We start from the raw sequence: 97298 nt of genomic DNA on the forward strand, positions 1-97298 counted from the left end.
TTTGTCATCTGTGCTCTCTTAGGCGCGCTTTTCGCTACGGGCGCTAACAATTCATTCAAGCCGAAACCGCTTCGCGGTTCGGCTTAATTCAAGCGTTAGCCGTTGCCGTGAAAGAACTATCGCCGCCAGTTGAAAAGCCGTCTGTCGCCCCATTCCTGTACGGTTTGCTCGCCGCAGCCACCGTTATGGTCCTCGCCGCGGTTGCAGGCGCGAATGGCTGGCCCGAGTATTTGGTGCGTGGTTTGGTCGGGCTGTATGTTCTCGTCTGGATCGTCACGCTGGTGATCTGGTTGCGCTTGGCAGTAAGAATCTTTCGCTACCGCCGTGAAAAGCGCCGTCGTTCCTAGCCGGGCAACGGCTAACAATTCGTCCAAGCCGACGCCGCTTCGCGGCGCGGCTTAACTCAGGTGTTAGGCGGTACTGCTGAGAGTGTTCGGCAGTCGCTCCTTCGGCCGCTGCCTCGCCAACGTGTCGCGCGACACGGGCTCATCCCACACCGGCTCCGGCGGATCTCCTTCGGCAAGTTCCCGGCAGCTTCTCGGACGTGGGTTTGGCTGCACGGCTCAATGACTGCGGCCATCTTCGGCGGCATGTCGCCTTGCGGGTTCCGGGTAAAGCGCCGGTCGGCCTGGGCTGCTAATGTTCCAGCTCACGGGTGGTGCCGGCCTCGCCGCTGCACGTTCTGCCGGCATCCGGGGCAGCACCACCTAACTAGTCATTCAAGCCGAACCCGCTTCGCGGGTCGGCTTAATTCCGGTGTTATGCGGCAGCGGGAACACCACGTAGCGCCTGCAGAAAAATCTGATGATGGGATGTGCCGTCGGCCGACTGCCGCCGATCGCGCGAACATGCTAAAAAGCGCTGCAGTCGCAGCATCACAAAGTACTTTGCGATCTGCGACTGCAGCGCTTTTTGGACACTGGGGACGGCGGCGAGGCATTTCGGCCACTGAAGCGCTGTCGTTTTTGAGACATGCGGCCAGTACGGTGGCCGCAGCCCCATAACAATTCGTCCAACCGGAACCCGCTTCGCCGCTTCGTTGAAAGGTGTCGTGGATCGGTTGCCATCACCCACCGCCTGGCGGGCGGGTCCGGTTAACTCAGGCGTTAGGCGGCACTGCTGAGAGTTGCTCGGTAGTCGCTCCTTCGGCCGCTCACTCGCCCACGTGTCGTGCGTCGCGGACTCATCCGGCACCGGCTCCGGCTGCTCTCCTTCGGCAACATCTCGCCAGTGGCCGCACACGGGCTTGGCCGCTCGGCTCAATCATTGCGGAGCCATCTTCGGCGGCATGTCGCCATGCGGGTTCCGGGTAAAGCGCCGGTCGGCCTGGGCTGCTAATGTTCCAGCTCACGGGTGGTGCCGGCCTCGCCGCTGCACGTTCTGCCGGCATCCGGGGCAGCACCACCTAACTAGTCATTCAAGCCGAACCCGCTTCGCGGGTCGGCTTAATTCTGGTGTTAGGCCGCTCCCGAATGTTCGAGTTCCGTGTGACCAAGTACGACCCGAAGTTTCGCTCCGTCGAAGGCTCCTACGCCCGAGACGACTGGACCTCGGTAAGCGACGTCGGAAAGAGCTTTGAGGGCAAGGTGCTCGCTCGCGAGGAGTACGACCGAACGGAGAACGCCTATCTGGCTGCAGCGGAGGCTTTCCTCGTGGAGGCAGGGGTTCAAACGGTATTTGTCCGTGGGCTCGAGGATCCAGACGGTTGCTTTCCGCAGTACAGGGAAGGCGCCGCGCTGCCTCCTCAGCAGATCGCCCCTCTGCTTTCCCTACTTCTGCGCGAGCAGCTGTGGTGCAGGCTTGAGGCCCCGGATGCATTCGTGCACATTGGGCACGACTACTACATGTACGTGGGCGTACCGAGACCTTGCCTGTTTGCGCAGCGCCAGGCGACAGGTCTCGGTCTCTTCGTGGAGCTTTTTAGGTCGCCGTACCATCCGGAGTAAGCGGCCTAACAATTCGTCCAAGCCGACGCCGCTTCGCGGCGCGGCTTAACTCAGGTGTTAGGCGCTGATGGGAAGGTTCTCAGCTCTCGTACTGGCATTGTGGTTGCTCGCGGGGTGCCAGCAGTCGCAGGTACCGGACTTAGCTGCTCTACCACCAGCTCCGGCTATTCCGACTCCTCCGCAACCTCCGCCGCCACCGGATTCTGGTGAAATCGGCACGTTCCTCGGGTGTTCCGCCAAGGCGCGCCGCGTCCTGTCGCCTCGCGAGCGCTGTGAAGTCGAGGCCTTCCGGTCGCGGTGTACGGCACTGGATGATTGCTACGTTTCCTGCATCAACAGCCCGGGGGGCTCATTCTTGGGTGGGCGGTGTGCCCACACATGCACCTTTGGGCCGTTCCAAGGCGCGCCGCATCCCCAAGCCGTGGAAAGGTGCAGCGCTCTCCCAGGCAGATCCGGCATTGACGTAGAGTCAGCGCCTAACAGTTCGTCCAAGCCGACGCCGCTTCGCGGCGCGGCTTAACTCAGGTGTTAGGCGGTACTGCTGATAGCTGTTCGGCAGTCGCTCCTTCGGCCGCTGTCTCGCCAACGTGTCGTGCGTCGCGGGCTCATCTGACACCGGCTCCGGCCGCTCTCCTCCGGCAACATCTCGCTACTGCCCGCACACCGGCTTGGCCGCTCGGCTCAATCATTGCGGAGCCATCTTCGGGTACATGTCGCCGTGCGGGTTCCAGATAGAGCGCCGGTCGGCTCTGGCTGGTAGTGTTCCGCCAGGAGGCGGGTTGGCCGCGTTTGGCGCTGGGGAGTTCGGCCAGCCATCGGAGCAGCACCGCCTAACAAATCATTCAAGCCGAACCCGCTTCGCGGGTCGGCTTAATTCTGGTGTTAGGCGGCACTGCTGAGAGTTGTTCGGCAGTCGCTCCTTCGGCCGCTGCCTCGCCAACGTGTCGTGCGTCGCGGGCTCATCCGGCACCGGCTCCGGCCGCTCTCCTTCGGCAATATCAGGCTGCTGGCCGCACACCGGCTTGGCTGCGCGGCTCAATCATTGCGGGGCCATCTTCGGCGGCATGTCGCCTTGCGGGTTCCGGGTAAAGCGCCGGTCGGCCTGGGCTGCTAATGTTCCAGCTCACGGGTGGTACGGGTTCGCGGCTGCACGTTCTGCCGGCATCCGGGGCAGCACCACCTAACTAGTCATTCAAGCCGAACCCGCTTCGCGGGTCGGCTTAATTCCGGTGTTAGCCGTCATGGAGCCACTACTCGCTGAAGCCTACGAAGCAGTGCTCCGGGTGGAGCAACTTGCAGGCGTGTCGCTTCTTAACCGCGCGTCCCTGCAAGGCGACGTTGCTGCTGGCAACGGCGCAGCCGCCGACGACCTAGCAGAGTTCAACCGCCAAGCCGCAGAGCTTCATCGGCTACTACCGTCGATCAGCTTGCCCGATCTCAAGGAACGGCTAATCTTCCTTCGCATCCAGGCCATGAACGTCGAGAATGAGTTCGGTCGGTTGGCTGAAGCTATCCAGCAGGTGTTCGTTCAAGCAGCCGGCCATGACGGCTAACAATTCGTCCAAGCCGACGCCGCTTCGCGGCGCGGCTTAACTCAGGTGTTAGGCGCTATGAGCCAAATTGTCGAGAGCTTGAAGGAACAGGACGCGGCAGAGGTGGAGGCCAAACGCGACTGGGTGCGTGGGCACTATGAGCCGCACGCCCGGCACAAGTACGAAAGCCTCGAGGGGAAGCTCGCCTTGGTTGATGCCATCTTGGCCAATGGCTGGGTAGCTGCTGCAGACACTCTTAAGCTGCAATGCTTAGGCATCACCTTTGGGGACGCTCTCGCACAACACCTCGGCCTGGAGTGGGTGGCCGTCGAGGACGAGTACGGCCGAGACCCGGCGTTGAGCCTGCCCGGCACGGCAGCCCTGGCATTCCCCATGACTTCAATCTCCAAGCGCGTCGAGCGAGGAGAAACAGTAGACGTCTATGAGCTGTTCAATGGCGCGTGTGCCACTATCCGCGAGCAGGCGCAGCATAGCGCCTAACAATTCGTCCAAGCCGACGCCGCTTCGCGGCGCGGCTTAACTCAGGTGTTAGGCGGTACTGCTGAGAGTTGTTCGGCAGTCGCTCCTTCGGCCTCTCACTCGCCAACGTGTCGTGCGTCGCGGGCTCATCCGGCACCGGCTCCGGCCGCTCTCCTTCGGCAACATCAGGCTGCTGGCCGCACACCGGCTTGGCTGCTCGGCTCAATCATTACGGGGCCATCTTCGGGTGGCATGTCGCCGTGCGGGCTCCGGGTAAAGCGCCGGTCGGCCTGGGCTGGTAGTGTTCCGCCCGGAGGTGGGTTGGCCGCGGTTGGCGCTGGGGAGTTCAGCCAACCCATTGGAGCAGCACCGCCTAACAATTCATTCAAGCCGAACCCGCTTCGCGGCTTCGGCAACACTGCCGCTCTGGCAAGCGCGTCGTTCTGCTCTTCTTCGCGCTGCGGGTCGGCTTAATTCAGGCGTTAGGCCTCAGACGAGGTGACACGCATGGCCAAGATCCGCGACATCGCAGCGCGCTATTCGCCCAGCGCAGAAGGCGCTGTCGCTGTCAGTGGCGGCGCTTCTCGGCTCGACAGAGCGTTGGAATGGTTTGGGTACAGCGAAACCTATGCCCGATCCGCCGAATGCCTTTCGCGGCAGGGCCATGAGCAGTTCTTACCGTGGCAGCAGCTAGCCGGGCGCGCGCTCGAGTGCGCAGTCCGGGGTTGCCTAGAGAGCGTCGGCTTCAATACGCAGGCGCCGCAGGATTTGGTGTCGCTATTTGAACAGGCCGAATCCCTCGGCTTCTATTTGCGGGAGGGAGACTTGGTTATGATCGTCTTGGTGTCGCACGGCTATCCGGAACCAAAAACGAGCACGCCTTTTGTACCTGTTAATCCCAGGCAATTTGGCGTAATAACGCAGTACTCGCACCCACCGTCCCTCAAGCTCAACCGAGCGCTTCGCGACTTGCGCCGCCAAGCGTTACTGCGCCTCGGCACATCCGAAGCTGAGGCCTAACAATTCGTCCAAGCCGACGCCGCTTCGCGGCGCGGCTTAACTCAGGTGTTAGGCGGTACTGCTGAGAGTTGTTCGGCAGCCGCTTCTTCGGCTGCCTGACTCGCCAACTTGTCGTGCGTCGCGGGCTCGCCCCGCACCGGCTCCGGCCGCTCTCCTTCGGAAACATCCCGCTAGTGGCCGTACACCGGCTTGGCTGCTCGGCTCAATCATTACGGGGCCATCTTCGGCGGCATGTCGTCATGCGGGTTCCGGGTAAAGCGCCAGTCGGCCTGGGCTGCTAATGTTCCGGCTCACGGGTGGTGCGGGCCTCGCCCCTGCACGTTCTGCCGGCATCGGCGGCAGCACCACCACTAGTCATTCAAGCCGAACCCGCTTCGCGGGTCGGCTTAATTCTGGTGTTAGGCGTCACGGAACGGAGATCGACGGACAATGAAAGAGATCCCACTGATTGGTCCTACCGGCAGCGCGATCGTCGGATTTCTCACCAAGTCTGGCGGCACATGCCCGGTAACGTGCAAGTTCTCTCGCCGTAACGGAGAGAACTTCTTCTTCTTTGAGGTGCCTGCCGGCACGATGGACGAGGTCGTTAACAAGGATGGCGACCGAGTCTGTGTAGACCAGAACGGAGAGCACTGGTCTACCGCAGATGTCATGTGGGAGTCCACGCCCCGCGTCGCCTAACAATTCATTCAAGCCGAACCCGCTTCGTTGCTTCGTTCAAATGTGTCGTTGTTCCATCTCAACAAATCACCGACTGGCAGGTTGCGGGTCGGCTTAATTCAGGCGTTAGGCGGTACTGCTGAGAGTGTTCGGCAGTCGCTCCTTCGGCCGCTGCCTCGCCAACGTGTCGCGCGACACGGGCTCATCCCACACCGGCTCCGGCGGATCTCCTTCGGCAAGTTCCCGGCAGCTTCTCGGACGTGGGTTTGGCTGCACGGCTCAATGACTGCGGCCATCTTCGGCGGCATGTCGCCTTGCGGGTTCCGGGTAAAGCGCCGGTCGGCCTGGGCTGCTAATGTTCCAGCTCACGGGTGGTGCCGGCCTCGCCGCTGCACGTTCTGCCGGCATCCGGGGCAGCACCACCTAACTAGTCATTCAAGCCGAACCCGCTTCGCGGGTCGGCTTAATTCCGGTGTTAGGCGGTACTGCTGAGAGTTGTTCGGCAGTCGCCCCTTCGGCCGCCGACTGGCCAACGGGGGGTGCGTCGCGGGCTCACCCGGCACCGGCTCCGGCCGCTCTCCTTCGGCAACCTCTCGCTGCTGGCTGCACACCGGCTTGGCCGCACGGCTCAATGATTGCGGGGCCATCTTCGGCGGCATGTCGCCATGCGGGTTCCGGGTAAAGCGCCGGTCGGCCTGGGCTGCTAATGTTCCAGCTCACGGGTGGTGCCGGCCTCGCCGCTGCACGTTCTGCCGGCATCCGGGGCAGCACCACCTAACTAGTCATTCAAGCCGAACCCGCTTCGCGGGTCGGCTTAATTCTGGTGTTAGGCGCTAGTGGATAGATCCCAGCTCGCTAAGTTCGCAATTGCAGCTCGTTGGCTGGTCGCAATTGCATCTCTTTGGCTGGTGGCCGCCTATTTCGTACTGCAGTTCCTCAATTTCTGGCTCCTGCTGGGCCACGACTGCGCAGATGTCGGACTGGTGATCAGCGAGTCGCGAATGGATTGCTCGGGTCCAGATCCGCAAGGGGTGTCGCCCATGCGCCCGTGGGAACACCGCGGCCTCTGGTACGCGGCCGTAGCGGTTCTAGTCCCAATCGTTGCGCAGCGCTTGCGGCGCCGCTACCGTCGCGCCTAACAAGTCATTCAAGCCGAACCCGCTTCGCGGGTCGGCTTAATTCTGGTGTTAGATGGCCGCAGACACTTCTCCAGCGCTTGCTGTTGCCCAGTACATTCGGGCGCTGTCGCGCGCCGAGACAGACCGCGCAGAAGATCGGCCGGCGCTGCAAGCGCTAGTGGCAAGCGCCGCCAGCATTCTGGCGGAAGCCGTTCTGGGCAACACCGTTGCCACTGCGGAGTGGGCCGAGGCTCACGAGCGCCTTCGCGGGCATACATGGCTTCAGGGGGTGGCAGTCGCGGAACTGGATCGCCTGTGGGCTACAGTTCGCACGCAGGTTTCCACGGCGGCCATCTAACAATTCGTCCAAGCCGACGCCGCTTCGCGGCACGGCTTAACTCAGGTGTTAGGCGCTAGTGGGTAGATTCCGGCTCGCAAAGTTCGCAATTGCAGCTCTTTGGCTGGTCGCAATTGCATCTCTTTGGCTGGTGGCCGCCTATTTCGTCCTGCAGTTCCTCAATTTCTGGCTCCTGCTGGGCCACGACTGCGCGGATATCGGCCTGGTGATCAGCGAGTCGCGAATGGATTGCTCGGGTCCAGATCCGCAAGGGGCGTCGCCCATGCGTCCGTGGGAGCACCGCGGCCTCTGGTACGCGGCCGTAGCGGTTCTAGTCCCAATCGTTGCGCAGCGCTTGCGGCACCGCTCCCGTCGCGCCTAACAATTCGTCCAAGCCGACGCCGCTTCGCGGCGCGGCTTAACTCAGGTGTTAGCCGTCATGGAGCCACTACTCGCTGAAGCCTACGAAGCAGTGCTCCGGGTGGAGCAACTTGCAGGCGTGTCGCTTCTTAACCGCGCGTCCCTGCAAGGCGACGTTGCTGCTGGCAACGGCGCAGCCGCCGACGACCTAGCAGAGTTCAACCGCCAAGCCGCAGAGCTTCATCGGCTACTACCGTCGATCAGCTTGCCCGATCTCAAGGAACGGCTAATCTTCCTTCGCATCCAGGCCATGAACGTCGAGAATGAGTTCGGTCGGTTGGCTGAAGCTATCCAGCAGGTGTTCGTTCAAGCAGCCGGCCATGACGGCTAACAATTCGTCCAAGCCGACGCCGCTTCGCGGCGCGGCTTAACTCAGGTGTTAGGCAGCAGGACCGAGCTATGCGCGCACTCACTACACTTGTAGCCGGCCTCGTCGTGGCCCTGTTGCTTCTCGGCGTTTCATTCGCGACTGATGGCGTCGGGGGCTTCTGGCACAGCGTCCGCGACATCTTCATTGGCCCGCCGCTTTGGTTGCTGCAAGTGGGTCTTCCTGCGCTCTCGCCTTCGCTTGCAATCCGGCCTGGCAGCGCGTACAGCGGAGCATCTTTCTTCCTGGTCTTCTTCGTGGCGTTCTGGTGGCCGGCGTGCTCTGCGCTGCTGCTCTTTGTCCGTCGCCAGCCGCCTAACAATTCATTCAAGCCGAACCCGCTTCGCGGGTCGGCTTAATTCAGGCGTTAGGCGGTACTGCTGAGCGTTGTTCGGCGGTCGCTCCTTCGGCCGCTGCCTCGCCAACGTGTCGTGCGTCGCGGGCTCATCCGGCACCGGCTCCGGCCGCTCTCCTTCGGCAATATCAGGCTGCTGGCCGCACACCGGCTTGGCTGCGCGGCTCAATCATTGCGGGGCCATCTTCGGCGGCATGTCGCCTTGCGGGTTCCGGGTAAAGCGCCGGTCGGCCTGGGCTGCTAATGTTCCAGCTCACGGGTGGTACGGGTTCGCGGCTGCACGTTCTGCCGGCATCCGGGGCAGCACCACCTAACTAGTCATTCAAGCCGAACCCGCTTCGCGGGTCGGCTTAATTCCGGTGTTAGCGCTCACATCATGCCAACCGGAATCTGCCGTCTTTGCCAGCACGAGTCCGAGCTGCAACTGAGCCACGTGGTCCCTGCGTTTGTCTTTAGATGGCTACGGGAATCTTCGGGCAACAGCCATATCCGGAGTACTGAAGCCCCAAACCTGCGCGTTCAGGACGGACCACAAAAGCACTGGCTTTGTTCGGATTGTGAGGGCCGGCTAGGCCGGTCTGAGACCGCATTCGCAACCGCGTTATTTCACCCTTACCTCGCACGGTCAGGCGAGCGGTTCCGATATGGTCCGTGGCTACTGCATTTCTGCGTATCCGTGTCCTGGCGAAATCTACTTATCCAGCTAGATCACCTTAAAGAGCAGAACTTTACGGAGGGGGAGCGTAGCTGGGTCGAAAGTGCGGAGCGAACCTGGCGACAGTTCTTGCTCGAAGAAACTGCTCACCCAGGCAAATACCGGCAGTTTCTCCTTCCCCTCGATCGAATAGAGAGCAATCGCGTAGATTTGCCGCCGAACATCAATCGCTATCTCATGCGCGCCATCGACGTCGATCTGTGTCACGGCGGGCAGGCGCTGTTCACCTACAGCAAGCTTGGCAGATTCGTAATCATCGGCTTCATCAACGAGCCCAATCAGACGAACTGGGTAGGGGGTCGCGTCAACGCGAACGAAGGCACAGTCGAGCCGCGCAACTACACGTTGCCCGCGCCTTTCGGAACATATCTGATGGACAAGGCCGCGCGGGTGCGGGAGGCAATTCAAGGCATCTCGCCAAGGCAGACGGCTAAGATTGAGCAAGCGTTCCGGGCCAACGCAGACCGAATCGTTGGCACGGACTTCTTTGAAGCAATGCAGGCGGATGTTGAAATGTTTGGGTCGGGAGCGTTCAGCACTCAGGGTCCGCCGGGTGAGCGCTAACAATTCGTCCAAGCCGATGCCGCTTCGCGGCACGGCTTAACTCAGGTGTTAGGCCCCTTATGAGAGACGTCCGGTTAGTTGTTCTTCTGGGCTTAGCAACTTTGTCTCCTTCCGCTAGCGCAGACATCCCCATTCCCGAAAGATGTCCATCGGGCTTAGCCGCTGTGCGTTGGGCGCAGCCGCGGTACCCAGCGGCCTGGAAAGGTCAGCCGCTCACCGCCGTTGAGGTTGTCGGCAGGTTGGAGGTCAATGGCACCGTAAGCTCTGTCGAAGTGGTCGGATTTCACACAGCAACGGGCCGGCACCTCAAGGGGTCGGAGGTCCTCACCGCAGCAGTGCTGGGACCCTCAAGGCGTTGGCTCTTTCCGCACCCGCCGGAGCGCTGCGTCATCTATATGCGAGTTCCATTGAAGGTTCCACGCAAGGGGCCTAACAATTCGTTCAAGCCGATGCCGCTTCGCGGCACGGCTTAACTCAGGTGTTAGCGCTCATGTTGAGACTCACGGCTCTGCTTGTGGCGGCTGGGCTCACCGGCGCGTGCAGTACTCCCGGAGGCCTCGGTCGACGGAACGCCTCGCCTTTAGATGTCCGCCTGGCTGAGCTCAGCGGCCCCGGTGCTGTGGCGTGCGGTTCCGTCCCCTACCAAGAGTTTCAGCCCAATGCAGCGCTCTTGGAACAAGCGACTGACTGCGCGGAGACCGCCCTTAAGAGCCAACGCCCATTCTGGATTGCCATGCAGGTCGGCAGCTACGGGGACGGAGCTGAGTGGCATGGCGCTGCCAAGGCACGTGACGGCGGCATGTACTTCCTCACGTATTCCACTTACCTCAGCAGTGACACGCAACCCGCGCCAGTTGCGCAACGCTGTGCCAAGGTCTCGTTTGATCCCGGTCGAATCGTCTGTGAGCATGATCGCTAACAATTCGTCCAAGCCGACGCCGCTTCGCGGCGCGGCTTAACTCAGGTGTTAGGGCGCTGATGATAGAAGAGACACCCCCGTGTCGGCACAAGCTTTCGCTTCGTCTGCGTCACCCAACGGCGCGCTTGGAGAGCTGCACTGAGCAGTTCGACTTGGAGCCACTTCGCCAGTGGTCGGTTGGCGAGCCGCGGACCTCCACCCGCGCGGTTCCCCTGCCGGGCGTGTGGCAGGACTCGTATTGGACCGCGTCGCTCGACGTGGCAGAGGGCGAATCGCTGGAACAGAGCTTGGAGAGGACCGTCAGTTGGCTGGAAAAGCATGCCCACTACTTGGGTGAGCATCGCCAGTCAGGCGGCTCCGTCGAGCTCTTCGTCGGCTTCTTCCTCGAAGGCTTCAACGCTGGCTTCTCTCTGGCACCGGCGCTGCTGTCCAGATCGGCCGGCCTGGGCGTTGCTCTAGACTTCGACGTGTACGGGCCGCGCGATGAACCGCACGCGCCCTAACAATTCGTCCAAGCCGATGCCGCTTCGCGGCACGGCTTAACTCAGGTGTTAGGCGGTACTGCTGAGAGTTGTTCGGCAGTCGCTCTTCGGCCGCTCACTCGCCAACGTGTCGTGCGTCGCGGGCTCAACCGACACCGGCTCCGGCCGCTCTCCTTCGGCGACATCTTGCTACTGGCCGTACACCGGCTTGGCTGCTTGGCTCAATCATTGCGGGGCCATCTTCGGCTGCATGTCGCCTTGCGGGTTCCGGGTAAAGCGCCGGTCGGCTCTGGCTGGTAGTGTTCCGCTAGCACGCGGGTTGGCCGCGGTTGGCGCTGGGGAGTTCAGCCAGCCATCGGAGCAGCACCGCCTAACAATTCATTCAAGCCGAACCCGCTTCGCGGGTCGGCTTAATTCAGGCGTTAGCCCGCAATGGAAGGAATGCGATGACCAACCGACCCTCTCGTGAAGATTACCCTTGGTGGGTAAAGGTCAGCTTGTGGGGACTTTCTAGTAGAAATGGGCTATGGCTGTTCGTAGCCATATCTGCTGTAGCAGCTGTTTTTTGCATCTTCTCTTATGCATCCTCGGGGTTCCCACGTTGGTATTTGGGGCCCCTGTTTGTTCTTGCCGCACTGATGTACTGGCTTTCTATCCGCTGGGTAGACCGGCATGGCTCATGGGACTTGTAGTCAACGTGTTGCGGCCTAACAATTCATTCAAGCCGAACCCGCTTCGCGGGTCGGCTTAATTCCGGTGTTAGGGCCCTATGCGAGTTCGGACAATTTTGGCGGGAGTAATTCTCTCGATCCCCGGCCTCATCCTAGGTGCGGCAATTCTATATGCCCCCATTGCATTGGTTGAGGAGATCTACTTCCGATCATGCGGGCTCTCTATGGACGAAGCGCGCAATAGCGCGCTCACCAGTTCACTGCTGTCTGAAGACGCTGGCGCACCAGCGCGCTTGGTGCACACAGGCAGCGACGGCTCTTGCGCGCACTATTTCGAGTACTCAGGCCCAGCTGGCAATTTCAGCTTTTCGGTGATGGGTACGTGGCTGCACGGGGTGAAGCTCGCGTACACGGCTCATGACGCGGGCGGCCCCTAACTATTCGTCCAAGCCGACGCCGCTTCGCGGCGCGGCTTAACTCAGGTGTTAGGCGCGGGAAACAAGTTATGCGCTACTCGGAAGAAGCACTGGCGCAGATAGCGGAGCTCTTTGAGCCGCGTGCAGCTGCCCTCGAACAGCATCAGCTTCAGGCCCTCCTAGAGTCCGGCAAGACCACAAGCGCCGAGGCGATGGAGCATCTGACCCACGGCGCGGGCCGCAGGTTCGGTCTGCTGCATCACGCGCTCCACCGCGTCTTTCAGCTATTCCCACCGGACGCAACCGAGCCTTTGCCGCGGGAAACCCTCAGTGATGTCCAAGTAAACCTGCACGCCTTTTTCATCAATCTGGTCGGGCTCTTCGACAACTTTGCATGGGCTTTTGCTTCGCACCACAACCTCACGGACGTACTCGCCAAGCCCCTGTCAATTGATCTCTTCAAGTCACATTTCCAGACAAACTTGCCTCCCAAACTAGCGAGCTTCCTGCAGGATCCCACGCTTGCGGGCTGGCACAAGAACTACCTAAAGAACTACCGAGACGCCCTCGCACACCGGATTCCCTTGTACGTACCGCCGTGCAACATCTACACCCCCGACCGAGAGCAATACGAGCGCCTTGAAGAGATGCGATTGCAGTTGCAAAAGGAATGGCGGTTTGATGAAGCGGAGGCCGTTCGGGCCGAACAGGCGCGGTTAGAGCACCCCTGCTTTACGTTTGTGCATTCGTTCAAGCCTGGCGCGAGCGCCGGACATATGTTTGTCCACGCCCAGTTGCTAGCGGATGCTGGTACTGTTTCGTCGGTGTCAGGCGCGTTCTACGAAAGTTGGCTGGCCCGCGCCTAACAATTCGTCCAAGCCGACGCCGCTTCGCGGCGCGGCTTAACTCAGGTGTTAGGCCGCAATCCAAATGACAGAATTGCGTGAAGTACTCCTCGGTAGCTTGGCCGGGCTCTTAGCCATTGCCTTCGCCTTCGCCATCTATGGCTTTCTTGTCCCGCCTTTCACAGACGATGAAATCCAACAGTCGTTTGTGGATACGTGGGAGGTCAATGCCATTGTCACAACTGTAGCCTTGGCCGTTGTCTTGCCAGCTGGCATTCTCGCAGCCTTGCTCATTTGGCGCGGAAGTCGCTTGGCCAAACGTCTAGCCATCGCGTCCATTGCGCTCTCCCTGTTAACTGCCGCCCTACTTGTTCTTAGCCACGCTGCACTTACGGAGCGGACAACCAGGCTCACCGGCCAAGAATTTGACGGTACCCTTGGCCTAGGCTTGGGCCCACTCTGAGTTGCGGCCTAACAATTCATTCAACCCGATGCCGCTTCGCGGCACGGGTTAATTCAGGTGTTAGGCCGCGTATCGAGATGATCGCAATTTGGATCCTAGGAGGCATCGCTTTTTCAGGAGTGCTTTGGTGGGCGCTGAGTGCTGACTTCAATAGATTTGCGCGCAAGCGGAAAGACGAGCCCCTCTATCCGGAGAGTCTTTTCAAGGTCGCGGTCACGGACTCGGAGATCATCGCGCATCGCCCAGATGGGACCGTTGAGCGGGTAGCAATTGCGGAGTTGAAGGAGCTCTACATTGTTACAACCTCGGCCGGCCCATGGAGCCCGGATGTGTGGTGGTTATTTGTTGGCTCCGCTTCCGGATCTGGGTGTTCGTTTCCTGGCGGTGCCTCTGGCGAGCACGAGGCGCTACATTTCGCGCAGCAGTTGCCGGGTTTTGACAACGCTGCCTTCATCACGGCCATGGGCTCCACCAGCGATGCGAAGTTCCTCTGTTGGCAGGCCGCGGCCTAACAATTCATTGAACCCGATGCCGCTTCGCGGCACGGGTTAATTCAGGTGTTAGGCCCCTTGGGGAAATGTATGGGCTATGACAAGGTCAAAGCTGATGGCACAGTCATAAGGGCGCCGCGATTCACCTATCGCGTCCTTGACTCTGTGCCTGTGGCATTCCAACTCGCCGAATGGCTGCTGGTCATTGTGGCCTTCCAGTACGTTGATGCGCGCTTTGGTTACTTGGCGGCGAAGGTCGCTTGGCTGGTGCTTAGCGCAGCGTTCGCGCTTTACGTAGGCGTCTTAGCTTCAAATGTCCTGTGGCGAGTTGTGGAAGACCCATATAAGAAGGGCGCCTGGGGTCTGTTCTCGCGCTTCTTCTTCCCACTTCTTAGCGGTGCGGCAGTCTTTGGCATGCAGCACCTTGTCAAGCAAATGGTCATGGCGCAGCAGGCCGGGGCCTAACAATTCATTCAAGCCGAACCCGCTTCGCGGGTCGGCTTAATTCAGGTGTTAGAGGGCACTGGATGCTATTCCACCGACCGACATTCGCAATCGCGTTGGTCCTGGCTGGTTGCGCTAGCGTTTCTACGCGCCCGTGCCCGGGCCTCGAGTCGGACAGCTCACATGCGATGGCACGAAGTGTTATGAGTCTTACGACGGAGAGGTCTTTAACCGGATGGCCGTTAGACCGGAACAAGCAGACGAGCTACTGAAGCTGGCGGGAGTTAGCCGCCTTTCGTCGCAGGGCTGGTACTTGTCCAACACTGGCAAATATCGGTTGTACGTTGGCGCCGCATCCATAGGAGAAATGTACGAATTCGTCCCCGCGGATGCTGGGTGGAGCGTGAAGCACGAAAAGCGCGGGTACATGTGCCTTGACTGAGGCGCCCTCTAACAACTCGTCCAAGCCGATGCCGCTTCGCGGCACGGCTTAACTCAGGTGTTAGCCGTATGCGGGTAGTTCTACTGGTTCTTGTGGTTCTGTTCGGCTTTGGGGCAGCTGGCCTGTGGCTGCTTCTGATCGCAACTGATACGAGCGTGAAGCGCACATACACGTCGCTGGCGGAGGCTCGCGCCCCGGGCGGCGCCATCGCGCACGGCTGGCTGCCGGATTTGCTCCCCTCGTCCAGCCGTAGCATTTACACGCATAACGATTTGGATCACGGCGGGTCTGTCGGGCACTTTGAGTTCAACCCTCAAGAGGCCCCGGACCTCTTCTCCAGGTTCAAACCGGGCGCCCCTAGCGCCTCGCCTTATGTCGGCTGGCAGGACTCAGTCGCTGCGGAGCGCAGGAAGGGAAACACCCTACTTTGGCATCAAGAGGAGGGGCAAACATGGTCACTCTTCTGCGAAATGCGCAAGGGTCGGTGCGAGTATGTAATGTGGCAGCTCATACGGCTAACAATTCGTCCAAGCCGACGCCGCTTCGCGGCGCGGCGTAACTCAGGTGTTAGGCGGTACTGCTGATAGCTGTTCGGCAGTCGCTCCGTCGGCCGCTGGCTCGCCAACGTGTCGTGCGTCGCGGGCTCATCCGGCGCCGGCTCCGGCCGCTCTCCTTCGGCGACATCTTGCTACTGGCCCTACACCGGCTTGGCCGCTCGGCTCAATCATTGCGGAGCCATCTTCGGCGGCATGTCGCCATGCGGGTTCCGAGTAAAGCGCCGGTCGGCCTGGGCTGCTAATGTTCCAGCTCACGGGTGGTGTGGGCCTCGCGGCTGCAACTTCTGCAGGCATCCGCGGCAGCACCACCTAACTAGTCATTCAAGCCGAACCCGCTTCGCGGGTCGGCTTAATTCTGGTGTTAGGCCGCTCAGGAGAACTCATGCGTCTTGCTAGTTTCATGGTCCTACTTGCCGCACTAGTAGGCTGCGCTGGCATCGACCATGGCGTTGAGTGGAAAGATGGCAATTTTGAGGTTGCCTGGACAGACCTCACCTCGAACACCTCGTTGGCCTTCCGCGAAGGCGGATCGAGTTATACCGTCATAGTCGAGCCTTGCATTTCAGCGGTCGGCTCCAACGAGGATGTAGTGGTCGTAGAGCAGGTCGCGCCTAGCACCGGGACCTCCACTTTCTATGTCCTCCACAAGTCGCTATACGGGTCGCCAGCTAAGGCGCCGAAGGGGTCCGTTGTCGGTCCACTGTCGGCTTCGGCGTATGCTTCTCTGCAGGCAAACCGAGTCATGCCGGCACTGCAAGAGGTCCTTCCCCGGGCGGTCTGCCGGGGAGCGGCCTAACAATTCGTCCAAGCCGACGCCGCTTCGCGGCGCGGCTTAAATCAGGTGTTAGGCCTGCTCGGGAGCATTGCGTGATGGGTACAATGTTTTGGGTCCGCCGCTACCTGGTCGTATTTGCTGGAACATTCGTGATCATCGTCTTGGCACACCTCGCTCGGGGGAGGACGCTCGATCATGCGACTACTGAGGGAGCGATTTGGGCTCTTCTGTCGGCCTCGGTGTTTACTGCCGCGCGCATCTACCAATCTAAGCGCGGCCAGCATTGCGCCGTCTGCCGTGATACGCCAGAGTTCAAGGATCCACAATCCGGGCCGCAGGCCTAACAACTCAATCAAGCCGAACTTGCGTCGCAAGTCGGCTTATCTCGGACATTAGGCCGCTATGACACGACTCATGATCTGTGCGGTTATAGCTTCCGTTTTGAGCGCGTGCAGCTCTAGCACTCCGGTCGCCTTTCACAACACCAGTGGGCATCGCCTGGAGAGTGTCGTGCTCTCTGGCAGCGGCTTCGAGGCTAGTTTGGGAGCCGTTGCTCCAAGCCAATCAAGCACTGCCCACGTCTACCCGTCTGGCGAGTCCGGCTTGGCGGTGAGCTTCTCCGCCAACGGCCGGGAGTACTCCTACGAGCCACAGGACTACTTTGAGGGAGGCGGCAGCTATAAGGTATCGGCCAAAGTCAACCACGACCTGACGGTGGCGGTGGCTTCGGAGATCGGGCCGTAGTGGGGTCGCGGCCTAACAATTCATTCAAGCCGACGCCGCTTCGCGGTTCAGCTTAATTCAGGCGTTTGGCGCTTTGGAGAATGCTGGTATGTCGGCTAGTAGCGTCCAAGAGATCTCAGGCATCGGACAGATCGCTGTGACGGTCAGTGACGTCAACGCTGCGCTCGCCTTCTACAGAGATGCGCTGGGATTGAAATTCTTGTTCAGCGCCGGTCCAAATCTTGCCTTCTTGGACGCGGGCGGTGTCCGCCTCATGCTGACCACGCCGCAGGGCTCCGGTAGCGTTGGACACAACTCAGTTGTCTACTTCAAGGTGTCAGAAATAGAAGCTGCGCACCAGGCTATTGTTGACCGCGGCGCCGTTAGCGAGCGGGCCCCTCAACTGGCTGCAACATTGCCGGACCATCAGCTTTGGACTGGATTCTTGCGTGATCCAGACGGAAACTTGGTTGGCCTCATGGAAGAGAAACGGTAATGCTCGCTTGCGGGCCTAACAATTCATTCAATCCGATGCCGTTTCGCGGCACGGGTTAATTCAGGCTTCAGGCGCGTGGAGTCTATGGAAAACCTGTTTCGAGTCGTCTCTGCTGCCGAGCTTGCAATAGCAACAGCCTCAGGCGTGGTTCCTCGTTGCCCGTCGGACGAGCGCAGCGACCGCGTGCATTTAAACCTACGTGAGGATGTGGCTACGGTTGCCAACCTGTATTTCACGCCAGGCGAGGCACCTGTGGTGCTGGAAATCCGACGCACCGATATTGCGGAAGATCTGGCTTTTGCACCTCCCACGGAGGACAAGCCGTTCCACCAGGTCACACTCACCCGTCCAAACATCTTATTTTCTTCGGTTGTCGCAGTGCACCCGTTCGAAACTGTTGAACTCAATGGCGTGCCCGGGTTCAAGTTCCCGGCGGGCGCCTAACAATCCATTCAAGCCGATGCTGCTGGGCGGCGCGGCTTAACTCAGGTGTTAGGACGCACAAGTTGCGATGGACTCTCATATGCTTCGAGATCCTTATTGGAACGCTCTCGTACCCGAACTCACGGTCGACCAGATTGAAGTCTCACTTCGCTTCTACACAACTGCCGGCTTCTCTGTTCGATTTCAGCGAGACGCCCCCCCATTCGCCTACCTTGAACTCGGGCAAGCTCAGCTGATGTTGGAACAACAGCACGAGCGCGGATGGAATGTAACTCCTCTTGATCGCCCGCTTGGGCGAGGTATTAACTTGCAAATCGAGGTCCCTGACGCCAATGCGGTCCGTTCTGCCTTGGTGGCTACCGGCGTGACCATCTTTAGAGAGGTCAAGGACACGTGGTACTCGGTCACGCCCAATGTACAAAAAGGGCAGCGCGAGTTGCTCGTTCAAGACCCGGATGGCTACCTACTTCGTTTCGCACAACATCTGGGGAGTCGGGGTACGGCCTAGCAATTCGTTCAAGCCGAACCTGCTTCGTTCCGGCAAGGGCGCGGCAGAAAAAGCTCGCCACGCCGTCACCTGCACTACGCACGTCGGCTTGACTCAGGTGTTAGGACTCGCACCATTAATTTGGAGAGGCGAATGAAAGTCCTTACGGCCCTGGTGGCCGCAATGCTCGCAGTCCCTGTCTTCGCCTCCGGCACAGAGGGCCCCGACGCCTCGACCGGCGAAACGCTTCACGCAACGGTTGCGGCGCTGGATTCGGCGGCATTTGATGCCTTCAACCGGTGCAGCGACCCGGCGCAACTTGAAAGGCACACAGGCTACTTCGCCGAAGACGTCGAGTTCTATCACGACACGGGCGGAGTCACGTGGAGCCGCGACGAGATGTTGGCAAATACCAGGAAGTACGTATGTGGCAACTTCAGCCGGGAGCTGATGCCTGACACACTTCAGGTTCACCCCATCAAGGACTTCGGCGCCATCTCGCAGGGCTCGCACCGTTTCTGTCAATTCGCGAGCGGAAAGTGCGAGGGCGTAGCTGACTTCACAATGATCTGGCGGCATAAGGACGGCGTTTGGCAGCTAACCCGCGTGCTTAGCTACGGCCATCGGGCTGCGGGCAGCGAGCCCTAACAATTCGCCCAAGCCGACGCCGCTTCGTGGCGCGGTTGAACTCAGGTGTCAGGCCGCTCATCGTGGAGACCGGGCACATTGACCGATCACACTACGCACCTCGACGAGGCGGATGCCGGTTGCCCAGTCCAAACCCGCCTTCCAGCCAGTAGCAGCCCTTCAAGTGGCTCCTACGTCGCTTGGAGGCAGTGGAGGCCCGGCCCGACAGCGCGTAGTCGGGTTCGTGCCCTGCCCGTGTCGGGTCCGTGTCGTCACGGAAGGCAGGCGTGCGGCAGGATGATGGCCGGAACCCAAGGCAACAGATTCCGAGGAGCACCCATGCACATCAATAGCGCCCGACTTCGAGAGCTCCGTGCCGCCCGCCAATGGTCACAGGAGCAATTGTCCAATCTGAGCGGCCTGCACCTTCGGACCATCCAGCGCCTAGAATCAGGCGCAAGAATCTCGACTGAGTCCTTGCGGGCACTGGCTGCCGTCTTCGAGGTGCCGGCCGAGACGCTGCTGGTGGGCGATCCGGCACCCAGCCAGCCGGCCCTTAAAGCAATGCGCGAAGGCGTGATGCGTAGCCTGGAATTCACCGGCATCACCCCACCTGCGGACTTCTGGTGGTTCGCGCTCGCCGTGACCATGGTACTGGCACTCGCCTCGCTGTTCGCCGAGGCCGTCGGCCCCCTGCCGCTGCAAATGGCTTCGTTGCTGGTGTTACTGCCGTGGATCGCGGCCTGCACTCGCCGCCTGCGCGACGCCGGCTTCAATCCTTGGTGGCAGCTCATCAGCTTGGCGCCGGTAGGCGGCATCCTAGTGCTGCTCTATCTCCTCACCTATCCGACCAAAGCAATGGAGCCAACGCAGCCGATCCCGCGCTGATACCTCCACAACCAGACTCCGCGGTCTAACAATTGGTCCAAGCCGAAACCGCTTCGCGGCGCGGCTTAACCCGGGTATTAGCCGGCGTGCCCTGTCCTCAATGGAAGCTCCGTTCTTCTGCTTGAGGGGCCAATACTCCTCGCAGTTTGCCTTAATTAAACTGCCCACTCCAAGCAGGAGCCTCCATGAAATCCGCCCCCCCGGGAAATTGAGCTCGAAGGTAAGAGACTGGCTGAGATTGGCGATTTGGCAACTCAAATTGAGACTGACGTCCTGCGCCACGCAGGCCAAATATTACGCGAGCTATATGGTGAAGACAGCGATTCCCATGACGTCAAGAGTGTCCGTGTTTATCCCAATAACACAAGAATTGCAATTCTAAACGAACGCGCACAAGTTATTGGAGTTTGGGAACCCCCCCCCCCGGTGTCTGCCGCAGAGCGAGGCGAGGTGAGAAATTCGACTAGGGCCGCAGCCTCCCAGTTCGTCCAAGCCGAAGCCGCTTCGCGGCTCGGCCTAACTCAGGCATTAGGTCCCAAGAGGTAACACGACAGCAGTCGTATTTCTTCCGGGCCTAGACGACACCGCGACCCTGCTCGAAGACTTCTGCGCCAGTCTCGGTGCTCTAGGCGTCCTTGTCCGTGCCGTAGCTCACCCGGTGGATCGCCCCTGGGCTACAGCGAACTGGAGCCACTTGTGCGGGCGCAGCTCCCCTCTTACGGGCCATTCGTCGAACTAGGAGAGTCGTTCAACGGACCGCTGGCCATTCGTATTGCTGCAGCCTCTCCGCGGGGCTTAGCCGGGTTTTTCCTGTCCACCACCTTTGCCCGTGCACCGGTGCCGACCATGTCTCCATTAGGCCCGCTCATGCGCTTCGCGCCGGCCAAGCCTCCCCTGCCGCTGCTGTCTTGGGCTCTCCCAGCCCGTGGGCTACCCCGAAACTGCAAGGCAAGCTTGCTCGGTCAGTCCCGCTGTACCGCGGGCACGCGCGGCGAGGCCAGAAGCGCCGACGTCTTGGCTCTTCTCCCGTCAGTGAAGGTTCCCGTGCTGCAGCTGGTGGCTGAGCAAGATCGCCTGCTGCCGCCTTCGGCCGCTGCCGCCTTGGCCCGGGGTCTGCACGCTTGTCGCACAGTCCAGGTGCTTGGGCCGCACCTACTGCTCCAAACCGCTACGCAACCGTGTGCCCAAGAGGTAGCGCATTTGCGCAAGGCTCGGGCCCTAACAATTCGTCCAAGCCGAAGCCGCTTCGCGTCTCGGTTTAAATCGGGTGTTAGGCCGCTTTGGAGCGTCTCACCGTCTGAGACCATCGCATGCCACGGTATCGTTCCCTCAATAGTGACAGCATCAATGAATTCAACTGCACTCTTCATTATTCACAAGACCAAGCCCGGGAAGCGCGAAGAGGTAAAGAAGGTCTGGCTCAGGCACATGGCTCCTGCGATCCAAGACAACTCAGGGCATCTTGCATACTTCTATACATTTGACAGCAACGATCCGAATTCGATCTGCGCTTTTCAACACTACGAGTCTGAGCAAGCGGCCAAAGATTTCTTGTCGCACCCAAATTATCAGGCTTACTTGGTCGAAAGCCGGGAACTGCTGGAGCAAGAGCCGCGGATCATGTCTTTGGCCCCACAGTGGGTAAAATCCGCCTAACAATTCGTCCAAGCCGAAGCCGCTTCGCGGCGCCGCCCAACTCAAGTGGCGGGTGTGACTGAAAGGATTCCGCTACCCGTGAGTCGACTAAAGCTCGCCCGCGTCCTCGCCGTTTCTGTGGTGCTGTTCGGGCTGGCGTTCTAAGGAGTTGGTGCCCGGCGCCGTTTCCTTCGCTTGGCTGGCGCCGCGTTCGCCATCGTCGTCATTCTTTCCCCTGACGTGACGCACATACGTGGGGCTCTTCAGCGCACAGCAGACACATTTCCGGCCTTATCGCTTCTGCTCACCGCATGGCACTTCGTCCGGCAGGACACACATATCACACCTAACAGTTCATTCATCCCGAAGCCGCTTCGTGGCTCGGCTTAATTCAGGCGCCAGGCCTCACAGACGGGTCAGGAGAAACGGATGGATAACAACAAGCACTATTGGTTTCCCGCCAAGTCGTATGGCTGGGGCTGGGGCTTTCCCAAGACGTGGCAGGGCTGGTTGGTCCTGCTTGCCTACCTGGCGGGGATCGCTGCCGCAGTAGTGTTCGTGCGGCCTGAGGCACGTCCCATCGAGTTCTATATGATTGTGGGTGCGCTTACCATTGCCCTGCTAATCGTCTGCTGGTTCAAGGGCGAGCCACCAAAGTGGCGATGGGGCCGCAACTGAGCCCTGACAACTCGTGCGATCAGACGCCGCTTTGCGGCGCGGCTTGCCTCAGGTGTTGGGCGCTTAACCACGTCTCACAGTGACGAAAGGCACTCGACGTGCCTCACGGGATGCGCACAGGATGACGCTCCGGTTCAGGGCGGACGAGGCATGCCAAGTTCTCTGGTTGTATTGCACGTCGCCGCCGGTTCGGTTGCGCTTGCTTCTGGTGGTGTGGCGCTTTACAGCCTCAAGGGCGCAAAGGTGCATCGCAAAAGCGGGATGCTTTTTGTTTTGGTCATGATGGCCATGTCTGTTACTGGCGCAGTGATGGCGGCTCTGAAGCCGGAGGCTATCTCGGTTCTTGCAGGTGCGCTTACGTTCTATCTTGTCACTACTGCTTTGCTCACGGTTCGGCGTCCCGCTTCCGGCGCTCGATGGATTGACCTTGGCGCAATGTTGGTTGCGCTGGCAATTGGCATTGCCGGGATCCATTTCGGATTCGAGGCTCTCAACAGTCCCGCTGGCACAAAAGACGGGTTCCCCCCACCGCCATACTTCATCTTTGGTTCGGTGGCACTGCTGGCTTCACTCCTTGACCTGCGCATGTTGTTCGCACGGGGCGTCGCAGGGCCGCATCGGCTTGCTCGACATCTATGGCGCATGTGCTTTGCGCTGCTCATTGCCGCTGCTTCATTTTTTCTGGGCCAAGCGCAGGTGTTTCCAGACCCCATACGAAACCTTGCCCTGCTAGCGATCCCTGTGCTCGTGGTGCTGCTTCTCATGCTCTACTGGATGGCACGGGTCTTATTCGCTCGGCGGTACAGACGCGCCTAACACTTCATTCAGGCATAACCTGCTTGGCCACACCAAAGGAATGGCATGCGGGTCAAGCTTGCCTTGTTATTGGCTACGCTTTTCAGGTTGGCTTAGCTCAGGTTTCAGGCGGCTTAGGGGGTCCGATGGAACTGACAGTCCTACTAGTGGTTGTCGTTGGGCTCATCAACGTTGCAGCTTCAGTTGCAGTACTTCGCATCTCTGTCTTTGCTCCGTCGCAACGCTTGCTACAGCTGGCACTCATCTGGCTCGTGCCGGTCCTTGGGGCAATCGTCTGTGTGGCATTTGCATCTTCCCAGGCGCTTGGCCCTGCTTCGCCGAGCACCATCGATCCGCTCTATCTGCCATCTGACGGAGGGACACCGGGTGGTCCGGGAACAGGGCTCCACGGTTGTGGCGCCGGCGACGGGGGCAGCGGTGACGGTGACTAGGTCGCCGCCTAGCAGTTCATTCAAGCCGAACCCGCTTCGCGGGTCGGCTTAGCTCAGGCGTTCGCTGCCACAGGAGGTGTAATGAATGGTGAAGCTCACAAAGCCTGGGATGAGTACGTGCAGCGCAAGCGGACCGAGCGATTGTCCGAGGCTGTGCAGGTTTGGAGCGCGCTGGTAGCTGGCGGAGTCGACGCTGAAACAGTCTTGGCAATCGACTTCGTCCACTTCGGCCCATCGCAAGCGCGCGTAGAGAATCTGCGAGGGGAGCTAGCCGAAAACTGTACGGTCACAACAGAAAGCGGCTCAGATGGTTACTGGCTGCTCAAGGGCACTACGCGTCCGTACGGTGTAACGCTCTCCGCAGACGATCACCTCGCATGGGTCGACTTCATGTGCCAGGTCGCATCGAGTCATGGCTGCGTGTTATCGACTTGGTCGCTGAATGCCCCATCGCTTGATCTCATCGTCAGCAGTGAAGACTTTGACGGCGGCAGCTAACAATTAATGCAACCTTCTGCAGCTTCGCGGCACGGGTTAATATAGGCGTTAGGGCGCACAGCTACACTCCCGCGCTCGCACAGGAAGCTATTCATGGCAGGACCCGCTCGCGCTGGACTCTTCATTTACGCAAGAGACCTCGCCAGGTTGGCCCGCTTCTACGAGAAGCTACTCGGACTGGCTCGGCTGCGCACCACCGACGCGCTCGTGATCCTGAGCTCCCCGGACCTCCAGCTCATCATTCACGCTATGCCAGATCACGTCGCGCACGAGACGGATGTCTCGTTGCTGCCGGCCATCCGCGACAACGTCGCCTTCAAGTTCTTCTATACGGTCCCTAGCCTTTCCGAGGCGCAGGCCGTGGCAGAGTCGCATGGCGGCCAAGTGCTCGCAGAGCAATGGCGCGGCCCGGGCTTCATCGTCCGCAACGCCGTGGATCCAGAGGGCAACATTTTCCAGCTACGCGAAAGTGCGCCCTGACAGTTCGTCCCGGCCGACGCCGTTTTGGCGACGCGGTTCAACTCAGGTGTAAGGCGGCTAACGGCGCCAATTTCGTTGTTGGCGCTACCAAGATCACGCAAGGGACGACCATGAGAGTAGCCATCAACGGAGCGGGCATCGCGGGCACGGCCCTGGCCTATTGGCTTGGCAGGATGGGCCATGAGGTGGTGCTGGTCGAGCGGGCTCCCCAATTGCGCACCGGCGGCTACGTTCTCAACCTGTGGGGAGTCGGCTACGACGCGATGGAAAAGATGGGCCTGCTTCCGAAGCTACTGGAGCTGCAGTACGAGACCGACGAACTTCGCATGGTCGATAGACACGGTCGAACACGCGGGGGTTATCCTTCAAAGGTTCTACAGAGCCTGGCAAATGGACGCATCGCCACGTTGGCGCGCGCCGACATCGCCGCTGCAATCTACGGCTTGCTGGACGACCGAGTGGAGACGATCTTCGGCGATAGCATCGTCACGATAGATGACGACGGAACGCACGCACGCGTTGGCTTCGAGCACGCGCCGCAACGGGAGGTCGATCTCGTCATCGGGGCCGACGGGCTGCACTCGAAGATCCGCCAGATCACATTCGGCCCGGACAGTCTTTTCGAGTATCCGATGGGGTGCCATGTCGCTTCGTTCGAAGTCGCCGGATATCGTCCTCGCGACGAAAATCTCTATGTGGCGCACTCGGCGCCGGGGAGGTACGTAGCCCGGTTCCCGGTACGCGATGACAAGACACTCTTCTTCATGTTGCTCAGGGACGAATATCTGACTGGCACCCTCCCCGTCACTGAGTCAGAGCGCAAAGCCGCAATAGTGACTGCATTCTCCGACATGGGCTGGGAATGCCCCGGAATACTGTCCCAGCTGGAAACGACGGACGGGATCTACTTCGACAGCATCAGCCAGATCCGCATGGATGGGTGGGCGAAAGGCAGGGTCGTTCTGGCAGGCGATGCGGCCGCCTGCCCGTCCCTGATAGCCGGGGAGGGAGCGGGCTTGGCCCTTGCCGAAGCCTATGTTCTTGCCGGCGAAATCCATGGTCACGGAGCGGATCTCGACTCAGCGCTTGAGCACTACGAAAGGCGCATCAAGCCGTACGCTGCACGCAAGCAGAGGTACGCTGAGAGCATGGTGCCGTCGTTCGTGCCGAAAACGGAACTTGGGATAGGCGTGCGCGACTTGGCAACGCTTTTGATGCGGCTACCTGGATTTCCCAGGCTTCTAATGGGCCGCTACTTCCGTGACGCAATGGAGCTGCCCGAATACGCGATGCCATGCCCAGAAGCGCAGACGCCGCCTAACAATTCGTTCGTGCCGACGCCGCTTCGCGGTGCGGCCTGACCCAGGCGTTAGGCGTCACGGGGATCTCGCTACATGTCAAAGTTGCATTCCTAGGTTGGTCTGCGGTGCGACGCACTGAGACATGCGATCAAGCGAGACTTGGTCTGGGACGAAGTGTCCGGCATTGAGGACGCGCTGTTAGTTGAATGACTGGCTGAAGGACGCTTTGAAGACCTGATTGATCATGCGCTTGACGAATTTGAAATTCGAGACTGGTCCAGCTTTTGCACATCACTAGGCGAAACCCTTGCAAGCAATGGTGATCAAAGGCGCTTTTCGCGCCTCTTCCGTGGCCTCGCAAAGACAAGAGAGGCAGCATTCTGGCGCACATGGCCAGCGGCCCAAGAAGGGCAGATTGGAGCAATCAAGGAGTCCGCTCGCCACCTGGCCGCAACGCTTGAAGCGATGGCTGGCCTTTGGCACTGCTACTGGCGGATCAACGACCAGAAGGGAATGGCGGACGTTAGAGTCGACATGCAGCGCGTTCAGGCTCGGCGGAGGCCACCCAAGGGTCTCGCCACGGGATAATTATGGCGTGGGGCACGAAGCCACTTCCCAGAATCGAAAGGCACGCTTTGACGTGTGTAGCAGCAAAGGATGGCGCGCAGATGGCCCAGATGGTAGATGTGTTCGGCGAGCTTTTGGTTCCGCAATATTCCGACGATCCTCTCGAGTTGCGCAGGATTGCCAGCTGCTTTCGGTGGGATCGGCACTTGCCTCTGGCTTCTATTGGCGGGGTTCGCCGGCCAAAGAGCGCGCCCAACGATTCATTCAGGCCGAACCCGCATCGCGGCGCGGCTTCAACTCGGGTGTTTGATGCGAATGAAAGATTCTCGAAAGCTTGATACCTACAAGCAGCACATGGCGACCCGGGGAGTCAGCGAGTGGAATGCATTTCCGCCGCTGTGGCAGATCTTGTGGCATCTTGGGATCGCAGTTCCTCCGCCTCCGTTCCTGGGGTTCGTTACCCTGGCAACTCTATCAGGGGGTCTCTTTGGCCCCCTCTTCGCGTTCGCCGTTTGGGTACTGGAGAATCGCAGGTACGAAGGCATGTCCGGAGAAAGAGCGCTGTGGATCGCGCTCATTGGCGGTGCGGTATTCGGCCTGATCATGGCCGCGTACTATCGGCACCTGGGGCGTAAGCACCGGCTGGGCTCGTGGTCTGCGTTTCCGGCACCGGGTCTGCGCCCCTAACAATTCATCCAAGCCCCCATGCACCACCATGGGCGGCGATCACCTTCATTTCGGTCGTGCCGCCGCTTGCGTTTCAGGTGCTGGCGAACCGTGCCTACACCAAGCGCCCCCGGGACATGTCCCTAATCGAAAACTCCACGGGTAAAACATCATCGCAGTGGTCCTCTGCGGTCGGTTCGTCGCGCTTGGCCTTTTCGGCTTGGCGGCTGCGTGGCGCAGGCCTAACAAATCGTCCAAGCCGCCGCCGCTTAGCGGGCGCGGCCCAACTCAGGCGTGAGGCGGCAGAGCGTGATGCGACGCGGACTACAATCCATATTGATCGGCCTGGTCTTCGGGACTGTTGCAATGTTCCCGATGTTCGTTTCGGCCATCGGGCACGATTCGAGATCGATTTTCGTGAGTCTTGCCAACTCTGCTGCGATCAATTGGCCATTCGCGCTCGCGGAGCACGTCCTTCCAGCTTCCGGGTCGTCGAGCGTTTCAACCTTGGGGATTGTTGTCCACTACGGCTTCTACACTCTTATTGCTTGGCTGCTGCTGTCGATTTGGGCCCGTCATGTCCTCCGGTCTGCGCCCTGACGACTCGTCCACGCCGACGCCCGTTTCGCGGCGCGGCTCAAGTCAGGCGCTGGGCCTCGACCATCGTCATCAACCTACGTCATCGGAGCAGCCAATGAAGCCACTCATCGCACTCGCCCTCATGGCTCTTGCACTGTCGGGGTGCGCGATTACTCAGGAAGTGACACCTTCCGGGCTGAATCAACGGGCTCAAGAGGTGTGCCTCGTTCGCAATAGTGAAGTAGTTCAAGACGGATTTCATGAAGTTTACGTCCGGGTCCTTGAGAAGAAGGGCTTTCGGGTTCGCACATTGCCAGATGGGTCGCCCAGCACCGCATGCCCGCTGGTGGCGACCTATGAGGCCATCTATCGATGGGACATGGCCATTTACCTGGCGCGCGTGGATCTGCGGATCTGGGCCGATGGCCGCGAAGCCGGGCGTGCGGTATACGACTCGCTTTCGGGTGGAGCCAACATGAGCAAGTTCGTTCGCACAGAGGCCAAGCTCACCGAGCTCGTCGACCAGCTCTTTCCGAAGCTTCAGGCTCACCTTCGCAGGTTCCCACTCTGGCAGGCAGCGGCCTAACAATTCGTTCAAGCCGCCGTCGCTTCGCGGCGCGGCTGAGTCATGCAATGGCGCCTAGGGCTCCTGTTGCAGCCTCGGAAGTAAGGCAGAATTGATGTTGGTCCGTGAGGTACGCGCATGAAGATCTGGAAACGCCGCTTGATCGAGTCGTTGCTCCTGGGGTCCGGACTCGCCCTGGCCCTGGTTTTTCTCGCCAGGCAAGCAGCCGTTGATTGGCTCTGGCCACCGTTCTACGTTTCTTTCCAGGGGGCAGCCCTGCTTTCTGGCAATTGGCATGAACCTCCTCCATGGCTTTACCACATGGTTCTTTTTCTACAGTGCTACTTGGTGGTTCTAAGCCTGGGGTGGCTTGTAGGACGCTATCGCAGCCGACCGGCTGAAGCGTAACGATGCGTCCGCCGCTTCGTGGGCCGCATGACCCGGCGGCCAGACCGCAAGGACAGGTCTCCCGCAGATGAAGATCGGAATCCAGACCTGGGGCAGCCATGGCGACATTCGGCCCTTTGTGGCCCTGGCCGGCGGCCTGCAGGCCGCCGGCCATGAAGTAACGCTGGTGATCACGTGTGTGGACAGCGAGCGCTATGGCGGGCTCAGCACGGCATCAGGCTTCCGGCTGCGCGTCGTTTCAACACCTGTGGTGCCCGACAGGCTGCTGCTCGAGAGCATCGGGGACACGATTGTTCGTGAGCGGAACGCGATCAGACAAACCCGGCTTGCGATTGAACAGCTGCTGCTGCCCGCCGAGTCAGAGATGTACCGGGCGTCCGAGCAACTCTGTGCCGAGAACGAGCTGGTGATCGGGCACTACTTCCTATACACGCTTGGCGCTGCAGCTGAGCGGTACGGGCGCCCCTACGTGAGCGTTGTCCTAGCCGATGGCGCAGTACCGTCGGCCTTTAAGCCACCTTCCGGCGTGCCTAATCTCGGCACCTTCAGCAATCGGGTGGCCTGGCGACTTGCCAGGTCGGTCTTGAACCAGGCCCTCAAGAAGTACCCGGACCGGTTGCGGGCAAGGCACGACGTCGCGCCCGCGCGTGACATGATCGACAACGTGTGGGCATCGGACTACCTGACGTTGCTCGCCATCAGCCCGGCCATATGCCAGAGGAAGCCGGATTGGCCAAACCACTATGTGGTTTGCGGGGCGCTGGACACTCAGGAATCCGTTGCCGAGGGCTGCGTGCCCGAGCAGCTGCAGTCATTCCTGTCCAGCGGCTCCCCGCCGATATACATGACCTTCGGCAGCATGATGTCAGGCAGCAACCAAGGACAGACGATCGCACTCTTGGCCGGTGCGGCACAGAAGGCGTCGGTGAGAGCGGTCATACAGGCGCCTGGCTGGGAGCAACTCGGGCTGGAGTGCAGCAGCCAGGTCCATTACGTGAGTTCCGCGCCGCATTTCGCAGTCTTTCCACTGTGCGGAGCGGTCGTTCATCACGGTGGTGCCGGAACCTCGCAAGCAGCCCTCCGTGCCGGGATACCGTCGGTCATCGTCCCCCATACGGCAGAGCAGGAGCTCTGGAGTCGGGAGCTCGAGAAGATGGGCGTCGCATACAAGCCCATTCCCCGCAAGCGGGCAACACCTGCGCGAATCGCCTCGGCAATCAACCAGGTGGCGGCGTCTGGGCGTATCTGTGAGAACGCCAGGACGTTGGGAGCTCGCGTGGCGGAAGAAAAGGGTGTTGAAACTGCTGTCAGGGTGATAGGTGACCGGATTGCGGCCTAGCAGCGGGTCATTCGTTCAAGCCCAAGCCGCTTCGCGACGAGGATCAGCCCGGGCTTCTGGCGTCCTGCCCTTCGACACGGAGTCCCCTTGTTCGCGCCTTCCTTGATTCTTGTATTTGCCGCGCTCACCGGCATGAGCGCGATCTACCGGGGCGGCCAGAACAAGACCCGAGGGGCACCTCGCCGCGGCCACTGCCGGTGCAACGGTTGGTCTTTGCATCTCCCTGTTGCCAGTCATCGCCCTTACCCTTTCAGGTTTTCGGGCTTTCGGGCGTTTGGGCGTTTGGGCGTTTGGGCGGGACAGCCCCCTATTAGCCGATCCTGGTTGTCTACTTCATGGTAGTGGTGCTATCGATCCCAGCGCGCCGGCTTGCATACTGCGCCTGCCGTGGCCACGCTCGCGCAGGCGGGCCGCCGCTGAAAGTCGTCCAGACTGCTCCGCTTCGCAACCGGCTCAACCCAGGCGCCATCACCCATGAAGACGTTCAGCGCTCTTGCGATACTCCTATCAGGCGCTCTCGTGGCCTCCTGCTCCTCGGTGCCTCTGGATCTGGTGGATCCTTCGTGCGGAGGTAGCACGGACATTCCGGATAGCCGCCTGCTTATATTCGGCGAGCTGCACGGAACAGAAGAAGCGCCCGCGCTCGTCGGGCAGTACGTTTGCAGGGTTGCGAAGAACGGGCGCGAAGTTGTCGTCGGATTGGAGATTGACAGTGGAGAGCAGGAGCGGCTGGATAGTTACCTGCGCAGCCCGGGATCGCCAACCGACAGGTTGGAGCTGCTTGCAGGCCCGTTCTGGCAGAGGCCGGGTCAAGACGGGCGGTCAAGCAGGGCGATGCTCAACCTAGTTGAGCGGCTCCGAGCGACCCGGGCGACCGGAGGGAACATCCGCCTCGTCGCCATCGACCAGCCACACTCTGGCACTACGAGGGATGCTGCAATGGCCGCCGCTATTCGGGCTGCGCTACCTTCCGGTAGCGAGGGGCGTATTGTCGTGCTGATCGGCAACTACCACGCGAGCAGGGCACCCCGGACAGACTCCAGTACCGCCTTCCTGCTCTCCGACCTCTCGCCTACCACCATAGGTATTGCATACCGTTCCGGCACAGCCTGGGTATGTGACATGGGCAGAATTTGCGGTGATAGGCCGGTGTCCTCCAAATGGGCTGCCGATCGCCTTCCGGGATTCCACGACGGTGTTTCACCGTGGCCCGGATACGACGGGACGTACTTGATGGATCGCATATCGGCCTCCCCGCCTGCCAAACAGATGGCGCCATGAGACCGGCAACTTGTTTTCGGCTGGCGAGACGTCCTGCCGAGCGGCTCCTGACCCCTGGCAGGCATATTTGGGCAAGCCCCTCATGCAAAGGGTCCATGCACGCCTTTTGCAAGTTGGGCCTCACAGGCAGCATCGGATACCCGTGAGAACGTCAAAGCAAATTTCTGCTCGCCGAGCACTTGCGGTGTTCCTTCCTGCACTGGCGGGGGCACTGGCCGGCACGCTTGCAGGCCCCCGAATCGTCGCCCTGTTTGGCGGCGCGCCGGATTGGGTAATGCCTGCAGTGCTGGCGGTCTCGGTCATGCTGGCGTTGCTCGCCGCGTACGTTGCGTTTCATCTCGCAACCGGCCGTCGGCGGGTTCAGCTGGTGGAGCTGGCGGTGGGGCCTGACACGGCTTCCAAGCCTACGCCGCACAGCGCCAAGGCTTGACTCCGGAGTTGGACATTTCCATGCAAACCCTCGTACCTGTAGCAGTCGTAGCCCTGACTCTTGCGCTTCTGTACCTGGTGGAGAAGCGCATGCATCGTCGCTTCGTGGCGCCGCCACTTCCCGGGGTCATTTCAGGCGCTGTCGTGCTGGTCGCAATCCTCGCAGGCAGAGCAGTTGGCGACGCTTTCTCTCTAGGTGCCTGGTGGGCGCTGGCGCTCACCGCCCTGCTTGCTGGCCTGGGCTACATATCGGCCTCACTTGTCTGGGCATGGCGAAAGGCCTGACCCTTCGTGGAAGCCAAAGTCGCTTCGCGGTCCCATTGACTCAGGTACCAGGCCCTCCATGCAGGCTCAACCCGAATCCAGCCGTGAACGATACGCTCGCCTGATCGCGGCCGCCCAGTCCAACCAGTGCGTGTGGATCGCCGAATCAGCGGAGTCCACCCTCATACTGCCGAATGAGTCGGGAGAAGAGCTCATCCCCGTGTGGCCCAGCGAAGAGGAAGCTTCGGCGGTATTGGCCGGGCTGCCGAATCTGTCCGGGTTCCGCCCGGTGCCCAGGTCGCTGGACCGATGGCTCACCCTAAGCACTCCCCACCTGATCGAAGACGGCATCCTTATCGGTGCCTGCCCAGATTGTCGGATGGCGTGCCTGATGGTTCCCGCCGCAGACTTTGGTCAGGATCTCGCTCCGGCCCCGCGGCTCCAGGCCTCCGATCTGTCTCGTTTGCGCAAGAAACTGGTAGCTCGGCGCCCGCGCGGTGGGGCCTGATGCGCTTGGCAATCCGCCCAGGAGACTACGCCGTGAACCGACTTCGCTTGTGCTTGAGTGCGGGACTGTTGTTCGCGCTTTCGGCGTGTTCCAGTGAAGCGCCTGACACAGCTGCAACGTCAGCACCGGAATCGGCTCCGTCGGGGGAGCGTCTGGCCTATGTAGTGGGCTGCGTCAACTGCCACCACCAGACGCCCAAGGAAATAATCAATGCGCCGCCCTTGAGCATGGTGCAGGCCTACTCTTTTCCAGAATTCAGGAAGCTCATCACCACCGGCGTGACCCGGGACGGGCGGGACATGTATGCAAAGGGCAGCATCATGGGGATCGTCGCGAGAGAGCAGTTGTCGTACTTGACGGACGCAGAACTGAGGGCAATCCATGCCTTCCTGCAGGAAGGCTGGACAGCAGAGCGTGCCGCCCAGGAAGAGGCCAAGATCGCCAGCTTCCCGCCGCCGGCATTCCTTACGAATTGATTCGGCCCCCTGTTCTGTAGGCCTTCCGGCCGACCCTGGCAACCGGGGTGCGAGGAATGAATTCGTGCTCTCTTGCGATGCGCGTTTGATCGCCGGCATAGACTGCGGGTCCCGGCCTCTCGGATGGAAGGCGCGATACCTTTGCGATCGCAGCCTGCCCCCGGCACTTCCCTCATTGCACAGCTTCGCCATGGGAGACCAGAGGACAGGCGACCACGATTGGCATTCGATCATCGACAACCGCGCATCGGCCTCGCCGTGACAATCCATTCAAAGCACAGTAGCGTCCCGGACCCGTGTGATTCCGGCAGCCGGTCTCCCGATACCACCCAGGAGAGCGTGGATCAGGCACCAGTTCGCTTCGCGCGGTGCATTGAGCCTGTTGCTGCTTCGCGGCCCCGCCCGGACGCTGAGGCATACGCTGAAGTGCGCGCGGCCTTCACCGATGAGCGAAGATGCCGGACCTTCAAGCCGTGTATTCGGAACTACGCTCTGTCCTGGCGGTCAGCGGCTCGCGGCTGGTCGTGAAGCGTGACGATGGCGATGAGTATTACGTGGAGTCCGCCCAGTCCGCCCAGTCCGCCGGGAGCGGGAAGCCGGCATTTTTCGGCGCGGTGCAGGTCAGGGCGCGTTTCGTGAGCTACCACCTCATGCCCGTGTATACCAACCCCGAGCCTCTGGATGGACTGTCGCCCGGGCTGCAGGCACGAATGCAGGGCAAGTCCTGCTTCAACTTGAGGAGGTGGACAGTGCCCTGTTCAAAGAGCTTGCCGAACTCAGGGGCCGCGGCTACGCGCTGTTCGTCGAACAGGGCTATGCCTAGCCCCGTGCGCCCGTGGTATTTGTCCATGTCGGACCCGGAATCGCGCCGGGGATCCAGTCACGCGCCGGGCCCGGCATGAGCCTCCCGAAGCTCTTCAGTTGGCGAATCGTGCTGCTCTTCGGCGCCGCCGCCCCCCCGATGGGCGCGCTGGTCTGGTTGACGTTCGTGCCGCGGGTATCGGGTGAACTGTCATTCGGTGAGTTCGCTACCGACGCCCTGCTGTTGTTGGTGGTCGCCCTGCCCTTCTCGTGGGTCCTCGGGCTCGCCCCTTCCTTGGCGGCCGGGCTACTGATGTCGGCGGCCTGCGCGCTGGCGCCGGATGCCGTGGCCGGCCGCCGGGTGGTGCGGGCCCTCCTGGGGGCGGCACTGGGCTACATTGCAACGCTGGCGTACAAGTGGGGCATCTTTGGACCGGCGGACCTCGGGGCGGGGCTTCCGCTGGAAATGATCGGCGCGCTTGCCGCTGCTGCCTGTTCGCTGCTGGTGCGTCCCGAGTGGGTGCGCCCGCACGACTCGGCAAGGCTGAAGACGCTTCGCCGATCACCTTGATCACCGTTGGAACAGGAGGTTCATCGTGGACCATGCATTCATCGCACTGGGCGCGGCGTTCGTCGCCTGGGGGACAGTCGCATTGTGGGCGACGTGGACGCCGCCGGATCTTGCTACTCGAGCTTTCATTCGTCCCGTGCTGCTTCCTGGACGCATTGCGCCAACCCGGCGCACCCGCACGCTCGCTTCGTCCGTCCCGGTTGTGTTCGGCATGTACCTGATCGCAGCCAGCATCGCCCCCGATGGCCCCCGATGGCCCTCGGTCCTGTTCCTGGTCCTGTTCCTGGTTGCATCCGTGGCATTGCATCTCATGCGCTCTGATGGATGACAATCGACGCGCCGGGCGCCGGTACTACCCAGGCGCCAGGCAGTACGGGCAGATCCGCCCGATTTCCCTGCACCACCACTGAAAGGACGTGAAATGCGCAATTCCGGAAAAGCTCCCACCATGGCCGTATGGGTAATTTCGCTGGTCCTGTTCGTGGTCGCGCTGGTTGCGCACTTCGGCGTGGCGAGCGTTCCGCAGCCATTCGCCACCTGGTCATGGATCATCGGCTTCGGCCTGCTGCTGGTGGCATGCCGTGTGCGGGGCCTGTAGTTCGAAGGCCGACTGCGCCCCGCCGGTCATTCGAGCCGTTGCCGCCTGATGGCACGGCTTGATCCCAAAGCGGGTTGAAAGGGTGGCGTCACGTCTCCAGAAGCAGCGGTTACGCCTGCGTTCCTGGTGGCACGCTCCGGCCACCAGGCGCGATCGCTTCGTGTCCTGCTTGTTGGGTGCGTGGGCGGGGATATGGCTTGGGATCATCGGGTGCTTGCTACTGGGGGACGGCGCTGCATCATTGTCGGCACTGTTCCGGGCTGGCCTCGTTTCCGCCACGCTGCTGGCGGTTTTGGGACTGGCATTTCCAAAGGTTGTCAGGTGCATCGCCCTGCCATTCGCATTCATTGGACTTGGTGGAAGCAACTGACTCCCAATCGATGCGGCGCCGCTCAGTTGCGTTGTCCGGCGTGGTTGGCCGCATCTGCTCCACTCCCGTTCCGCGCCGTGCGAGTCGGGCCCACCGGGGAGTCGTTTGAATGACCCTGCATCTGCGCGCAGTGCTATCGGTAGCGCTCACTGCCCTGCTGGCATCGGCCTGCGCAAGCGCACCTCCATCTCAGGCAGTGGTTGCCGGAACCTACGGGTGGTCGCTGGGGTGCTGTATCGGGCTGGAGCTCCGCCTGGGCGCTGAAGGCAGGTACGAGTTGCAGACCTGGTCGTCCGACATGGAGGCGCCTTCGATGCGGGAAGGCAGGTGGCAGTTCCATGACGGGCGGGTGCAGCTGGTCCCGGCCGCATCAAGCTCGCTCGGCCTGATCGCATCTCTTGAGGTCGTTACGCGGCACGGCGTGCCCGCGCTTGCCCGGATGGAGGATATTGCCGGCCAGACGGTGCACGAGAGCAGCCTGCTCAAGCGATTGCCCCGGAGCCCGCGTTAGCGTCAGGTCGCAGTGGGCGCGCGCGCGCCCCCTGCCTTGGCCTGGAAGAACCTTGACCTGGAGGAATCTTGAAACCGATCACTGCCGCCATCCTGGCCATCGCCCTGCTGCCGTCGTGTTCCACCTCCGGGCAAAGCGCCACTCCCTGGCTCGAGTGCGCGAAGGCCGAGGCCATCGGGCTGATGGAGGTTGGAATCCCCTCGTCGTGGCCATCCACCAACTCGCTGCCCGAAGGCCTTGCCGTGCAAATCGCGTCTCTGGGCACCCACCCACCCGGCGTGGTCCATGACGCGTTCTACCGAACGCTGCACCTGGTTCAATCGGAGAATGCGTTCTACCTGCAGCAGACGGGTGGCATTGCAGGTATCGACCGCCTGTACGGGCCCATTCCACTATCGGGGCGCTGCATGCACCGTCGTTGACCACGCCTCGGGAGGCCCGCGATGCGTCCGGTCGGGGCAGCGAGGGTTCATCGCTTTTTTTTGTTCTGCCAGGGAGGGCATGAAATGATCGCGGAAAGGGGTGTGACCGGCATTGACGACGCGGTACCCGACGGCTTGCGTCGATGAGTGGATTCATGGGCGGGGTGAAGGCGAAACCGGAAAGAATCATCGGCAACGTGGCCGTCGCCAGCCTGCTTGGCGGCGTTCCGGCAGGTGCGGTACTGGCGACGATGGGGGTGGCTGTGCACGCAACACCGCCTTCGGCGCTCGACGGGCTGCAAGCCGTTGCCCAGAGCGCACTACTGGGCCCGGTCGTATCCTTCGTGTTCGGCGCCCTCTACCTGGCTCCGGCGCTTGCCCTGCTTCGCCGTACCGGCTTCGCCGGCCCACTGGTTGCGGTTGTCCTGACTGCAGTTCCGGTCGCGGCGCTCGCCCAAGACAGCCCAAGGGCGGGACTTATCGGGGTGGGATTGGCAGTTCCGGTACTGCTGGTCTTCTGTCGTCTTGCCTACGGCAACCGGGCGGTTGAGCGGTAGCATCGCCCGCGACGTCAACCGCAGCTTGCTGGAGTGCTGCCTCGCGCGCATGGTGCCACGCGGGACTGCGACGGGTTTGAAAAAGGAGGTCAGGCTCATGGGAAGGAAGTTCTGGTTGAAGCGATTTGTCGTTGCACTGCTGGTTGCCGGCGCCCTGCTTTTCGCGGTCGAGCTCGCCAAGGGACATGATCCAGGCGATGCGGCGGTGTTGGCAGCCCTGTGGGGCGCACTGTCGGCGGCGCTTTTCACCTTGATCGGCTACCTCCGCTACCGGCGCGATCCGGCATGCATGGTGCCGCGGTCATAGCGACCGCCGGCGGTCGGCGCCGATGCCCACGCTGCGCCCGGCACGGGAGTGCTTGCGCCAGTCCATTACCGGCCAACCCGTGCAGAGCGGTCTTGGCCCGGCCAAGGAGTCAGGCGGCTTGAGATATCTGGTTTTCGGCAATTCGGGTTCCGGCAAGAGCACGCTGGCCCGGCAGCTGGGGAAGACACACGGGCTGCCCCACCTCGACCTCGACTCCATCGTCTGGGAGCCGGGCAAGGTGGCCGTGGAGCGACCGCGCGAGTCCATCGACGCGTCCCTGCAGGCATTCCTGGCGGCGAATGACCGCTGGGTCATCGAAGGCTGCTACGGCGAACTGGTCCAGGCCGCGTCCGTCCACTGCACCGAACTGGTGTTCCTCAACCCCGGGCTGGAAACGTGCCTGCGGCACAACCGCCTGCGGCCCTGGGAGCCCCACAAGTACGCCTCCAAAGAGGCGCAGGACGCCATGCTGGAAACCCTGCAGGCGTGGGTCGGGGGCTACTACGAGCGGCGGGACCCCTGGTCGTACCATGCGCACCGCCGCATCTTCGATGCGTTTGCAGGCAACAAGAGCGAGCGGCCGGGCGTGGGCGATGTCGCGCGCTGACGGCAGGCATGCCGGGGCCGGGCCAGCGGACGCCCGGATGATGCGAACAGGCCCCTCTGCACGATGCATGGAGTGGAATTGAAGCGCAGGCCCAGGTCGTTCCATGGCCCATCGGCGAAGGGACGTCGCCGGGGTGGTACGCCCGTGGGCGTGGTGAGGCAACAGTGATGCACAACGTGTCGCTTGCGGTCGTGGCGATGGCCGGGCTCTTCTTCGTGGCGCTGGGAGCGCTCTCCCTGTTGGCGCCGTCCGCGGCGCGCCGGTTCCTGCTCGGATTCGCCAGCTCCCCGCGCAAGCACTACCTGGAGCTTGCGGTCCGGCTGGTGGTGGGCGCTGCCTTCCTGCTGGCCGCACCACGCACCGCCTTGCCGACGGCCCTCAGCGTCTTCGGCGGGATCATGCTGGCCACGACTGCAGGCCTGCTGCTGGTGCCCTGGCGCTGGCATCATCGCTTCGCACGGCGTGCCGTTCCGGAAGCCTTGCGGTTCCTTCCGCTGCTGGGTGCTGCCTCGGCCGTGCTGGGTGGACTGGTCTTGTGGGCGGCGCTGGGCGGCGCCGCGGGGAACATCATCTGAGCCGCCAGGGTGGGCACCAACCCGTTCGAGGACCTGGACAGCATGCGAAAGACCATCGTGACCGTCGCGTTCGTCCTGGCGCTTGCGGGCTGTGCCACCGATTCGATCGTCCATGCCACCCCGGATGAACTGCCCGGCACCTACTACAGCGGTGATGGGCTCGGCCGCAACATCACCGTTGTCCTCCGGCCCGACGGCAGCTTCTCCAGCAACTGGCAGGGCTGCCTGGGTGTCTATGGCCAAGCCGAGGGAAGCTGGCGGCTGCAGGGCGACCAGCTTCTCTTCCACTCCGCCAGCGAGCAGGAGATGCTGGCCGGCTACCTGAGAAGCGCGACCACGGTCAGGCACGGGGGAAAGCTGGGGTTCGCGCGCGCCCAGGATGTGGAGCGCGACAGAATCAACGAGCGGCTGGTGTTTACCCGCCAGGCGAGCGGGCAATGAGGCTGGCGGGCACGTCGGAATCGACCTCCCCGGGTCGCACCCTGTGCGCACGGCGACATGCGTCGGGCCGGTAACGCAATGACGCACGCACGCCGGGCCATCGTGGTCACCGGCGTTCTCCTGCCCTACCTGGCGCGCCTGCCGGGTGGACTGGAGTGGCTGGCGCAATACACGGCCGCGGGAGCGCTGGGATTCCTGCTGCTGGGGGTGTTGAACGCGATCACGTGGGGGAGCGTGCTGGCCTGGACCGCGGTCTATCGGCGCCCGGCATTGCTGGTGCTGCCAGCCGCGGCAGGCTTTGGCTTTGCGGGGTACTGGCACTACACGCTGGACCTGGCCTCCGATCCCAATGCCGCGATCGGCGTGGCAGTGATCCCCTTCTGGTCGCTGGTGCCCGTTGCACTCGCGGGGGGCGTCGGCTACCTGCTGGACAGGCATCCTGGCAAGGGGGATAACCGCTGACGCGGGCGCATTGAACGACCCGTGTGCCGGCATTGCCATTGCCGCAGGGCGCGTCCCTGGCGGTGGTTGCACGACCCGCGTTCGGCTAGCCTCGCGCAGGTCCCTTCCCACGGCGGCGGGCGAGTCCGTCGGCTGGCCCCGCTTCCGGGGTCGATTGGCAACAGGAGAACGTGATGACCCGGTATCTGATCGAACGCGAGATTGCGGGCGCCGGCGACATGTCGGAGCAGGCATTGCGCGACGCCTCGAGCCACTCCAATTCGGTCCTGGCCGACATGGGCCCGGACATCCAGTGGGTGCACAGCTATGTCGCCGGTGACAGGATCTATTGCGTCTACGAGGCGCCCAGCGAGGACCTCATCCGCGAGCACGCCCGGCGGTCGGGGTTTCCGGCCAACAGGATCAGCCCGATCAGCGCCGTGATCGATCCTTCCACGGCAACCCGATGACGGGTTGAATTCCCCGGGCGTCCCTGGCCGGGCCTTCGTGGAGGCCCGGCCTTGATCGTTTTCCATCTTGAGGAGAGGCAAGTGAAGTGTCCCAAGTGCAACCTGCAAATGAGCGCGCTGATGTGCGAGGGCGTGGAAATCGACCGGTGTCCCGGCTGCGCCGGCCTGTGGTTCGACGCCTTCGAGCATGAGCAGCTCAAGGAGCTGGGTGGAGCGGATACGTTGGATTCCGCGCCCGGATCCACGCCGGTGCAGCAGGCCGGTGCGACTCCCTGCCCCAGGTGCCGGCAGCCGATGATCCAGATGGTCGTTGCCGGCCAGCCGCACATCGCATACGAGTCCTGTGGCGTGTGCCACGGCGTCTTCTTCGACGCGGGGGAGTTCAACGACTTCCGCGAGGAGACGTTCGGCGAGAAGCTGCGCGCGACCTTCGGCGTCGCCCGTTCAACCGGTGGCTGAGCAGCCGCAGTCCGTCGTAGCGGGCGCAACTCCAGTATCGGCGCCCTGCCCGCGGGCGCGCACGGCTCCCAGGAACCATGGACGAATCCAGCATCGCCCGTTACATCCTCGATCGCTTCCCCGGCATCGTGCCGGTGCAGGCCTGGGGTGAAACCTCCTTCTTCTACAACCCGGGCCGCGCACTTCCGCGCGGGGTCTACTTCGCCACCCTGAAGTCCAGCGATGGCGACAACGACCGTGCCTCGCAGCTGGACCGCCCGTCCGTGTTCCGCCTCAACATCGGGGTGGGCAAGGCCATCTACCGGTCCCTGTTCGGCGCCCCGCCGGGGCGACCGGCCGCGGGGGGCGTGGTCGACACGGCGCACGACTTCACCGCCCTGGACACGGTGTTGCCGCACCCGGTCTACGGCTGGATGTCGTGGGTCTGCGTGCTCAACCCGGGGCCGGCCACGTTCGAGTCGGTCAAGCCGCTGCTGGCCGAGGCCCATGGCCTGGCCGAGCAGAAGTTCCGCAAGCGCCTGGGGGCGGCGGGGGGAGTACGTTCAATGCGGCCGACGGTCACCTGATCGGCAGCGCTCGCGTCCCATGCACGCCACCGTGCACGTGTGTGTCAAAAGGAGTCATCCAATGAAGGTCAAACGCATCGTCGCCAACCTCGCGGCCGGACAGCCCGAACAGGCCGATGGCTTCTACCGCGGGATCCTCGGCCTGGATCTGGCCATGGACCACGGCTGGATCCGTACCTACGCCGGCGCATCGCGCTCGACCGTGCAGGTCAGCATTGCTTCGCAAGGGGGTTCGGACACCGCGGTACCGGATCTTTCCATCGAGGTGGATGACCTGGATGAGGCGTTGCGACGGGTGCGCGACGCGGGCATCGCCCTGGAGTACGGACCGGCGATCGAACCCTGGGGCGTGCGGCGGTTCTATGTACGCGACCCGCTCGGCAACCTGGTCAACATCCTCCAGCATGGCTAGTGCCTGGGGATGCGCGCGGGTGCGTCGAGGCCACCGCAATGACCTGCACGCACACGGCCGGGAGGACCCGTCGTGATGCTCTACCTTGCGGCACTGCTGGTTGCGCTGCTGGGCCTGGCCCATTCGGTGCTGGGCGAGCGCTACATCCTGGTACGCCTGTTCCGTCGCGACCTGCCCAAGCTGTTCGGCGGCCCCGACTTCACCCGTCGCACCCTGCGCTTTGCCTGGCACCTGACAACGCTGCTGGCATGGACCCTGGCCGCCCTGCTGGTGCAGATCGCAGGCCCGCATTCGCCAAGCTCGCTGGCCGCGTCGATCGGTTGGGCGCTACTCGCCTGCGGCCTGCTGCCGCTGGTCATCACGCGTGGCCGCCACATCTCCTGGCTGGTGCTGTTCGCGGCGGGCGCCCTGTGCCTTGCGTGGGCCGCGCAATGAGGACGGTCCCGGTTGCGGCCAACCTCCGGCCCGCCATTGGAAGACTCCGTCCATGCGGGCGCGGGGGCGAAGCGTGCACGCTTCAGTAACGGCCATGTGGCGGGAATTCCAGGCGCTGGCACCGTCGACTGCGGGGCCGGAGCCGGCGATATCGTCGTGGCACTTCTGCGACAACCCGCACGATGCCGACGAATGCGCACGACTCACGCTGGCGGGTCGCAAACGCGCCACCGCGCCTTCGCGGTGGTCGTTCGAGCACGCCGGCGAGCCGCTGCCCCGCGTCGGCGACCTGCACGTGGTCACCAACTGGGCCGGCGAAGCCCAGTGCATCATCCGCATCACCGCCGTGGAGATCGTGCCCTTCGACGGGGTCACTGCCGACCACGCCCGCGCCGAGGGCGAAGGTGACGGCACGCTGGCGTGGTGGCGCGAGGCCCATTGGGCGTACTACCAGCGCGAGCTGGCCGGCAGCGGCCACCCGCCGCGGCCGGACATGCCGATCGTGTTCGAGTGGTTCGAATGCGTACATCCCGTTGCAACCCCTGGCAGCGGTACAGCCGAACAGAAAGAGGATTGATGATGACCTTCACCGCGAAACGCTACGCATTGGGCACGCTGCTTGCCGTCGCAGTGGCGACAGCGGGGTGTGCCGGCACGCGACACGAAGACGCCACTGCCTCCGCGGTGAACTTCATCGTGGTGCGGCATGCCGAAAAAGCGCCCGCTGGGGAGGACCCGGGCCTGACCGCTGCGGGCCTGGCACGGGCGGAACGCCTGGCCGATGCGCTGGCCGCGCGTCCGGTGGTCGCCGCCTACGCCACCGACTACCGGCGGACCCGGCAGACCGCGGCGCCGACGGCGCGCCGCCACGGCCTTGGGATCGACATCTACGACGCCCGGCGACCCGCTGACGGGTTCGCGCGCGAATTGCGCGAAAGGCACCCCCAGGGCGACGTGCTGGTGGTGGGTCACAGCAATACCGCGCCCGACATCGCCGCGGCGCTGTGCGGCTGCCCGGTCGCGGCCATGGCCGAATCGGAGTACGGGCGGCAGATGGTGGTCAGGGTCGGCACGGACGGCAGCGCCACGCTGGATGTCTCGGGCGACCCGTGATGGCCACGGCGTTTCCGAAATGGACCGGCACCACCGCCGCGCTCCGCGTCCAGCAGCTGGAGCTGGCCGGTCGCGTGTCGCTGGTTGACCGCCTGCCCCGCCGGCTGTCCACGGTTGCGGGTCTGGATGTCGGCTTCGAGGACGGTGGGACCGTAACGCGCGCGGCGGCGGTGCTGATCGGCGCGCGCACGGGCGAGGTGGTCGAACAGCACGTCGTGCGGACCCCAACGCGGATGCCCTACATCCCGGGTTACCTCAGCTTTCGCGAACTCCCGGCCCTGCTGGAGGTGCTGGCGCTGCTGTCGACGCCACCCGACCTGGTGTTCGTCGACGGACAGGGCGTGGCGCATCCCCGTGGCCTGGGTGTTGCTGCACACCTGGGGGTGGAAACTGGACTGGCAACGATCGGGGTCGCCAAGACGGTGCTGGTGGGCGAGTACGAGGAACCCGGCCCGGTCCCGGGGGACCACTCGCCGCTGCTGCTGGACGGCCTGCGCATCGGCACGGCGCTGCGCAGCAAGCTGCGGTGCCGCCCGCTGATCGTGTCGCCCGGCCATCGCGTCAGCCACGCCACCGCGGTCAAGCACGTGATGGCGCGGTTGGCCGGTTACCGCCTGCCGGAACCGACCCGCCTTGCCGATCGGCTGGCGTCGCGACGCGGTGCAACTGCAGGCGTGTGATCAGGTACCAGCCCGGCTTGCGGGCCAGCGGCATGGCAGCCCGGAACCGATCGGTTTCGCCGGAAACTGAATTGGCAGGATTTGTCAATACCCCGTGAGTGGACTATGTTGGAGCCACGCCCGTGCGGACGTGCACGGGTTGTTTGCAACAATCCAGGGGGAAATCGATGAACATCTCGGCACGAAGCTTGCCGTTCCTGCTGCTGCTCGGGGTCGCGGCGCAGGCCCAGGCACAGGATCCCAATGCCTGCCCCCAGCTGCCCGTCGATTCGGGCCTGGCATGGCAACACCAGAATGCAGGTGACTCCGAGTTCTGCCGCGCGCTGCGCGCGGATGGATCGGAGGCCTTCGGCATGGTGATCGGGCGCGATTCGCCGTTCGATCCGGACCGCAGCAACCGCGAAGAGACCGGTCGCATCGACGGCCGCGAGGTGCAGTGGTACCGGGCTGAGATCGCGCTCAAGCCGGGCGTGCAGGCGCGCGAGACGCTGGTGCGGCTGGCCGACGGCCGGGTCGCCCACATCTGGCTGCAGGCCCGCTCGGACGACGCGCTGGTCGAGGCCTTCGGCCAGGCCGAGGCCCTGCGTTTCGGCGCGCGACGCGATACACAGGTGGTGGCCGGGCAGTAGCCTCCGCTTCCACCCAGCCGCAATGGACGGGCCATGTCGCAGGACATGGCCCTTGTTGTTTCTGGATCGCGTCGCTTGCTGGAGTTGCGTTGCGGACCGGGCCACCACGGCAGGCTGGGGTGCCCGCCTGCGGATCCGTCCGACCACCAGCGAAGTTCCCTTGCCTCGATCGGTCGGCGGGCTCGATCGCGTGCCCGTCGCTGCCCCAACGGGTCAGAACCGGCCTTCGCGGAAATCCACGAACGCCTGCATCAGTTCCTCGCGGGTATTCATCACGAATGGTCCGTGCCGGGCGACAGGCTCGCGCAGCGGGCGGCCGGCGACGAGGATCAGGCGCGCACCGGTCTCATCCGCACGCAGCGACAGGCGGCTGCCACCGCCCAGTACCGCCAACGCCTGCACCGGCAGCGGACGCGCATCGTCGCCCTCGCCCAGCACGACCCCGCCCTCGTAGGCATAGGCGAAGACGTTGTGGCCATCGGGCAGCGCGCACTCCCACGAGGCGCCGGGCTCCAGCGCGATGTCGAGATACAGTGGCGCGGTGGCCGGCTGGACGATCGGGCCGGTGACGCCCTCGACCTGGCCGGCGATGACCTTGACCGATACGCCGGGCGCCGGGGTGACCTGAGGAATGCAATCGGGCGCGAACTCCTGGTAGCGCGGCGCGGTCATCTTGTCGCGCGCGGGCAGGTTGACCCAGAGCTGGAACCCGCGCATGCGGCCGGCCTCCTGCTCGGGCATCTCCGAGTGCACCAGCCCGCGGCCGGCAGTCATCCACTGCACGCTGCCGGGCACCAGCACGCCCTCGTTGCCGTGGTTGTCCTTGTGGCGCATGCGCCCGTCCAGCATGTAGGTCACGGTCTCGAAACCGCGGTGCGGGTGGTCGGGGAAACCGGCCAGGTAGTCCTCGGGGCGGTCGGTGCCGAACTCGTCCAGCAGCAGGAACGGATCAAGGTCCGGCAGCTGCGGGCTACCGATCACGCGGGTCAATTTCACGCCCGCCCCGTCTGACGCGGGCATGCCGTGCACGGTGCGGGTGATGCGGGCGGCCGGGGCGATCGCGTTCATTGGCAGGCTCCTTTCGGGCAGGTGCCACGTGGGCAGGCTCCAAGGATGGTGCCGCCCGGCGGCGACGCCAGCGGGTACCGGCGCAAACCTGTGTTCCATGCCGGAAACGCAGGCGCCGCGTCACTGCCGGTGCGCCAGGCGACTGCCCCGTCAGCGACGGGTCAAGCGCCAGCAGCGGTGGATGCGCGGATTGCGCTCGAAATCGACCGGGATGGTGGCCGCCGAGATGTCCTCGACATGCGCGAACTCCGACACCGCAGCCTCGTCCAGCTTGAAGCGGCGGAAGTTGTTGGAGAAGTACAGCACGCCATCGCGCGCCAGCCTCGCCACCGCCGCGCGCAGCAGCGGCACGTGCGCGGCCTGGATGTCGAAATCGTTGGCGCGCTTGGAGTTGGAGAACGTGGGCGGATCGCAGAACACCAGGTCGTACTCGGCGCTGTCGGCCTGCAGCCACGCCAGTGCATCGGCCTGCACCAGCCGGTGGCGGGCCCCACCGAATCCGTTTTCCTGCAGGTTGTCGGCGCACCACTGCAGATAGGTGGCCGAGAGATCGACCGTGGTCGTCTGCCGGGCACGGCCGCCGGCGGCATGCACGGTCGCCGCGCCGGTATAGCCGAACAGGTTGAGGAAGCGGGTGTCCTCGGCTTCCTCGGCAATGCGCAGGCGCAGGGGCCTGTGGTCCAGGAACAGGCCGGTGTCGAGATGGTCGAACAGGTTGACCCGCAGGCGCACGTCGCCCTCGCGCACCACCAGCATGCCCTGCCCGGTGCGCGCGCCCCCGACGTCGGCGTACTTGCTGCCGCCCTTGCCACGGGCGCGGGTCTTGAGCGCGACGCGCTCGTGCGGCACGCCGAACACGTCGCGCGCCGCCGACAGCAGCTCGTTGAGGCGACGGCGCTGGTCGGCTTCGGGCACGGTGGCGGGCGCGGCGTACTCCTGCACGTGCAACCACGGGCCGGCCCCGCTTTCACCCTCGGACGGGTTGTCAGGCTGGTAGACGTCGATGGCCGCGGAGTACTCGGGCAGGTCGGCGTCGTAGGCGCGGAAACAGGTGATGCCCTCGCGCTGGCGCCAGGCCTTGAGCTTGCGCAGGTTGCGGCGCAGCCGGTTGGCGACCATCTGGGCGCCTTCGCTCAGCGGCGGCGCGGCGTGCTTGCCGGCGGCGCCGGTGGTGGACTCGGCCCGCGCAGTCGCGATCGGATCGCACACGATCAGCGTGCACTCCAGCGCGCCGTTGAAGACCTGGTAGCGCTTGCCTGCGCGAAGGCCCGTCGCGCGCGCGAGTTCGCCATCGCCGCACAACAGGCTGGCGCGCCAGTCCGGCACGGCGCGGCGCAGGGCGTCGCCGAGCGCACGGTAGAGCGCCGGATCGGCGGCGAGGCGCGCGTCGTAGGGCGGGTTGCTGACAACCAGACCGGGGGGGCTGGCGGCGGGCGCGGTTGCGGGTAAGGAGGCCACAGGTGGCTGCCCCGGTTCGGGGTCCCCGCTCGGATCGGGAACCGGGGACGCCGTCGTGGCCTTCTCTTTCGCTCGCGACCACGGGCTGTCCACGGCCGCGGCGGGAAGGCTGCCTTCCGGCGTCGCCGGGGTCACGCTTTCGCTGGCATGCGGCTCCCGGGGTCGCGGCGCGTCCGAGGCCGTGTCGTCGTCCGGGCCTTGCAATACGGAAGGATCCCCGTGGCTGCCGGCGTGACCGTCGCCGGGCACGTTGCCGGACACCGAGCCCGCATGCAGCGTCCCGATATCCCCCACCTCCCAGTCGATGACGCCGGCCAACCCGGCCATCACCGCGTTTTCCTGCGCGGCGCGGATCGCGTGGGGGTCGAGATCGCGACCGGAGAACACCCGGCGCAGCGAGGCCATGCCCACGCGCTCGCGGCCACGCGCCCTGGTGACGATCAGGTCCCACGCCGCCTCGTCGAACCCCCGCCACCGCGATGGCAGGCGGTCGGCGTAACGCTGCAGCCCGGGCGCGACATCCGCGGCCATCAGCGCGCCCTCGATCAACAGCGTGCCGCTGCCGCACATCGGATCCAGCAGCCCGCCGCCCTGCCCGTACACCTCCAGCCAGCGGCCGCGCATCAGCACGCACGCGGCCAGGGTTTCCTTGAGCGGCGCCTCGCCCTGCTTCTGGCGCCAGCCGCGCCGGTGCAGGGGGCCGCCGCCGAGGTCGACCGACAGGATCGCCCGGCCCTTGCGCACCACCAGGTTGAGGCGCAGGTCGGGGCTGTCGAGGTCGACATCCGGTCGCGCGCCGCTCGAAGCGCGCATCACGTCCACCACCGCGTCCTTGACCCGCTGGGCGGCGAAACGCGCATGGGTGATGCCCGTGCCCGATACGTGTGCATCCACCGCCAGCGTGTGGCCGGCGGCCAGGTGGTCGGGCCACGCCAGCGCGGCGGCACCGGTGTACAGCGCGAGTTCGTCGGCGCATTCGAAATCGGTCAGCGGCCACAGCACGCGGCTGGCCAGGCGCGAGTGCATCACCGCGCGCTGGGCGTCGACCAGGGTGCCTTCCGCGTTCACGCCGCTGACGGTGGCGGTGGCGCGCGTGCACCCCAGCGCGATCAGCTCGTCGGCGAGGAGGTATTCGAGGCCTTTGCCGCAGCTTGCGAAGAATTTCACTTGGGGCTTCCGGTGGTGGAGCAGTGGTGGTGGTCTGGATGTGGCTGGAACGGTCGGGTCTTGAGACTCCCCACCTTCCCCTGACCCTGGCGGGGTGGGAGCTGCCCCGTCAGAGCCCGGCGAGCAAGGCGGCGAAGGCATCCGCACTGGCGTCCACGTGGCCGGAAAGGCGATGGCTGTCCGCGACCATCAGCAAACGCGCGTCGCGGCCCCGCGCCCATTCGACGACGTGCTCGGCGGGAATCAGCTCGTCGTGCCAGCCGTGGATGACCGACGTCGGCACGCGTGCGGCGTCCAGCGGGTGGGCGCGGTCCAGGCGGATCGGCGGCGCCATGAGGAACAGGGCGGCGACGGGCACCCGCAACGACACCCAGCCGGAAACGAACGCCCCCAGGCTCGAGCCGGCGAGCACCAGCGGTCCGCGCGCGGCGGCAGCGTGGGCACGTTCAAGCAGGCGTTCACGGCGCGCGGCGACGTCGCCCAGCTCGCTGACCTCGCGCATGGCGTCCAGGTCGGTGTAGTCGGGACGCTCGTGGGTCCAGCCCATGCGCTGCGCCGCGTCGGCCAACGCGGTGACCTTGGTGGCGTCGGGGCCGCTTTCGAAACCGTGGGAGAGGATGCAGTGTCCGCGCATGGTCGACCGGGTGGTGGGTGCCCGGAACCGCGGGCGGAATGGAGGCTCAGGCGTCCTGCAGGCCATCCGCGCTGACCGCGTCGCCCAGGCGGATGCCGCCGCCCTCCAGTACACGCGCACACAAGCCGCCCATCCCGCGCATCGCGTTGTAGCCGCCCGCGCCCAGCGCAGTCTCCATGCGCGAGCACGGGTCGCATGCGTCGGTGCCTTCCAGCAGCACCTCGCCGATCCGGAACCGCCGGCCTACCAGGGCGACCAGCGGCACGCCCGACACGACCAGGTTGCGGCGCAGCAGGGCCGGCTCGACACGGTCATGGCCCGACAGGGCCGCGATCGCGGGCAGGTGCTCGGCCTGGATCAGGGTCACGCCGCGCTTGCCACTGCCGCCCCGGTAGCGGTCGCCGCTCAAGCCGCCGCCGGATTCCGCATCGACCCGGTCGAGCTCGCGCATGGCCACGTCCCGCGCCGGGCGCACGCCGATCCAGTCGACCCGTCCGGGCCGGGGCAGCGTCGCCATCAGGCGGCCCAGTTCGGAGTCGGCGGGCGGCAGCTTCACACGGGGCTCCGGGCAGGCGGGACGGGGCGCGATGGTAGCATCCGGGCCCATGCTGCCCGACCTGCCGCCGCCCGCCGTGGACGTGCTTTACGACCCGCTTCCGTACGAATCGCGGCTGGACGCGCGGCCCCTGTCGCAGGTCGACCTGGTCGTCATCCACTGCACCGAGGTGCCGGACCTGGCACGATCGCGCCGATTCGGCGAGGAGGTGCTCTACCCCGCCTCCGGCACCGGCAACAGCGGCCACTACTACGTCGACCGCGACGGCAGCCTGCACCAGTACGTGTCGGCCGACCGCGCCGCCAACCACACGCGCGGCTACAACCCGCGTTCGGTCGGGATCGAGCTGGTCAACACCGGGCGCTATCCCAACTGGCTGGATTCGCGACACCAGGCCATGCTCGAGCCGTACACCGACGCGCAGATCGCCTCGCTCATCGCGCTGCTCCAGCGCCTGCGCGCCGAGTTGCCGGGCCTGCGCTTCATCGCGGGGCACGAGGACCTGGACACCACCACGGTGGAAGCCACGGACGACCCCAGCGTGCAAGTCCACCGAAAGCGCGACCCGGGGCCGCTGTTCCCTTGGCGGCAGGTGCTGGACGCAGTGCCGCTGCAACGCCTGCAGCCCTGATCGCGGACCCGGGGCTGCAGGGGGCGGCCGCTATACTGCGCGGCCCCGCCGCCCTGCCCCGCCCCCATGACGCCACCCCCCTCCGAGCCCGGCCTGCCCCTGCACGAGCCTGTCGTCCACGAACTGGTCGAACTGCTCTCGCTGGAGCGGCTGGAGGACAACCTGTTCCGGGGCCAGAGCCGCGACATCGGCACCAAGTACGTGTTCGGCGGCCAGGTGCTGGGACAGGCGCTGTCCGCTGCGCAAGCCACGATGACCACGCCGCGCGGCGCGCATTCGCTGCATGCCTATTTCCTGAAGGCCGGCGACATCGAAGCGCCGATCGTGTACCAGGTCGACCGCACGCGGGATGGCGGGAGCTTCTCGGTGCGCCGGGTCACCGCGATCCAGCACGGCCAGCCGATCTTCTTCCTGGCCGCCTCGTTCCAGCGCAGCGAGGGCGGCGGCGAACACCAGCTGTCGATGCCCGAAGTGCCGGGGCCGGAGGACATCGACCCCGCCCCCGCGGTACCCGACAAGGTGATGGCCACGTTGCCGGGCAAGGTCCAGCGCTGGCTGTCGCGGCAGGGGCCGTTCGAATTCCGCCACGTCTACCCGCGCGACGAGCTGCGTCCACCCAAGCGCCCGCCCTACCAGCAGGTCTGGTTCCGGCTGAGCGAACGCGTGGGCGACGCGCCCGAGCTGCACCGTGCGCTGCTGGCCTACGCCAGCGATTTCCACCTGCTGGGCACGGCCACGTTCCCGCACGGGATCAGCTACTACCAGCCCGACGTGCAGATGGCGTCGCTGGACCACGCGCTGTGGTTCCACCGCCCGTTCCGGGCCGATGAATGGCTGCTCTACTCGATCGACAGCCCCAGCGCCCAGGGCGCGCGCGGGCTGGCCCGGGGGCAGATCTACGACCGCCAGGGCCGCCTGGTGGCCAGCACAGCGCAGGAAGGCCTGATCCGCGTGGTGGACGGCGCCAAGGCGGCCGGCCCCATGCCGGCAAAGGGCTGAGGGCCGCCGATGCGCCAGGTCTTCAGCAGCCCCCGGCTGGAAAACGTCGAGAAGGTCGCGCGCCTGCTGGAGGACGCCGGCATCGAGGCCCGCATCACCGATGGCCGCTCCTACAAGGGCAACCGCCGTCGCAACTTCAGCTACGGCGGCGCGGGTGCCGACGCCAAGCCGGCGGTCTGGGTGGTGCGGTCCGACGACCAGATCCGCGCCCGCACGCTGCTGCGTGACGCCGGGCTGCTTGACTCCACCCGCCCCACCGACAGTTACCTGGCGCCGACGTTCCGCGCAGAGCCGGCGGCGGGTCCGCGCAAGCCGGGCATCCAGAGCCGCGCGATGCGCATCAAGCTGGTGCTGCTGGGCGGCATTGCCATCGGCGTGGCCTTCATGGTCCACCACATGCTGACCAATCGCCCGCCCCAGCAGGAGGCCGCGGGGCCGTTCGACGGCAGCATTTCGCCGACGCTGCTGCCGGTGGCCCGGGCGGTGTTCGAGCACGAACTGCCATCGGCGCGGTTGCCCACGGTGTGCCTGGCCATCGACGGCAAGGATGCGCCGCAGGCGATGCTCGAGGCGCTGTACCGACAGGGGAGGGTGGTCGCGCCGGCGTCGGCGTGCATCCGCAACCCCGACGAGGACCGCGGCAGCTACCACCTGGCCAGCGGGCGGGAAGCGCTGATGCTCGACATCGCACGTTTCCGCCCCACCGCACCCGACGCCGGCGAGGTGGAGTACATCGCGTACCACCACCGCATGTTCGGCGACTACAAGACGCTGCGGGTGCAGCGGGTCGACGGCCGCTGGCAGGTCACCGGGGTCGTGCGCCACGTCTCCAGCTGACCGGCGGCGTTCGCGGTCACATCCGCGACGGGCGCCCGTCATTGGCGGCAACATCCGGAGCGTGCCAGGCAGACCACCATGACAACTCTCCGCTTCCCCGTTGCCGCCGGCGCCCCCGGCGCCCCCGGCGCCCTCACCGATGTCGAGGCGGTCATCAGCCAGCACCTGCCCGCCGCCGCGCAGGGCGACGCGCGGGCCTACGGCCGGATCGTCGCGGCCTGCCAGAACCCGATCACCGCGATCGCCCTGGCCATCGTGCGCGACGTCCCCGCCAGCCAGGACATCGCCCAGGACGCCTTCATCAGCGCATGGCGGCACCTGCAACGGCTGCAGAACCCGTCGAGCTTCCTGCCCTGGCTGCGCCAGATCACCCGCAACCTCGCCCGCGACCACCTGCGCGCACGGGTGCGTGGCGGCGGGCCGGTTGACGATGCCGAGGGTGTAATCGAAGCGGCCGCCGACCCCGGCCTGGACCCCCTGCAACAGGCGATGGCGGACGAGCGCCAGGCGATGGCGGTCGAACTCATCTCCGCCCTGCCCGAGGACAGCCGCGAAGTGCTGTTGCTGTACTACCGCGAAGGCCAGCGATCGCAACAGGTCGCGGCGCTGCTGGGCCTGAGCGACGCGGCCGTCCGCAAGCGGCTTTCGCGGGCGCGGGCGACGGTGCGCGGGGAGCTGCTGGCACGCTTCGGTGAATTCTCCCGCAGCACCGCACCCTCGGCCGCCTTTGCCAGCGCCGTAACCACCGCGCTGCTGCTGGCCAGCCCGCCGGCAGCCGCCGCCGGCCTACTGACCGTGGGTGCGGCCGCAGGCGCGAAGACCGCCGGCAAGCTGCTGCTGGGCGCTGCCGGCAGCATCGGCTTCGCGCTGGTCGCGGCGATCGCGGGGGTCTACCTGGGCCTGCGCCGCCAGTTGCGGGGCGCCATCGACACGGCGGAACGCCATGCCCTCATTCGCAGCGCGGTGGTGTGCGCCCTGGCGTCGGTGGGATTCGCTGTCGGCATCACCGTGGTGGCCGCCCGCAGCGACGGCTGGCAGTGGCCGGTGGCGACCACGGCGGTGTTCATGGCGACCGTCCTCTGGCAGTCGATGGTGGTGCAGCCGCGCGTGCTGCGGCGCCGGCATGCGCACGAGGCCTCGCTGGATCCGTCCGGCGCCGCACGCAGGCGCAGGCGCGAGAAGGCAATCGCCTGGCTGGGCGCGGTGGTGGGCGTGACCGCGGGCACCGGCGGCCTGGTGGTGGGGCTGATGGCCTCCGGGCGGCTCTGACGCAGTCGAACCGATTCGACCCACGCCGCCGGCCAGAAAAAAAAGACCCGCGCCGGATGCGGCGCGGGTCGGGTCAAGCAAAGACTTGGCGGTCAGCGGTGCGTACGGTGCTGGAGGTCCGTCGCGACCAGGTAGCCGTCGCGGTCCTCGTCCATGAAGGCGAACATCCTGGCAATGCGCGGCAGGCCGGTCTCCACTTCAGCGCGGCTCAGGCGTCCATCGCCGTCTGCGTCGGCAGCGGCGAATTTCTGCTGCATGCGCTCGCTGTGGCGGGCCTGCATTTCGGCGCGGTGTACCTGCGCGGACGCCATGAGTTCGCTGCGGACCAGGTAGCCGTCCTGGTTGCGGTCGGCCGCGTCGAAGCGCGCCGCGAGGCGTTCGTTGCCGGCCGCTTCCAGCTTGCTGATGCGTCCATCGCCATCGGCGTCGAGCTTGAGCACCTGGCCCATGCCGCCACCGCGGTATCCGCCATGGCCGCGCGCATGTCCACGCTTCTTCCACTGCGGGCGCTCGCTGGCGTCGATGCGGCCGTCGCCGTTCGCGTCCATGGTGTCGAAACGGGCGGCCAAGCGCGGGTGCGCCGCCGCCTCTGCGCGGTCGATCGCGCCATCGCCATTGCTGTCGATCCTGGCAATGGGGTGCCCCCGCTCGGACTTGCCGCCCGGGACGTCGTGCGGCGCGGCCACGGCCACGCCCGCCAGTGCGGCGGCAATGGCCGCGGTCAGGAAGGTGTAACGGTTCATGCACGTCTCCGAGGGGGCGCGGCGTTGCGCCATTGCAGGGGAAACGTCCGCCGCGCGCCGGGGTTGACCGGGGCGGGATCATGTTCAGCCCGCAGCCGGCGCATGGCAGCGCCCCGCGCGGGCGCTATGCTCCGGGCATGGGCAACACGCCGGACACAGAAGAGCTGCGCCTGTTCCATACCGGCGAGCATCCGTGCGGCTACTGGCCGGAGCGGCAGGCCCGCGACCTGGTCCTCGATCCGCGCGACCCGCGCCTCCCGCAGTGGTACCCGCAGGCACTGGAATGGGGGTTCCGCCGCTCGGGCGACATCGTCTACCGCCCGCACTGCCGCCGGTGCCGTGCGTGCACCGCAGTGCGGATCCCGGTTGAGCGCTTCAGGCCCGACCGTGCGCAGCGGCGCTGCCTGGCTCGCAACCGGGGCGTATCCATGCGCGTGCAGCAGCCGGTACGCGGCGATGAACACCTGGCGCTCTATCGCCGTTACCTGGCCGCGCGGCATGCCGGCGGAGGCATGGACGGGCACGGCGCGGTGGAGTTCGAGCAGTTCCTGATCGGCAGCTGGAGCGACAGCCGCTTCCTGGAGCTGCGCGAGGACGGGCGCCTGCTGGCCGTGGCGGTCACCGACCGGGCCGAGTCGGCACTGTCGGCGGTCTATACCTTCTTCGACCCGGACCCGGCGCTGGCACCGCGCGGGCTGGGAACGCTGGCGATCCTGCTGCAGATCCAATGGGCCCGGCGCGAGGACCTGGCGCACCTCTACCTGGGCTACTGGATCGACGGGCACGGCAAGATGGACTACAAGCGCCGCTTCCGGCCGCTGGAACGGTTCGACGGTCGCAACTGGCGCGATTTCGACGAGGCACACTCGCCATGACGTTCCGTCCGTGGCCCGCGCTGGCCGCCCTGATCGCCGCGCTGGCCCTGCCGGGCTGCCTGCGGGTCAATGTCCATGGCGATCCCGATGCCTACATCCGTTCCATGACGCCGCTGCGGGTGGCGACCTACAACACGTCGCTCTACGACGAGCGCGCCGGTGGCCTCGTGCGCCGCCTTCGCGACGGCGACGCACGCGCCTCGGCGGTTGCGGCGGTACTGCAGCGCGTGCGGCCGGACATCGTGCTGCTCAACGAGTTCGACCACGACGCCGCCCACCAGGCCGCCGACCTGTTCCAGCAGCGCTACCTGGCCGTGCCACAGGCCGGCGGCGGCGATGCGATCCACTACCCGTACCGCTACCTCGCGCCGGTCAATACCGGCGTGCCCAGCGGCCTGGACCTGGACCGCGACGGACAGGCCAGGACAGGCGACAGCGGCGATCGCGCGCGCGGCAACGATGCCTGGGGCTACGGACTGCACCCGGGCCAGTACGGGATGCTGGTGCTGTCGCGCTTTCCGATCGACGTGCAGGCGGTGCGTACCTTCCAGAAGCTGAAATGGAGCGCGATGCCGGATGCGCGCCAACCCATCGATCCCGTAACCGGCCGGCCGTGGTACCCGGCGGCGGTGTGGTCGCAGCTGCGGCTGTCATCCAAGTCGCACTGGGACGTGCCGGTGCGCACGCCGCGCGGCACCCTGCACCTGCTGGCCTCGCACCCCACCCCGCCGGTGTTCGACGGCCCGGAAGACCGCAACGGCGCGCGCAACCACGACGAAATCCGTCTGTGGCGCGAGTACCTGTCGGCACCCAACGCGAGTTGGCTGTGCGACGACAGCGGCACCTGCGGCGGGCTTCCCGCCGACGCGACCTTCGTCATTGCCGGTGACCTCAACGCCGACCCGCACGACGGGGACGGCCACCGCGGGGCGATCCGGGGCCTGCTGTCGCACCCGCGGGTCAACGACGCGGTCGTGCCCCGGAGCGTTGGTGCCACGGTCGCGGCGGCCGGTCATGGACTGCAGCGCGTCGGCGACACCGGCAGCCACACCGGTGATTTCGGGCCACGGGTGGGCACGTTGCGGCTGGACTACGTGCTGCCGTCAAGCGACCTGCTGCCCATCGGCTCCGGGGTCCATTGGCCCCCGCCGGGTGCGCCTGAAGCCGAGGCGGCCAACGCCAGCGACCATCGACTGGTCTGGGTCGACCTGCTGATGCCGCGCTGAGGCGTTCGTTCCCGGGTCGGGAGCCGGACAGCCATTAACCTCGCAGCGGCTCGCCCCCCCGCACGGGGCTACTTCGCCGTTTTCTTGCGGGCCTTGCCGGCAGCGCTCTTGGCACCCGTGCGTCCCGCAGTCTTTCCCGCCCTGGCCTTGGCGCCCTTGCCCGCGGGCGCCTTCGCAGCCGGCTTCCGGGCCCCGGCGCCCTTCTTCTTCGAGTCCGCTTCCTCGCCTGCCGGCTTCTTGGCCGCAACGCCAAGCCCCGAGGCGGCCGCGGCGTCGGCGGCGACCACGGGCACCCCCTCATCCACCGGCGCGATGCGCGGACCGAAACCGAACGCCTCGTCGCCGCGCGCCGACACCACCATGCGGACCATGCTGGTGGGGACCATCAACTCGATGTCGACCGCCTGGCCCTGCTCGGTGTGTCCCGCCAGCGTCATCTCCACCAGCGCGCCGCCGGTGTCGATCTCCCGGCACAGGATGTGGGGCCCGGCCTTGCCGTCGTGGAGGTACGCTTTCGCGGCCTCGCCCAGCGCTTCCAGCGCCTGCGGGAAGAAATAGACGGCGTAGCCGTTGTGGTCTTTCATCGGAACTCCAGGAAAAGGGGAAGCGGTCAGGCCAGTTCGACGCGCAGGGCGCTTGCGGCCTCCCGCGCATGGGACCGCGCCGTGTCCACGTCGGCGCCGGGAGCAAGTGTCACCGCGACCCGGCGCTGGCCGTCCACGCGCGGCTTGCCGAACAACCGCAAGTCTGATCCCGGGCGTGCGAGCGCGGCGTCGACGCAGGAGAACACGGGCACGCCCTGGCCTTCGACCAGCACCGCGCACGAGGCCGCCACGGTCTTGAGAGGCACATTGCCGTCGGCATCGACCGACAGCGGCAGGCCGAGGATCGCCCGGGCATGCAGGGCGAATTCGCTCAGCTCCTGCGAGGCCAGGGTCACCAGTCCGGTGTCGTGCGGGCGCGGCGAGACTTCCGAAAACCAGACCTCGTCACCCTTCACGAACAGTTCGACCCCGAACACGCCCCAGCCGCCGAGGTCATCGGTGATCGCGCGCGCCACCGCTTGCGCGCGCTCCAGCGCCAGCGGCGACATCGGTTGCGGTTGCCAGCTTTCGCGGTAGTCGCCGTCGCGCTGCAGGTGGCCGATGGGCGCGCAGAACGCGGTGCCGCCGGCATGGCGCACCGTCAGCAGGGTGATCTCGTAGTCGAAGTCGACGAAGCCCTCCACGATCACCCGCCCCGCACCGGCGCGGCCGCCACTCTGCGCGTAGTTCCAGGCAGGATCGATGTCCGCTGCGCCCCGCACCAGGCTCTGGCCCTTGCCCGAGGACGACATCACCGGTTTGACGACACACGGCAGGCCCACCTCGGCCACCGCGTCGCGGTACTGCTCGAGGGTATCGACGAAGCGGTACGTGGACGTGGGGAGGCCCAGCGTCTCGGCCGCCAACCGGCGGATGCCCTCGCGGTCCATGGTCAGCCACGCCGCGCGCGCCGTGGGTATGACGCGGGCGTCGTGGCCGTCGCGCTGGAACCCGGCCTCCATCTCCACCAGTGTCCGGGTGTGGATGGCCTCGATCTCGGGCACCACCAGGTGCGGGCGCTCGGCTTCCACCAGCGCGCGCACCGCCTCGGCATCGAGCATGTCCAGTACGTGGCAGCGGTGGGCGACCTGCATGGCCGGCGCGTTCGCGTAGCGATCGGCCGCGATCACCTCGACCCCGAATCGCTGCAGCTCGATCGCCACTTCCTTGCCGAGTTCGCCCGCGCCCAGCAGCAGGACGCGGAAAGCGTGCGGGGACAGCGGGGTACCGAGCGTGGTCATCGGGGCTCCGGGCAATCGGGCGTGCGAACAGGCCGCGTAGTCTACCGCCGCGCCAATGCCCCCTTCTGGAACGCACGACGGCCGTGCGATGCTTCCGCCGATGCCAAGGGGAACCCACCGCCGCCGATACCGGGTGCGCACTGCCTGCGCCGCCGCCGCACTGCTGCTGGCGGGGGCGTGCGCCGAGCCCGAACAGGGCGCCGCCGGGGCGACACTGGCCGGGCTGCTGCTGGATCCGCAGATGGACGAGATCAGCGGCCTGGCCGCATCGCGCGTCCACCCGGAAGTGTTGTGGTTGCACGACGATGGCGGCAATCCCGCCCGCCTGTTCGCCACCAGCACCTCGGGCGGACGCCAGGCGACGTTCCACGTGGAGGGAGTGGCCAAGACCGACTGGGAGGACATCGCCGCGTTCGAGCTGGACGGCCGCCGCTACCTGCTGCTGGCCGATACCGGCGACAACGGGGGGTTGCGGCGGAGCCTGCAGTTGCACGTGATCGAAGAACCCGCCGAACTGGAGAACGCGCGGCTGACCCCGGCGTGGTCGATCGCCTTCCGCTGGCCCGACGGCCCGCGCGACTGCGAGGCGGTAGCCGTGGACGTCGAACGCGGCGAGGTGCTGCTGGTGTCCAAGAAGCGTGAGCCGCCCGAGCTGTTCTCGCTGCCGTTGCGTCCGGCCGGCGACGGGCTGCAGACCGCCACGCCCCTGGGCGTGCTGGCCGGCATGCCGCCGCCGTCGCCTGCCGAGCAGGACGACGCCGGGCGCGCCCGCTTCGACCGCCATGTCACCGCCGCCGACATATCACCCGATGGCCGCTCCCTGGCGGTGATGACCTACCGCTACCTGCTGCTGTATCCCCGCAGCGGCCGCGACACCTGGGCCAGCGCGGTGACCGGCCAGCCCCAGGTGATATCCCTGCCGCCCCTGCCGCAGGCCGAGGCGATGGGCTGGTCCGCCGACGGCCGGCACCTGTACGCCACCGGCGAGTTCATCCCTGCGCCGATGTACCGCATCACGCCGTAGACGCGTCCGGCACAGCGCGGCCACGAGGGGCGCGCGCCAGCCTTCCGGCAATGCATTGCATCCCGACGCCCCGCACCGGGTCTCGCACCGGCCACGCCGGCCGGCTCCAGCGCAAACAACCCGGGCCATCGACCCGAGCGTCCACGCCGTCAGCCTGTCCGCGCGCCGATGAACGGTCTTGACCTGATATCAATTTGATATCACTCTATCGACATACCCAAAAGGACGAGGCGAACCATGAAAGAGAATCCCACCCGCTCCCTGCCCGGCATCCCGGTGTTGCTGGCGTTGCTCCTGGCGATGATCGCCGCCACCGTGGTGCTGTTCCAGGGCGTGGCGGGCGACAGCCCGCTGACCGCCGTGCTGGCGGTGATCGGGGGGCTCGTCGCGTTCTTCCTGCTGTTCGGCCTGTACATGGTCGAGCCCAACCAGTCGGCGGTGCTGAGCCTGTTCGGCAAGTACGTCGGCACCGTCCACGACAACGGCCTGCGCTGGAACAACCCGTTCTTCTCCAAGCGCAAGGTGTCGCTGCGGGTGCGCAACTTCGAGAGCGGCAAGCTCAAGGTCAACGAACTGGACGGCAGCCCGATCGAAATCGCGGCGGTGATCGTCTGGAGGGTGGTCGACTCGGCCGAGGCGGTGTTCAACGTCGACGACTACGAGAGCTTCGTGCACATCCAATCCGAGGCGGCGCTGCGGGCCATGGCCACCAGCTACCCCTACGACCAGCACGAGGAAGGCCAGGTCTCCCTGCGCAGCCATCCGGTGGAGATCAGCGAGCGGCTGAAGGAACAGCTCGACGAGCGCCTGACCGAGGCCGGCGTCGACGTCATCGACGCGCGCATCAGCCACCTGGCCTACGCGCCGGAAATCGCCCACGCCATGCTGCAGCGCCAGCAGGCCAATGCGGTGATCGCCGCACGCACCCGGATCGTGGCGGGCGCGGTGGGCATGGTCGAGATGGCATTGGAGGAGTTGCAGAAGAACGGCGTCGTCCAGCTGGACGAGGAGCGCAAGGCGGCGATGGTCAGCAACCTGCTGGTGGTGCTGTGCAGCGACCGCAGCACCCAGCCGATCGTCAACACCGGCACCCTTTACTGAGGACATGACCATGGACTGGGAACGCTACCTCGCCCCCGCCGCCATGGCCCTCAGCGCCATGCCGGTCTTCCTCATCGCCGGGCTGGTGCGCGGCGGCCGCCTGCACCTGGTCAACGGACTGGACGCCAGCCGCGTGCGCGACCCCGAACGCCTCGCCCGTCGGCTGGGCGCGTTGCTGGCAGCGGTGGGGTTCAGCGTGCTGCTGGGCGCGGCCGGCCTTGCCTGGGCCGGATCCGACGAAGCCCGGGTCACTGGCGTGGTCATTGGGTTGCTGCTGGCGGTCAATGGTTTGGCCGTGGCATTGATCCTCACCGTCGCCAGGGCGCGCCGCGTCGATGATCAAGGGCAGCGGCCCGGGTCGCGATCCACAAGGCGATGACCCAGAAGAAGGCCTACCCGCTGCGGATCAACGCCAGGGTGCTGGAGGCGGCGCAGCGTTGGGCCGACGACGAACTGCGCAGCCTCAACGCACAGATCGAGTACGTGCTGCGCGACGCACTGCGCAACGCCGGGCGGCTGCCCCGCGCGACCGACGGAAAAGACGAACACAGCCACGATGAGGAACAGGACCCATGAGCGAGCGATGGATGTACGAGGTGGTGGAGATCAAGCCCGGATTGATGGGCGGCTTCAAGACGGAGGTGGTGCAGGAGGCCCTCAACACCCGGGGCCGGCTTGGCTGGGAACTGGTCAACCTTGTCGTGAGCCCGGCCATGCCCGCGCTTGCTGTGTTCAAGAAGCCCGCCTGATCCCCGCACCCCGCCTCCGCGAATGGCGGGGCGTGGCCACGGGCGCTAACCTGAGCCGATGCGAGGCGAGCCACTCCACCTGATCAACACGTCCCGGATCGAGGTCTGGCCGGGCGGCCTGCTGCGCGCCCGCAGCAACCGCGACGCGCGGGTACTGGCGCGCGCGCGCCACGTGCTCCGGCGCAAGCGCGATGGCCGGTTCCTGGCCGCCGACCTGGCCGAAGGCCTGATGCCACTCGTGCCGCGGCTGGGGCACGAGGCGGGACTGGACGAAGCACTCGACGCCATCGAAGTCCACGCGCCGCACCGCCGCCCGGGCATCGAGCGCATCCGCGAGCTGCCCCTGGACGCACTGGAAACGCGCCTGGACGCGCTGGGCCTCGACCAGCGCTACGGCGAGCGCACCGGCCTGGCGCTGGTGGGCGAGCCGGACTGGCTGGCACTGGCGGGGCTCGACCGCTTCCGGCGCCCGCTGTGGCTGATCGAGCCCGCCGCGCGCGCGTGGTCGCACCTGCAGGCGGGCGCACGCCGCCAGGGCATCGTGCTGGAAGCCATCTCCGGTTACCGCAGCCACGACTACCAGCTGGGGATTTTCGAACGCAAGCTGGCGCGTGGCCAGGGCGTCGACGAGATCCTCGCGGTCAATGCCGCGCCGGGCTACAGCGAGCACCACTCCGGGCGCGCACTCGACATCGGCACCCCCGGCGAACCCGCGGCCGAGGAATCGTTCGAAGCGACCCCGGCCTTCGAATGGCTGGGCCGACACGCCGCGCAATACGGCTTCACCATGAGCTACCCGCGGGACAACCCGCACGGCATCGTCCACGAGCCGTGGCACTGGTGCTGGCACGCCGCGGGCGGTGCGGCCGCGCCGACGCCCGGTAGTTGACCCGGCAGTGCCCTTCCGCCATAGGTCTCCCCCAACCGCCAGCCGGCACTCCCGTCTCCCGGGCTGACCTAGCCTTGGGACCGCGGCGTTGGTGGGGCTTTCGCGGCGACGGAATCGGCAATGCGCCACAGGTAGAGGCTCGCGTAGGTCCGATACGGCCCCCACCGCACCCCGCGGTCTGCCAGCTCGCGCGGCGACGGCGGGGCATCCAGCCCATCGACCACCTGCACGCCCTTGCGGATACCCAGGTCGTCCACCGGCAGCACGTCCGGCCGACCCAGGCGGAACATCAGCATCATCTCCACCGTCCATCGTCCGATCCCCCGGGTCGGAACCAGTGCGGAGACGATCCCCTCGTCGTCCATGCGCGCCATCTTCCGCAGTCCGGGGATTTCACCGGCGGCTTCGCGCGCGGCCAGGTCACGCAAAGCACGCGCCTTGTTGCCTGAAACGCCGCAGGCGCGAAGTGCGGGATCGTCGATGCGCGCCAACGTATCGGCATGCAGGCGCCCGCTGTCGATCGCCGCCTCGACCCGCCCGACGATGGTGGCCGCCGCCTTCCCACTCAGCTGCTGGTAGAGGATGGCCCTCGCCAGGGCATCGACCGGATCGAACCGTGCGCGCCAGCGCGGGTCCGGCGGGATCGGGCCGATGCGGCGGATCCAGGCTGCCAGGCGTCGATCGCTGCGCACCAGGTGCGCACGGGCCGCCTCGGTGTCGAACCCGCGCACCATGTCAGCTGCGGAACCTTCCGAGGGCGAACACCAGCGCCAGCGCCAGCCACGCCGCGATCATCAGGCCACCCCCCACGGGCGCGAACGGCGCCGACATCCCAAGCGCGTGCGACAGGACCAGGCTGCCCGAGAACAGCAGTACGCCCAGCAGCATTGCCACCAGGCAACCCCGCACGGCACGACCCGTGCCCTGCATGCCCACGGCCATCAGCGCGATGCCATGCCCGAATGCCATCAGCGCGGCCAACTGCAACCGGGCCTGGGCCTCGCCTCCACTTGCGTGTGCGGCGTAGGCCGAAAGCGCGACGGACCCACCCGCCAGTAGCGCGCCCAGCGCCGGCAACAGCCGCGGCTGGCGTCGCAACAGGTGACCTGGGGCCGGCGACGGTTCGGACATGGGCGGGGTGGTTCCAGGGTGCACCACGATAGCAGTCGGCCCGACGGCCGCGCCGCGTAACACGGCGGACGGGCACCTCGCCGGCGCCACTGGCTCGCGGCCGGACGGGCGGAAACAAGCGAAGCGGAAAAAAAACGCCGCGCGGATGACCGCGCGGCGTTGCCGTACTGCATAACGGGACTGGGCTCAGCGAACGGCCCAGTAGACCTCGAATTCGCCGTCCGGCATGAAGCCACCCTCGATGCCGGACTTCCAGACCTCATAGGGCCGTTCGGCGGTCTCGAAGCCCTGGGTCAGCGCCCAGGCGCGCAGCGCATCGCGCACCATCGCCAGGTTGGCCATGTGGCCGGTGAAGGGCACCATCGCGACCTTGCTCGCCGGCGAACGCAGGTATTCCACCGGGCCGTCCAGCTTCAGGCCGGTCAGCTCGGGTGCGTCAACGGCCGCCACTTCGGTTTCGACCTCGGCGGCTTCACCGTCTTCGCTGCCTTCGTCTTCGTCGGCGTCCGGGGACGCACCACCCGAGCGCTTGCGCACCGGCACCGCGACATCGAACGAGTAGCTCTCGGCACCGAACTCGTTGGTGATGATGCGCACCGGGCCGGCGGCCTCGAGGTTGTTGGCCGCCATCACCCGGCGGATCCACTCCATGTTGCCGGTCATCTGCTTGGCAACGGCCTCGTTGTCACGCGGCACCGCGGCGCTGACGAACAGCAGGTTCTCGGCCGGACGGTCCTGCAGGCGCGGTGCCTTCTCCGGGTCATCCTTGCTCAGCTCGGAATAGTCGTAGTTCGGCACGGCGGCCAGCATGTTGCTCAGGCGCTGCAGGCCCAGTTTCATGTCGGCACCGACATTGCTGCTGACGTACATGCCGGCGTAGCGCCCGATCAGGTTCCATCCGTAGTCAACATCGTAGGTCTGGGTGATCTCGACGTTGCGCCCCGCGCGGCCGGTCGGCCGCAGCGAGTAGGTGGTGCGCTTGTTGATGCCCGGCTCCGGGTCGGTCAGCTCGAAGGTGACACTCTTGCGCGGCTCGGCGGAGACGAGCTCCCAGCTGCCTTCCCCCAGCGCGGTGTCGGAGGTGTAGTCCAGGCGCGAGCCCACGCCCGACTCCGGGCCCGACTTCTCGATCTCGACACTGGGGTCGCGAAGCACGAGCGGGTGCCAATCTTCGAAGCGGCGCAGGCTGCTGATCGTGTCGTACACGATGGTCAGCTTGCGGTTGGTTTCCACGCTTTCCTCGTGGTGCCGGCTGGAGGGCAGCAGCACCCCCACCACCAGGAACAGCGCGGCCACGATGGCCAGCGAAATCAGGATCTCGATCAAACGGGTCATTCAGGTTCTCCAGGGCCGACCCGGGACCAGACCGGGGCGCAGACCCATAATCCTAGCAAGGAAGGCGGGGGCGAAGCAGTAGTTGTATTGCACGCGGCCCGGGACGCCCCGCCCCGCGCGCTGGGTCCCCTGTACCGGGACCGGGAAAAGCTACACCGCGCCCATGTCCTGCGGCCGTCAACGGCGGGCCTCGAGGCAAGCCTGAACATGAAGCGAGGCATGAACGCCGCCCGGCATGCCTGAGCGCCGCCGCCTGCGAGCCACCGGCTCGCGCGGCCACGAACGCCCGCCGCGCTGCGGCGGGCCGGACATCCTGCCGCTCAGACCAGCTGCAGCTCGAAGGCCTTCAGCACCGCCCGGGTGCGGTCGCGGACGCCGAGCTTGGACAGGATGTTGGACACGTGGTTCTTGATGGTGCCCTCGGCCACGCCCAGCGAATTGGCGATTTCCTTGTTGGAGAAGCCGCCTGCCATCAGCCTCAGGATCTCGGTCTCGCGCTCGGTCAGCGGGTCGGGACGGTCGAGGCTGACGAAGTCGTTGCGCATGTGCTCCAGCCCCGACAGCAACCGCTGGGTCACCGCTGGCTGCACCAGCGAACCGCCCGCGGCGACCGTCTGGATGGCGCCGACGAGCTTTTCCAGGGAGACGTCCTTGAGCATGTAGCCCTTGGCACCGGCCTTCAGCCCGGCCAGCACCAGCTGGTCGTCATCGAAGGTGGTGAGGATGATCGTGGGGGGCAGGCTGTTGCTGCGGGCCAGCGCCTGCAGCGCCTCCAGACCGGACATCACCGGCATGCGCATGTCCATCAGCACCACGTCCGGGCCGACCTGCGGGATCATTTCGACGGCCTGGCGGCCATCACCGGCCTCGGCAACCACCTCGATGCCTTCGGCCAGGGACAACAGCGAACGTACGCCCTGGCGCACCAGGGTCTGGTCGTCCACCAGCATCACACGGATCATGCGATCACTCCTTCGGGGGCAGCGGCCGGGGCCGCCGATGCCGGCAACGTCAGGAACAGGCAGAAGCCTTCCTGCGGCCGGGTCTTTATCTCGAGGTTGCCACCATATTGCGCCAGCCGTTCGCGCATGCCGAGCAACCCGTTGCCGGCCACGAAGGCCTCGGCCCCGCGACCATCGTCGCGCGCGGTCATCGCCACCCGGCCGCCGGCACGCCGGGCCTCGATCCACAGGTTGCGCGCCGCCGCGTGGCGCACGGCGTTGGTGATCACTTCCTGCGTGCAGCGCAGCAGCACGTGCGCCCGCTCGGGGTCGTCCATAGTCAACGGCGACTCGATGTCCATGTGGATCTGCAGCGAAGGCACGTTCTCGGCCAAGGGGCGCAACGCGGCTTCCAGGTCGATGGCCCCGCCGTCGCGCAGGTGGCTGACCGCTTCGCGCACGTCGGTCAGCAGCAGCCGCGCCAACGTGTGGGCCTGCTGCACATGCTCCTTGACCCGCCCCTCCGACAGGTGGCCGGCCACTTCCAGGTTGAGGCTCAAGGCGGTGAGGTGGTGGCCGAGAAGGTCGTGCAATTCGCGCGAGATCCGCGTGCGTTCGTTGACCCGGGCGCTTTCGGCCAGCAGCACGCGGGTGGCACGCAACTCCGCATTGAGCCGGCGCTGCTCCTCGCGCGCCTGCGCCTGCTGGCGCGCGACCAGGCTGGTCACGAACACAAATGCACAGAAGCCCGCATACAGCGCGGACTGCATCAACGCTTCCGGGTAGGTGAAGTCCAGCCCGCGCACGTACACCGGGACCACCACGAACTGGCTCAGCACCAGCCACGCCACGCCGACGGGCAGGGGCAGCAGCCACGGCAGCACGCAGGCGACCACCATCAGCAGGATGCTGCCCAGCCCGCTGCCGCTGTAGTAGCTGATGGCGATCGCGGTACCGGTCAGCACCATCAGCAGCGTGTAGTCGAACAGGTTGGCCCGGCGGGCCCCGAGGTTGCGGGTGACCCAGCTGTAGCTGAGGCCGAAGGACAGGTACAGCGCCCAGATCGTCCAGCCAAAGCGCAGCGCGCCGATCGCCCCCTCGGCCAGGCCCGGGTCGCCGCCGAGGGGCTGCAGGGTCAGCGATAGCAGCGGGAACCCGACCATCGCCCAGGTGAACAGGCCGGCGTAGCGCAGCAGTCTGGAATGGTTCAGCCGGTTCAACATCGCTGCATGCTAGCGGGATGTGCGCCCGCCGGGGCCTTCCGAAAGTCATGGCCCGCCCGGCAGCAGGGTGTCGGACCCGGTCGCCGGGGTCGATGTGCCATGCGATAATCGCCGGGTTGCCCGTTCCGCCGGCCACATCGCAGCAGCGCGTCACAGAACCCTGGAGCACCGGAATGTCGATCGTCGTCCGCGACGTGCGTGAGCACGAGCTGGATTCCGTCCTTGCACTCAACAATGCCGCCGGACCCACCATCCTGCCGTTGGATGCGGCAAGACTGCGGCACTTCTTCGACCATGCCGAATGCTTCCGCGTCGCCGAACGTGACGGCACCCTTGCCGGCTTCCTGATCGGGATGGCCTCCACCGCCCAGCACGACAGCAGCAACTTCCGCTGGTTCCTGGAGCGTTATCCGGACTTCTTCTATATCGACCGCATCGTGGTCGCCAGCCGGCGCCGCGGGGGTGGTGTCGGGCGGGCGCTGTATGCCGATGCCCAGAGCTATTCGGAGCTGCGTTACCCGCAGATGGCCTGCGAGGTGTTCCTGGAAGGGGCCAACGACCCGGTGCTGCTGTTCCATGGCAGCTTCGGCTTCCGCGAGGTGGGCCAGCACGTGATGCCGGGCACCGGCATCCGTGCGGCGATGCTGATGAAGACGCTCTGCAGCTACCCGTGGGTGCGCGAAACCTACGGCGATGAGCTGCCCGATGCGCCATGGATCATGCGGCCGCGCCAGGCGCCCCTCACCGCCCGGCATCGCCCGACGGGAACCGCATGAGCACGGCGGTGGACTACGAGCAGGCGGGCGAACTCAAGATCGGCCAGGTCGGCATCGCCAACCTCCGGGTTCGCACACTGGATGTGGCGCGCCTGGTCGAGGAGATGCAGGGCCGCGTGCAGCGTGCCCCCAAGCTGTTCTCACGCGCCGCGGTGGTCCTGGATTTTGGCGGACTGGCGCAGACCCCCGACCTCACCACCGCCCGCGCATTGATCGACGGACTGCGCGGTGCCGGCGTGCTGCCGGTGGCGCTGGCCTACGGCACCAGTGAAACCGAACGCCTGGCCGAGCAGCTCGACCTGCCGCTGCTGTCCAAGTTCCGCGCCCAGTACGAACGCGCCGACGGCGATGCGCCGACGGCCCCGCCCGCGGCACCGCCTGCACCCGCCGCCGAAGCCGCGTCGCGCCCCGGCCCGGCAGCGCCCGCCGCTGCCGCCTCGCCTGGCCTGATCCAGTCCAATCCCGTGCGCTCCGGCCAGCAGGTCTATGCCGATAACCGCGACCTCACCGTGCTGACCTCGGTCGGCGCCGGCGCGGAGGTCATCGCCGACGGCTCGGTGCACATCTACGGCCCGCTGCGCGGACGTGCGCTGGCCGGTGCGCAGGGCAACGAGAAGGCCCGCATCTTCTGCCGCGAGTTCCATGCCGAACTCGTGGCCATCGCCGGGCACTACAAGGTGCTCGAAGACATCCCGAAGGACCTGCGCGGCAAGGCCGTGCAGGCCTGGCTCGAAGACGGGCAACTCAACATCGCGGCGCTGGATTGACGCCGCACCACTGGAGGAATCGAACTTGGCCGAAATCATCGTAGTCACCTCGGGCAAAGGCGGCGTCGGCAAGACCACGACCAGCGCCAGCCTGGCCTGCGGGCTTGCCCGCCGCGGCCACAAGGTCGCCGTCATCGACTTCGACGTCGGCCTGCGCAACCTGGACCTGATCATGGGCTGCGAGCGCCGCGTGGTGTACGACTTCGTCAATGTCGTCAACGGCGAGTCCACGCTCAAGCAGTCATTGATCAAGGACAAGCGTTTCGACAACCTGCACGTGCTGGCCGCGTCGCAGACCCGCGACAAGGACGCGCTGACCAAGGAAGGCGTGCAGAAGGTGCTCGACGATCTCGCCGCGGACGGCTTCGACTACATCGTCTGCGATTCCCCCGCCGGCATCGAGAAGGGTGCCTACCTGGCGATGTATTTCGCCGACCAGGCAGTGGTGGTGGTTAACCCGGAAGTGTCTTCGGTGCGCGATTCCGACCGCATCCTGGGCCTGCTTTCGTCCAAGACCCGCCGCGCCGAGAACGGCGAGCGCGTCAAGGAGCACCTGCTGCTGACGCGCTACAGCCCCAAGCGCGTGGAGACCGGCGAGATGCTGAGCATCGGCGACGTGGAGGAGATCCTCGGCCTCAAGAGCGTCGGGGTGATCCCGGAGTCGGGCGACGTGCTCAACGCCTCCAACAAGGGCGAGCCGGTCATCCTGGACACCGAGTCCGATGCCGCGCAGGCCTACGACGATGCGGTGGCGCGCCTGCTGGGTGACACCCGGCCGATGCGCTTCACGCAAGCCGAAAAGAAAGGCTTCTTCAGCAAGATGTTCGGGGGTTAAGCCATGGGCCTGTTCGATTTCCTGCTGACCAAGAAGCAGACCGCCTCCGTCGCCAAGGACCGGCTGCGGATCATCGTCGCCCATGAACGCGCCAGCCGCGGTGGGCCGGACTACCTGCCGATGCTGCAGCGCGAACTGCTGGAAGTGATCCGCAAGTACGTCAATGTCGATGCCGAGGCGGTCAAGGTCGATCTGCTCGGCGAAGGCGACAACAAGGTGCTGGACATCTCGGTGGCGCTTCCCGACAAGGACGACGCCCGCGCCGTCGCCAACGGCTGACGTTCGCTGCAGGAGCGGCCTCCAGCCGCGATCAGGAATCCGTCGGCCCGCGCCGACTTTCGATCGCGGCTGAAGCCGCTCCTACGTTCTTCCTGCACATGCTCACCCTTGCCGACATCGGCTTCGATGCCCCCGCCCGACTGCTGGCCGGCCACGGCCTGCGGCTGGTGGCGGTGGCCGACGGCGAGCCGATCCCCGGCAGCTACTGGGGCGAATGCGAGGCGGGCCTGATCGGCAGCGACGTCTTCGCCCGCGGCGACACGCCCGTGCACTCCCTGCTGCACGAGGCCTGCCATCTTGCGGTGATGCCCACCGCCAGGCGCGCCCGCGTGCACACCGACGCGACCGACTGCCAGCTCGAGGAGGACGCGGCCTGCTACCTGCAGGTGCTGTGGGCCGACGCCCTGCCCGGCGTGGGCCGCGACCGGGTGATGGCCGACATGGACGCCTGGGGTTACACGTTCCGCCTGGGCTCGACCCGCGCCTGGTTCGAGCGCGACGCGGAAGACGCAAGGGCGTGGCTGCAAGCCCGTGGCCTGCTTCCGGGCGGGCGCGAGAGCGCCCGCGGGACCGGCTGAGCCCGGCCGCCGCGCCACCGCCACTCCACTTGCACCGCCCCTGAGCGCCCACTAGCCTTCGGGGTTCGGCGCATCCAGCGCGAGTCGCACCCCCGGAGAGACCCACCCATGAAACCCGTCCGCGCGTTGCTCGCGCTCAGCATCACGGCCGCCGTCCTGACCCTGTCAGCCTGCAAGCGCGACGAGGCGCCCGACGCCACGGGCACCGCACCGCAGGCCACCGCGCCCGAAGGCGAGACCGCCGACCAGTTCGCCGCCCGCGTGAATGACGAAATCATGCGGATGCAGCCGGAGATCACCAAGCCGCAGTGGCTGTCCTCGACCTACATCACCGACGACACCCAGTTCCTGGCCGCCAAGGCCAACGAGCGGTACCTGTCCAAGCTCAACCAGTGGGTCGAGCAGGCGCGGCGGTTCGAGGGCCAGGACATGACCCCCGAGACGGCCCGCACCATCCAGCTGCTCAAGCTGGCCACGGCGATGCCCGCCCCGAAGGATCCCGAGAAGCTGGGCGAGCTGACCCGCATCGTGGCCAAGATGGAAGGCATGTACGGTGCCGGCCAGTACTGCACCGGCGAAGGCGACACGCGCAGCTGCCGGCAGTTGGGGCAGCTGGAGGACGTGCTGCGCAGCAACCGCGACTATGACGCGCAGCTCGATGCCTGGCGGGGCTGGCACACCATCGCCCAGCCGATGCGCCAGGACTACACGCGCTTCGTGGAGCTGGTCAACGAAGGCGCCGGGGAAATGGGCTATGCCGATGCCGGCGAGATGTGGCGGTCGGGCTACGACATGAGCCCGGTGGAGATGGCGGCCGAGACCGATCGCCTGTGGGGCCAGGTCAAGCCGCTGTACGAGCAGCTGCACTGCTATGCCCGCACGCGGCTGGAGGCCGAATATGGCGCCGAGCGTGGCCAGGTCGAGGGCGGGATGCTGCCGGCGCACCTGATGGGCAACATGTGGCAGCAGGACTGGGGCAACCTCTGGGACATCCTGGCGCCGTACGAGAACGCCGGCAGCCTGGACATCAACGGCGCGCTGGAAGCGCAGTTCCAGCAGAACTTCGCCGCCGCCCTGACCCGGCAGGGGGGTGAACGCGACGCCTCCACGCTGGCCCAGATCGAGCAGGAAGCCATGCTGGCCACCGCGCGCCAGATGACCGAGCGCGCCGAGGACTTCTACGTGTCGCTGGGCATGCCCGAGTTGCCCGACAGCTACTGGCAGAAGACCCAGTTCATCAAGCCGCGCGACCGCGACGTGGTCTGCCACGCCAGCGCCTGGGACATGGACATGAAGGGCGACGTGCGCACCAAGATGTGCATCAAGCCCAACGAGGAAGATTTCACCACCATCTACCACGAGCTCGGCCACGTGTATTACTACCTGGCCTACAACAAGCTGCCGCCGGTGTTCCAGACCGGCGCGCACGACGGCTTCCACGAGGCCATCGGCGATACCGTCGTGCTGGCGATGACGCCCGAGTACCTGCAGTCGATCGACCTGGTCGGCGAGCAGCAGCAGAGCGAGGAGGCGCTGGTCAACGCGCAGATGCGCATGGCGCTGGCCAAGGTCGCGTTCCTGCCGTTCGGTCTGATGATCGACCGCTGGCGCTGGGGCGTGTTCGACGGAACCATCGAACCGGGCCAGTACAACAAGGCCTGGTGGGACCTGAAGGCGCAGTACCAGGGCGTGGCACCGGCCGACGCCCGTGGCGAGGAGTTCTTCGACCCGGGCGCCAAGTACCACGTGCCGGGCAACACGCCGTACACCCGCTACTTCCTGGCCCACGTGCTGCAGTTCCAGTTCTACAAGTCGCTGTGCGACGCCGCCGGCTACACCGGCCCGCTGCACGAGTGCAGTTTCTACGGCAACAAGGCCGCCGGCCAGAAGCTGCAGGCGATGCTCGCCAAGGGTGCCAGCCAGCCCTGGCAGTCCAGCCTGAAGGAACTGACCGGTGGTGAAGGCATGGACGCAGGCGCGGTGCTCGAGTACTTCGCCCCGCTGCAGGCGTGGCTGAAGGAGCAGAACGAGGGCAAGGCCTGCGGCTGGGACGCCGGCACCGCGACGGCAGCGGCCGCGTCCAAGCCCCAGGCCAAGCCCCAGAGCACGCCTGGGCCCAAACCCCAACCCAAGACCGAACCCAAAACCGAAGCCAAGCCCGAAGCCAAGCCCGAGCCGAAGGCGCCCGCGCAGGGCTGACGGTTCGTCGACGTACCATTGCCACACGGGCCGGCAGGCGACTGCCGGCCTTTTGACTGTCCGGGGTGCGTTCCCGGCGTCGCGCACACCCGCGGATAGAGCGCGGAAACGTGATGCTTTCGTGAACGCAGCCCTCACGGCAGGGCACGTAATGTCCCGCCGTTCAATGCACCCGTTCGCACGCGTCAGGGGGAGTCGGTGGTGAGTGAAGTGAAACAACGCGCGCGCAAGCCTACGGGGGGGTCGGGCAGCGCGGGCTCTGCCGACGCACGCACCAAGTCCCCGTCCGCAGCATCGAGCGGCACCGGTTCCGACGACCCGAAGCTGATGATCCTGCAGGCGATGCAGGCCGTGCGCCAGGGCGATTTCACCGTCCAGTTGCCCATCCACTGGGACGGCATCGATGCCCGGCTGGCGGAAACCTTCAACGAGATCGTGCTGGCCAACCGGCGCCTGGCCCACGAACTCAACCGCGTCGGCCAAAAGGTCGGCGTCGAAGGCCAGACCCGCCAACGCATCGCGCTGTCCAACCGCGAGGCCTGCTGGGGCGAGATGGAGCACTCGGTCAACGGGTTGATCGACGACCTGGTGCGGCCCGTTGAAACCATTACCGAGGCACTGGCCGGCGTATCCAAGGGCGACCTCACCCGCCCGGTGCCGCTGGAGGCCGACGGCCGTCCGCTGCAGGGCGAGTTCCTGCGCTCGGCCACCATCGTCAACCGCATGATCGACCAGATGGGCGAGTTCAGCTCCGAGGTCACGCGCGTGGCGCTGGAGGTCGGCACCGCCGGCCGCCTGGGTGGCCAGGCCAAGGTGAAGGGCGTATCGGGCGTGTGGAAGGAGCTCACCGACTCGGTGAACCAGATGGCGTCCAACCTCACCGCCCAGGTCCGCAACATCTCCGAAGTCACCATCGCGGTGGCAAACGGCGACCTGTCGCGCAAGATCACCGCCGACGTGCGCGGCGAGATGGCCCAGCAGAAGGAGGCCATCAACACCATGGTCGACCAGCTGCGCAGCTTCGCATCGGAAGTGACGCGCGTGGCCCGCGAGGTCGGTACCGACGGCAAGCTGGGTGGCCAGGCCGTGGTGCCCGGCGTGGCCGGCACCTGGAAGGACCTGACCGACTCGGTCAACGCGATGGCGTCCAACCTCACCAGCCAGGTGCGCAACATCGCCGAGGTCACCACCGCGGTGGCCAAGGGCGACCTGTCGCGCAAGATCGCGGTGGATGCGCAGGGCGAGATCCTGCAGCTCAAGGACACCATCAACACGATGGTCGACCAGCTCAACGGCTTCGCCGCGGAAGTGACGCGCGTGGCCCGCGAGGTCGGTACCGAAGGCAAGCTGGGCGGCCAGGCGCAGGTGCCGGACGTCGCAGGCACGTGGAAGGACCTGACCGACCACGTCAACTCGATGGCGTCCAACCTGACCAGCCAGGTCCGCAACATCGCGGAAGTCACCACCGCGGTGGCCAAGGGCGACCTGTCGCGCAAGATCACCGTGGACGTGCGCGGCGAGATGCTGGAGCTGAAGAACACCCTCAACACGATGGTGGACCAGCTCAACAGCTTCGCCGCCGAGGTCACCCGCGTGGCCCGCGAAGTCGGCACCGAGGGCAAGCTCGGCGGCCAGGCCACCGTGCCCGGCGTGGACGGCACCTGGGCCGACCTGACCGACTCGGTCAACGCCATGGCGTCCAACCTCACCAGCCAGGTGCGCAACATCGCCGAGGTCACCACCGCGGTGGCCAAGGGCGACCTCTCGCGCAAGATCGGCGTGACCGCGCAGGGCGAGATCCTGCAGCTCAAGGACACCATCAACACGATGGTGGACCAGCTCAACAGCTTCGCCGCCGAGGTCACCCGCGTGGCCCGCGAGGTCGGCACCGAGGGCAAGCTGGGCGGCCAGGCGGCCGTGCCGGGCGTGGCCGGCACGTGGGCCGACCTGACCGACAACGTCAACGCGATGGCGTCCAACCTCACCAGCCAGGTGCGCAACATCGCCGAGGTCACCACCGCGGTGGCCAAGGGCGACCTGTCGCGCAAGATCGCGGTGGACGTCAAGGGCGAGATGCTCGAGCTCAAGGACACCATCAACACGATGGTCGACCAGCTCAACGGCTTCGCCGCCGAGGTCACCCGCGTGGCGCGCGAGGTCGGCACCGAAGGCAAGCTGGGCGGCCAGGCGCGCGTGCCCGGCGTGGCCGGCACCTGGAAGGACCTCACCGACAACGTCAACTCGATGGCGTCCAACCTCACCAGCCAGGTGCGCAACATCGCCGAGGTCGCCACCGCGGTGGCCAAGGGCGACCTGTCGCGCAAGATCGGGGTGGACGCGCAGGGCGAGATCCTGCAGCTGAAGGACACCCTCAACACGATGGTGGACCAGCTCAACGGCTTCGCCGCCGAGGTCACCCGCGTGGCCCGCGAAGTGGGTACCGAAGGCAAGCTCGGCGGCCAGGCCACCGTGCCCGGCGTGGCCGGCACCTGGAAGGACTTGACCGACAACGTCAACTCGATGGCGTCCAACCTCACCACCCAGGTACGCGGCATTGCCAAGGTGGTGACCGCGGTGGCTACCGGCGACCTGCACCAGAAGCTGACCGTGGAGGCCAAGGGCGAGATCGCCGCGCTGGCCGACACCATCAACGGCATGACCTCCACCCTGGCCATCTTCGCCGACCAGGTGACCTCGGTCGCGCGCGAGGTGGGCGTGGAAGGCAAGCTCGGCGGCCAGGCCAAGGTCCCCGGCACCGCCGGCATCTGGAAGGACCTGACCGCCAACGTCAACCAGCTGGCGGCCAACCTCACCACCCAGGTGCGCGCCATCGCCGAGGTCGCCACCGCGGTGACCCAGGGCGACCTGACCCGATCGATCACCGTGGACGTGCGCGGCGAGTTGTCCGACCTGAAGGACAACATGAACCTGATGATCGGCACGCTGCGCGCAACCACCGAGTCCAGCAGCGAACAGGACTGGCTGAAGACCAACCTGGCCAAGTTCAGCGACATGATGCAGGGCCAGCGCGACCTGATCACGCTGGGCCGCATGCTGCTGTCGGAACTGGCGCCGCTGATGAACGCCCAGCAGGGCGTGATGTACGTGGTCGAGGCCGACGATGCCAACAACCCGGCCCAGTTGCGCAAGCTGGCCGGTTACGCCGACGCCGACACCCGCGACACTTCGCGCACCCTGCAGTTCGGCGAGGGCCTGATCGGCCAGTGCGCGGCCGAGGGCGAGCTGATCCTGATGAACGACGTGCCGCACGGTGCGGTGCAGATCGAATCGGGCCTGCTCAGCGCGGTGCCGCGCAGCGTGATCGTGTTGCCGGTGCTGTTCGAGGACCAGGTCAAGGCGGTGCTGGAGCTGGCCACGCTGTCGGAATTCAGCGCGTCCCAGCGGGCCTTCCTTGAGCAGTTGTCGGGCTCCATCGGCATCGTGCTCAACACCATCGAATCCACCATGCGCACCGAGCGCCTGCTGCAGCAGTCGCAGCAGCTGGCCGGTGAGCTGCAGTCGCAACAGAAGGAACTGCAGCAGACCAACGAGGAAATCGCGCTCAAGGCGCAGATGCTGGCCGAGCAGAAGGCCGAGGTCGAACAGAAGAACCTGCAGATCGAGCATGCCCGCCGCGCGCTGGAGGAAAAGGCCGCCGAGCTCGCCCTGACCTCGCGCTACAAGTCCGAGTTCCTGGCCAACATGTCGCACGAGCTGCGCACGCCGCTCAACTCGATCCTGATCCTGGGCCAGCAGCTGGCCGAGAACCCGGAAACCAACCTCAGCGCGCGCCAGGTGGAGTTCGCCAAGACCATCCATGCCGCCGGCACCGACCTGCTGCACCTGATCAGCGACATCCTCGACCTGTCCAAGATCGAGTCGGGCACGGTCACCGTCGACAGCGAGGAACTGCGCTTCAGCCACCTGCGCGAGAACATGGTGCGCGGCTTCCGCCACGAGGCGGAGCGCCGCGAGCTGGAGTTCTCGGTCGAGTTCGCCCCGGACCTGGGCCCATCGCTCACCACCGACCCCAAGCGGCTGCAGCAGATCCTCAAGAACCTGCTCTCGAACGCGTTCAAGTTCACCGAGGACGGCAGCGTGCGGATGCGCGCCTACAAGGCCGTCGGCGGCTGGAGCCGGGGCCACGACGTGCTCGACAACGCCGCCACCGTGGTCGCCATCGAGGTGTCCGACACCGGCATCGGTATTTCCGCTGACAAGCAGAGGATCGTGTTCGAGGCGTTCCAGCAGGCCGATGCCGGCACCTCGCGCAAGTTCGGCGGCACCGGCCTGGGCCTGGCGATCAGCCGCGAGATCGCCGGCCTGCTGGGTGGCGAGCTCACCCTGCGCAGCGAGCTCGGACAGGGCAGCACCTTCATCCTGTACCTGCCGCTGAACTACGCCGGCGCCGACCGCGCCCACACCGTGCGTGCCGCGCAGGCGCGTCCGCTGCAGCAACCCGCGCCGACCGACACCCCGATCTCGCAACTGGAAAGCGTGTCCGACGACCGTAACCTGGTGCAGCCCGACGAGCCCGTGTTGCTGGTGGTCGAGGACGACCCGCGCTATGCCTCGGTGCTGCGCGACCTGGTCCGCACCAAGGGCTTCCGCGCGTTGGTCGCCAACAGCGGCGTGGAGGCACTGCGACTGGTCCGCGACTACCGGCCCACCGCGATCCTGCTGGACATCATCCTGCCCGACATGCTCGGCTGGACTGTGCTGGCGCGGCTCAAGCAGGACTCGTCCACCCGCCACATCCCGGTGCAGATCATCACCGTGGAGGAAGAGCGCCACCACAGCATCGAGCGCGGCGCCTTCGCCTACCTGGCCAAGCCCTCCAGCCCCGAGAACATCGACGCGGCGTTGCAGCGCATCAAGGACTACACCTCGCCGCGGGTGAAGCGCCTGCTGGTGGTCGAGGACGACGCGGCCGAGCGCATGAGCATCCAGGCCCTGCTGCACCACGACGACGTCGCCATCGACACGGTCGGCTCGGGCAAGGACGCGCTGGCCGCGCTGGACGCCACGCATTACGACTGCGCGGTGCTCGACCTGCACCTGCCGGACATGAGTGGTTTCGAGCTGATCGACCTGATCCAGGCGCACGCGAACGTGAGCGACCTGCCGATCGTGGTGTTCACCGGCAAGGACCTCACCGCCGACGAGGACGCCCGGCTCAAGAAGGCGGCCAAGAGCGTGGTGATCAAGGGCGTGGAGTCGCCCGAACGCCTGCTGGACGAGACCGCGCTGTTCCTGCACCGGGTGATCGCCGACCTGCCGCCGGCCAAGCAGCGCATGGTCGAGCGCCTGCACGAGTCCGACGAAGTGCTGCAGGGCAAGCGCGTGCTGGTGGTGGACGACGACGTGCGCAACATCTTCGCGCTGTCCAGCGTTCTGGAACGCCACGGCATGGACGTGGTGACCGCCGGCACCGGGCAGGAGGCGGTCGAGAAGGTCACTACCGACCCGGAGATCTCGCTGGTGCTGATGGACATCATGATGCCGGGCATGGACGGTTACGCCACGATGCGCTCCATCCGCGAGAAGCCCGAACTGCGTACCCTGCCCATCGTTGCCCTCACCGCCAAGGCGATGAAGGGCGACCGCGAGAAATGCCTTGAGGCGGGTGCATCGGACTACCTTGCCAAGCCCGTCGTTACCGACCAGTTGCTGGGAGTGCTGAGGCAGTGGCTGCACCGCTGACACAAGCCGGCGCCGGGCCCGCCACGGGCCTTGCGCAGGCCATCGCCGGCGAGCCGGTGAAGATCCTGCTGGTCGATGACCAGCCGGGCAGGCTGCTGACATACCGCGCCATCCTGGAGCCACTGGGCGAGACGCTGGTGGAGGCCAGTTCGGGCATGGAGGCGCTCAAGCGGCTGATGGACGAGGATTTCGCCGTCATCCTGCTGGACGTCAACATGCCCGGCATGGACGGCTTCGAGACCGCCAGCCTGATCCACCAGCACCCGCGGTTCGAGAAGACGCCAATCATCTTCGTCACCGCGGTGAATGTCTCCGACATGGACCGCCTGCACGGCTACAAGCTGGGCGCGGTCGACTACGTGATGGTGCCGGTGATCCCGGAGATCCTGCGCAGCAAGGTCGAGGTGCTTGCAGAGCTGCACCGAAAGCGTCGCGAGCTGCAGGTGCTCAACGAATCACTCGCCGCCGACAACCAGGCGCTGCAACTGGAGAAGGCGCGCGAGCTCGAAGCCCTCAACGAATCCCTGCGCGAAGCCAACAGTGCGCTGGCAACGCGCAACGAGGAGCTGCAGCGCGAAGTCGCCGAGCGGGTGCGCGCCGAGCAGCTGCTGCGCGATGCCGACCAGCGCAAGGACGAGTTCCTGGCCACCCTCGCCCACGAGCTTCGAAATCCGCTGGCGCCGCTGCAGAACGCACTGTCGGTGCGCCGCCTGTCGATGGGCGACGCGGAAGACCCCTTGCAGGACACCATGGAGCGCCAGGTCGCCCTGCTGATCCGGCTGATCGACGACCTGCTCGACATCGCCCGCATCACCCAGGGCAAGCTGACCCTGCGCGAGAGCGATACCACGCTGGAAGACGTGCTGGCCGCCGCGGTGGAGATCGCGCGCCCCTTGATCGAAGCCGGTGAACACGCGTTCGAGATGCACCTGCCGGAGGAGTCCATCGTCCTTCGCGCCGACCATGCCAGGCTTTCGCAGGTGTTTGCCAACCTGCTCAACAACGCCGCAAAGTATTCCGACCCGGGCAGCCGCATCGAACTGCACGCCGCCCTGCAGGACGACGAAATCCGCGTCAGCGTCTCCGACACCGGCGTGGGGCTGGCGCCCGAGCAGCTGGATGCCGTGTTCGAGGTCTTCCGCCAGGTCGACACCACGGTCGAGCGCTCGCGGGGCGGCCTGGGCGTCGGCCTGACACTGGTACAGAAGCTTGCGCAGATGCACGCCGGGCGCGTGGAGGTGCACAGCGAGGGGCTCGGCCGGGGCAGCACCTTCCACGTGCACCTGCCGCGCATGCCCGGGACCACCGACACGCCGGTGCAGGGCACTGCGGGGCCGGCGGACTCGCGCGCCACGCCTTCGGGGGAGTCCGCGCCGCGCCGCGTGCTGATCGTCGACGACAACCGCGATGCCGCCGATACGTTGGCGATGATGGTGCGGCTGCTGGGCCACGACGTGGTCCAGATCTACGACCCGCACGCGGTGGAGACCGAGGTCGACCGGTTTGCACCGGACCTGCTGTTCCTGGACGTGGGCATGCCCGGCCGAAGCGGCTATGACATCGCCTCCACCCTGCGTGGCAGGCCGGGCGGCACGAACCTGGAGATCGTGGCCGTCACCGGCTGGGGCCAGCCCGAGGATCGCCGCCGCACCCAGGAGGCCGGCTTCGACGACCACCTGGTCAAGCCGCCCCATTTCGACGCCATCAAACGCATCTGCGAGGGCGCTGCACGCCCCGCAGGCAAGGCTTCCGACGCATGAGTCCCACCCGCAAGAGCTGGCTCGAACGGCTCGCACATGACCTGCGCGGGCCGCTGTCACCCGTGCAGACCGCGGTGTTCCTGCTCCGCGACGAGCGCACGCCCCCCGCCGACCGCGCCGAGCTGCTGGACGTGATCGATCGCCAGACCCGGCGCCTGGGCCGGATGATCGAAGAGGTCAGCGACTTCGTCCGGGCCGACAAGGGCCGGCTGCTGGTGCGCCGCGAGTCGGTGGACCTGGAACTGCTGCTGGACGACATCGGCCCGCGCCTGCGCGAGATGCCGCCTGAAATCACGTTCGAACCCGGTGCCAGCGGCATCACTCTGCACGGCGACGTAGTGCGGTTGGGGCAGCTGATGCGCGCCGTGCTCGGGTTCCAGATGTCACCTGCCGACGCGGCCACGCCACGCGCCACCATCCGCTGCCTGGACGGTGGCCGGATGCAACTGGTTCGCGAGCTGGCGTGCCGCGGCGACGCCGCGGCGATGGCGGCGGGCCTGCTTGGGGACCCGCATCCGGAGCCCGGCGACGACGGCCTGGGCCTGCAGATGATGATCGCCCACGCGATCGCCCTCGCCCACGGCGGCGAGCTCACCGCCCGTGCCCGCGGGGACGACGTGATCGAACTCGACCTGCAGCTTCCTGCCGGGCCCACCGCGGCCGCCTGACCGTGTCGCCGTGCAGCACCGGCGACGGCTGTGATCACCCGCCACCTCCGGCGCCTCCGACTGCGAAGTAGGAGCGACGCAAGTCGCGATCCCAGGCCCTCCGGGGATTCGCGGTCGCCGTGCGGTTTCTGGCATGCCGGGAAGTCGCCCCTGCCTTGGCAGCGACGTGCCGTCGCGATCCACCGCCCACGCCGGGTTGCGCATCGCGACTTGCGTCGCTCCTGCGGTGTGCAGATCTGCCCTCCCACAAGCCACTCCGGTTCCGGACCGCAGCGCCCGGTCGCATACTGCGTGCATGGACACCATCGCCCCCACCGACCTGCAGCCACAGCCGCTCTCGCACGCCACCGCCCTGCCCGCCCGCTACTACGTCGATCCGGCCATCGCCACGTTCGAACGCCAGCACCTGTTCGACCGCGGCTGGCAACTGATTGCCCACGCCTGCCAGTTGCGTGACGCGGGCGACCATGTGGTCGCCGACTTCGCCGGCCTGCCGGTGATCGCAGTGCGCGGCGCCGACGGGACCATCCGCGTGATGCACAACGTCTGCCGCCATCGCGCCGGGCCCATCGCCAGCTGCGACGGGCTGGCGGCCAGGTCCCTGCGCTGCCGCTACCACGGCTGGACCTACGGCCTGGACGGCGTACTGCGCTCGGCGCCGGAAATGGGTGACGCGCAGGACTTCGACCCCGCCGGCATCCGCCTGCCGCAACTGGCGGTGCGGGTGTGGCAGGGACTGGTGTTCGCCGCATCGGATGGCGGCAATGCGATCGACTTCGACGCGTTCGTCGAAGGCATCGATGCGCGCCTCGGCAGCGACCGCGGGCTGGAGCGCTACGGCCACCACCAGCGGGTGGGCTACGACGTGGCGTGCAACTGGAAGGTCTACGTCGACAACTACCTGGAGGGCTACCACGTCCCCCACATCCACCCCGGCCTCAACAAGCTGCTCGACTACCGCAGCTACGTGACCGAAACGGCGCGCTGGTACTCCTACCAGTACAGCCCGCTGGAGAGCGGGGACAACCTGTATGGCGACGGCGACGCGCTGTACTACTGGCTGTGGCCCAACACGATGCTCAATATCCTGCCCGGCCGGTTGCAGACCAACCGGGTGGTCCCGCGCGGCGTGGATCGCTGCCGCGTCGAGTTCGACTTCTACTACACGCTGGACGAATCCGGCGAAGCCCGGTCCCGCCGTGACGCGGACCTGGCCTTCAGCGACGAGGTGCAGGTCGAGGACCTGACGATCTGCGAGGACGTGCAGCGCGGCCTGGCCTCGGGCTCCTACCGTCCGGGCCGCCTCAACCCGCTCCGCGAAAACGCCGTCCACCACTTCCACGAACTCCTGCGCGCCGCCTACCGCGGCAACGACGAACCGCCCGCGTCACCCTGACACGCCTCGAACATCCCCTGTAGGTGCGACGCAAGTCGCGATCACGCCCCCCAACCCTCCACGACGCCCCGCCGGGCGATTGAGCGCCCCTTTTGTAGGAGCGACGTGAGTCGCGATCACATGCTCCAATCCCCTCGCACCCTCCCGGGCATCGGGGCCTCGGACGTCTGACATCGGGCCTCGGGCGTCGGGCGTCGGGCGTCGGGCGTCGGACAGGATCGAATGACTTGCCGGTCCGAAACAGCACGGTCGCGACCCGCGTCGCGTCTGCAGGCGCTTCGCGACTCGCGTCGCTCCTACAGGAGCATGGCGACAGGCGTCGCTTCTGCAGGCTTCGCGACTCACGTCGCTCCTACAGAGCATGGCGACTCGCGTCGTCCTGCAGGCGCTTCGCGGCTGAAGCCGCTCCTACAGGGGACGCATGCGGCTACAGGCGCTCGGTGGGTTCAAGCGCCGCCGGCTCGTCAGGGCACTCGGGTACCTCGTGGCCCTTGCCTAGCTCCCAGCGCCAGAACACCCACCCCAGCAGCGTGGCCAAGGCCGCGGCCATGGCCAGGTACATGGCGTCGTGGCTCAGCCAGGGCGACACCACCCCGGCCACCAGCGAGTGCAGCACCAGTCCGGTGAATGCCTGCAACGACGAGGCCGAGCCGCGCTGCCGCGGATACATGTCCAGGATCGCCAGGGTCAGGATCGGGAACACCAGTGCGATGCCGAACGCGTTGAGGGTCATGGGCAGCACCGCCCACGGCACCTCGGGGACCGGGAACGCGAGGTTGTAGCCAAGGTTGCCCACCGCGGCCACGCCGCAGCAGGCGAATCCGATGCCCACCAGGCGCGCGCCGGTCATGCGCCCGGCGGCCCGGCCGGACATGAAGGCACCGAGCATCATCCCGCCGATGGTGGGCACGAAGAACCACGCGAAGTCGCCCTCGCCCAGCCGCTGGCCGTCGCGGCGCAGCAGGTCCAGCACGAATGCGGGCGCCGAGGCGATGTACAGGAACAGCGCGGCGAAGTTGAATGCCCCGGCGGCCGCCAGCCGCTGGAAACGCCGGTTGACGAAGATCGCCGCGTAATCGCGCAGCAGCCGCTTGGGCGCCAGCTTCAGGCGCGCCACGGGCGGGTGCGTCTCGGGCAGCAGGAAGTAGGTGGCCACCAGCAGCGAGGCCGAGAACAGCACCAGGAACCAGAAGATCGCCGGCCACCGGCTCCAGCCGAGGATCCAGCCACCGATGATCGGCGCGATCGCCGGCGCGATGCCGAAGATCATCGACACCTGGCTCATCAGGCGCTGTGCGTCGTCGCCGTGCAGCACGTCGCGGATGACCGCGCGCCCCACGATCAGCCCCACCCCCGCGCTCAGCCCCTGCAGCGCGCGGAAGGCCAGCAGCGTGGTCAGGTCGCCGGCCAGTGCGCAGCCCACCGACGCCAGGGTGAACACCGCCAGCCCGCCCAGGATCACCTTGCGCCGGCCGATCGTGTCCGACAGCGGGCCATGGACGATGCTCATCAGCGCATAACCGATCAGGTAGACGCTGATCGTCTGCTGCATCGCCAGCTTGTCGGCGCCCAGTTGCGCGCCTATCTGCGGGAAGGCCGGAAAGATCGTGTCGATCGAGAACGGCCCGAACATCGCCAGGCCGCCCAGCAGCAACGCCAGGCGGCGTGTCGAGGGCGCGGTCAAGTGTCCGCTCCGGGGACCTCGCGACCGCAACGGCATGAATGGGGGACGAGGGACATGCGGCAAGGATACGGGCTGGCGCCCCGCCCGGTGGTGCCCGCGCAGGCGATTCGCCGTCCCACCCAGCAACAGCCGGCCTGCCCCGTAGGAGCGGCTTCAGCCGCGATAGCGCCCCCGCCGCTCCCCCGGGTCCCTTTGTAGGAGCGACGTAAGTCGCGACCGCCAACCTTCCGGACACGCGCGATCGCGACTTACGTCGCTCCTACACGGGAAGGCATCGCGGTTGAAGCCGCTCCGACAAGGACACGGGCGCCCGCCTCCACCCCCGCCCTCCGCGTATAATCCCGCCCACAGCACGCGGTGGGAGAAGCGGGGGCCAGCCCCTGCTGCCGAAGGCGCAATCGCCCGGAATCGCTCAGGCGCAATACCGCCCCGTGCTGGGCGTGGCCCACACCACGCCCGACACTCTGGAGAGACCGGCCAGCCCCTAGGGGCCGGCGCCGGCGCCGAAGGGGCAAGAAGCGACGCGGGCCCCCTCCCCCGCCCCCGCGCTTCCAAACTCTCAGGCAGAAGGACAGAGGGGCAGCTCGTCCGCGCGGCACGGCGGACGGGCGACGGCGGACGGCCCTGCGGCCGGCACGCCGGCCCCCTCCACTGCCGCCCCGCGGCCACCGGACCTTCGCCATGAGCCAGCCCGCCACCCCGTCCCTGCGCGACCTCGAGCACCACGACGCGTTCCTGGAGCGCCACATCGGCCCCAACGAGGCCGAGATCGCACACATGCTCAAGACCATCGGCCGCGACTCGCTTGACGCGATGACCGACGCGATCGTCCCGCGCAACATCAAGTCGCCCGCGCCGCTGGCCCTGCCCGAGCCGATCAGCGAGGTCGAGGCGATCGCCAAGATCCGCGCAATCGCCGGGCGCAACCAGGTGTTCCGCAGCTTCATCGGGCAGGGCTACGCGGGCACCCACACGCCCCACGTCATCCTGCGCAACATCCTCGAGAATCCGGCCTGGTACACCGCCTACACCCCGTACCAGGCGGAGATCTCGCAGGGCCGCATGGAGGCGCTGATCAACTTCCAGACCATGTGCGCCGACCTGACCGGCATGGAGATCGCCAACGCCTCGCTGCTGGACGAAGGCACCGCCGCCGCCGAGGCGATGACGCTGGCCCGGCGCTCGTCGAAGTCCAAGTCGAATGTGTTCTTCGTCTCCAGCGGCGTGCACCCGCAGACGCTGGAAGTGGTGCGCACCCGCGCCGAGCCGCTGGGCATCGAGCTGGTGGTCGGCGATGACGCCAAGCTGCTCGAGATCGACAGCTTCGGCGTGCTGCTGCAGTACCCCGACACCTACGGCCGCATCGGCGACGGCAAGCAGTCACACCAGGCGCTGGGCGACGCCGTGCACGCCCGCAACGGCCTGGTGTGCGTGGCCGTGGACCTGCTCGCGCTCACCCTGCTGACTCCGCCGGGCGAATGGGGCGCGGACATCGTGGTCGGCAACACCCAGCGCTTTGGCGTGCCGTACGGCTTCGGCGGTCCGCATGCCGCGTTCATGGCCTGCCGCGACGCGTTCAAGCGCTCCATGCCCGGCCGGCTGATCGGCGTGTCGGTCGATGTGGAGGGCAAGCCGGCCTACCGCCTTACCCTGCAGACCCGCGAGCAGCACATCCGCCGCGAAAAGGCGACCTCCAACATCTGCACCGCGCAGGTGCTGCTGGCGGTCATGGCCTCGATGTACGCCGTCTACCACGGCCCCGAGGGGCTGGTCCGCATCGCCCGTCGCACCCACCGCCTGGCCTCCATCCTGGCCGGCGCGCTGCGCGACGCCGGTGTCGAGGTGGGCGAGCGGTTCTTCGACACCCTGCACGTCACCGGCATCGACGCCGCCGAGCTGCACCAGCGCGCGCAGGCCGTGCGCATCAACCTGCGCGCCATCGATGCATCCAGTGTGTGCATCGCGCTGGACGAGACCACCACCCGCGAGGACGTCATCGCGCTGGCCGGCCTGTTCGGGGTGGAAATCGTCGGCATCGACGAGGTCGACGCCCGCACGCGCGACGCACTGCCATCGGGCCTGCTGCGCGACTCGAAGTTCATGACCCACCCGGTGTTCAACACCCACCACAGCGAACACGAGATCCTGCGCTACATGCGCAGCCTGGCCGACAAGGACCTGGCGATGGATCGCACCATGATCCCGCTGGGCAGCTGCACCATGAAGCTCAACGCCACCGCCGAGATGATCCCGGTGACGTGGCCGGAGTTCGCCAACATCCACCCGCTGGCCCCGGCCGACCAGGCGCAGGGCTACAGGCAGCTGATCGACGAACTGGAAGCGATGCTGGTGGAGTGCACCGGCTACGACGCCGTCAGCCTGCAGCCCAACTCCGGCGCGCAGGGCGAGTACGCCGGCCTGCTGGCGATCCGCGCCTACCACCGCGCCAACGGCCAGCCCCAGCGCGACATCTGCCTGATCCCCGAGTCCGCCCATGGCACCAACCCGGCTTCCGCGCAGCTGTGCGGCATGCACGTGGTGGTGACCAAGTGCGACAAGGACGGCAACGTCGACCTGGCCGACATCCGCGACAAGGCCGCCAAGTATTCCGATCGGCTGGCCGCGCTGATGATCACCTACCCGTCCACGCACGGCGTGTTCGAGGAGGACATCGTCGAGATCTGCGAAGCGGTCCACGCCCACGGCGGCCAGGTCTACACCGACGGCGCCAACATGAACGCACTGGTCGGCGTGGCCAAGCCCGGCAAGTGGGGCTCGGACGTCAGCCACCTCAACCTGCACAAGACCTTCTGCATCCCGCACGGCGGCGGTGGCCCGGGCGTCGGCCCGTGCGCGGTCAAGGCCCACCTGGCGCCCTACCTGCCCAAGGCCCTGGACGACAGCGGCCTGCGCACCGACGGCGTCGGCAACGGCGCGATGGTCTCGGCCGCCAGCTTCGGCAGCGCCAGCATCCTGCCGATCAGCTGGATGTACATCACCCTGATGGGCAGCCACGGCCTGCGCCGCGCCACCCAGGTCGCGCTGCTGAACGCCAACTACGTGGCCACGCGCCTGGCACCGCATTACCAGACGCTCTACACCGGTCGCAACGGCCTGGTCGCGCACGAGTGCATCCTGGACTTGCGCCCGATCAAGGACGCCACCGGCATCAGCGCCGAGGACGTCGCCAAGCGCCTGATCGACTTCGGCTTCCACGCCCCCACGCTCAGCTTCCCGGTCGCCGGCACGCTGATGGTGGAGCCGACCGAGTCCGAGAGCCTGCACGAACTGGACCGCTTCATCGACGCGATGATCCAGATCCGCGACGAGATCCGCGCCATCGAGGACGGACGCCTGGACCGCGAGGACAACCCGCTCAAGAACGCCCCGCACACCGCCACCCAGGTGGCCGCCGAAGAGTGGACCCACGCCTACCCGCGCGAGCTGGCCGCATTCCCGTTGGCGGTCCTGCGCCAGCAGAAGTACTGGCCGCCCGTCGCCCGCGTCGACAACGTCTACGGCGACAAGAACGTGTTCTGCAGCTGCGTACCGATCAACGCCTTCGAAGGCGAGATCGAAGCCTTCAGCGAACCGATGGTGTCCTGACCCGGGCGGGCGCATTCAAAGTCGCGCCCTGCTCGAACCGCGCCCCCGCAAAGCCCCGCACCCGCGGGGCTTTTTCGTGTGTCCGCGAGCGCGTAGTCGATCCGCGACCGCCTCCCCGGTTCCAAGAGCGAGCGGGCGGAGCCCTGTAGCAGCGACGTAGGTCGCGACCCGTGCCATCGCCCGCCTTCGCTCTTTCACTCCACTGCGGCTTCGCCCCTGCAGGAATTGCGGATTACCCCTGCAGGAGCGGCTTCAGCCGCGATCACGCATCCGACCCACCTTTGTACATCCCATCACCCCTTGTAGGAGCGACGTAAGTCGCGAAGGAATTCCGGCAAGCGGCACAGGCACCCCGGCAGCCGAAGCACGTCGGTCGCGCCTGAAACCGCTGCGACAGAGGAGGCGGGCAAACCACCTCACGCGACCGGGGACGCACAAGGTGCTGGTTGCCTGCGTTGCACACCGGATCCCGGTCGCGACTTACGTCGCTCCTACAGGAGTCCTGCGCTACCACGGTGACCGGGATCGCGGCTGAAGCCGCTCCTACATGTCCTAAATGGCCACGTCGGGCCGTTCGGTGCAGGCGGTTCGGTCACCGTCGAGGGGTGTCGGGCGATGTTGCACTGGTGATACACCACAGCACTCCAACGCCCGGTGCCAGGCGGCTCGACACGCGCATGGCCAGCCCGTCGGCCGCCACGACAGCCTGTTAACGGCCGCCGGCCGAGCATGCCGGTTCCCCCACCAACCGGAGCACCCCATGGCCAGAGCCAAGACGCCGACCGCCACCCCGCCAGGCAAGCAGCCTCCCCGGGGTGCCAAGCCGGCCAAGGACATGAAGCCCGGATCGGTGGGACGGCGCGCCGGGGCGGACCCGGACGCCGATGCGCCGCGCGGCGAAGGGGGCGAGCTGCACCAGCAGGCCGGGGGCGAGCGTCCGCAGCTGACCACCAACATGGGCGTGGTGATCGCCGACAACCAGAACTCGCTCACCTCCACACCGCGCGGGCCGACGCTGCTGGAGGACTTCATCCTCCGCGAGAAGATCACCCACTTCGACCACGAGCGCATCCCCGAGCGGATCGTGCACGCCCGCGGCAGTGCGGCCCACGGCTTCTTCGAGCTGACCAAGTCGCTGAAGAAGTACACCCGCGCACGCATCCTCACCGAGGTCGGCGAACGCACGCCGGTGTTCACCCGGATCTCCACCGTGGCCGGTGGCTCGGGCTCGGTCGACACGCCGCGTGACGTACGCGGCTTCGCGGTCAAGTTCTATACCAAGGAAGGCAACTGGGACCTGGTCGGCAACAACATCCCGGTGTTCTTCATCCAGGACGCGATGAAGTTCCCCGACATCGTCCATGCGGTGAAGATGGAGCCCGACCGCGGCTACCCGCAGGCCTCCGCCGCGCACGACACGTTCTGGGACTTTATCTCGCTGACCCCGGAATCGATGCACAAGATCATGTGGGCGATGAGCGACCGCGCCATCCCGCGCTCGCTGCGTTTCATCGAAGGGTTCGGCATCCACAGCTTCCGGCTGGTCAACGAAGAGGGCAAGAGCACCTTCGTGAAGTTCCACTGGCGGCCCAAGCTCGGCGTCCAGTCCACCCTGTGGGACGAGGCGATGAAGCTGCAGGCGGCCGACAACGATTTCCACCGCCGCGACCTGTTCGAATCCATCCAGGCCGGCAACTTCCCGGAATGGGAACTGGGCGTGCAGCTGTTCACGGAAGAAGAGGCCGACGCCTTCCCGTTCGACCACCTGGACCCCACCAAGATCATCCCCGAGTCGCTGGTGCCACTGCAGATGGTCGGCCGGATGGTGCTGGACCGGTGGCCCGACAACTTCTTTGCCGAGACCGAGCAGGTCGCCTACTGCCCGGCCAACGTCGTGCCGGGCATCGACTTCTCGAACGATCCGCTGCTGCAGGGCCGGCTGTTCTCCTATCTGGACACGCAGCTGATCCGCCTGGGCGGGCCCAACTTCCACCAGATCCCGATCAACCAGCCCAAGTGCCCGTTCGCCAACCACCAGCGCGACGGGCACATGCAGATGCAGGTGCACAAGGGCCGGGTCAACTACGAGCCCAGCTCGCTGCAGGACGACAGCCCGCGCGCGGACATGAAGGCCGGCTACCGCAGCTTTGCCGAGCAGCCCGACGACGGCGTCAAGGGCCGCGTCCGGCCGGAGAGCTTCGCCGACCACTACAGCCAGGCGCGCATGTTCTTCCGCAGCCTGGAAGCGCCCGAGCAGGCGCACGTCGCCTCGGCACTGGTGTTCGAACTGTCGAAGGTGGAAACCCCCAAGGTGCGTGAACGCATGGTCGGGCACCTGATCAACATCGACCAGTCGCTCGCCCAACGCGTGGCCGACGGCCTGGGCCTGGATGCCCTGCCCCCCGCGCAGAAGGCGGCGATGGCGCCGATCGACATGCCGGCCGCGCCGGAGGTGCGGATCATCGGCCGCATGCGCGAGACCCTGAAGGGCCGCGCGGTGGGCATCCTGATCGACGAAGGCAGCGATGCCGCCGCGCTCAAGGCCCTCGTCAAGGCCGCGCAGTCGGCCGGCGCCACGGTCAAGATCGTCGCACCCAAGCTGGGTGGCGCAGTGCTGTCGGACGGCAAGAAGCAGCCCGCCGACGGCCAGCTTCAGGGCACGCCGTCGGTGGTGTTCGACGCGGTGGCGGTGCTGCTCAGCGAAGCGGCCGGCAAGAAGCTGGCCAAGGACTCGGCCGCGGTGGATTTCGTGGCCTTCGCCTGGGCGCACCTCAAGGCGATCGCACACGACGCCGGCGCCGCGCCGCTGCTCAAGGCCGGCAACGTGGGCAAGGACGCGGGCATCGTCGACGCCGGCGACACCCAGGCCTACATCAAGGCGGCCAGCACGCGGCAGTGGGCACGCGAGCCCAAGGTGCGCAACCTGGCCTGACGGCGGCCCCATCCGGCCGGGCGACCGGCCGGATGCCGCGTGCCCGCGTTGCTGTTGGAAACGGCACTCGTGCGCCGGCGAACCGCATCGTGGACAGCGATGTGCTCCTGAATTCAACGCAGCCTCAACCGGACTGAACATTTCACGAAACAGAAGCGGCCCACGATAGTTTTTTTCACGCATGCATAGCGCTTGGTTCAATAGGTTTGACACTCCCCCACACACAAGGAAGCACGCCCATGGCACGCATTCCCGAGCAGCAGTACCGCAACCATTTCCAGAACAACTACCAGCAGGCCAGCTACTACAACACCAGCCGGACCTGGGACGACTACGAGCCCGCCTACAAGTACAGCTACGAGCAGTACCAGCAGAACGAAGGCCGCAAGTTCAACGAAGTCGAGTCCGACCTGGAGCGCGGCTGGGAGAAGACCAAGGCCAACTCGCGCCTGGCCTGGAACGAGGCCAAGGAAGCAGTCCGCGACGGCTGGCACCACATCGAGCGCGCCATGCCCGGCGACGCCGACAACGACGGCCGCTGATCACCACCTGATCGCACCGTAGTACCGGAAGGGCCCCGCCGAGTGCGGGGCCTTTCCATGTCCGCCCCCCCCTGCGCCGGGCCGTCGACCCCGGGCGCGCCGCAGAACCGTAACGAGGCCTTCACGCCGCCGTTGCGTCGCGGGTCGCAGAGTTTTCCGACCACGCAGTATCCGAGGACGCCGCCATGCCCCAGACCCCCGAACTCGCCGTCGTCCCCCAGGCCTTCGACGCCCCGCCCAAGCGCGACCTTGCCCGCGACTGGGCCGCCCGCCGCCTGCGCTCGCGCCAGGCCTGGACCGATGCCAAGGCCGCCAACGGCGACTGGTGCGACGACGACACCCCGCCGGCCCAACCGCCCCGCACCGCCCCCTGACCCCCCATACGAAAAGGCCCCGCACCGCGGGGCCTTTTTTCATGTCCGCGTCCCGGCACCTGGCGGCATCCACCCCTGTAGGAGCGACGTAAGTCGCGACCATTTCCCAGGGAACTCGTGCCCCCTGTAGGAGCGGCTTCAGCCGCGATCAAAACCCCACACCCCACGGGCCAGAGATCGCGACTTACGTCGCTCCTACACGCGAGCCCATGCCGCATACCGCCCAGCGGACACAGGCGACCGGTATCGATGCGCCACGCCTAACGGCGACGGGAGACGCGGCACCTCAAATCACCGCCCCCGCAACCGCCTGGCATTCGCCGACACCGTCCGGCTGGTCGGCTGCAACCCCGCCGCCATCACCCGGTCCACGTCCGACCACGCCGGCACCCACGGCATCGTGCCCGCCGACGCGGACGCCGACCACGGCATCCACGCCGCCTGCACCGCCGCGCCAAATGCACGCGCCTGCCAATCCAGCGTGGCCGCCGCCATTGCGAACCAGCCGGCCTGCATCGCCTGCCACTTCTCCACGCCCATGCGCGTCACCTCCCGGTGGTCCGCGGCCGTGGGGGCATGCGCAGTGGCCGCCAACCGCATCAACCGCTGCGCGGCGACCAGCGGCGCGCGGTGGGACAACTCGGTCAGCTGGTTCCGGGTGGAAGCGGTGCGGCGACGGGCCATGGGGGCAACTCGACAAATGAAGGTGCGCCACTCTCGCCGCCCAACCCCCAACCCCGTGTGACAGCCGTCCCCCACCGACCCCTCGTTGCACAAGGGGCTTCACCCGCGATCCCACCCCCCACCCATCTGTAGGAGCGGCTTCAGCCGCGATCCGAACCCCAACACCTTGTAGGAGCGACGTAAGTCGCGACCGCGCCCCCCCGCCCTCAGCGCCCCAGCACGAAGTCCGACATCCGCCCCGCAACCCCGCCGTACCAGAGCGCCGCCACCACCAGCAGGTTGACCACGACGCTCACCGCGAACCCCGCCTGGAACGACGCCTTCACCGTCTTGTGCCGCATCTGCTGCTGCGCGATCAGCCCGCCCGGCCATCCGCCGAGCGTATCCAGCGCGTGCAGCGTGGCCTCGGGCGTGCGCTGGCGCCGGCGCTTGCCTGCCGCGTCCTTGTCCAGCACGTAGGCGATGTACGACACCGCGCTCATCACCAGGTACACCAGCGTCACCAGCGCCGGGGCGATTCCCAGCAGCATCAGCGCGACCGCGACCGCAAGGAACGCCACGGCGATGCCCGCCCGGGGAATGCGCATGGGCGCCCGGTGCCGGGTCGGGCTGCGCGGGGCCGCCCGCGGCGCGGCAACCCGCTGGCCCGCGAAGCGCACATCCACGGCGTTCAAGCGCCCCTTGCCGTCCACCCGCGTCGCATAGGAAATCAGGTCACCGTCAAACGGACGGCGCGTCGCCTGCTGGAACGCCTTGATATGCACGAACGCCCGCGCGCCGCCGTCGTGCGGCGTCACGAAGCCGTAGCCCTTGCCGTCGTCCCAGCCGGTGATGCGGCCTGCACGGCGGGTGGCGGCATCGGTCGCGGATGTGCGGCCTTGGGTACTCATTGATCAGCGCTCGCTTGCGAGAAGGCGAACCGACGCACCGGCCTTCAACGGCACCGCACACGCCCCAAGTCGAGCGCCGGCGCATTCCCCCGGTGCCGCTGCACCCGCAGCGTCTGGCCCGCCACCGGCCCACGCAGCCAACGCCCGGCCTGCGCGCAGATGGTTTCGCGGGCTTCATCCAGCGACGCGTCACCCATCCGCACGATCACCACCGGCCCGCCTGACGCGGCGGTCGCTCCTACGACATCCACCGCCGCGATACGCGCCTGCCGCGCCTGCGCGGCAGTGCGTTGCCGCTGCTGCAAGGTAGTGGCCTGCATCTGTTGCACGCCGCGCTCGACCTCCGCCCCTATTGCCTGCGCGGCCTTCTGCATGTCACGCGCCATCAGCGTCGAGTGGACCCAGTACGAGTACCAGGGGTAGACCAGCGCCACGGCGATGAAGACCACCAGCCCGATGACGAACCGGCTGCCCGCCTCATCCCCCGCCGCGGCATGTCGCCGCGACACCGGCCGATGGCGCACGTTGCCCCAGTCCTTTTCCATGTCCTGATGAGTCATGCGCCCCCCAGCGCATCCGCGGCGCCTGCATCGTGCCGCGAACGCGCCGCGCCCGCCAGCGGGCTGGTTTAGGATGGCCCGGCCTGCCTCCAAGACCACGCCACCGCATGAGTGACGCCCTCCAGACCCTGCAGAAGGCCCTCCGCGACTTCGCCCGCGAGCGCGACTGGGAGCAGTTCCATACCCCCAAGAACCTGGCGACCGCGCTGTCGGTTGAGGCCGCCGAACTGCTGGAGCACTTCCAGTGGTTGACCGACGAACAGAGCCGCACGCTGGACGACGCCAAGCGCACCGCCGTGGGCGAGGAGCTCGCCGACGTGCTGCTGTACCTGCTGCAGCTGGCCGACAAGCTCGACATCGACCCGCTGCAGGCTGCCGAGCGCAAGCTCCGCCTCAATGCAGAGAAGTACCCCGCCGACCGCGCTCGCGGCCGCAGCGACAAGTACACCGAGCTTTGACCCACGCGTCCGGGGGGAGCCGCCGTTGATCGTCTACCAGGCAAGCAAGTCCAGGTTCGTCGAAGACGTCGGCAACCGCGGCATCGAGTACGACATCGCCAAGCAGTACCTGCACAAGACCGGCCGCTATGCGCCGGAGGCCGAAGTCCGCGCCTGGCGCGAGTCGCTGCAGGCCATGGCGACGGTGCTGGATGACGACACCATCCCCACCGACACCGGCGTGGGCGTGGAGTTCGGCATCCCGCAGACGTCCAAGCGCATCGACTTCCTGCTGTCGGGCCGCAACGGCGATGGCACGCCGCACGTGATCATCGTCGAGCTCAAGCAGTGGTCGACGTCAACGCGCACCGACAAGGACGGCATCGTCATCGCCCGGCGCGGTGGCGCGCACGAGCGCGAAGGCGCCCACCCGTCCTACCAGGCATGGTCGTACGCCGCGCTGCTCGAAGGGTTCAACGAGGCCGTCTACGGTGACGGCGTGGCGCTTCGCCCGTGCGCCTACCTGCACAACCACGTCGACGACGGCGGCATCAACCACGCGCATTACCAGCCGTACCTGGACAAGGCCCCGCTGTTCCTGCGGGGCGAAGCCGAGCGCGAGCGACTGCGCGCCTTCATCCGCCAGCACTTGTGCAAGGGCGACGACAGCGACCTGCTCTACAGGATCGAGAACGGCCGCATCAAGCCGTCCAAGATGCTGGCCGACAGCCTGGTGAAGATGCTCAAGGGCAACCGCGAGTTCGTGCTCGTCGACGACCAGAAGGTCGTCTATGAGACGGCCCTCGCCCTCGCCCGGGGTGCCAGCGCCGAGCGCAAGCAGGTGCTGCTCGTCCGCGGCGGACCGGGCACCGGCAAGTCGGTGGTGGCAATCAACCTGCTGGTCGAACTCAGCCGGTTTGGGCTGCTCACCAAGTACGTCTCCAAGAACGCCGCCCCGCGCGAGGTCTACAAGCAGCGCCTGCGCGGCAGCTTCAAGCAGGTCGAGATCTCCAGCCTGTTCGGCGGCTCGGGCGCTTTTGTCGATACACCGGCCAACAGCTTCGACGTGCTGGTGGTGGACGAGGCGCACCGCCTCAACCGCTTCTCCGGCCTGTACGGCAACCTTGGCGAGAACCAGGTCAAGGAGTTGATCAACAGCGCCAAGTGCACCGTGCTGTTCACCGACGACGACCAGATGGTCACGCTCAGCGACATCGGCCACACCGGGGAGCTGCGCCACTGGGCCAACGCGCTGGGCGCGGATGTCACCGAGATGGAGCTGTCATCGCAGTTCCGCTGCAACGGCTCGGACGGGTATCTGGCCTGGCTGGACCACACGCTGGGCATCCGCGAGACCGCCAACAACCGCCTGGACCCGGACGACTTCGACTTCCGCGTGGTCGACAGCCCCACCGAACTGCACCGTCTGATCGCCGAGAAGAACAAGGCCAACAACAAGTCGCGAGTCGTCGCCGGCTACTGCTGGGACTGGAAGAGCAAGCGCAACCCCGATGCCTACGACATCGTCATCCCCGAACACGGCTACCAGCGCCAGTGGAACCTCGGCACCGACGGCAGCCTGTGGATCGTCGCACCCAATTCCATCGAGGAGGTCGGCTGCATCCACACCTGCCAAGGGCTGGAGCTGGACTACGTCGGCGTGATCATTGGCCCGGACCTCATCGCCCGCGATGGCCAGCTACAGGCCGACCCGGCCGGCCGCTCGAAGAACGATCGCTCGATATGGGGCTACAAGAAGAAGATGAAGACGGATCCCGAGGGGACGCTGGAGCGGGTGGATCGGATCATTCGCAACACCTACCGGACATTGATGACCCGGGGCATGAAGGGGTGTTACGTGTACTGCACGGATGAGGAGACACGGGCACATCTTCGAGACGCACACTCGTCCAGATGACTGCAGCTTGGAGCTACACCGCCCCTCCCCTTCCGCACACTCCGCCCCGCTCCAGCCGCCGGCCCTGCCGGCCACGCCACACCCCGCGCCGCGGGGATGGCACTGGAGCGGCGCCGGTGGGCTTGCAGGCACGCGAAGCGGGCCGGCCCCGGCGCCCCACATGGAATGCAAGGGAGTGTGCAGTGAGCCAGAACATGATCAACCTGACCCTGACCGACGCGCAGCTGGAGGCGGTGGACCAGGCGTTGACGGACCTCGAGGCGCAGCTGGTGGACCTGGTGGCGATGACCGCCGAGCAGCGCCGCAAGCTGGCGCGCATGGGCGACAAGTCCGAGGCGTTCTGCCGGCAGACGCTGAGCGTGCTGTCGCAGAACCCGCAGGTGGTGCCGCCCAGCCTGAAGCTGGCCGAGGCGCAGGCCGACCTGGTGGCGCTGGACAAGCTGCGCCCGCGCCTGCAGCGGCTGCAGCGCCTGGCCGAGCGCGGCGCCGACAGCGAGACAGCGCTGGGCAGCGACGTGATGCGCTGCGCGCTGGACGGCTATGCGCTGTTGAAGGTGGCCGGGCGCAACCAGGGGCTGGAAGGGTTGCGCAAGGAACTGGGTACGCGGTTTGCGAAGGCGCCGCGCGCCGGGGAGGAGGCGCCGGTAGCGGCCTGAGGGTGAGCGGCAGGCGGCGTGCCTGCCGGGGGGGTTCTGCGAGAGGCCGCCTTCGGGCGGCCTTTTTGTTTTCTGGCTGGGCGGGGGTGGGACGTCGTCGACCTCCGACATGCAGGGATGCCGGCAACGGCGGCGCGGATGGGCCTTGAAGCCGGTTCGTTGCAGAGAGAAGCGCCAGCGCCGACGGTTGGCGCGGCAGCCGTGGTGCACGTTTCGCCACGGAGAGGTCCCCCGGGAGTTGACCAGATTCTGAGGCTCTACCTGCCTCGCGGACCAGGCGCACCGCCCGCGGTGGTCAGCCTTGCTGCGCCGCGCGCGCGATGATCCAGCGTTTCTGGCGGTTCGCGACCACCGGCGCGGCCTGGACCGGAGCCTCCGGCGTTCGTTGTGGCTGCTGCTGGCCAGGAGCGGTCCAAGAAGCGATCAACGTCCGTCCTGCTCCTGTCCGCCTCGCTCCCCTATTTCGTGGTCGATTCCGTCGCCCGGTTTCGGGGCGTCGGCCGCGTGCAACGTCGCGAACCTTCCGCTACTTCGCTGACAGCCGTAAGCGTGCGTCAGCTTGACCACGACGCCCTCCCCAGGTTGGACGCTGCAGCGGTAACATGCGGCCACTTCCGGGAGCCTCATGCAACAGTCGGCACTCTCGTTCCACCACCCTGTCGCCTTCTGGCTGGGATGCGCCCTTGTCACCGCGGGCGTGTTTTCGCATGCGCCGATGTTCCTGATGGGCCAGCACACGCACTGGCAGATGGTGGGCATGCCAATGACCACCGAGATGTGGGTGGGCATGGCCATCATTCCCATTGGCCTGGCCCTGTCCGCGTACGGCATGTTGCCCAGGAGCATCCCTGCCCTGCACGGTGGCCTGGCGTCCCCGCTCAACTTCCACGTTGCTGATGGCGTTCCACTCAACCGCGCCCATTGGACCCTGGTTGCGGTGCTGGTGGTCACGCTGGCAATCGACGTGATGAAGCCCGCGACTCTCGGCTTCGTGATGCCGGGCATGAGCGCCGAGTATGGAATCCAGAAATCGCGTGCCAGCTTGCTTGCGTTGGTCGCCTTGACGGGCACCACCGTCGGATCCGTCGTCTGGGGACGCATTGCCGACCGTTTTGGCCGCCGCTCCGCCATCCTGTTGTCTGCGCTGATGTTCATCGGCACGGCGATCTGTGGCGCCATGCCGTCCTTCGGCTGGAATCTCGCGATGTGTTTCCTGATGGGGGCGTCGGCGGGTGGATTGCTGCCCATCACTTTCACGTTGATGGCAGAAACCGTACCCGCCGTGCACCGGGGCTGGCTGCTGGTCGCGCTCGGCGGCCTTGGTACCTCCGGCGGCTACCTGCTCGCTGCAGGCGCTGCAGCCCTCCTGGAGCCAATGTTCAGTTGGCGAGTGCTGTGGCTGCTCGGCCTGCCTACGGGCGCGCTGATCATCGTGCTCAACCGTTTTATTCCCGAGTCTCCCCGCTTCTTGTCCAGCATGGGAAAGCACGCGCAGGCGCGCGCATTGCTCGCGAAATTTGCAGGTCGACGGGATCATGTCGAGCCCGATGACGAGGCGCACCCTGGCTCACCCGTCATCGACGAACGTCATCCGGTCACGGGTGTGCGGCAGCTTATGCACGGCCGCCATGCGTCGATCTCCTGGAGCCTGCTCGTCGCGGGTACCGCGTGGGGCCTGGTGAATTTCGGCTTTCTGCTTTGGTTGCCAACCAACCTTTCGGAACTGGGAATCGATCCCGCGGCCACCAGCGCATTGCTCGCCAGATCGGCGATCTACGCGTTGCCTGGTATCGCACTGGTGATCTGGCTGTATTACCGCTGGAGCAGCTTCAAGTCACTGGTGCTTTTTCTTGGGCTCACTGCGGGGTCGTTGCTGGTGTTCGGCGCTCTGGACATGCTGAGCATCAGGTCGGTGGTCATGACCACGTTGGCGACTGCTGCCCTGCTGGTGAGTGTCAGCGGTGTGATTGCCATGCTGATTCCCTATGCCGCCGAGATCTTCCCGCTGCGGCTGCGGGGCACCGGTTCCGGTGTCATCGCCGCGAGTTCAAAGTTTGGAGGCATCGTGGGCGCCGGTCTGGGGGTGGCTGGCTTCTTCGATCATTTCGCACTGTCAGCCATTCTGCTGGCGTTGCCGATGGCGGCTGCAGCGATCCTGCTCAACCGCAGTGGCGTGGAAACACGAGGGCGCGGACTCGAAGATATCCAGTACAACTTTCGTGATTCGAAAGCGATCTGAGAGCCGTGCTGTCGCAGGACCCGCAGGTGCTGCCGCCCAGCCTGAAGCTGGGCGAGGCGCAGGCCGACCTGGCGGCGTTGGACAAGCTGCGCCCCCGCCTGCAGCGGCTGCAACGCCTGGCCGAGCGCGGCGCCGACAGCGAGACGGCACTGGGCAGCGACGTGATGCGCTGCGCGCTGGACGGCTATGCGCTGCTGAAGGTGGCCGGGCGCAACCAGGGGCTGGAGGGGCTGCGCAAGGAACTGGGTACGCGGTTTGCGAAGGCGCCGCGCGCCGGGGAGGAAACGCCGGCCGCCGCGTGAGAGGTTGAGTGGCAGGCGGCGTGCCTGCCTAGGGTTCTGCAAGAGGCCGCCTTTGGGCGGCCTTTTTGTTTGGGTGCGCACGCGGATGGGGGCCGTGGATCGTTCGCCCTCGCGGGGTGGGCGGAGCCGCGCGGGGGTGTGGGGATGGCGGTCGCGACTTACGTCGCTCCTACAGGGGCGGCGTGGGGGCGGGGGGGGGGGGGGGGCTGGGGGTCCCGGGGTTCTGGGAGCAAGCCGGGGGGGGCGGGGGGGCGGGTGGGGG

The 97298-nt window shown here is 66.2% G+C and carries 98 protein-coding genes and 2 riboswitches; of the genes, 82 read left to right on the forward strand and 16 right to left on the reverse strand.

The window, feature by feature from the left end; genetic code table 11:
• The first annotated feature begins 107 nt into the window (after positions 1-107).
• The 51 genes from ACJQWL_RS12490 to ACJQWL_RS12735 all read left to right on the forward strand — a co-directional run bounded on the left by ACJQWL_RS12490 (position 108) and on the right by ACJQWL_RS12735 (position 43570).
• Positions 108-347: a hypothetical protein gene (locus ACJQWL_RS12490; RefSeq protein ID WP_330970313.1), complete on the forward strand. Its 240-nt coding sequence runs from the start codon at positions 108-110 to the stop codon at positions 345-347.
• Positions 348-1472: 1125 nt separating this feature from the next.
• Positions 1473-1946 carry a hypothetical protein gene (locus tag ACJQWL_RS12495; protein WP_330970006.1) on the forward strand — a complete coding sequence of 158 codons (474 nt, stop codon included), beginning with the start codon at positions 1473-1475 and terminating at the stop codon, positions 1944-1946.
• A 1241-nt stretch (positions 1947-3187) separates the two neighbouring features.
• A complete protein-coding gene (locus ACJQWL_RS12500; protein ID WP_330968435.1) occupies positions 3188-3499 on the forward strand; it encodes a hypothetical protein in 312 nt (103 codons plus the stop codon).
• 57 nt (positions 3500-3556) lie between these two features.
• Positions 3557-3979, forward strand: a complete 423-nt coding sequence (locus tag ACJQWL_RS12505; RefSeq protein ID WP_330969991.1) for a DUF3806 domain-containing protein — start codon at positions 3557-3559, stop codon at positions 3977-3979.
• A gap of 486 nt (positions 3980-4465) precedes the next feature.
• Entirely contained in the window at positions 4466-4978 is a 513-nt protein-coding gene (locus ACJQWL_RS12510; RefSeq protein ID WP_330969990.1) for a hypothetical protein, read from the forward strand.
• A gap of 2554 nt (positions 4979-7532) precedes the next feature.
• Positions 7533-7844, forward strand: coding sequence for a hypothetical protein (locus ACJQWL_RS12515; RefSeq protein ID WP_330968435.1), 312 nt, complete (start codon positions 7533-7535; stop codon positions 7842-7844).
• Positions 7845-9019: 1175 nt separating this feature from the next.
• Entirely contained in the window at positions 9020-9514 is a 495-nt protein-coding gene (locus ACJQWL_RS12520; protein ID WP_411300934.1) for a hypothetical protein, read from the forward strand.
• Positions 9515-10492: 978 nt separating this feature from the next.
• Positions 10493-10936 carry a DUF4279 domain-containing protein gene (locus ACJQWL_RS12525; protein ID WP_330968438.1) on the forward strand — a complete coding sequence of 148 codons (444 nt, stop codon included), beginning with the start codon at positions 10493-10495 and terminating at the stop codon, positions 10934-10936.
• 1155 nt (positions 10937-12091) lie between these two features.
• On the forward strand, positions 12092-12868 hold the full coding sequence (locus ACJQWL_RS12530) for a hypothetical protein (protein ID WP_330968439.1): 777 nt from the start codon (positions 12092-12094) through the stop codon (positions 12866-12868).
• Between the two features lie 519 nt (positions 12869-13387).
• On the forward strand, positions 13388-13822 hold the full coding sequence (locus tag ACJQWL_RS12535; protein WP_411300935.1) for a hypothetical protein: 435 nt from the start codon (positions 13388-13390) through the stop codon (positions 13820-13822).
• A gap of 69 nt (positions 13823-13891) precedes the next feature.
• Positions 13892-14266, forward strand: a complete 375-nt coding sequence (locus ACJQWL_RS12540; RefSeq protein ID WP_330968441.1) for a hypothetical protein — start codon at positions 13892-13894, stop codon at positions 14264-14266.
• Between the two features lie 489 nt (positions 14267-14755).
• Entirely contained in the window at positions 14756-15271 is a 516-nt protein-coding gene (locus ACJQWL_RS13930; protein WP_502361385.1) for a YbbD-related protein, read from the forward strand.
• A 1580-nt stretch (positions 15272-16851) separates the two neighbouring features.
• The gene (locus ACJQWL_RS12545) at positions 16852-17238 is read left to right on the forward strand and encodes a VOC family protein (protein ID WP_330968442.1); all 387 of its coding nucleotides are present in this window, start codon (positions 16852-16854) and stop codon (positions 17236-17238) included.
• Between the two features lie 84 nt (positions 17239-17322).
• Positions 17323-17682, forward strand: a complete 360-nt coding sequence (locus tag ACJQWL_RS12550) for a DUF952 domain-containing protein (protein WP_330968443.1) — start codon at positions 17323-17325, stop codon at positions 17680-17682.
• Between the two features lie 79 nt (positions 17683-17761).
• Complete coding sequence (locus tag ACJQWL_RS12555; RefSeq protein WP_411300936.1) at positions 17762-18190, forward strand: bleomycin resistance protein; 429 nt, start codon at positions 17762-17764, stop codon at positions 18188-18190.
• 132 nt (positions 18191-18322) lie between these two features.
• Complete coding sequence (locus tag ACJQWL_RS12560) at positions 18323-18817, forward strand: nuclear transport factor 2 family protein (RefSeq protein WP_330968444.1); 495 nt, start codon at positions 18323-18325, stop codon at positions 18815-18817.
• A gap of 318 nt (positions 18818-19135) precedes the next feature.
• Entirely contained in the window at positions 19136-19684 is a 549-nt protein-coding gene (locus tag ACJQWL_RS12565; protein WP_330968445.1) for a DUF805 domain-containing protein, read from the forward strand.
• Between the two features lie 1347 nt (positions 19685-21031).
• A complete protein-coding gene (locus ACJQWL_RS12570; RefSeq protein ID WP_330968446.1) occupies positions 21032-21340 on the forward strand; it encodes a putative quinol monooxygenase in 309 nt (102 codons plus the stop codon).
• A gap of 408 nt (positions 21341-21748) precedes the next feature.
• The gene (locus ACJQWL_RS12575; RefSeq protein WP_330968447.1) at positions 21749-21997 is read left to right on the forward strand and encodes a hypothetical protein; all 249 of its coding nucleotides are present in this window, start codon (positions 21749-21751) and stop codon (positions 21995-21997) included.
• Positions 21998-22147: 150 nt separating this feature from the next.
• The gene (locus tag ACJQWL_RS12580) at positions 22148-22813 is read left to right on the forward strand and encodes a DUF2306 domain-containing protein (RefSeq protein WP_330968448.1); all 666 of its coding nucleotides are present in this window, start codon (positions 22148-22150) and stop codon (positions 22811-22813) included.
• A 512-nt stretch (positions 22814-23325) separates the two neighbouring features.
• Complete coding sequence (locus ACJQWL_RS12585; RefSeq protein ID WP_330968449.1) at positions 23326-23742, forward strand: hypothetical protein; 417 nt, start codon at positions 23326-23328, stop codon at positions 23740-23742.
• 93 nt (positions 23743-23835) lie between these two features.
• The gene (locus tag ACJQWL_RS12590; RefSeq protein ID WP_330968450.1) at positions 23836-24222 is read left to right on the forward strand and encodes a VOC family protein; all 387 of its coding nucleotides are present in this window, start codon (positions 23836-23838) and stop codon (positions 24220-24222) included.
• A 110-nt stretch (positions 24223-24332) separates the two neighbouring features.
• Positions 24333-25583, forward strand: coding sequence for an FAD-binding domain (locus tag ACJQWL_RS12595; protein ID WP_330968451.1), 1251 nt, complete (start codon positions 24333-24335; stop codon positions 25581-25583).
• 822 nt (positions 25584-26405) lie between these two features.
• Complete coding sequence (locus ACJQWL_RS12600) at positions 26406-26777, forward strand: DUF6404 family protein (protein ID WP_411300937.1); 372 nt, start codon at positions 26406-26408, stop codon at positions 26775-26777.
• Positions 26778-27450: 673 nt separating this feature from the next.
• Positions 27451-27921: an Sbal_3080 family lipoprotein gene (locus ACJQWL_RS12605; RefSeq protein ID WP_330968453.1), complete on the forward strand. Its 471-nt coding sequence runs from the start codon at positions 27451-27453 to the stop codon at positions 27919-27921.
• A gap of 454 nt (positions 27922-28375) precedes the next feature.
• A complete protein-coding gene (locus tag ACJQWL_RS12610; RefSeq protein ID WP_330968454.1) occupies positions 28376-29647 on the forward strand; it encodes a glycosyltransferase in 1272 nt (423 codons plus the stop codon).
• Positions 29648-30121: 474 nt separating this feature from the next.
• Entirely contained in the window at positions 30122-30928 is an 807-nt protein-coding gene (locus ACJQWL_RS12615; RefSeq protein ID WP_330968455.1) for a TraB/GumN family protein, read from the forward strand.
• A gap of 184 nt (positions 30929-31112) precedes the next feature.
• Positions 31113-31358: a hypothetical protein gene (locus tag ACJQWL_RS12620; protein WP_330968456.1), complete on the forward strand. Its 246-nt coding sequence runs from the start codon at positions 31113-31115 to the stop codon at positions 31356-31358.
• A gap of 20 nt (positions 31359-31378) precedes the next feature.
• Entirely contained in the window at positions 31379-31642 is a 264-nt protein-coding gene (locus tag ACJQWL_RS12625) for a hypothetical protein (protein ID WP_330968457.1), read from the forward strand.
• A gap of 58 nt (positions 31643-31700) precedes the next feature.
• Positions 31701-32129 carry a DUF2750 domain-containing protein gene (locus ACJQWL_RS12630; RefSeq protein WP_411300938.1) on the forward strand — a complete coding sequence of 143 codons (429 nt, stop codon included), beginning with the start codon at positions 31701-31703 and terminating at the stop codon, positions 32127-32129.
• Positions 32130-32161: 32 nt separating this feature from the next.
• Complete coding sequence (locus tag ACJQWL_RS12635) at positions 32162-32605, forward strand: hypothetical protein (RefSeq protein ID WP_330968458.1); 444 nt, start codon at positions 32162-32164, stop codon at positions 32603-32605.
• 898 nt (positions 32606-33503) lie between these two features.
• On the forward strand, positions 33504-33977 hold the full coding sequence (locus tag ACJQWL_RS12640; RefSeq protein ID WP_330968459.1) for a hypothetical protein: 474 nt from the start codon (positions 33504-33506) through the stop codon (positions 33975-33977).
• Positions 33978-34002: 25 nt separating this feature from the next.
• Entirely contained in the window at positions 34003-34305 is a 303-nt protein-coding gene (locus ACJQWL_RS12645) for a hypothetical protein (RefSeq protein WP_330968460.1), read from the forward strand.
• Between the two features lie 120 nt (positions 34306-34425).
• Positions 34426-34575, forward strand: a complete 150-nt coding sequence (locus ACJQWL_RS12650; RefSeq protein WP_330968461.1) for a hypothetical protein — start codon at positions 34426-34428, stop codon at positions 34573-34575.
• A 479-nt stretch (positions 34576-35054) separates the two neighbouring features.
• On the forward strand, positions 35055-35456 hold the full coding sequence (locus ACJQWL_RS12655) for a hypothetical protein (RefSeq protein WP_330968462.1): 402 nt from the start codon (positions 35055-35057) through the stop codon (positions 35454-35456).
• Between the two features lie 68 nt (positions 35457-35524).
• Positions 35525-35878, forward strand: coding sequence for a hypothetical protein (locus ACJQWL_RS12660; RefSeq protein ID WP_330968463.1), 354 nt, complete (start codon positions 35525-35527; stop codon positions 35876-35878).
• A 143-nt stretch (positions 35879-36021) separates the two neighbouring features.
• On the forward strand, positions 36022-36435 hold the full coding sequence (locus tag ACJQWL_RS12665) for a hypothetical protein (protein WP_330968464.1): 414 nt from the start codon (positions 36022-36024) through the stop codon (positions 36433-36435).
• Positions 36425-36742, forward strand: a complete 318-nt coding sequence (locus ACJQWL_RS12670; protein WP_330968465.1) for a hypothetical protein — start codon at positions 36425-36427, stop codon at positions 36740-36742. Before ACJQWL_RS12665 ends, ACJQWL_RS12670 begins: the two co-directional genes overlap by 11 nt.
• A gap of 118 nt (positions 36743-36860) precedes the next feature.
• Entirely contained in the window at positions 36861-37349 is a 489-nt protein-coding gene (locus ACJQWL_RS12675; protein WP_330968466.1) for an AAA family ATPase, read from the forward strand.
• 167 nt (positions 37350-37516) lie between these two features.
• On the forward strand, positions 37517-37924 hold the full coding sequence (locus ACJQWL_RS12680; protein ID WP_330968467.1) for a hypothetical protein: 408 nt from the start codon (positions 37517-37519) through the stop codon (positions 37922-37924).
• 42 nt (positions 37925-37966) lie between these two features.
• Positions 37967-38365 carry a hypothetical protein gene (locus ACJQWL_RS12685; protein WP_330968468.1) on the forward strand — a complete coding sequence of 133 codons (399 nt, stop codon included), beginning with the start codon at positions 37967-37969 and terminating at the stop codon, positions 38363-38365.
• A gap of 78 nt (positions 38366-38443) precedes the next feature.
• Positions 38444-38827 (forward strand): hypothetical protein, encoded by a 384-nt coding sequence (locus tag ACJQWL_RS12690; protein WP_330968469.1) that lies wholly within the window; start codon positions 38444-38446, stop codon positions 38825-38827.
• A 173-nt stretch (positions 38828-39000) separates the two neighbouring features.
• Positions 39001-39276, forward strand: coding sequence for a DUF4242 domain-containing protein (locus tag ACJQWL_RS12695; RefSeq protein WP_330968470.1), 276 nt, complete (start codon positions 39001-39003; stop codon positions 39274-39276).
• Between the two features lie 81 nt (positions 39277-39357).
• A complete protein-coding gene (locus tag ACJQWL_RS12700; RefSeq protein ID WP_330968471.1) occupies positions 39358-39735 on the forward strand; it encodes a zf-TFIIB domain-containing protein in 378 nt (125 codons plus the stop codon).
• A 77-nt stretch (positions 39736-39812) separates the two neighbouring features.
• Positions 39813-40301: a DUF6194 family protein gene (locus tag ACJQWL_RS12705; protein WP_330968472.1), complete on the forward strand. Its 489-nt coding sequence runs from the start codon at positions 39813-39815 to the stop codon at positions 40299-40301.
• 61 nt (positions 40302-40362) lie between these two features.
• Positions 40363-40713, forward strand: a complete 351-nt coding sequence (locus tag ACJQWL_RS12710) for a VOC family protein (RefSeq protein ID WP_330968473.1) — start codon at positions 40363-40365, stop codon at positions 40711-40713.
• Positions 40714-40788: 75 nt separating this feature from the next.
• Entirely contained in the window at positions 40789-41148 is a 360-nt protein-coding gene (locus ACJQWL_RS12715) for a hypothetical protein (RefSeq protein WP_411300939.1), read from the forward strand.
• A 94-nt stretch (positions 41149-41242) separates the two neighbouring features.
• The gene (locus ACJQWL_RS12720; protein WP_330968475.1) at positions 41243-41725 is read left to right on the forward strand and encodes an ASCH domain-containing protein; all 483 of its coding nucleotides are present in this window, start codon (positions 41243-41245) and stop codon (positions 41723-41725) included.
• 2 nt (positions 41726-41727) lie between these two features.
• The gene (locus tag ACJQWL_RS12725) at positions 41728-42261 is read left to right on the forward strand and encodes a SixA phosphatase family protein (protein ID WP_330968476.1); all 534 of its coding nucleotides are present in this window, start codon (positions 41728-41730) and stop codon (positions 42259-42261) included.
• The gene (gene nfi, locus ACJQWL_RS12730; protein WP_330968477.1) at positions 42261-42941 is read left to right on the forward strand and encodes a deoxyribonuclease V; all 681 of its coding nucleotides are present in this window, start codon (positions 42261-42263) and stop codon (positions 42939-42941) included. Before ACJQWL_RS12725 ends, nfi begins: the two co-directional genes overlap by 1 nt.
• 167 nt (positions 42942-43108) lie before the next feature.
• Positions 43109-43570, forward strand: a complete 462-nt coding sequence (locus tag ACJQWL_RS12735) for a hypothetical protein (protein ID WP_330968478.1) — start codon at positions 43109-43111, stop codon at positions 43568-43570.
• A gap of 213 nt (positions 43571-43783) precedes the next feature.
• Here the strand turns inward: ACJQWL_RS12735 and ACJQWL_RS12740 are convergent, their stop codons facing one another.
• From ACJQWL_RS12740 to ACJQWL_RS12755, 4 genes are all read right to left on the reverse strand, one after another.
• Positions 43784-44638, reverse strand: a complete 855-nt coding sequence (locus ACJQWL_RS12740) for a pirin family protein (protein WP_330968479.1) — start codon at positions 44636-44638, stop codon at positions 43784-43786.
• A 150-nt stretch (positions 44639-44788) separates the two neighbouring features.
• Positions 44789-47263 (reverse strand): bifunctional 23S rRNA (guanine(2069)-N(7))-methyltransferase RlmK/23S rRNA (guanine(2445)-N(2))-methyltransferase RlmL, encoded by a 2475-nt coding sequence (rlmKL, locus tag ACJQWL_RS12745; protein WP_330968480.1) that lies wholly within the window; start codon positions 47261-47263, stop codon positions 44789-44791.
• A gap of 109 nt (positions 47264-47372) precedes the next feature.
• A complete protein-coding gene (locus ACJQWL_RS12750; protein WP_330968481.1) occupies positions 47373-47897 on the reverse strand; it encodes an alpha/beta hydrolase in 525 nt (174 codons plus the stop codon).
• A 46-nt stretch (positions 47898-47943) separates the two neighbouring features.
• Complete coding sequence (locus ACJQWL_RS12755; RefSeq protein ID WP_411300942.1) at positions 47944-48414, reverse strand: MOSC domain-containing protein; 471 nt, start codon at positions 48412-48414, stop codon at positions 47944-47946.
• A gap of 91 nt (positions 48415-48505) precedes the next feature.
• Between ACJQWL_RS12755 and ACJQWL_RS12760 the strand changes: the two genes are divergently transcribed.
• The 4 genes from ACJQWL_RS12760 to ACJQWL_RS12775 all read left to right on the forward strand — a co-directional run bounded on the left by ACJQWL_RS12760 (position 48506) and on the right by ACJQWL_RS12775 (position 52189).
• Positions 48506-49084, forward strand: a complete 579-nt coding sequence (locus ACJQWL_RS12760; RefSeq protein WP_411300943.1) for an N-acetylmuramoyl-L-alanine amidase — start codon at positions 48506-48508, stop codon at positions 49082-49084.
• Positions 49085-49150: 66 nt separating this feature from the next.
• A complete protein-coding gene (gene tesB, locus ACJQWL_RS12765; protein ID WP_330968484.1) occupies positions 49151-50083 on the forward strand; it encodes an acyl-CoA thioesterase II in 933 nt (310 codons plus the stop codon).
• A 9-nt stretch (positions 50084-50092) separates the two neighbouring features.
• On the forward strand, positions 50093-50920 hold the full coding sequence (locus ACJQWL_RS12770; RefSeq protein ID WP_330968485.1) for a putative signal transducing protein: 828 nt from the start codon (positions 50093-50095) through the stop codon (positions 50918-50920).
• 78 nt (positions 50921-50998) lie between these two features.
• The gene (locus ACJQWL_RS12775; RefSeq protein WP_330968486.1) at positions 50999-52189 is read left to right on the forward strand and encodes an RNA polymerase sigma factor; all 1191 of its coding nucleotides are present in this window, start codon (positions 50999-51001) and stop codon (positions 52187-52189) included.
• A 92-nt stretch (positions 52190-52281) separates the two neighbouring features.
• Here the strand turns inward: ACJQWL_RS12775 and ACJQWL_RS12780 are convergent, their stop codons facing one another.
• A complete protein-coding gene (locus tag ACJQWL_RS12780; RefSeq protein ID WP_330968487.1) occupies positions 52282-52932 on the reverse strand; it encodes an EF-hand domain-containing protein in 651 nt (216 codons plus the stop codon).
• 80 nt (positions 52933-53012) lie between these two features.
• Here ACJQWL_RS12780 and ACJQWL_RS12785 point away from each other — a divergent pair, with 80 nt between their 5' ends.
• Positions 53013-53807: an arginyltransferase gene (locus tag ACJQWL_RS12785; protein ID WP_411300940.1), complete on the forward strand. Its 795-nt coding sequence runs from the start codon at positions 53013-53015 to the stop codon at positions 53805-53807.
• Positions 53804-55033 (forward strand): endonuclease/exonuclease/phosphatase family protein, encoded by a 1230-nt coding sequence (locus tag ACJQWL_RS12790; protein ID WP_330968488.1) that lies wholly within the window; start codon positions 53804-53806, stop codon positions 55031-55033. Before ACJQWL_RS12785 ends, ACJQWL_RS12790 begins: the two co-directional genes overlap by 4 nt.
• A 68-nt stretch (positions 55034-55101) precedes the next feature.
• Here ACJQWL_RS12790 and ACJQWL_RS12795 read toward each other — a convergent pair whose 3' ends face one another.
• Positions 55102-55617, reverse strand: a complete 516-nt coding sequence (locus tag ACJQWL_RS12795) for a hypothetical protein (protein WP_330968489.1) — start codon at positions 55615-55617, stop codon at positions 55102-55104.
• A 26-nt stretch (positions 55618-55643) separates the two neighbouring features.
• The gene (gene purT, locus ACJQWL_RS12800; RefSeq protein ID WP_330968490.1) at positions 55644-56858 is read right to left on the reverse strand and encodes a formate-dependent phosphoribosylglycinamide formyltransferase; all 1215 of its coding nucleotides are present in this window, start codon (positions 56856-56858) and stop codon (positions 55644-55646) included.
• A 133-nt stretch (positions 56859-56991) separates the two neighbouring features.
• On the opposite strand from purT, the gene ACJQWL_RS12805 reads away from it, so the two are divergent.
• The 6 genes from ACJQWL_RS12805 (at position 56992) to ACJQWL_RS12830 (ending at position 60621) form a co-directional block, all read left to right on the forward strand.
• On the forward strand, positions 56992-57882 hold the full coding sequence (locus ACJQWL_RS12805; protein WP_330968491.1) for a hypothetical protein: 891 nt from the start codon (positions 56992-56994) through the stop codon (positions 57880-57882).
• Between the two features lie 237 nt (positions 57883-58119).
• Positions 58120-58983: an SPFH domain-containing protein gene (locus ACJQWL_RS12810; protein WP_330968492.1), complete on the forward strand. Its 864-nt coding sequence runs from the start codon at positions 58120-58122 to the stop codon at positions 58981-58983.
• Positions 58984-58993: 10 nt separating this feature from the next.
• Positions 58994-59362, forward strand: coding sequence for a hypothetical protein (locus ACJQWL_RS12815; RefSeq protein WP_330968493.1), 369 nt, complete (start codon positions 58994-58996; stop codon positions 59360-59362).
• Entirely contained in the window at positions 59359-59559 is a 201-nt protein-coding gene (locus ACJQWL_RS12820; RefSeq protein WP_330968494.1) for a type II toxin-antitoxin system antitoxin, read from the forward strand. Before ACJQWL_RS12815 ends, ACJQWL_RS12820 begins: the two co-directional genes overlap by 4 nt.
• The gene (locus tag ACJQWL_RS12825; RefSeq protein WP_330968495.1) at positions 59556-59732 is read left to right on the forward strand and encodes a DUF4177 domain-containing protein; all 177 of its coding nucleotides are present in this window, start codon (positions 59556-59558) and stop codon (positions 59730-59732) included. The genes ACJQWL_RS12820 and ACJQWL_RS12825 overlap by 4 nt, the downstream gene beginning before the upstream one ends.
• A gap of 58 nt (positions 59733-59790) precedes the next feature.
• Entirely contained in the window at positions 59791-60621 is an 831-nt protein-coding gene (locus ACJQWL_RS12830) for a M15 family metallopeptidase (protein WP_330968496.1), read from the forward strand.
• A 68-nt stretch (positions 60622-60689) separates the two neighbouring features.
• On the opposite strand, the gene ACJQWL_RS12835 is transcribed toward ACJQWL_RS12830, so the two are convergent.
• The 5 genes from ACJQWL_RS12835 to ACJQWL_RS12855 form a co-directional block, all read right to left on the reverse strand.
• Complete coding sequence (locus tag ACJQWL_RS12835; protein ID WP_330968497.1) at positions 60690-61355, reverse strand: DNA-3-methyladenine glycosylase family protein; 666 nt, start codon at positions 61353-61355, stop codon at positions 60690-60692.
• A gap of 1 nt (position 61356) precedes the next feature.
• Complete coding sequence (locus ACJQWL_RS12840) at positions 61357-61752, reverse strand: DUF423 domain-containing protein (RefSeq protein ID WP_330968498.1); 396 nt, start codon at positions 61750-61752, stop codon at positions 61357-61359.
• Between the two features lie 186 nt (positions 61753-61938).
• Complete coding sequence (locus ACJQWL_RS12845; protein ID WP_330968499.1) at positions 61939-63087, reverse strand: polyketide cyclase; 1149 nt, start codon at positions 63085-63087, stop codon at positions 61939-61941.
• A 320-nt stretch (positions 63088-63407) separates the two neighbouring features.
• The gene (locus ACJQWL_RS12850; RefSeq protein WP_330968500.1) at positions 63408-64049 is read right to left on the reverse strand and encodes a response regulator; all 642 of its coding nucleotides are present in this window, start codon (positions 64047-64049) and stop codon (positions 63408-63410) included.
• On the reverse strand, positions 64046-65251 hold the full coding sequence (locus ACJQWL_RS12855) for a sensor histidine kinase (protein WP_330968501.1): 1206 nt from the start codon (positions 65249-65251) through the stop codon (positions 64046-64048). The genes ACJQWL_RS12850 and ACJQWL_RS12855 overlap by 4 nt, the downstream gene beginning before the upstream one ends.
• Positions 65252-65424: 173 nt before the next feature.
• Here ACJQWL_RS12855 and ACJQWL_RS12860 point away from each other — a divergent pair, with 173 nt between their 5' ends.
• From ACJQWL_RS12860 to ACJQWL_RS12905, 10 genes are all read left to right on the forward strand, one after another.
• Positions 65425-66027: a GNAT family N-acetyltransferase gene (locus ACJQWL_RS12860; RefSeq protein ID WP_330968502.1), complete on the forward strand. Its 603-nt coding sequence runs from the start codon at positions 65425-65427 to the stop codon at positions 66025-66027.
• The gene (minC, locus tag ACJQWL_RS12865) at positions 66024-66794 is read left to right on the forward strand and encodes a septum site-determining protein MinC (protein ID WP_330968503.1); all 771 of its coding nucleotides are present in this window, start codon (positions 66024-66026) and stop codon (positions 66792-66794) included. Before ACJQWL_RS12860 ends, minC begins: the two co-directional genes overlap by 4 nt.
• A 25-nt stretch (positions 66795-66819) precedes the next feature.
• Complete coding sequence (gene minD, locus ACJQWL_RS12870; protein WP_330968504.1) at positions 66820-67629, forward strand: septum site-determining protein MinD; 810 nt, start codon at positions 66820-66822, stop codon at positions 67627-67629.
• A gap of 3 nt (positions 67630-67632) precedes the next feature.
• On the forward strand, positions 67633-67908 hold the full coding sequence (minE, locus tag ACJQWL_RS12875) for a cell division topological specificity factor MinE (protein WP_330968505.1): 276 nt from the start codon (positions 67633-67635) through the stop codon (positions 67906-67908).
• 98 nt (positions 67909-68006) lie between these two features.
• A complete protein-coding gene (locus ACJQWL_RS12880) occupies positions 68007-68486 on the forward strand; it encodes a hypothetical protein (RefSeq protein ID WP_330968506.1) in 480 nt (159 codons plus the stop codon).
• Positions 68487-68594: 108 nt separating this feature from the next.
• Positions 68595-70685 (forward strand): M2 family metallopeptidase, encoded by a 2091-nt coding sequence (locus tag ACJQWL_RS12885; RefSeq protein ID WP_330968507.1) that lies wholly within the window; start codon positions 68595-68597, stop codon positions 70683-70685.
• 201 nt (positions 70686-70886) lie between these two features.
• Entirely contained in the window at positions 70887-76388 is a 5502-nt protein-coding gene (locus ACJQWL_RS12890) for a HAMP domain-containing protein (protein WP_411300941.1), read from the forward strand.
• Positions 76373-78148, forward strand: a complete 1776-nt coding sequence (locus ACJQWL_RS12895; protein ID WP_330968509.1) for a response regulator — start codon at positions 76373-76375, stop codon at positions 78146-78148. The genes ACJQWL_RS12890 and ACJQWL_RS12895 overlap by 16 nt, the downstream gene beginning before the upstream one ends.
• A complete protein-coding gene (locus ACJQWL_RS12900) occupies positions 78145-78816 on the forward strand; it encodes a sensor histidine kinase (RefSeq protein WP_330968510.1) in 672 nt (223 codons plus the stop codon). The genes ACJQWL_RS12895 and ACJQWL_RS12900 overlap by 4 nt, the downstream gene beginning before the upstream one ends.
• 295 nt (positions 78817-79111) lie before the next feature.
• Complete coding sequence (locus ACJQWL_RS12905; RefSeq protein WP_330968511.1) at positions 79112-80212, forward strand: aromatic ring-hydroxylating oxygenase subunit alpha; 1101 nt, start codon at positions 79112-79114, stop codon at positions 80210-80212.
• 427 nt (positions 80213-80639) lie between these two features.
• On the opposite strand, the gene ACJQWL_RS12910 is transcribed toward ACJQWL_RS12905, so the two are convergent.
• Positions 80640-81896: a multidrug effflux MFS transporter gene (locus tag ACJQWL_RS12910; RefSeq protein WP_330968512.1), complete on the reverse strand. Its 1257-nt coding sequence runs from the start codon at positions 81894-81896 to the stop codon at positions 80640-80642.
• Positions 81897-82244: 348 nt separating this feature from the next.
• Positions 82245-82333, forward strand: a riboswitch (glycine riboswitch).
• 17 nt (positions 82334-82350) lie between these two features.
• A riboswitch (glycine riboswitch) is annotated at positions 82351-82481 on the forward strand.
• Positions 82482-82577: 96 nt separating this feature from the next.
• On the opposite strand from ACJQWL_RS12910, the gene gcvP reads away from it, so the two are divergent.
• The 4 genes from gcvP to ACJQWL_RS12930 all read left to right on the forward strand — a co-directional run bounded on the left by gcvP (position 82578) and on the right by ACJQWL_RS12930 (position 89350).
• A complete protein-coding gene (gcvP, locus tag ACJQWL_RS12915; protein WP_330968513.1) occupies positions 82578-85502 on the forward strand; it encodes an aminomethyl-transferring glycine dehydrogenase in 2925 nt (974 codons plus the stop codon).
• An 835-nt stretch (positions 85503-86337) separates the two neighbouring features.
• Positions 86338-88434 (forward strand): catalase, encoded by a 2097-nt coding sequence (locus ACJQWL_RS12920; RefSeq protein ID WP_330968543.1) that lies wholly within the window; start codon positions 86338-86340, stop codon positions 88432-88434.
• 239 nt (positions 88435-88673) lie between these two features.
• On the forward strand, positions 88674-88976 hold the full coding sequence (locus ACJQWL_RS12925) for a hypothetical protein (protein WP_330968514.1): 303 nt from the start codon (positions 88674-88676) through the stop codon (positions 88974-88976).
• A gap of 185 nt (positions 88977-89161) precedes the next feature.
• The gene (locus tag ACJQWL_RS12930; RefSeq protein ID WP_330968515.1) at positions 89162-89350 is read left to right on the forward strand and encodes a hypothetical protein; all 189 of its coding nucleotides are present in this window, start codon (positions 89162-89164) and stop codon (positions 89348-89350) included.
• A 291-nt stretch (positions 89351-89641) separates the two neighbouring features.
• On the opposite strand, the gene ACJQWL_RS12935 is transcribed toward ACJQWL_RS12930, so the two are convergent.
• The 3 genes from ACJQWL_RS12935 to ACJQWL_RS12945 form a co-directional block, all read right to left on the reverse strand.
• On the reverse strand, positions 89642-90034 hold the full coding sequence (locus tag ACJQWL_RS12935) for a hypothetical protein (RefSeq protein ID WP_330968516.1): 393 nt from the start codon (positions 90032-90034) through the stop codon (positions 89642-89644).
• Positions 90035-90240: 206 nt separating this feature from the next.
• Positions 90241-90924, reverse strand: coding sequence for a DUF1294 domain-containing protein (locus ACJQWL_RS12940; RefSeq protein WP_330968517.1), 684 nt, complete (start codon positions 90922-90924; stop codon positions 90241-90243).
• A gap of 44 nt (positions 90925-90968) precedes the next feature.
• A complete protein-coding gene (locus ACJQWL_RS12945; RefSeq protein ID WP_330968518.1) occupies positions 90969-91484 on the reverse strand; it encodes a hypothetical protein in 516 nt (171 codons plus the stop codon).
• A 107-nt stretch (positions 91485-91591) separates the two neighbouring features.
• On the opposite strand from ACJQWL_RS12945, the gene ACJQWL_RS12950 reads away from it, so the two are divergent.
• From ACJQWL_RS12950 to ACJQWL_RS12970, 5 genes are all read left to right on the forward strand, one after another.
• On the forward strand, positions 91592-91942 hold the full coding sequence (locus ACJQWL_RS12950; protein ID WP_330968519.1) for a nucleotide pyrophosphohydrolase: 351 nt from the start codon (positions 91592-91594) through the stop codon (positions 91940-91942).
• A 25-nt stretch (positions 91943-91967) separates the two neighbouring features.
• The gene (locus ACJQWL_RS12955; RefSeq protein WP_330968520.1) at positions 91968-93839 is read left to right on the forward strand and encodes a DNA/RNA helicase domain-containing protein; all 1872 of its coding nucleotides are present in this window, start codon (positions 91968-91970) and stop codon (positions 93837-93839) included.
• Between the two features lie 182 nt (positions 93840-94021).
• Positions 94022-94495 carry a hypothetical protein gene (locus tag ACJQWL_RS12960; protein WP_330968521.1) on the forward strand — a complete coding sequence of 158 codons (474 nt, stop codon included), beginning with the start codon at positions 94022-94024 and terminating at the stop codon, positions 94493-94495.
• Positions 94496-95120: 625 nt separating this feature from the next.
• Complete coding sequence (locus ACJQWL_RS12965) at positions 95121-96734, forward strand: MFS transporter (RefSeq protein WP_330968522.1); 1614 nt, start codon at positions 95121-95123, stop codon at positions 96732-96734.
• A gap of 5 nt (positions 96735-96739) precedes the next feature.
• Positions 96740-97036: a hypothetical protein gene (locus ACJQWL_RS12970; RefSeq protein ID WP_330968523.1), complete on the forward strand. Its 297-nt coding sequence runs from the start codon at positions 96740-96742 to the stop codon at positions 97034-97036.
• The last annotated feature ends 262 nt before the right edge of the window (positions 97037-97298 follow it).

Source organism: Novilysobacter viscosus (assembly GCF_046600715.1).
Taxonomy (GTDB): domain Bacteria; phylum Pseudomonadota; class Gammaproteobacteria; order Xanthomonadales; family Xanthomonadaceae; genus Lysobacter_C; species Lysobacter_C viscosus.

Coding starts and splice junctions, on each gene's coding strand:
- ACJQWL_RS12825 (WP_330968495.1), top strand. CDS start 59,556: ATGAGCGAGCGATGGATGTACGAGGTGGTGGAGATCAAGCCCGGATTG.
- minE (WP_330968505.1), top strand. CDS start 67,633: ATGGGCCTGTTCGATTTCCTGCTGACCAAGAAGCAGACCGCCTCCGTC.
- ACJQWL_RS12900 (WP_330968510.1), top strand. CDS start 78,145: ATGAGTCCCACCCGCAAGAGCTGGCTCGAACGGCTCGCACATGACCTG.
- ACJQWL_RS12940 (WP_330968517.1), bottom strand. CDS start 90,924: ATGAGTACCCAAGGCCGCACATCCGCGACCGATGCCGCCACCCGCCGT.
- gcvP (WP_330968513.1), top strand. CDS start 82,578: ATGAGCCAGCCCGCCACCCCGTCCCTGCGCGACCTCGAGCACCACGAC.
- ACJQWL_RS12790 (WP_330968488.1), top strand. CDS start 53,804: ATGACGTTCCGTCCGTGGCCCGCGCTGGCCGCCCTGATCGCCGCGCTG.
- ACJQWL_RS12695 (WP_330968470.1), top strand. CDS start 39,001: ATGACCCGGTATCTGATCGAACGCGAGATTGCGGGCGCCGGCGACATG.
- ACJQWL_RS12560 (WP_330968444.1), top strand. CDS start 18,323: ATGAAAGTCCTTACGGCCCTGGTGGCCGCAATGCTCGCAGTCCCTGTC.
- ACJQWL_RS12715 (WP_411300939.1), top strand. CDS start 40,789: ATGCTCTACCTTGCGGCACTGCTGGTTGCGCTGCTGGGCCTGGCCCAT.
- ACJQWL_RS12605 (WP_330968453.1), top strand. CDS start 27,451: ATGAAGCCACTCATCGCACTCGCCCTCATGGCTCTTGCACTGTCGGGG.
- ACJQWL_RS12885 (WP_330968507.1), top strand. CDS start 68,595: ATGAAACCCGTCCGCGCGTTGCTCGCGCTCAGCATCACGGCCGCCGTC.
- ACJQWL_RS12705 (WP_330968472.1), top strand. CDS start 39,813: ATGGACGAATCCAGCATCGCCCGTTACATCCTCGATCGCTTCCCCGGC.
- minC (WP_330968503.1), top strand. CDS start 66,024: ATGAGCACGGCGGTGGACTACGAGCAGGCGGGCGAACTCAAGATCGGC.
- ACJQWL_RS13930 (WP_502361385.1), top strand. CDS start 14,756: ATGCGGGTAGTTCTACTGGTTCTTGTGGTTCTGTTCGGCTTTGGGGCA.
- ACJQWL_RS12650 (WP_330968461.1), top strand. CDS start 34,426: ATGGCCGTATGGGTAATTTCGCTGGTCCTGTTCGTGGTCGCGCTGGTT.
- ACJQWL_RS12795 (WP_330968489.1), bottom strand. CDS start 55,617: ATGAAAGACCACAACGGCTACGCCGTCTATTTCTTCCCGCAGGCGCTG.
- ACJQWL_RS12925 (WP_330968514.1), top strand. CDS start 88,674: ATGGCACGCATTCCCGAGCAGCAGTACCGCAACCATTTCCAGAACAAC.
- ACJQWL_RS12530 (WP_330968439.1), top strand. CDS start 12,092: ATGCGCTACTCGGAAGAAGCACTGGCGCAGATAGCGGAGCTCTTTGAG.
- ACJQWL_RS12510 (WP_330969990.1), top strand. CDS start 4,466: ATGGCCAAGATCCGCGACATCGCAGCGCGCTATTCGCCCAGCGCAGAA.
- ACJQWL_RS12820 (WP_330968494.1), top strand. CDS start 59,359: ATGACCCAGAAGAAGGCCTACCCGCTGCGGATCAACGCCAGGGTGCTG.
- ACJQWL_RS12855 (WP_330968501.1), bottom strand. CDS start 65,251: ATGTTGAACCGGCTGAACCATTCCAGACTGCTGCGCTACGCCGGCCTG.
- ACJQWL_RS12595 (WP_330968451.1), top strand. CDS start 24,333: ATGAGAGTAGCCATCAACGGAGCGGGCATCGCGGGCACGGCCCTGGCC.
- ACJQWL_RS12850 (WP_330968500.1), bottom strand. CDS start 64,049: ATGATCCGTGTGATGCTGGTGGACGACCAGACCCTGGTGCGCCAGGGC.
- ACJQWL_RS12810 (WP_330968492.1), top strand. CDS start 58,120: ATGAAAGAGAATCCCACCCGCTCCCTGCCCGGCATCCCGGTGTTGCTG.
- ACJQWL_RS12750 (WP_330968481.1), bottom strand. CDS start 47,897: ATGCGCGGACACTGCATCCTCTCCCACGGTTTCGAAAGCGGCCCCGAC.
- ACJQWL_RS12540 (WP_330968441.1), top strand. CDS start 13,892: ATGGGCTATGACAAGGTCAAAGCTGATGGCACAGTCATAAGGGCGCCG.
- purT (WP_330968490.1), bottom strand. CDS start 56,858: ATGACCACGCTCGGTACCCCGCTGTCCCCGCACGCTTTCCGCGTCCTG.
- ACJQWL_RS12930 (WP_330968515.1), top strand. CDS start 89,162: ATGCCCCAGACCCCCGAACTCGCCGTCGTCCCCCAGGCCTTCGACGCC.
- ACJQWL_RS12680 (WP_330968467.1), top strand. CDS start 37,517: ATGCACAACGTGTCGCTTGCGGTCGTGGCGATGGCCGGGCTCTTCTTC.
- ACJQWL_RS12785 (WP_411300940.1), top strand. CDS start 53,013: ATGTTCAGCCCGCAGCCGGCGCATGGCAGCGCCCCGCGCGGGCGCTAT.
- ACJQWL_RS12550 (WP_330968443.1), top strand. CDS start 17,323: ATGGAAAACCTGTTTCGAGTCGTCTCTGCTGCCGAGCTTGCAATAGCA.
- ACJQWL_RS12815 (WP_330968493.1), top strand. CDS start 58,994: ATGGACTGGGAACGCTACCTCGCCCCCGCCGCCATGGCCCTCAGCGCC.
- ACJQWL_RS12585 (WP_330968449.1), top strand. CDS start 23,326: ATGAATGGTGAAGCTCACAAAGCCTGGGATGAGTACGTGCAGCGCAAG.
- ACJQWL_RS12575 (WP_330968447.1), top strand. CDS start 21,749: ATGGATAACAACAAGCACTATTGGTTTCCCGCCAAGTCGTATGGCTGG.
- ACJQWL_RS12580 (WP_330968448.1), top strand. CDS start 22,148: ATGCCAAGTTCTCTGGTTGTATTGCACGTCGCCGCCGGTTCGGTTGCG.
- ACJQWL_RS12735 (WP_330968478.1), top strand. CDS start 43,109: ATGAACATCTCGGCACGAAGCTTGCCGTTCCTGCTGCTGCTCGGGGTC.
- ACJQWL_RS12835 (WP_330968497.1), bottom strand. CDS start 61,355: ATGGTGCGCGGGTTCGACACCGAGGCGGCCCGTGCGCACCTGGTGCGC.
- ACJQWL_RS12720 (WP_330968475.1), top strand. CDS start 41,243: ATGTGGCGGGAATTCCAGGCGCTGGCACCGTCGACTGCGGGGCCGGAG.
- ACJQWL_RS12515 (WP_330968435.1), top strand. CDS start 7,533: ATGGAGCCACTACTCGCTGAAGCCTACGAAGCAGTGCTCCGGGTGGAG.
- ACJQWL_RS12600 (WP_411300937.1), top strand. CDS start 26,406: ATGAAAGATTCTCGAAAGCTTGATACCTACAAGCAGCACATGGCGACC.
- ACJQWL_RS12945 (WP_330968518.1), bottom strand. CDS start 91,484: ATGACTCATCAGGACATGGAAAAGGACTGGGGCAACGTGCGCCATCGG.
- ACJQWL_RS12610 (WP_330968454.1), top strand. CDS start 28,376: ATGAAGATCGGAATCCAGACCTGGGGCAGCCATGGCGACATTCGGCCC.
- ACJQWL_RS12775 (WP_330968486.1), top strand. CDS start 50,999: ATGACAACTCTCCGCTTCCCCGTTGCCGCCGGCGCCCCCGGCGCCCCC.
- ACJQWL_RS12685 (WP_330968468.1), top strand. CDS start 37,967: ATGCGAAAGACCATCGTGACCGTCGCGTTCGTCCTGGCGCTTGCGGGC.
- ACJQWL_RS12860 (WP_330968502.1), top strand. CDS start 65,425: ATGTCGATCGTCGTCCGCGACGTGCGTGAGCACGAGCTGGATTCCGTC.
- ACJQWL_RS12535 (WP_411300935.1), top strand. CDS start 13,388: ATGATCGCAATTTGGATCCTAGGAGGCATCGCTTTTTCAGGAGTGCTT.
- ACJQWL_RS12710 (WP_330968473.1), top strand. CDS start 40,363: ATGAAGGTCAAACGCATCGTCGCCAACCTCGCGGCCGGACAGCCCGAA.
- ACJQWL_RS12545 (WP_330968442.1), top strand. CDS start 16,852: ATGTCGGCTAGTAGCGTCCAAGAGATCTCAGGCATCGGACAGATCGCT.
- ACJQWL_RS12615 (WP_330968455.1), top strand. CDS start 30,122: ATGAAGACGTTCAGCGCTCTTGCGATACTCCTATCAGGCGCTCTCGTG.
- ACJQWL_RS12905 (WP_330968511.1), top strand. CDS start 79,112: ATGGACACCATCGCCCCCACCGACCTGCAGCCACAGCCGCTCTCGCAC.
- ACJQWL_RS12500 (WP_330968435.1), top strand. CDS start 3,188: ATGGAGCCACTACTCGCTGAAGCCTACGAAGCAGTGCTCCGGGTGGAG.
- ACJQWL_RS12565 (WP_330968445.1), top strand. CDS start 19,136: ATGCACATCAATAGCGCCCGACTTCGAGAGCTCCGTGCCGCCCGCCAA.
- tesB (WP_330968484.1), top strand. CDS start 49,151: ATGACGCCACCCCCCTCCGAGCCCGGCCTGCCCCTGCACGAGCCTGTC.
- ACJQWL_RS12495 (WP_330970006.1), top strand. CDS start 1,473: ATGTTCGAGTTCCGTGTGACCAAGTACGACCCGAAGTTTCGCTCCGTC.
- ACJQWL_RS12590 (WP_330968450.1), top strand. CDS start 23,836: ATGGCAGGACCCGCTCGCGCTGGACTCTTCATTTACGCAAGAGACCTC.
- ACJQWL_RS12740 (WP_330968479.1), bottom strand. CDS start 44,638: ATGAACGCGATCGCCCCGGCCGCCCGCATCACCCGCACCGTGCACGGC.
- ACJQWL_RS12845 (WP_330968499.1), bottom strand. CDS start 63,087: ATGACCCGTTTGATCGAGATCCTGATTTCGCTGGCCATCGTGGCCGCG.
- ACJQWL_RS12665 (WP_330968464.1), top strand. CDS start 36,022: ATGAGTGGATTCATGGGCGGGGTGAAGGCGAAACCGGAAAGAATCATC.
- ACJQWL_RS12655 (WP_330968462.1), top strand. CDS start 35,055: ATGACCCTGCATCTGCGCGCAGTGCTATCGGTAGCGCTCACTGCCCTG.
- ACJQWL_RS12780 (WP_330968487.1), bottom strand. CDS start 52,932: ATGAACCGTTACACCTTCCTGACCGCGGCCATTGCCGCCGCACTGGCG.
- ACJQWL_RS12880 (WP_330968506.1), top strand. CDS start 68,007: ATGCTCACCCTTGCCGACATCGGCTTCGATGCCCCCGCCCGACTGCTG.
- ACJQWL_RS12555 (WP_411300936.1), top strand. CDS start 17,762: ATGCTTCGAGATCCTTATTGGAACGCTCTCGTACCCGAACTCACGGTC.
- ACJQWL_RS12630 (WP_411300938.1), top strand. CDS start 31,701: ATGCAGGCTCAACCCGAATCCAGCCGTGAACGATACGCTCGCCTGATC.
- ACJQWL_RS12525 (WP_330968438.1), top strand. CDS start 10,493: ATGATAGAAGAGACACCCCCGTGTCGGCACAAGCTTTCGCTTCGTCTG.
- ACJQWL_RS12755 (WP_411300942.1), bottom strand. CDS start 48,414: ATGGCGACGCTGCCCCGGCCCGGACGGGTCGACTGGATCGGCGTGCGC.
- ACJQWL_RS12950 (WP_330968519.1), top strand. CDS start 91,592: ATGAGTGACGCCCTCCAGACCCTGCAGAAGGCCCTCCGCGACTTCGCC.
- ACJQWL_RS12640 (WP_330968459.1), top strand. CDS start 33,504: ATGAGCCTCCCGAAGCTCTTCAGTTGGCGAATCGTGCTGCTCTTCGGC.
- ACJQWL_RS12570 (WP_330968446.1), top strand. CDS start 21,032: ATGAATTCAACTGCACTCTTCATTATTCACAAGACCAAGCCCGGGAAG.
- ACJQWL_RS12840 (WP_330968498.1), bottom strand. CDS start 61,752: ATGTCCGAACCGTCGCCGGCCCCAGGTCACCTGTTGCGACGCCAGCCG.
- ACJQWL_RS12505 (WP_330969991.1), top strand. CDS start 3,557: ATGAGCCAAATTGTCGAGAGCTTGAAGGAACAGGACGCGGCAGAGGTG.
- ACJQWL_RS12625 (WP_330968457.1), top strand. CDS start 31,379: ATGCAAACCCTCGTACCTGTAGCAGTCGTAGCCCTGACTCTTGCGCTT.
- ACJQWL_RS12770 (WP_330968485.1), top strand. CDS start 50,093: ATGCGCCAGGTCTTCAGCAGCCCCCGGCTGGAAAACGTCGAGAAGGTC.
- nfi (WP_330968477.1), top strand. CDS start 42,261: ATGGCCACGGCGTTTCCGAAATGGACCGGCACCACCGCCGCGCTCCGC.
- ACJQWL_RS12830 (WP_330968496.1), top strand. CDS start 59,791: ATGCGAGGCGAGCCACTCCACCTGATCAACACGTCCCGGATCGAGGTC.
- ACJQWL_RS12690 (WP_330968469.1), top strand. CDS start 38,444: ATGACGCACGCACGCCGGGCCATCGTGGTCACCGGCGTTCTCCTGCCC.
- ACJQWL_RS12965 (WP_330968522.1), top strand. CDS start 95,121: ATGCAACAGTCGGCACTCTCGTTCCACCACCCTGTCGCCTTCTGGCTG.
- ACJQWL_RS12725 (WP_330968476.1), top strand. CDS start 41,728: ATGACCTTCACCGCGAAACGCTACGCATTGGGCACGCTGCTTGCCGTC.
- ACJQWL_RS12920 (WP_330968543.1), top strand. CDS start 86,338: ATGAAGCCCGGATCGGTGGGACGGCGCGCCGGGGCGGACCCGGACGCC.
- ACJQWL_RS12935 (WP_330968516.1), bottom strand. CDS start 90,034: ATGGCCCGTCGCCGCACCGCTTCCACCCGGAACCAGCTGACCGAGTTG.